88 protein-coding genes are annotated in these 115,343 nt (G+C 38.7%); 28 read left to right on the top strand and 60 right to left on the bottom strand.

Annotated features, from left to right (window positions below; all coding sequences use genetic code 11):
* Window positions 1–551: 551 nt before the first annotated feature.
* The 5 genes from ACSZOX_RS16210 to ACSZOX_RS16230 all read right to left on the bottom strand — a co-directional run bounded on the left by ACSZOX_RS16210 (window position 552) and on the right by ACSZOX_RS16230 (window position 8,755).
* Window positions 552–803 carry a CPCC family cysteine-rich protein gene (locus ACSZOX_RS16210; protein WP_437921152.1) on the bottom strand — a complete coding sequence of 84 codons (252 nt, stop codon included), beginning with the start codon at window positions 801–803 and terminating at the stop codon, window positions 552–554.
* Window positions 803–925, bottom strand: a complete 123-nt coding sequence (locus ACSZOX_RS16215) for a hypothetical protein (protein ID WP_437921154.1) — start codon at window positions 923–925, stop codon at window positions 803–805. Before ACSZOX_RS16215 ends, ACSZOX_RS16210 begins: the two co-directional genes overlap by 1 nt.
* A 215-nt stretch (window positions 926–1,140) precedes the next feature.
* A complete protein-coding gene (locus ACSZOX_RS16220; protein ID WP_437921156.1) occupies window positions 1,141–1,623 on the bottom strand; it encodes an SMI1/KNR4 family protein in 483 nt (160 codons plus the stop codon).
* 2 nt (window positions 1,624–1,625) lie between these two features.
* On the bottom strand, window positions 1,626–5,402 hold the full coding sequence (locus tag ACSZOX_RS16225) for an RHS repeat domain-containing protein (protein ID WP_437921158.1): 3,777 nt from the start codon (window positions 5,400–5,402) through the stop codon (window positions 1,626–1,628).
* 14 nt (window positions 5,403–5,416) lie between these two features.
* On the bottom strand, window positions 5,417–8,755 hold the full coding sequence (locus tag ACSZOX_RS16230) for a hypothetical protein (RefSeq protein ID WP_437921160.1): 3,339 nt from the start codon (window positions 8,753–8,755) through the stop codon (window positions 5,417–5,419).
* A gap of 322 nt (window positions 8,756–9,077) precedes the next feature.
* Here ACSZOX_RS16230 and ACSZOX_RS16235 point away from each other — a divergent pair, with 322 nt between their 5' ends.
* The gene (locus ACSZOX_RS16235) at window positions 9,078–9,995 is read left to right on the top strand and encodes a hypothetical protein (RefSeq protein ID WP_437921162.1); all 918 of its coding nucleotides are present in this window, start codon (window positions 9,078–9,080) and stop codon (window positions 9,993–9,995) included.
* Window positions 9,996–10,083: 88 nt separating this feature from the next.
* Here the strand turns inward: ACSZOX_RS16235 and ACSZOX_RS16240 are convergent, their stop codons facing one another.
* The 11 genes from ACSZOX_RS16240 to ACSZOX_RS16290 form a co-directional block, all read right to left on the bottom strand.
* Window positions 10,084–10,236, bottom strand: coding sequence for a hypothetical protein (locus ACSZOX_RS16240; RefSeq protein ID WP_437921164.1), 153 nt, complete (start codon window positions 10,234–10,236; stop codon window positions 10,084–10,086).
* A 251-nt stretch (window positions 10,237–10,487) separates the two neighbouring features.
* On the bottom strand, window positions 10,488–11,441 hold the full coding sequence (locus ACSZOX_RS16245; RefSeq protein WP_437921166.1) for a hypothetical protein: 954 nt from the start codon (window positions 11,439–11,441) through the stop codon (window positions 10,488–10,490).
* Window positions 11,428–12,246: a hypothetical protein gene (locus ACSZOX_RS16250; protein ID WP_437921168.1), complete on the bottom strand. Its 819-nt coding sequence runs from the start codon at window positions 12,244–12,246 to the stop codon at window positions 11,428–11,430. Before ACSZOX_RS16250 ends, ACSZOX_RS16245 begins: the two co-directional genes overlap by 14 nt.
* Window positions 12,247–12,259: 13 nt before the next feature.
* Window positions 12,260–13,288, bottom strand: coding sequence for a hypothetical protein (locus ACSZOX_RS16255; RefSeq protein WP_437921170.1), 1,029 nt, complete (start codon window positions 13,286–13,288; stop codon window positions 12,260–12,262).
* A gap of 193 nt (window positions 13,289–13,481) precedes the next feature.
* Window positions 13,482–14,381, bottom strand: coding sequence for a hypothetical protein (locus tag ACSZOX_RS16260; RefSeq protein ID WP_437921172.1), 900 nt, complete (start codon window positions 14,379–14,381; stop codon window positions 13,482–13,484).
* A gap of 491 nt (window positions 14,382–14,872) precedes the next feature.
* Complete coding sequence (locus ACSZOX_RS16265; protein ID WP_437921174.1) at window positions 14,873–15,373, bottom strand: hypothetical protein; 501 nt, start codon at window positions 15,371–15,373, stop codon at window positions 14,873–14,875.
* A complete protein-coding gene (locus ACSZOX_RS16270; RefSeq protein WP_437921176.1) occupies window positions 15,363–16,610 on the bottom strand; it encodes a hypothetical protein in 1,248 nt (415 codons plus the stop codon). Before ACSZOX_RS16270 ends, ACSZOX_RS16265 begins: the two co-directional genes overlap by 11 nt.
* 2 nt (window positions 16,611–16,612) lie before the next feature.
* A complete protein-coding gene (locus ACSZOX_RS16275) occupies window positions 16,613–18,580 on the bottom strand; it encodes a type II secretion system protein GspD (protein WP_437921178.1) in 1,968 nt (655 codons plus the stop codon).
* A gap of 2 nt (window positions 18,581–18,582) precedes the next feature.
* Window positions 18,583–20,013 carry a GspE/PulE family protein gene (locus tag ACSZOX_RS16280; protein ID WP_437921180.1) on the bottom strand — a complete coding sequence of 477 codons (1,431 nt, stop codon included), beginning with the start codon at window positions 20,011–20,013 and terminating at the stop codon, window positions 18,583–18,585.
* Window positions 20,014–20,134: 121 nt separating this feature from the next.
* Window positions 20,135–20,629 (bottom strand): hypothetical protein, encoded by a 495-nt coding sequence (locus ACSZOX_RS16285; protein ID WP_437921182.1) that lies wholly within the window; start codon window positions 20,627–20,629, stop codon window positions 20,135–20,137.
* Between the two features lie 2 nt (window positions 20,630–20,631).
* Complete coding sequence (locus ACSZOX_RS16290; RefSeq protein WP_437921184.1) at window positions 20,632–21,051, bottom strand: type IV pilin protein; 420 nt, start codon at window positions 21,049–21,051, stop codon at window positions 20,632–20,634.
* A 366-nt stretch (window positions 21,052–21,417) separates the two neighbouring features.
* On the opposite strand from ACSZOX_RS16290, the gene ACSZOX_RS16295 reads away from it, so the two are divergent.
* The 7 genes from ACSZOX_RS16295 to ACSZOX_RS16325 all read left to right on the top strand — a co-directional run bounded on the left by ACSZOX_RS16295 (window position 21,418) and on the right by ACSZOX_RS16325 (window position 26,271).
* Entirely contained in the window at window positions 21,418–21,777 is a 360-nt protein-coding gene (locus tag ACSZOX_RS16295; protein ID WP_437921186.1) for a hypothetical protein, read from the top strand.
* A gap of 63 nt (window positions 21,778–21,840) precedes the next feature.
* Window positions 21,841–22,347: a hypothetical protein gene (locus tag ACSZOX_RS16300; protein ID WP_437921188.1), complete on the top strand. Its 507-nt coding sequence runs from the start codon at window positions 21,841–21,843 to the stop codon at window positions 22,345–22,347.
* Window positions 22,344–23,000 carry a toxin-antitoxin system YwqK family antitoxin gene (locus ACSZOX_RS16305; protein ID WP_437921191.1) on the top strand — a complete coding sequence of 219 codons (657 nt, stop codon included), beginning with the start codon at window positions 22,344–22,346 and terminating at the stop codon, window positions 22,998–23,000. Before ACSZOX_RS16300 ends, ACSZOX_RS16305 begins: the two co-directional genes overlap by 4 nt.
* A 2-nt stretch (window positions 23,001–23,002) precedes the next feature.
* Window positions 23,003–24,253 carry a hypothetical protein gene (locus tag ACSZOX_RS16310; protein WP_437921193.1) on the top strand — a complete coding sequence of 417 codons (1,251 nt, stop codon included), beginning with the start codon at window positions 23,003–23,005 and terminating at the stop codon, window positions 24,251–24,253.
* Window positions 24,241–24,612, top strand: a complete 372-nt coding sequence (locus ACSZOX_RS16315; protein WP_437921195.1) for a type IV pilus modification PilV family protein — start codon at window positions 24,241–24,243, stop codon at window positions 24,610–24,612. The genes ACSZOX_RS16310 and ACSZOX_RS16315 overlap by 13 nt, the downstream gene beginning before the upstream one ends.
* Window positions 24,602–25,093, top strand: a complete 492-nt coding sequence (locus ACSZOX_RS16320) for a type II secretion system protein (protein WP_437921197.1) — start codon at window positions 24,602–24,604, stop codon at window positions 25,091–25,093. The genes ACSZOX_RS16315 and ACSZOX_RS16320 overlap by 11 nt, the downstream gene beginning before the upstream one ends.
* Window positions 25,094–25,101: 8 nt before the next feature.
* Window positions 25,102–26,271: a type II secretion system F family protein gene (locus ACSZOX_RS16325; protein ID WP_437921199.1), complete on the top strand. Its 1,170-nt coding sequence runs from the start codon at window positions 25,102–25,104 to the stop codon at window positions 26,269–26,271.
* A gap of 206 nt (window positions 26,272–26,477) precedes the next feature.
* Here ACSZOX_RS16325 and ACSZOX_RS16330 read toward each other — a convergent pair whose 3' ends face one another.
* The 9 genes from ACSZOX_RS16330 to ACSZOX_RS16370 all read right to left on the bottom strand — a co-directional run bounded on the left by ACSZOX_RS16330 (window position 26,478) and on the right by ACSZOX_RS16370 (window position 34,475).
* Entirely contained in the window at window positions 26,478–27,080 is a 603-nt protein-coding gene (locus ACSZOX_RS16330) for a hypothetical protein (protein ID WP_437921201.1), read from the bottom strand.
* Window positions 27,081–27,250: 170 nt separating this feature from the next.
* Window positions 27,251–27,844 carry a hypothetical protein gene (locus ACSZOX_RS16335; RefSeq protein ID WP_437921202.1) on the bottom strand — a complete coding sequence of 198 codons (594 nt, stop codon included), beginning with the start codon at window positions 27,842–27,844 and terminating at the stop codon, window positions 27,251–27,253.
* Between the two features lie 101 nt (window positions 27,845–27,945).
* Window positions 27,946–28,287 carry a hypothetical protein gene (locus ACSZOX_RS16340; protein ID WP_437921203.1) on the bottom strand — a complete coding sequence of 114 codons (342 nt, stop codon included), beginning with the start codon at window positions 28,285–28,287 and terminating at the stop codon, window positions 27,946–27,948.
* Between the two features lie 452 nt (window positions 28,288–28,739).
* On the bottom strand, window positions 28,740–29,135 hold the full coding sequence (locus ACSZOX_RS16345) for a hypothetical protein (protein WP_437921204.1): 396 nt from the start codon (window positions 29,133–29,135) through the stop codon (window positions 28,740–28,742).
* Between the two features lie 958 nt (window positions 29,136–30,093).
* A complete protein-coding gene (locus tag ACSZOX_RS16350; RefSeq protein ID WP_437921205.1) occupies window positions 30,094–30,552 on the bottom strand; it encodes a hypothetical protein in 459 nt (152 codons plus the stop codon).
* Between the two features lie 139 nt (window positions 30,553–30,691).
* Window positions 30,692–31,357, bottom strand: coding sequence for a hypothetical protein (locus tag ACSZOX_RS16355; protein WP_437921206.1), 666 nt, complete (start codon window positions 31,355–31,357; stop codon window positions 30,692–30,694).
* A 148-nt stretch (window positions 31,358–31,505) separates the two neighbouring features.
* Window positions 31,506–32,072 (bottom strand): hypothetical protein, encoded by a 567-nt coding sequence (locus ACSZOX_RS16360; protein ID WP_437921207.1) that lies wholly within the window; start codon window positions 32,070–32,072, stop codon window positions 31,506–31,508.
* A 199-nt stretch (window positions 32,073–32,271) separates the two neighbouring features.
* Complete coding sequence (locus ACSZOX_RS16365; protein ID WP_437921208.1) at window positions 32,272–33,369, bottom strand: hypothetical protein; 1,098 nt, start codon at window positions 33,367–33,369, stop codon at window positions 32,272–32,274.
* 218 nt (window positions 33,370–33,587) lie between these two features.
* The gene (locus ACSZOX_RS16370) at window positions 33,588–34,475 is read right to left on the bottom strand and encodes an AraC family transcriptional regulator (RefSeq protein WP_437921209.1); all 888 of its coding nucleotides are present in this window, start codon (window positions 34,473–34,475) and stop codon (window positions 33,588–33,590) included.
* A 42-nt stretch (window positions 34,476–34,517) separates the two neighbouring features.
* Here ACSZOX_RS16370 and ACSZOX_RS16375 point away from each other — a divergent pair, with 42 nt between their 5' ends.
* From ACSZOX_RS16375 to ACSZOX_RS16385, 3 genes are read left to right on the top strand one after another with little or no spacing between them, the layout of a single operon-like run.
* Entirely contained in the window at window positions 34,518–35,465 is a 948-nt protein-coding gene (locus tag ACSZOX_RS16375) for an NADP-dependent oxidoreductase (protein ID WP_437921210.1), read from the top strand.
* Window positions 35,466–35,515: 50 nt separating this feature from the next.
* Window positions 35,516–36,493, top strand: coding sequence for an alpha/beta hydrolase (locus ACSZOX_RS16380; protein ID WP_437921211.1), 978 nt, complete (start codon window positions 35,516–35,518; stop codon window positions 36,491–36,493).
* A 2-nt stretch (window positions 36,494–36,495) separates the two neighbouring features.
* A complete protein-coding gene (locus ACSZOX_RS16385) occupies window positions 36,496–37,092 on the top strand; it encodes an NAD(P)H-dependent oxidoreductase (protein ID WP_437921212.1) in 597 nt (198 codons plus the stop codon).
* A gap of 189 nt (window positions 37,093–37,281) precedes the next feature.
* Here the strand turns inward: ACSZOX_RS16385 and ACSZOX_RS16390 are convergent, their stop codons facing one another.
* Entirely contained in the window at window positions 37,282–38,298 is a 1,017-nt protein-coding gene (locus ACSZOX_RS16390) for a zinc-binding alcohol dehydrogenase family protein (protein ID WP_437921213.1), read from the bottom strand.
* Window positions 38,299–38,541: 243 nt separating this feature from the next.
* Here ACSZOX_RS16390 and ACSZOX_RS16395 point away from each other — a divergent pair, with 243 nt between their 5' ends.
* Window positions 38,542–39,411, top strand: coding sequence for a helix-turn-helix domain-containing protein (locus ACSZOX_RS16395; RefSeq protein ID WP_437921214.1), 870 nt, complete (start codon window positions 38,542–38,544; stop codon window positions 39,409–39,411).
* 13 nt (window positions 39,412–39,424) lie between these two features.
* Here ACSZOX_RS16395 and ACSZOX_RS16400 read toward each other — a convergent pair whose 3' ends face one another.
* The gene (locus ACSZOX_RS16400; RefSeq protein ID WP_437921215.1) at window positions 39,425–40,429 is read right to left on the bottom strand and encodes an aldo/keto reductase; all 1,005 of its coding nucleotides are present in this window, start codon (window positions 40,427–40,429) and stop codon (window positions 39,425–39,427) included.
* 189 nt (window positions 40,430–40,618) lie between these two features.
* Window positions 40,619–40,960 carry a winged helix-turn-helix transcriptional regulator gene (locus tag ACSZOX_RS16405; RefSeq protein ID WP_437921216.1) on the bottom strand — a complete coding sequence of 114 codons (342 nt, stop codon included), beginning with the start codon at window positions 40,958–40,960 and terminating at the stop codon, window positions 40,619–40,621.
* Between the two features lie 139 nt (window positions 40,961–41,099).
* Here ACSZOX_RS16405 and ACSZOX_RS16410 point away from each other — a divergent pair, with 139 nt between their 5' ends.
* A complete protein-coding gene (locus tag ACSZOX_RS16410; RefSeq protein WP_437921217.1) occupies window positions 41,100–41,702 on the top strand; it encodes a nitroreductase family protein in 603 nt (200 codons plus the stop codon).
* A 155-nt stretch (window positions 41,703–41,857) separates the two neighbouring features.
* On the opposite strand, the gene ACSZOX_RS16415 is transcribed toward ACSZOX_RS16410, so the two are convergent.
* The 12 genes from ACSZOX_RS16415 to ACSZOX_RS16470 form a co-directional block, all read right to left on the bottom strand.
* On the bottom strand, window positions 41,858–43,861 hold the full coding sequence (locus ACSZOX_RS16415; protein ID WP_437921218.1) for a RagB/SusD family nutrient uptake outer membrane protein: 2,004 nt from the start codon (window positions 43,859–43,861) through the stop codon (window positions 41,858–41,860).
* A gap of 10 nt (window positions 43,862–43,871) precedes the next feature.
* Window positions 43,872–47,105 (bottom strand): SusC/RagA family TonB-linked outer membrane protein, encoded by a 3,234-nt coding sequence (locus ACSZOX_RS16420; protein ID WP_437921219.1) that lies wholly within the window; start codon window positions 47,103–47,105, stop codon window positions 43,872–43,874.
* 120 nt (window positions 47,106–47,225) lie between these two features.
* Complete coding sequence (locus ACSZOX_RS16425; RefSeq protein WP_437921221.1) at window positions 47,226–49,142, bottom strand: glycoside hydrolase family 97 catalytic domain-containing protein; 1,917 nt, start codon at window positions 49,140–49,142, stop codon at window positions 47,226–47,228.
* A gap of 37 nt (window positions 49,143–49,179) precedes the next feature.
* Window positions 49,180–51,645 (bottom strand): glycoside hydrolase family 95 protein, encoded by a 2,466-nt coding sequence (locus ACSZOX_RS16430; protein WP_437921222.1) that lies wholly within the window; start codon window positions 51,643–51,645, stop codon window positions 49,180–49,182.
* A 44-nt stretch (window positions 51,646–51,689) separates the two neighbouring features.
* The gene (locus ACSZOX_RS16435; protein ID WP_437921223.1) at window positions 51,690–55,733 is read right to left on the bottom strand and encodes a hybrid sensor histidine kinase/response regulator transcription factor; all 4,044 of its coding nucleotides are present in this window, start codon (window positions 55,731–55,733) and stop codon (window positions 51,690–51,692) included.
* Between the two features lie 367 nt (window positions 55,734–56,100).
* Complete coding sequence (locus tag ACSZOX_RS16440) at window positions 56,101–58,887, bottom strand: M16 family metallopeptidase (protein ID WP_437921224.1); 2,787 nt, start codon at window positions 58,885–58,887, stop codon at window positions 56,101–56,103.
* Window positions 58,888–59,062: 175 nt separating this feature from the next.
* On the bottom strand, window positions 59,063–61,348 hold the full coding sequence (locus ACSZOX_RS16445) for a Gldg family protein (protein WP_437921225.1): 2,286 nt from the start codon (window positions 61,346–61,348) through the stop codon (window positions 59,063–59,065).
* Window positions 61,345–62,283, bottom strand: coding sequence for an ABC transporter ATP-binding protein (locus ACSZOX_RS16450; protein ID WP_437921226.1), 939 nt, complete (start codon window positions 62,281–62,283; stop codon window positions 61,345–61,347). The genes ACSZOX_RS16445 and ACSZOX_RS16450 overlap by 4 nt, the downstream gene beginning before the upstream one ends.
* Window positions 62,284–62,355: 72 nt before the next feature.
* On the bottom strand, window positions 62,356–63,750 hold the full coding sequence (locus ACSZOX_RS16455) for a RagB/SusD family nutrient uptake outer membrane protein (protein WP_437921227.1): 1,395 nt from the start codon (window positions 63,748–63,750) through the stop codon (window positions 62,356–62,358).
* An 11-nt stretch (window positions 63,751–63,761) separates the two neighbouring features.
* A complete protein-coding gene (locus ACSZOX_RS16460; protein WP_437921228.1) occupies window positions 63,762–67,064 on the bottom strand; it encodes a SusC/RagA family TonB-linked outer membrane protein in 3,303 nt (1,100 codons plus the stop codon).
* Between the two features lie 243 nt (window positions 67,065–67,307).
* Window positions 67,308–68,306: a FecR family protein gene (locus ACSZOX_RS16465; RefSeq protein WP_437921229.1), complete on the bottom strand. Its 999-nt coding sequence runs from the start codon at window positions 68,304–68,306 to the stop codon at window positions 67,308–67,310.
* A 119-nt stretch (window positions 68,307–68,425) separates the two neighbouring features.
* Complete coding sequence (locus tag ACSZOX_RS16470; RefSeq protein WP_437921230.1) at window positions 68,426–69,058, bottom strand: RNA polymerase sigma factor; 633 nt, start codon at window positions 69,056–69,058, stop codon at window positions 68,426–68,428.
* A gap of 154 nt (window positions 69,059–69,212) precedes the next feature.
* Here ACSZOX_RS16470 and ACSZOX_RS16475 point away from each other — a divergent pair, with 154 nt between their 5' ends.
* The 6 genes from ACSZOX_RS16475 (at window position 69,213) to ACSZOX_RS16500 (ending at window position 77,502) form a co-directional block, all read left to right on the top strand.
* Window positions 69,213–70,481, top strand: coding sequence for an NAD(P)-binding domain-containing protein (locus tag ACSZOX_RS16475; protein WP_437921231.1), 1,269 nt, complete (start codon window positions 69,213–69,215; stop codon window positions 70,479–70,481).
* Window positions 70,482–70,598: 117 nt separating this feature from the next.
* Window positions 70,599–71,117 carry an RNA polymerase sigma factor gene (locus tag ACSZOX_RS16480; protein WP_437921232.1) on the top strand — a complete coding sequence of 173 codons (519 nt, stop codon included), beginning with the start codon at window positions 70,599–70,601 and terminating at the stop codon, window positions 71,115–71,117.
* Window positions 71,118–71,232: 115 nt separating this feature from the next.
* On the top strand, window positions 71,233–72,081 hold the full coding sequence (locus ACSZOX_RS16485; RefSeq protein WP_437921233.1) for a FecR family protein: 849 nt from the start codon (window positions 71,233–71,235) through the stop codon (window positions 72,079–72,081).
* Between the two features lie 74 nt (window positions 72,082–72,155).
* The gene (locus ACSZOX_RS16490) at window positions 72,156–75,212 is read left to right on the top strand and encodes a TonB-dependent receptor (RefSeq protein WP_437921235.1); all 3,057 of its coding nucleotides are present in this window, start codon (window positions 72,156–72,158) and stop codon (window positions 75,210–75,212) included.
* A gap of 17 nt (window positions 75,213–75,229) precedes the next feature.
* Complete coding sequence (locus ACSZOX_RS16495) at window positions 75,230–76,432, top strand: metallophosphoesterase (protein ID WP_437921236.1); 1,203 nt, start codon at window positions 75,230–75,232, stop codon at window positions 76,430–76,432.
* A gap of 218 nt (window positions 76,433–76,650) precedes the next feature.
* Window positions 76,651–77,502 (top strand): metallophosphoesterase, encoded by an 852-nt coding sequence (locus tag ACSZOX_RS16500; protein ID WP_437921237.1) that lies wholly within the window; start codon window positions 76,651–76,653, stop codon window positions 77,500–77,502.
* Window positions 77,503–77,849: 347 nt separating this feature from the next.
* Here the strand turns inward: ACSZOX_RS16500 and ACSZOX_RS16505 are convergent, their stop codons facing one another.
* From ACSZOX_RS16505 to ACSZOX_RS16530, 6 genes are all read right to left on the bottom strand, one after another.
* Entirely contained in the window at window positions 77,850–79,889 is a 2,040-nt protein-coding gene (locus ACSZOX_RS16505) for a glycoside hydrolase domain-containing protein (RefSeq protein WP_437921238.1), read from the bottom strand.
* 214 nt (window positions 79,890–80,103) lie between these two features.
* A complete protein-coding gene (locus ACSZOX_RS16510) occupies window positions 80,104–82,023 on the bottom strand; it encodes an alkaline phosphatase (RefSeq protein ID WP_437921239.1) in 1,920 nt (639 codons plus the stop codon).
* 87 nt (window positions 82,024–82,110) lie between these two features.
* Window positions 82,111–83,679: a RagB/SusD family nutrient uptake outer membrane protein gene (locus ACSZOX_RS16515; protein ID WP_437921240.1), complete on the bottom strand. Its 1,569-nt coding sequence runs from the start codon at window positions 83,677–83,679 to the stop codon at window positions 82,111–82,113.
* A gap of 13 nt (window positions 83,680–83,692) precedes the next feature.
* Window positions 83,693–86,791: a SusC/RagA family TonB-linked outer membrane protein gene (locus ACSZOX_RS16520; protein ID WP_437921242.1), complete on the bottom strand. Its 3,099-nt coding sequence runs from the start codon at window positions 86,789–86,791 to the stop codon at window positions 83,693–83,695.
* 84 nt (window positions 86,792–86,875) lie between these two features.
* Window positions 86,876–87,991 (bottom strand): FecR family protein, encoded by a 1,116-nt coding sequence (locus tag ACSZOX_RS16525; protein WP_437921243.1) that lies wholly within the window; start codon window positions 87,989–87,991, stop codon window positions 86,876–86,878.
* Between the two features lie 79 nt (window positions 87,992–88,070).
* A complete protein-coding gene (locus ACSZOX_RS16530) occupies window positions 88,071–88,676 on the bottom strand; it encodes an RNA polymerase sigma factor (protein ID WP_437921244.1) in 606 nt (201 codons plus the stop codon).
* A gap of 233 nt (window positions 88,677–88,909) precedes the next feature.
* Between ACSZOX_RS16530 and ACSZOX_RS16535 the strand changes: the two genes are divergently transcribed.
* Entirely contained in the window at window positions 88,910–91,606 is a 2,697-nt protein-coding gene (locus ACSZOX_RS16535; RefSeq protein ID WP_437921245.1) for a carboxypeptidase regulatory-like domain-containing protein, read from the top strand.
* A 61-nt stretch (window positions 91,607–91,667) separates the two neighbouring features.
* Here the strand turns inward: ACSZOX_RS16535 and ACSZOX_RS16540 are convergent, their stop codons facing one another.
* The 12 genes from ACSZOX_RS16540 to ACSZOX_RS16595 all read right to left on the bottom strand — a co-directional run bounded on the left by ACSZOX_RS16540 (window position 91,668) and on the right by ACSZOX_RS16595 (window position 105,485).
* Complete coding sequence (locus ACSZOX_RS16540; RefSeq protein ID WP_437921246.1) at window positions 91,668–92,828, bottom strand: PepSY-associated TM helix domain-containing protein; 1,161 nt, start codon at window positions 92,826–92,828, stop codon at window positions 91,668–91,670.
* 10 nt (window positions 92,829–92,838) lie between these two features.
* Window positions 92,839–94,047 carry a DUF4374 domain-containing protein gene (locus ACSZOX_RS16545; protein WP_437921247.1) on the bottom strand — a complete coding sequence of 403 codons (1,209 nt, stop codon included), beginning with the start codon at window positions 94,045–94,047 and terminating at the stop codon, window positions 92,839–92,841.
* 12 nt (window positions 94,048–94,059) lie between these two features.
* Complete coding sequence (locus ACSZOX_RS16550) at window positions 94,060–96,432, bottom strand: TonB-dependent receptor plug domain-containing protein (RefSeq protein ID WP_437921248.1); 2,373 nt, start codon at window positions 96,430–96,432, stop codon at window positions 94,060–94,062.
* Window positions 96,433–96,529: 97 nt separating this feature from the next.
* Complete coding sequence (locus ACSZOX_RS16555; RefSeq protein WP_437921249.1) at window positions 96,530–97,750, bottom strand: hypothetical protein; 1,221 nt, start codon at window positions 97,748–97,750, stop codon at window positions 96,530–96,532.
* A 7-nt stretch (window positions 97,751–97,757) separates the two neighbouring features.
* Entirely contained in the window at window positions 97,758–98,429 is a 672-nt protein-coding gene (locus tag ACSZOX_RS16560; RefSeq protein WP_437921250.1) for a hypothetical protein, read from the bottom strand.
* Window positions 98,430–98,478: 49 nt separating this feature from the next.
* Window positions 98,479–99,024 (bottom strand): RNA polymerase sigma-70 factor, encoded by a 546-nt coding sequence (locus ACSZOX_RS16565; protein ID WP_437921251.1) that lies wholly within the window; start codon window positions 99,022–99,024, stop codon window positions 98,479–98,481.
* Window positions 99,025–100,136: 1,112 nt separating this feature from the next.
* A complete protein-coding gene (locus ACSZOX_RS16570) occupies window positions 100,137–100,946 on the bottom strand; it encodes a hypothetical protein (protein WP_437921252.1) in 810 nt (269 codons plus the stop codon).
* Between the two features lie 118 nt (window positions 100,947–101,064).
* Window positions 101,065–101,556, bottom strand: coding sequence for a hypothetical protein (locus tag ACSZOX_RS16575; RefSeq protein ID WP_437921253.1), 492 nt, complete (start codon window positions 101,554–101,556; stop codon window positions 101,065–101,067).
* Window positions 101,557–101,581: 25 nt separating this feature from the next.
* On the bottom strand, window positions 101,582–101,995 hold the full coding sequence (locus ACSZOX_RS16580; protein ID WP_437921255.1) for a Dabb family protein: 414 nt from the start codon (window positions 101,993–101,995) through the stop codon (window positions 101,582–101,584).
* Window positions 101,996–102,006: 11 nt separating this feature from the next.
* A complete protein-coding gene (locus tag ACSZOX_RS16585) occupies window positions 102,007–103,332 on the bottom strand; it encodes a hypothetical protein (RefSeq protein ID WP_437921256.1) in 1,326 nt (441 codons plus the stop codon).
* A gap of 102 nt (window positions 103,333–103,434) precedes the next feature.
* On the bottom strand, window positions 103,435–104,802 hold the full coding sequence (locus ACSZOX_RS16590; RefSeq protein ID WP_437921257.1) for a sensor histidine kinase: 1,368 nt from the start codon (window positions 104,800–104,802) through the stop codon (window positions 103,435–103,437).
* Window positions 104,799–105,485: a response regulator transcription factor gene (locus tag ACSZOX_RS16595; protein WP_437921258.1), complete on the bottom strand. Its 687-nt coding sequence runs from the start codon at window positions 105,483–105,485 to the stop codon at window positions 104,799–104,801. The genes ACSZOX_RS16590 and ACSZOX_RS16595 overlap by 4 nt, the downstream gene beginning before the upstream one ends.
* Before the next feature lie 407 nt (window positions 105,486–105,892).
* Between ACSZOX_RS16595 and ACSZOX_RS16600 the strand changes: the two genes are divergently transcribed.
* The 4 genes from ACSZOX_RS16600 to ACSZOX_RS16615 all read left to right on the top strand — a co-directional run bounded on the left by ACSZOX_RS16600 (window position 105,893) and on the right by ACSZOX_RS16615 (window position 109,044).
* Entirely contained in the window at window positions 105,893–107,038 is a 1,146-nt protein-coding gene (locus ACSZOX_RS16600) for an MFS transporter (RefSeq protein WP_437921259.1), read from the top strand.
* An 81-nt stretch (window positions 107,039–107,119) separates the two neighbouring features.
* A complete protein-coding gene (locus ACSZOX_RS16605) occupies window positions 107,120–107,371 on the top strand; it encodes a redox-active disulfide protein 2 (RefSeq protein WP_437921260.1) in 252 nt (83 codons plus the stop codon).
* A 22-nt stretch (window positions 107,372–107,393) separates the two neighbouring features.
* Entirely contained in the window at window positions 107,394–108,248 is an 855-nt protein-coding gene (locus ACSZOX_RS16610; RefSeq protein WP_437921261.1) for an AraC family transcriptional regulator, read from the top strand.
* A gap of 79 nt (window positions 108,249–108,327) precedes the next feature.
* The gene (locus ACSZOX_RS16615; protein WP_437921262.1) at window positions 108,328–109,044 is read left to right on the top strand and encodes an FAD-binding oxidoreductase; all 717 of its coding nucleotides are present in this window, start codon (window positions 108,328–108,330) and stop codon (window positions 109,042–109,044) included.
* Between the two features lie 4 nt (window positions 109,045–109,048).
* On the opposite strand, the gene ACSZOX_RS16620 is transcribed toward ACSZOX_RS16615, so the two are convergent.
* Window positions 109,049–109,345: a hypothetical protein gene (locus ACSZOX_RS16620; protein WP_437921263.1), complete on the bottom strand. Its 297-nt coding sequence runs from the start codon at window positions 109,343–109,345 to the stop codon at window positions 109,049–109,051.
* Between the two features lie 240 nt (window positions 109,346–109,585).
* Between ACSZOX_RS16620 and ACSZOX_RS16625 the strand changes: the two genes are divergently transcribed.
* From ACSZOX_RS16625 to ACSZOX_RS16635, 3 genes are all read left to right on the top strand, one after another.
* A complete protein-coding gene (locus ACSZOX_RS16625; protein WP_437921264.1) occupies window positions 109,586–111,655 on the top strand; it encodes a M48 family metalloprotease in 2,070 nt (689 codons plus the stop codon).
* Window positions 111,656–112,139: 484 nt separating this feature from the next.
* Entirely contained in the window at window positions 112,140–112,604 is a 465-nt protein-coding gene (locus tag ACSZOX_RS16630) for an RDD family protein (protein WP_437921265.1), read from the top strand.
* A gap of 77 nt (window positions 112,605–112,681) precedes the next feature.
* Complete coding sequence (locus ACSZOX_RS16635; RefSeq protein WP_437921266.1) at window positions 112,682–113,494, top strand: GNAT family N-acetyltransferase; 813 nt, start codon at window positions 112,682–112,684, stop codon at window positions 113,492–113,494.
* 8 nt (window positions 113,495–113,502) lie between these two features.
* Here the strand turns inward: ACSZOX_RS16635 and surE are convergent, their stop codons facing one another.
* Window positions 113,503–114,243 carry a 5'/3'-nucleotidase SurE gene (surE, locus tag ACSZOX_RS16640; protein ID WP_437921267.1) on the bottom strand — a complete coding sequence of 247 codons (741 nt, stop codon included), beginning with the start codon at window positions 114,241–114,243 and terminating at the stop codon, window positions 113,503–113,505.
* A 76-nt stretch (window positions 114,244–114,319) separates the two neighbouring features.
* Here surE and ACSZOX_RS16645 point away from each other — a divergent pair, with 76 nt between their 5' ends.
* Window positions 114,320–115,228, top strand: coding sequence for a diacylglycerol/lipid kinase family protein (locus tag ACSZOX_RS16645; RefSeq protein ID WP_437921268.1), 909 nt, complete (start codon window positions 114,320–114,322; stop codon window positions 115,226–115,228).
* Window positions 115,229–115,343 lie beyond the last annotated feature (115 nt).

Here is a 115,343-nt window from a genome sequence, read left to right on the forward strand (position 1 = left end):
ACCGGGTCTTTATGTATATAGTGCAAATATGCTTTTCCTTTAGGAGTATCTATTTCAAAAATATCTCCGACTTTGATTCTCGCCATACTTTAATAACAAATTGATTTCAAAAGTTCATACCCTCTTTGCAATTGTGCTCCACAAATTGGATTCTTAGATGAGATGCTACTTATTACGTTCAATGTCCTTTTGATATTATCCGGTATAGCCATTTAATACAGCCCCCCATATTATCCCCTTATGTACGCTACCATTGAACTCAGAGACATGGGACACATAAACAACACCGCCAAATCCGATGAAGATTGTGCTAATATATCTCGTATCATTTGGCACCTTCTCTATCGCAAAAATATCGTTTCTTGTGGTGGAATTGCAATACGATATCATTCAATTTCCAATCGCTTAGAAGAATCGGTATCAAGGGAATGAAAAGCCTCATAATAAGTTAATTTTCTTTCCTGAATTGACTCTATAAATATCTTTTCAAACTTAAAATCTACCGGTAGGCTTACCTCCTTCTGCAGTCCCCCCTTAGTGGAAACTCTATTTTATTCCTTAATTTCTTCTTTTTCAGGCAGTCTCACAAGGTCTATAAATTTCATATCGGCTGCCCAAAAGGATTTAAAATTCTCTCTTGCCTTTCGTAACGAAACTAAATTTGGCCCACCGCTGTCATCAATATGTTGTTCTTGATAAAAATCTTTTTGCCAATAACAAACAGGACAAATATCAGAAATAGCATTATCTTCTATGGTGAAAAAATCACAACAAGAACATTTTATTTTATTGATTATATTCATTATTTATTCCACTTTGCAACCTGCTCTGCCCAGTATTTAGCAGGATCACTTAATCGTCTATAAAAAGTTTCTACGACACCGTTTGGCCTCAATACACCAAATTCTCCTGTTTGCATATTCATTCTAAAAGTGTATCCAGCAGAATTTGTAAATCCCTGAACATTATCTCCTAAAGGACCATCTAACAATGATAAGGCACGTTTATAGTAAGCATCCTTTGTAACTGCCCCAAATTCCCCGGCATGTTTATTAAAGTGATGTTCAAATCTAGAAAATCTGCTATAAGCGTCTGGTAAGAGTTCCGTTCCAGTCTTAGCAGCAGCATTACCTTATTTCATCAACTCTCTTCTTTGTTAAATTGTAATTCTACCGAATTACTTAAATACAAATCAAGAAATTCCGAGAAAGTGTTTGCTATTTTTTTATACTCTTCACCACATAGAATATATACTTCATTACTCTCTGTTTCCTCTTGACTTAATTTAATTGCATATACAAATTGATTAAAACTAAAATTTGCAAAAACAAATAAATCTTTAATCATATCAATATTTACAAGAGATTGATGATTTGGAACACCTTCCCATTCTTGAAACTCCTCTGATACCTTTTTTATTTTCTCAATAGAATAAAATTCATAAAGTTCATCTGTATATTCTTCACCTGTTCCATTTAACGTCTTGAAATACTCTTTTAAACCGTCTGGAATAACAACATTGTTTTTCTGCTCAAATGATTGAACAGACTCTAAATCAACAGAGTGGAATTTATTCAGACTTTCGTCTTCCCATTTTAGTTTAAGTTTTTCTAACTGACTCATATTTAATTCATTATTTCAAGTGCTTTATTTATCATTTCCAATCTTTGGGATTGAACTTTTAATGCTGTTTCTGTAAGTTTGGTTGCAGGTGCCCCCCCCGTTCCATTCAAAATTCTAGTAGCTAATTCTTTGTAAGAAAGTAACGCGTCTTTAGATGCTATTTTAGTTCCCCCTGATTTAAAGAAAGTATTCAATTCAGTGGAATAGGTCTTTGTAAGTGCTTGAACTTCCTTAAAACCCAACTGTCCTACCCCATTAGCAGCATTCGAATTTAAATAATTAGGTCCTGGATCAGCTTCTTGAAAAGCGGAGCTTGGTTGTTCTATCTTTCCATTGTCACCTTTTAAGCCAGTCTGAATAGGTTGTTCAGCAAAAACAGTTGGGCGTCCAGTCCAAAAATTAGTTCCTTTTATGACATTCCCCAACCCTTGTGTTAATCCAGCAGTTGCGCCGGAAATTACAGCTGTTTTTACAAGTCTTTCAGCGGACATATCATAAGGGTCGCCAAAAGCTAACATATTACCAACTCCAAGAGCCATGTCACCATAAACACCTCCCACTGCGCCCGCCACAACTGCAACGGAAACCGCAGAACTAGAAAACACAAGTCCGCCAGTCGCTGCTCCTCCAGTGGCAACAGATAATCCCCCAGCAAATGCACCGACACCAAATGCTTTGAGTCCTGCAATCCAACCCTGTGCCTGAATCTCTTCCCAATGTGCAATAGTATTAACAGCACCACCTATAACCGCCCCTACTATAACGGGTACGAGAGGAGCAAATTGACCATCGGGATCTACGTACACAACGGGATTATTACCCATCGCCAAATACGGATTTATAAATTGTGTTGCGGGATCCATAACCGACCAACGACCTATAGCCGGGTCATACATGCGAGCTCCGTGGTCATACCAATTTAAATCTCCCTGATCATATAACTCTTTACCCGAATATAAATATTTATTCTTTTCACCATCTACATAAGCTAAATGAAATCCATTCTGGCCATCGCCATACATTGTCATACCATAAGGGTAATAACTATTTTGTTGGACAACTTTAGCTGTAGACTGAGTTAAATCTGTTGGATTTGGAATAAAAGTGATTCTCTTATTTCCTAAATGATCATTGATATCATACTCGAATACATAAGAATTTCCATTTTTCCGCGCTCTACCCTCGTCGGTCTGTATAAAAACGATCTGTCCTTGCTGATACTGTATACCGTTTATATAATCGATGGTAAAACTCGAAGTCCCATTAGAATACTTTGCCTGTAATTTTTCACCTGTTTTATCGTAAAGAAGATCTAGGTTATGATTAGGTCCGAAATTAACTTGAGTTGCAAGATTAAGATCATTATAAACGATTCGAATATCTTTATTTTTATCTTCTATAACATTCCCATTATTATCATAAAAGTATTCAACGCTTAGTTTAACTTTGTCATTATAACCTAACATTTTAGATGAAGATGCACTAACATCATCTATCTTTTTTGTCCGATAACCGTCATAGATGTATACCAAAGAATCGATTTGTTGTTTGCTGTTAGACGTAAATGCATATCGGCCTAAATTGGTAATATTCCCTCCAAAATCGTATTTAACAAATTCACTGTGCGAATTATCAATTACATCATCACGCTCAGCAATCGCTGCTATAATTTGATTTAATCCATCATACCGAAATTGATAACCCATTTTGGGAGGCGCTACAGACTGACTTCCAACACGACTAGTTTTCCAACGCATAGAGGCTATATTCCCTCCATATTGCGGTGCTTGAGAATCCGTATTGTATAGAAATTGCATTCCGAACAAATCCGAATCACTACTTTCGTCACCATCATTCATACCAGAGATCTTGACAAGATTTGGATCGTTGATAGAGGTTAACCATCCCTTCTCGTTATATCTATAATCAACGCTTTGTAGAAATTTATTAGAAGAGGCCTTTTTGTGTAGTTTCTTATCAATCAACTCTCCCAATTCATTATAGCTATATTCGGCCAATGTTATTTCTTCCTGACCATCTATACGTTGGCGAACCGATCGCTTTCTCCCACTTTGGTCATACTCATAAGAGGTTGTTGCTGTTAACTGTTGACTATTAGGTCCAGAGTGGCTTCGAACATATGAGACAAGTTCGCCAGCAAAGTTGTAATTATTATCTATCTGATCCACTCCCCCAAGATGATTAGTTGATTTCACCTGTATCACTTGTCCGTATTTATCATAATATGACACAGTCCACAACACAGAATTATCATTATCAGCTAACCAGGTTTTTCGTACTGTTGCACGTCCCGTAGGATACGTAACCATTGCTCCTTGACCATTAGCTGTATATCCCATCACTGAGGGCAACCCAACAACATCGTAATCATCATAGTAATTAATAAAACTATATGAAGATATACCCGTTGTGGGCCATGCTACGTTGGAATAACCCTGTCCGAGAACCGTCACAGACTCATAGGTATTGGTCGCTGCTTGTGCATTATCACGGAGTTTATAGTAAGAAAGTGTAGAAATGAATACACCGTTCAATATTGTCCTTCCTTGCGAATCGTACTTTGTAAAAGACCATTGACTCTTAGCTTTCTGATTTGCATTTTGCGAAGCAACTAGCTGATCTTTTGAATTATAGATATAATAAGTTGCGGCTACACCTGGTTCTTTTTTCTGTACGAGTCTTCTCTTTTTATCGTATGTATTCCGAACAGCATACATATCGAGTGCAGCTGCATTTAGCGTAGCTACATCTGGGTTCAGGATCGGAGGAAGGATAAAATACAGCTCTCCAAGATCGGAATAAACATAATAGGTCGATAGCATCAAAAGTGCTCCCGAATCATTCTTTACAAAAGAACGCTCTAATACAGTTTGCCCCCGCTTATCCACATACTTCTCAGCAGTATTTAATCGACCATCCGAAGCCGCCCAGTTATTATTTTTTGAGATGTAAACATTTAACTCTCCAACGGCATAGTAGCCCGCCGATGTGGGCATGCTGACCACACTTGTATCTTGGCTATTCACTGTAAATTTCCGAACCTTACGGGTGCTCGCGACATTTGCAAAGTCGACATCATTGTTGAAAAGCTCTTCAAATCGCAGTGTTCTTCCATCAGGCTGCCAGGCTGTTCCAACGGATCCCTGCTGGGTCACTTTACTTTCTGGTGTTGTATCATATATTGCTTTGCTGAAAGGAGCTGTCGTTTTTGCTACCAAAGGATCCCAACCGGTGCTACTATAAAATGCCAGTTGCCGCTCAAGATCATCAGTCTTAAACGAACCGTCTGACGAAGCCTGATCAGCATAGGGCATGTAAACGGTTGAATTTAGTCCCTGATTATCGTACCGAATTGCGGTAATAACATCTCTATAGCTATTTGATGCCATGACGTTGTTGGTTTGTATAGCCCTCCCTAAATTGTCGAAATAAGTAACCCGTTGACTTTCCTCAGCCAGGTTCCTACTATCGGACAATGTGTTCAGCCTGACGCCCGCAACTTTAAAACTACGTTCCAGAATAAAACTTCTATTTGAACTGGGGGCACTACTTAATATACGGTTGGAGGGCGTACTTGGCGCTATGAAGATTCGAACGTTTTTTCCAGAGGACACGTGAAAGCCCGGTTGTAAGACCACACTTTCAAAAGCAGTAATCTCCAACTGATTATTATATGCTGAAAGGGTTTGTTTATTTTCCTGAGCTAAGCAGCTAAAATAAATGAACAGCAGGTTGATTATGGATAATATAATGCGCATAATAGTGCTATTTATTAAAATACTATATTTTGGAATGTTCCTAGGTAACCTGGTTGTGGCATAGGCGATGATCTATTAACCAGCTTTATTCGAATATCTCCGCTTGGTTGAACTGAAATTTCATAAAGAGTCGAATTCAGAGAAACTTGCTTTGAAATAACAGTTGACGGCCTACAGTCTCCTTGTAAATTCGCTACTGTTATTCCATTGGTATACCAGTCATAATCATAGTAAGAGTTATTGCTTTGCAGTCCAAGTGCCAAATAATTTATTGTAAGGCCTAGGTTAGATCGTACGATATCTGAGGAATAAAGATCCCAATGTTGTACAGCTTGAGCAACACATCCTTGTCCTTGTTCTGAAGACAAATTCTTAAAACAGTCTACATTTTCACCCGCTAAATTATAACAATAGGTTTTTAGTACATTTCCATCTTCATCTCTTATCGCTTGTAATCTTTTCTCATAATCATAGTCATAAAAACGTACCTGCCCAGAGCCGTTCGATTCACTGTCCTTCAACCCCAAAACATTATAGGTATAACTTTTAATCTGGGAATCTCTTGGATATACCCTTACCTCATCAATCCTTGTACCATAGTTTAAATTCATATTGTTAGTATACGGCAATTTCATGTATTTCCAAGTTCCGGCAGCATCCATGTACCAAAAGTCGACAAAGTACCTTCTACCATTTTCACCAACAAAAGTAACTTGATAAGGAGAAGCTCCTGATCCCAAACCAGCAAACCGTGACAGAGAGGCCTGACTTTCAAACCCTTCATAGAAAAATATTGCGGAGCCAATGACGGAACCTGTAATATTCGAAGATGCAACTGTATTACCAACTTCTACAACCATCTGATCGTACTCATTATAGCGTACAAAGTTATATCTGCCACTTTCTCCTTTAATCGCTCCCAACCTTTTGTTTATGTTTCCAGATTCATAATAGTACTCTTTACTCGATAACTTCTCATTTGTCTGATTGAACGAAATCCGACGAAACATATTCTCCGATAACAGTTTATAGGGAACATCAAATGTATTGTGTGTTTGGAGTAATTCGTTCGACGAGGGTTCTTCCGATTTATGTACGACAACATTTCTTACATTTGCGGCTTTCAAAGAATTTAAAATAGGTAGCTGATTTGCATCCAACATCGGAATGATGGCACCATCTTCGGGGTAGTACATCGTACTTTTGATTATCGTTCCTTTTGAATTTTTCGTTTCAGAGGACCTTAATAAAAAATTATTACCATGATAGGTGTATTTTTTTTCTTGAACCATCGAATCGCCATTCAAGTCATACATCTTCGCAATTTCTTTATCTAGAGACCAACTTTCATTAAGAGTATAATAAACAAACTTTGCGTAGTCGACTGCACTAAAAGCTCCTAGAGTATAGGTAAAACTTTTTAAGCCATACCCGCCTTTTTTCCCAGAAAGAGACTTATAAAAAAACTCTTGCGTTCTAATGACTCGGCCGTTTGCATCTGCATGGGTAATCTTTTTGAGAGTGTTTCTTTTGGGACCCTGATTTATTGTAGAACCTGTAACATAAGAATATGTATTATTACTTCCCGAAACATCTAACGAACTTTTAATTGCGAAATGATTTCTATTAACAATATAATTATCCAGTATAACAACACGTATGATACTATCGGGAAATATCTCATATTCATAGGACACTGATGAGTTATTCGTTCCTATTTGCTTCGTTTTTTGATAACTTAACAAGGGAGCCATGATACCGAAAATAGAATTTGATGTGACAGCCCAAGTAGGATCTAGTATCCACCCATCATTAATCAACAACCTATCATATAATGTATTATGTACAATGCCTGAAGATTTTCCATTAAACGAATATAGATATTCCTGCTTCAACGGAACAGCCCCCTCCCGTTCATAAGTCAGGATTTTCTGCACCCTCAACCCTCCAAAAACATAATTAGAATCTACCCCCTGCTTATTAAAAGTATTATGTTCATATACGAACTCCTTGAAAGATCCAGACCGCTCCGTAACTCTAGTAAGTTGACAATACTTAGTAAGCGACAAAGAGTAAGGTTGCCTTAATTCAGGATCAACCATTTGATTTCCAGAAGTAAAAACTGTAAAATAGCCCGAAAAATCCTGTCGATCTGCGGTCCTATCATATATATGGTTATTTACATCATCTTCGGAAAAATAAGTAAAGACATTAAGCGGTTTGCCAAAACTATCTTCGTTGATATTGATAATTCTTAGGTTATCCAGTCTTAACCTACATCTATCTGATTTTTTATAGGATGTCGAATTAGCTGTATTTCCGAAATACGAATAGTTAAACAGTATCTTCTGCAAAAAAATACTTTTAGAGTTGTCCCGATATGCCGTTATACTAGTCAATCGAGGAGCTTGCCCCTCTACATCATGTCTATCATTAGAATACGAAAGTGTAAGATAGCCATTTTTCGAACTTATTCTCGTTAAATATTTTTTATTAAACTTCTGCGTATAAGTTGACTTCTCGGCGGGATTGGAACCTTGTAGCCTTATCCATGAATAATAGTTGTACGTCTCATTTTCTGTACCATATTTTGAATAATAAAAATTTAATGTTTCCGTTTTAGATGCATTAACAATTTTATCTAAATGCCAAACAGAAGTATACGTAACTTCGTCTCCTCGGATTTTTTCGGTTGTCAAATCCCGATTCCCCACCACCTGTGCAAAAGAATACTCATTTCCAGATGCGTCAATAACTAAGAAATAAGAATTATTATTTGAATTGGTATTATTTTTAAAATTATAAGGTGTAATCATAATACCATCTTCTGAAGACTTCACAACATTTCCGTCGGCGTCAAATGTAAATTCTACAGAAAACAAAGGAGTCGTTAATATGTAAAGATCGGGCTCACTATCATACTTCTGCTCAAAACCTAGATAATTGTTATGTATATATTCATTTCTTGAAAAAGCAGCTTCAATTTTTTTTCCATGTGATCCAGGACCTAAATACCCATTTACAGCGTCATCAGGAAAACTTCGTACAACTCTTGTAATACTGCCGCCACCGTTTAGACGCCATCCCAAACCTACGCTACTAGCATATTCTTGATATTTTATACCGCCACTTTGGTAACTAAGATAAAGTGACGTATTCAAATTTGCATTTGCAGTACCAAATAAAGGCACTTTCAGACTGAGTTGCCCAGTTGATGGAACAACTTCCGCTGAACTATTGAGCTTTCCAAGTGTATTTTTATCCGGATGTGGAAATGAAAAATCCGACTGTGCCATCGCTATGCCTATAATTGCAATCACATTAGCTATACCTAATAAAACGTGTTTTATCATACTTTCAAAAATCAATCATATATCCTAATCCATTTCTTTAAAATGGTGTTTTTGGTTACTTATCAAACATGGTATAATTATTTCGCCTAGCATTAATATAACCTTCAATCTAAAGAGTATCGGAATATATCAACAGAAAAGCCTTAGGCATTTTATACTCAAAAAATATTAAATCATTGTAATTAAAACATTAGTAGTTAATAACCCATTGGTTTGAATAATTTTGTTATTTTCCAAATCTACTATTAAAATTTTAGATTTCAATCAACATTTATTTAATTTGTTAAAATTTCAATTGTTAACTTTTTATTTTTCCAACCGTATGAAAAGAAATCTCATTTCAATGCTCTTTTTCCTCGTAGGCAATATCGCGATCAGCTTTGCTCAGAGCACAGACATCTTCACCACTACCGTAACCTTTCCAGGAAACTTTGTCGTTGGAGATTATATCGAGTTTGCAAAAGCTATCCCTACTGCTGCGGACGCCTCTGGTTATTATGAAATCTCTATTGCCTATACACGTCCTAATATAGCGGCAGCAGCAACCCACATCGCTTCTGCATCGCGTGGCAACCCTAGCATATGGCGGGAAGCGGGGCGCGTCAACAACAACATCTACACCACAGGAAATAATAAATTCAACTTTACAATAGATGTCAACCCAAGTACACATAGCTTTAGAATTCGGGCGATAAATACATTGGGAACAAATACCTCGACACTACCTGTCAGCATCAAAATAAGACCTATAAACATGGTCTCCGGATTTACCGCGCTGAATAACTCAGGAAATACTACGGGAAATATACAATACCTTTCGATGACTTCTGACTGGGACTTAATAGTAGGTGATCAATTAGCATCTACATCTGGTATACATGCCATCAAGGTAATTTCAAACGGAAACGTAGGGATAGGCACTACCACACCATCCGAAAAATTATCGGTCAACGGTACCATTCGCGCTAAAGAAATTAAAGTGGAAGCCGCCAACTGGCCGGACTATGTTTTTGATAAACAACACCTCCTTATGCCGCTTGACAGCTTGCAACATTTTATCTCCGCAAATGGACACCTCCCTAATCTTCCATCTGCAAACGAGGTAGAACAAAATGGTGTGAGTTTAGGTGAAATGAATAAATTGTTACTGGAAAAAATCGAAGAACTTACCTTGTATATCCTCGACCATAAAAAGGAAATAGATCTCCTTAAACAAAAAGAGCAGGCTCGGGGCAACTAAATAGCAGCTTCTATCAGATCAACCTCTTTTCCAACAAATCTTCCTGTTGAAAAAGAGGTTGATATCTTTCGGATCTAGTTCTTTATTTTTATTCTTTTTTCGACTCTAGTTTTCGAATTTGCTTCTGCAAATCAATAACATATAAAGTAAGTTCTTCGATCTTCTTTAAAAGATCAATCTGGAAAGAACCAAGGTTCACATTACTCTCCATCATTTCTTTCGCCGATGGTATTTCAGGCAAATGTTTATTCTCTTTGATAAAAGAAGATAAAGAGTCTAGCGTGCGCAGCTGATAGTCCTCCTCAAAAACATGGTCAGCCGTTTTCTATGTATTTACTAAAATTTCATGGGCTCTTATCGTTCCTACTACGTCTAGGCGATGTTCGGGCGTCCTAGTCCCCAAACCTATTCGTTGTTCAGAGAGAGAAACGTACGATCTCGTGGGCATTACGCCTGTGTAAGTTTGTGGCGAGGTTAACAATAGATTATTTTTTAATTCAGCTGTTTTTCCAATCGCTCAATAGACTTTTTTAACTGGTCAATTTGGGAGGCTTGACGTTGCAATTCCTTAATTTCTTTATCTTTTTCAATGAGATGCAAGGTCAATTCTTCTATTTTTTGCAGCAGTAAGGCGTTTGTTTCTCCTAAAGCTACCCCATTTTCGGAGACCTCCTTCGCGGAAGGAATATTCGGAAGATGTTTATTTTCTTTAATAAAAACTTCGGTATCTTTCAGGGAAGGGAGTTTGTAATTCTCTTCGAAAACATAGTCGGGCCAACTCGCCGTTTCGACCTTGATTTCCTTTGCCCGGATATTACCGTTGACAGAGAGCTCTTCTTTAGGTGTAGTCGTTCCAATACCTACTTTTCCTAAAATATTGAAATTACTAACCATTTGTGTGTTGCTCATATTAGCAACATAATCCGTAATATCCGTCAACACCGAGGTGTTTTGTGCAACTCCGTTTACGTCGTAAACAACAAATTTCAGTGATTCACCTGACGAGGTCGCCCATCCTGTAAATTGGAAACCTAAAGAGTGTTGAGCTGCGGAGTAAGGAATATCAAGCGCCATGTATTTTACACCATTATAAAGACAGGTTTTCAACTTCCAAGGCGTATCCACCCTTGTATCATCAAAGGATGACACTGTTGCCGCGATATTCCTATAAGCTGAAGAGGAATTGACAAATACAGTATTCAGCCTGTTTAAACCTGTTGCTCCTCCTCTCCGCGCAACCAGATGTCCTACCACATAGTTATTCGCTAAATCAACTCCATTATAGATGGGGTGAAGCAAGATTAGTGCTTTTGCATAAGCATTGTTGCCCGTTGCGTCTATATTCTTATGTTTATAATTCAGTGCTAATGTGGTCTCCTGTGCAGACACATCTACAATAAAGAATAGAGGCAATAAAACAAGAAATAAATATTTAATTTTCTTCATGATTGAAATGTTTGGTTTCCATAATTTTCATTCGCTGTTCGAGATCGATAATATACAGCGTAAGCTCTTCTATCTTTTTCATCAACAACTTATTCATTTCGCCCACTGAAAGGCCATTTTCTTCCACTTCACTGGCTTTAGGCACCTCAGGAAGATGTCCATTTTCTACAATAAAATCCCTCACTTCACCTATCGGTTTTAACGCATAATCGGGACTAAAAACATAATCAGGCCAGTTCGTAGCTTCCACTTTGATTTCTTTAGCGCGGATATTACCGTTGACAGCTAGCTTTTCCGCTGGCGTCGTAGTACCGATCCCCACATTGCCATCCGTGTAGTAAAGCTTAGTATCTAGGCGCTGCCATTGATAAGAGGCCCCGAAAAGGAAAGGTTTCGTATTAGCATTCGTAGCATCAAAAAATTCTCCAAATACCATCACGCCATAATTTGTTGGATGGTTGGTTGCAACTTTCACAATATTACCCTCCACCACTAAGAAAGGGTGATTAGAAATCAACGCTGCAGCCGAAACCATTCTGGTATTCCAGGTACTATCCGTACCGTTAAACCATACGAGATACTCGGCCCCCATTTGTGTACCGGTTACCTTTATCGAAAGTTTGATTCTATAGAGCCCTCCTTTGGTCAAGGATAGATTATTACCATCTTTCAATTCGACCCTATTGCTCGTGCTCACTGTCACTTGCTTTGAAAAAGTCGAGGTTTGCGCTGCTACGTTTAAGTAGGAAAACAAAGCGATAAAAACGACAACCAGTTGATGTAAAAAAACGGGAATTGACTTCATAATATATAAATGATTAATGTAATTTATTATTTTCTTCTAATTTTTGAATTCTCTTCTCTTGTTCGATGATGTAAAGCGTCAACTCCTCGACTTTTTGGAGTAAAGCTTTGTTCATTTCCCCTAAAGAAACACCTTCTGCTTCGGCTTCCTTAGCACGAGGAATACCAGGCAAATGCTTATTGGTTTTAATAAAGGCTTCTGTATCCTTTAACAAGGGTAGATCGTAGTTCTCCTCGAACACATAATCCGGCCAATTGGTAGCTTCCACTTTGATTTCTTTGGCACGGATATTTCCATTGACCGCTAACTTTTCTGCAGGATTGGTCGTGCCAATACCTACATTTCCATTCGCTATAGAATGATTACCACTCCCCGTTAACTGCAGCACACCAGAAGATATTACATCACTGTGTGAATCCAATACCGTGCGCCAGTTGTTAAAGTTGCCTTGTCCATTGTCACTGGAACCACTCGTCGACGCACTACCTCTAAAATACATTTTCTTATCGTTTGCCCCGAAATATATATCCGTTTCCCAATGCGATGTGCGACCGAAAATTGCCAATAAAGTTCCATAACTATTACTTCCCGGTGCCGTCCCACCAGGCCGCGCTGTAACATAATCATCAAATAATTTGATACTCATCGGATCCACCTGTGTGCGTGGTGCTAATGCAAAATTGTAATTTACTAATGGAAAGTTTAGCTGGTTAACTTTAACACTACCAATCACATCCAGCTTTTGTATTGGATTGCTGGTACCAATACCTACATTTCCTCCCGTATCGTTTATTATAATATTTCCGATATCATTAGCGATCGTATTCGTCACACTTCGGATGTAAAGATCTCCGGTAGGATTAACGTGCTCTAGGATCGTTGCACCAATGGCTACATTGTTCCTAAACTGCGTGTAACCAAAATTGGTTACTCCAGTTCTCGATATTGTTTCTGTGGTCGTTTTGTTACCAGAAAAAAATTCTTGACTATACACTGATAATGAACAGAGTAACCCGCAAGATAGGAAGAGAATGTATTTCATATGTTAATAACTATTTATGACTGTTTGATTTCATTGGAATAAATAAGCTTGTTTCACTTGGTTTGCGTCCTAAAGTCCTTATGGAATATCCAGATTTCTTTTGGAGAGTTCACTTCGTTCGGCTATCTTCAATGGATTATTTTAATTCATATATGTGTTGTAATCGTAGACATTTCATAAAAAGTTAAATAAATTAAGGCTTAGCAATATTTAACGTTGTATTGATACGTTCAACAGCCTCTTTTAAGAAAATAATATCTGCGTTCTGTTTTTCGATCTCTTTATCCTTCTCAATTAGATGCAGTGTTAGCTCCTCTATTTTCTGAAGAAGAAGGGCGTTAGTTTCCCCTAAGGAAATACCTTGTTCTGCGACCCTAGCTGCCGAAGGGACCCCAGGTAAGTGTTTGTTCTCTTTGATAAATGCATATACTGATTGAAGCGATGGAAGATCATAGTTCTCCTCGAACACATAGTCAGGCCAATTGGCAGCCTCTACTTTAATTTCTTTGGCACGGATATTTCCATTTACAGCTAATTTCTCCGTGGGATTTGTCGTACCAATACCTAAATTTCCATTCGCTATAGAATGATTACCGCTACCCGTTAACTGCAGTACACCAGAAGATATTACGTCACTGTGTGAATCCAATACCGTGCGCCAGTTGTTAAACTGACCTTGTCCATTCTCGCTTGCGCCACTGTTCCAACCACTCACTCTAAAATACATTTTCCGATCAGCGCCAAAATACAAATTAGTCTCCCAATGTGACGATCGACCATAAATTGCCAACAAAGTTCCGTATCGATTTCCGCCGGGACCTTCACCTCCACCAGGTCTGTAAGTGACGTAATCATCAAACAGCCTTATACTCATAGGACTAAGCTGTGTCCGTGGTGCTAGAGAAAAATTATAATATGTCGATGGAAAATTCAATTGGTTAGCTTTCACGGTACCAACTACTTCCAACTGCTGTGTGGGACTGGTGGTTCCTATCCCTACATTTCCACTCGTAGGAAAAACATTCGTCTGCGCGTGGCTCCCTAAAACTCCAATACAACACAGTACAAACAGTATTTCTTTTAAATTTTTCATAATTTATATCAATCGTTAAGTCATTTACCAATATTCAAATACGACAGTCAACTTTGATAACCATACAGTTTCTGCTTTCCAATAGCTCAACCCTTGTAAATATTACCCGAACTTTGTACTCTCAGATCCGCGATAAAACAGATAACAAGGATAAGTAAATACAAGGTTTTGTTCATAACAAATGGAATACACATATTAAAATTCACCGTAAATTAAAAATTGTTTCAAAAAGAAATACCACAGGTAATCTTACTTTCCATACATGAATAAAGTGAAATTAAATTATAGCGTTAATTTTAACAATTAATAAATGGCACATATTGTGAACTAATCTACGAAAAATCAGAAAATAACAAAAAATTATTTCACTTTATTTGTAATTAGAAAATACTTGATAAAAGGAATAGCTTTCTATTAGAATACGTTTTAAGAACTTCCTGCCGGTAAATGCAATCTTAAAACGAAGAGCACGCTTTGAGGAACAAAATTAATCAGACCTCTGTCTTTAGGCTAACAAGGCGTATACTATATTTCAATTGCTCTTTCTCCACATAGGCACGGATAGATTTAACAAAGTAATCTTTTTCCAAAATTCGCAAGGCTTTCTGAAGTTGAGCGAAAGAGCCGTTCAAAACCAGATCACGCTCGGCGGTGAGGGAATTTGTACCCACTGCTTTATTTTCATAGCTAACGCCCACGGGCTGTGTGGAGAGCAAACCACCGACCTGACTTAGCAGGCTGCCGACCCAAAGCGTAGAATCTGCAGCATATCGCTGCAACAAGCTATCCTGGCGCGCTAATTTCTCGCGAAGCTGCACTTTGGCCAACGCTCTGGTTTGACCATTTGCTACACCTGCACGCAGTCTATTGTAGTCACCGATTAAGGCAAAGGTTTTCCCAAAGGCCAAATACCATGATAACACGAGCAACACAATAGCGAAGACCAGCAAGCCCTTATTCTTCTGCCGATATGTCCAGTCTTTAAAAATCATATTTATACACTATAGTTACCACAAAATCTTTGAGCGTGCTGTTGGGCTTATTTTGATCCAAGAACTTACTAATTTCGACCGAACTGAGCCATACCTGATGACTCAGGTTGCGCGTCCAGCCCTCCAATTGGTTTAACGTTTCACAGGTGCCGGTGAGCTGTATCTTATAGCGGTTGTCCGTTTCTCCCATCGTTGTTCCAGTACGCCTGCTAGCGATAGGGTTAATACTGAGCGATTGCCAGGCAACGCCCTGATGCCCCTGCAAGGACCCCGCCAACTGATTCAAAATCCAAGACTTATGTAAACCTCCATTCCAACCCAAGGCAACAAGCAAAGAATCATTGGTTTCCGCCTTTTCACTAAGCTTTTCCAATTCATTGGCGTTAGAGAAATTTTCTTTATGCTGCGAATCCATCGCCTCATAGGCACTCGAATAATGTGTATACACCACCGTATTGATCAGTAAGAGCACGAAAAAGAACAGTAATAGCCCCAAACCGTTGACTTTAAATTTCCTTTGCTGCCTAAATTCTTCCAAGCGATCGTTGACAAGTGGATAGTCCACATCCAATCTCGTCAAAAAGCGATGCATCAATAATGAAAAAGCGGCAGCATAGGCTTGCACATAATCCTCGGCGATTGCTGTATCCTGCACTTTAAGCGTAAACGCGGCCCGTTCCTCTGCCGAATAGCGGTAGCTTTCCCATATTTTTTCCTCGACGGAGCGGACAATATGATGTCCGTCAAAAGAAAAATGTTCATTGTAGCTGTTGAGCTGATCCAGTATGTTATCAGCGACGAAAGGACCAATATAAAGTTGAACCAAAGCTAGATCTTCTTCCCAAAAGAAGGACAGCAATTCGGACAACATCGTGCCGCGTACCAGCGCTAACCATCCTTTTTGCCGACCAGCAAAATAACTGAACACATACTCGCCTTCACGATAATTGGGGAAAACAGGCAGAATATCCTCCTGGCGGATCTGTTCTAAGACAGGCATTTCTTTCAACAAAATACCGCGGCCCTGCAAGTGCAGTGCTACTGGAAGTTGTTTATTCGTCTTTAAATAACGGATCAATCCTTCCTTGGCATCGAAGGTTTTACGCTCAAGGATATCGATATCGTCTTTCTCGCGTTTTAGACGGCAGGCCGCATAACTTGCTCCATGCACGCCAATAACGCAGCTTAGACCGATAGCTTCTCGAATGCCATATAGTTCCTCGACTTTATTCCACATCGTTAATAGATAATCGTTGGTTTGATAAAGACCACAGAAACTACTTTACGAACGGTTTTCTCTTTACTACTGAAGAGCCAGCGTAAGACGGGAATACGGGATAGTACGGGTACACCACTTCCAGAATCGCTATTTTCCATACGTTCTATTCCTCCTAATACAATCATATCTTCATTGCGTGCGCGCACAATGGATTGAAATTTACTCGTAGAAGTAGGTGGCGGCTGATTCGCTGGTGTTGTACCGATAAAATCAGTGATATCTACCTTAATATCGAGTGTAATCTGATCATCACCTGATACAACAGGGCGGATTTTGATATCCATATTTGCTTCTACAGGTGTATATTGTTCTGTTAACAGTGTTTGCGACTGAAACGATGGAATTACATTCTGTGTTTCTGTACGGTAATAGCGCTTGCTTCCGATACTTAGCGAAGCACTATGCCCATTTAAGGTGGAAAGCTTGGGCACGGAGCGCATATCGACGTTTTGATTTTCTTCCAGCGCTTTGAGCGTCAAATAGAAATTGGGCGATACCCTCCCCAGATTAAAGCTACCATTTGTTCCGATCTGCGACAGAAAACGATTGATGCCTCCTGAACCAAAGGTGAAGTTGACGCCATCTCCCAAAAGTTTGCCCCCCATAACGGTGGTACTATCGGCAATGCCTGCCGAGATACCCGTAGAAATTGTATGTCCTTTTTGAATATCCAAAATGGTGACCTCGATGAGTACCATAGGCACTAGCTTATCCAATTTTTTCAGGTATGCTTCGATCTCGTTGATCTGTGGCGAGGAACCTGAAAGCAACAACATATTCTGTTCCTTAAATTCCTTAATCTCAACATCCCTACGCCAATCCATCGGCACCATGGCTAGAAGTGTGTCGATAGAGCGGTGCTGCAGCTGTACAATACGGCTATCACGCAGTCCTTCCATCTTCCGGTCGCCGATCATATAGGTTCCATTTTCTTTGCGGAAGGTATACTGTGTGGTCTGAAAAATGGATGTCAGAAAATCGTCGAATGATATATCACGGACGTTTGCACTCACCTGCCCCTGCAATGGAGAATAGATAAAATAATTAACTTCCGCATCCTGGGCCGCGCGCTTAATAAGGTCAACGATCGGCGTGTTCTCTGCCTGGATTGTAAATAGCTTGCCACGATCCTGCATTTGACCATATACAGTAAAGCCTCCGGGAGCCCCCATAGATTGCTGCATCCCTCCCATATCGTTGCGCCCTTGTTGCGCCATATTGCTTCTGTAGCGCACTGCGGTCTCCTTCTGTTGGTTGATAAATAGTTCTTCTCCCGGAATGAGATCTTCGAAAACATACACACCGTCCTGTGTACGGTTGTAACGTAAATTATTGGCAAAGGCCAATTTTTCCAAAGCCACTTCAAAAGGTGCAGCGGCCATAAATCCACTGATGGTTTTCCCTTGTAGAGCCACAGGTACTACGATATTTTTTCCTGACAAGGAGGAAATCACCTGAGCAACATCACGCAGCACATCATTATTTAACTCGTAGCTTAGGCTGTTGTCAGCTATATTGTAGGTTACCTTGATTTGTTTGGGCGGAATAACGGGCTCCAGACCTTGCATTTTACTGATCGACATGATCGAACCGATAACCTGAATATCCAATTGATAGGTCTTACTTAGAAAAAGTAACACATTCAGAGCGGTTTCATCCCTAAAGTTATTAACGATAGGCATTTGCAGATCGGGCGATACATTGATATTTAAGGTATTGGCTTCGGCCAGTGCGCGGACAAATTCCTGTAAAGACACTCCCGAAACAGCGAGTTGCACTTTTTCATTCAATCCGGGTACCATCACCGACAACACTTTTAAACGTTGCTCCACCTGTTGATATTGCTGCTCAGCAGATTGCTGTGCCATCAACATCGACAGACTGCAACACATCACTCCAAGAAGCACAACAATTCTTTTCCAGTTCATTCTTAATAGTTAAAAAGCAAGGGGTATATTTCTTCAATCGTAGTCAATTGTTGCGCAAACAGTTCAAAGGCATTTTCGCCCAATGTTCTGATCTGCCTTTCTTTCAGTAATTGTTCGACCTGCATATTTTCTTTCTTAATTTCGTCGGCTAAATCCCGATCCAATGGTATAATTTCGTATACCGCTTTACGGCCTTTGAAACCGGTAAAGTAACATTGACTGCATCCTGTAGCTACAGCATGCTCGTTTACTTCATAGTAGGGCTTGAATTGTTTCGGATAGAGGCCTGCATCCATAGGTTTGGTCGTTTTGCAATGCGGGCAAAGCAATCGGACAAGCCGTTGGGCTACAGTAGTATTCAATGTATTTGCAATAAGGAAGCCGGGAATACCCATATCGATCAAACGGGAGATTGTTCCCCAGGCTGAATTCGTGTGGATCGTGGACAGCACCAGGTGACCTGTTAAAGCGGCACGGATAGCCATATTGGCGGTATCGGGATCCCGGATCTCGCCCACCATAATAATATCCGGATCCTGACGTAGAAATGTACGCAAGGCTGCCCCAAACGTTAGTCCAATATTTTCACGCAACTGCACCTGATTAATTCCTTCTAGTGTATATTCGATAGGGTCTTCAATCGTCAGGATATTGGTTGTATCTTTATTGAGGTATTTTAAGGTCGCGTAAAGTGTTGTTGTCTTTCCGGAACCGGTAGGTCCGCTGATCAGCAAAATACCGTTCGGCTTTTTCACACCGTGCAGGTAATTTGCGAGATCGCTCTCCGACATGCCCAACGATTCGATATGAATATTGGTCGCGTTGTTATTTAACAGACGCAAGACGACTTTTTCACCGTGTAATGTAGGCAATACCGAAACGCGGATATCAAAATTTTCGCCGTTTTTGGCGTAATGTATACGACCATCCTGGGGAAGACGCTTTTCGGCAATATCCATCGTGGACATGATCTTGATCTTATTGATCAGCGCCGGATAATCGGTCTTGGATAGTGAATAGCGTTCGACCATCAGACCATCTATACGGATCCGTACCCGTCCTCTATTTTCAAAACTCTCGATATGGATATCACTGCTTTTGAGTTGCTTGGCTTCCCATATGAGGTTATCCAGAAAATTGTTATCGAAAGTTAATTGTTGCAGAGGCCTATCGTTTGCGGCATTATGGTCTTCAAAATAGTAGCGTTGCAAGAGGTGATCAACTTCTTCCGTTTCGACAGAAATCAAGTTAAACGAAAATCCTAAAACCATTGCCAGCTCATCTTCCAAGGAAGAGGTATCCTGATCAGTCAACAGGGTGACAATTTCGTTCTGCCGATCAACAGCTATAATACGGTAATGCCTTGCCAACTGCCGGGGCAATTGCTTGATGACCTGTTCGTCTACAGTGTATGACAAGGATTTTATCGTCATGGAACAAAAGTTAATAATCGCGCGTTAAAAATTATACGGTTATGTTACGTATCGCTAAAAATAGACATTGCATTTGAAATATTCAAAAAAACAATACATTTGCTTTTCATATTTTCCCTAATTAGCGTTGGAACAGATTAGAAAGAGCGAACCAGCCCCAAAAAGTGGCCGGTAAATACAATAACAGACAGGCTGATTGCATACCGGCGAGGGGAATATGTTGATCTTTTCCTTGAATATGAAAAAATAGTGGCGTGAAGATCAAACTAACAATCAGGGTGAGAATGGTGAAAAGAATATATTCTTGCAGATCGAAGTAAGGCGTGATCGCTAAAAAGAACAGCACATCGCCCCAGCCTAGATAGCGATCAAAAATAAAAACCAGTTTTCCTTCCTTCACGGAAAAATAAAGTGTCAGGAGTAACAAGAGCAATCCGACGAATACCAGGTTGAAGCCCATCTGCAAGAGCAGCTCGTAAATCCCGATGAAACGCATGGACAAACCGCATAGTCCGATCAATAACATCGGATACCACCAAAGGTGCACCATGCGCCAGCGAAAATCTTCCCAGGCGATGCCTAATGCAGCGACTATTGCAATCCCCAGCCAGAGCACGATTAGTCCGCTGTAACCTCTTTTAGATTTTTATCCTGATCGATTTCCCAGACATTGAAAACACCATCGCCATCAAAGTCTACAACTGAAGTTGCACGAGCGAGAAAGCCCTTACTATCGGCTTGAATAATTTCAATGCGGTAATTTGCTTTTCCGTCCTCGCCTTCTGTCGTCAGTTTTTCCTGTATAAATCCGATTTCTTCCAGACTCGTCGAGTACTTGGATTTTTCATAAAAGAAATTCTTTTCCAGCGTCTGCACGTGCTGCAACTGCATTTTCGCTTCGGTACTTTTTGCTTTTGTAATCAAGGGCAATAGATTGGGCAGAACCAATAACACCAGAATGCCGATGATAACCAACACCACGAGAATCTCCGTCAAGGTATAAGCCTTTAATCGCTTGGTATAAATTTTATGCTTCATAACTTAAATTAATCACCTGACGAAGATAATTAAATTGATTTGGTAAAAAAAATCAATAATGGATGAAAATAGGATAATTTGGAAGTATCATACGAGCTTTAAAATTCATGATCTATCTTCTTAGCCTAGGATAGAATGTTTCGAAACTTTTCCAATCGACTCCATATTGAATAAAACATCAACTTAAAAAATCAACCGATAAACAAAAAACAGATGAATATTTTATTCAGAATGAATTTATTAACTTTTTTTTTCGATTATAAAATGGGGTAAAACAACGAACTAGAAGCTGTCATTATTTAACAATCAGAGAAAAGTTGCATGTAACAAGTAAATTCTCTTTATATTTACTTCGTACTGATTATTATGAAGAAATTAGCGGTTTGTTTGTTCGTTGGACTGGGGTTATGTGCCTGTGCTGACTTTATCGAATATCCTTTAGAGAAGGAATCTGTCGTTCTTTTGGCCCCAGCGGATAATTTGGAAACACAGGATACGGTACTTACATTTTGGTGGGAAACGCATCAGGATGCTCGCTATTACCGCCTGCAGATTGTACGTCCAAATTTTCAAGAGATCGAGACCTTAGTTATGGATTCGTTGGTAACGAAGAACCAACTTACAGTGGAATTACAGCGAGGAAACTTTGCCTGGCGTGTTCGACCGGAAAACGATGGCAGTGTGGGATTATTCAAGGAAGAACGAAGCTTACATATTACAGAGTAAAGTCCCCGCCAGTAAAACACAAGATATTTGGATCGATCGGGTATTCCAACATGATTAAAATAAATGAAGAACAATAAAGCCATGACCTATGTTTTGCTAGCCCTCGTTGTCGGGATATGGGGCTATGTGATCTACAGCGTTCTGGCAAAAGTGAACGATGGTGACGATTTCGCTGTACAACAAGCTACAAAAACAGTCGCGCAAGAAAACCTTAATTATTACCATTGGCGCGATTCTCTGCGTTATGATAGTGTTTATACATCTCCTTTTTCTTCCGATGCGGCGATGGCGACATTGAAGGAGAACAGCGATGAAGGCCTTGATCTACAGACAAACCCCGTTATGGAATCTTATGATCCGATGGCGTATGCTCCGGCAATGGATATTCAATACTTAGGCTTTATCGAAAATGAACAACAGCAGCAACGAGTAGCTTTGGTACAGATCAATGGCAGGCAATACTACATGCGCCAACAGCAAACAATGGATGGTGTAAAATTGCTTCAGATTGCTACTGGCAGTATTAAGGTAAAAACCGATTATCAAACTCTTACGATCAACAAACAATGAAATTAACTAGCATACTATTCGTTTTTTGTGGGCTTTCACTAACTGTTTCTTCTGTAAAGGCGCAGGCCGAACTGGAATTCTTTGAAAACTTGCAAAACCGCATCACCATCAATCAGGACAACGGTGCAAAGGAAGTATTTACCGTGACACCGAAAGTTATAAAAGCAAAATCAAACGCCTTATATTACTGGTATCAATCGCAAAAAATACAGCAGACACAGGGAGGCTACACGGGCAAACTTTTGGATGGCCAATACACCTTTTTCTACCCCAGTAAGCAATTGGCCAAACAGGGTTCTTATAAGCGTGGATTGGCTCATGGACAATGGAAAGCATGGAATAACAACAATCGTCTATCTAAGGAAGAAACCTGGAAAAAGGGACATCAGAATGGCGAGGCTTCGTATTATGATGAACAAGGCCACCTACTTAGCAGGGGGCAAATGAAAGAAGGAACCTGGAACGGAAAAGTATGGACCTTCAGCCCTGCAGATACGACCTACCAATGGGCATATTACAAAGCAGGAAAGCCGATCAGCAAAGAATCGTATATAAACGCGAGCGTATTCCGTCGCTCGGGGCGTTTTTTTGGAAATCTTTGGAATAGAACATTCCATCGGAAAAAGGAAACGGATGTTGTCATCCCGGAATAACGATGGTTAAAGCCTCTGCCCTACACCTGTCGCTGGTCATTGCGCTTATTGTCAGCATTTTGCTTGGCAGCCTGATTTATTTGCATTCCTTTTACCGCACTGAGCAGCAAAAGATAAAACGTTGGGATATTCTTCAACAGGAAATACAATCAGGAACGATACTTTCTCTATCGAATTATTTTCCCTACACGGATAAAGACAGTTTAATACTGTCTCCTGTTACCTTAACAGATAGCATGTTAATCGGAAAGAGGCATTGGGGCTTCTTCGACCTGGTAACGCTACACAGTTGGCGTAACAGCGATTCGTTGCATCGCAGTTTTTTTGCAGGAGTAACACTCAAAGATAGTACAGTGCTTTATATCGTTGATGAAGACAGACCGATTTCCATAAGTGGTAAAACATTGTTGGAGGGAACAGCTTTTCTTCCGAAATCGGGCATTCGCCCTGCTTTCGTTGATGGCAGTTATTACGAAGGTATAGAGGAAATGGTGGATGGCACTATCAAAGAAAGTGCGATGAACCTTCCTGCACATGAACAGGATCGCATTGGCGAGATAAAACGGTTTTATAAAAATGCTTCCGGTTCAGGCTACGAACCGATTTCTTACGATGCTGTATTGAAACAAAGTTTTTTTCAGCCTACAAAGTATTATCACTTAAAAGCTCCAGAGACACTTTTACAGGATTCCATCAAGGGAAACATTGTCATTATCGCAGACTCCGCTATAACCATCTCCAGTAGAACGTCTTGGGAGGATGCCATCGTGATTGCTCCTTACATCAAATTGGAAGATGATTTCAGCGGAAAGGGGCAGTTCTTTGCGCTGGACTCCATACGTACGGGTAAAGGTGTGAAACTTCATTATCCATCTGTACTTGCACTTCTAACTCCGGATAGTTCGGGTGGTATCCTACAACTCTCATTGGGAGACAATAATACCGTGGAGGGACTTATCTTATTGCACAGAGCAAAGGTCGGAGATCAAAAAGACGTGTTATCGGTAGGAAAAGAAAGTAAAGTGCACGGCGATATCGTTAGCTTCGGACTTCTGAAGTATACTGATCCTATCCAGGTATCCGGTGCTGTGTACTGTTACCGATTCATCACCCAACGACCGAGCTCGCTCTACGAAAACTATTTAATAAACTTAACCTTAGAGCGGCAAAAACTCCACCCTTATTATGTACGACCACATTTCTGGCTACCTGATAAATCGACAAAACAAGCTATTGTACAATGGTTAAAGTAACATCGAGCTATCGGCAGCGCTTGAAAGCTTCTACATTGGTGGAGGTGTTGATCGCATTGGTTATCCTTTTGACGGTGTTTGCACTGGGAATGTTAATATTCGCACGCCTGAACCGATCGGCATTGAGCAACACCCAACAGGTTATCCAATTTAAATTGCAACAGATCAGCTTGAACTACGATCAAAATAAAGGGGATGAGGAACTGTTTTTCTCGGATGGACATATTCAATATATCATCGAAGAGGAAGAACTGTTAGATTATAAGGACCGTAAGAAAGTTAAGTTTTATGCATTTGATACAGAACAGGAGAAGGTGATTGATAGCCTTGTTAAGATAATAGCGATTGATGAAGAGTAGCAGAAAATATCAGGCCTTTACATTATTGGAACTGACAATTGCCATGCTTATTGCTGCGATATGTCTAGGTATTGCGTTTTATGTATTAAACACGTTCAGCCATATCAGTATCAATCAACAAAAAGAAAAGCAGCAAAGTTATTTGCTATTGCTATTTCAATACAGACTCCAAAAGGAAGCTTTTGAAGCTGAACGTATTTGGTTTGCAGAAAACAGTTTACTGTTGGAACGTAGCGGATTATCGACCCAGTATGCATTTTTGGATTCGGCAATCGTGCGCATACAAGGCGATGTTGCTACCGATACACTGCGTGGGCATATTCTTAATTTGGATGTTCGTTATTTAAAAGACTTGGAGCAGGAACTTGTACAATCCTGTTCATTCGACCTACAGATCGAGGATGCGGCCTACCCTTTTGTCTTACAAAAGATATATAGTGCAGAAGAATTAGTAAGTTTATCTCAAAATACGCAAGAATAAAAGTCCTTATGCCAAAAGTTGATATCTCGTCTTATAAAAAGAAAAACGTAACTGCTGTCAGGAATGCGGGCACTGTCGGCGATACACAGAAGGGCGGCGATATTATGGCCTTTCTCAATAAGGATATTTCATTCGGCAGTGGACAGCTATCTGACAAGAAAAAAGAAGAATTCTATCTGGAATTTAGTACCCTTCTTCTATCTGGTATTGATATACGAACGGCTTTCGATCTGGTATTGGTTGATCAGAAGAATAGTAAAGATTCCAAGATCTTTACGGATATCAAAGAGAACGTGGTGAAAGGCTCAACGCTTTCAAACGCTATCCAACAGAGTGGAAAATTTAGCACCTATGAGTTTCAGAGTATTCGTATTGGCGAGGAAACCGGGAAGCTTGGCGAAGTGCTCAAAGAGCTGGCCCTCTATTACAAAAGTAAGATATCCCAACGTCGTAAGATCGTATCCGCACTGACATATCCGATCATCGTACTTTGTACATCGCTTGGGGCCGTCTTCTTTATGCTGAAATTCGTGGTACCGATGTTTGCAGACGTTTTCACCCGTTTTGGTGGCGACCTTCCTTGGATTACGGCATTTATTCTTCGTGTTTCCAATTTTATCGACGGCACATTTTTGTGGGGTATACTGTTACTCGGTGGGGGCATTGTATTTTTATACAGCAACCGCAAAAAATTATGGTACCGCAAATGGTCATCCCGTATCATTCTTAAAATACCGTTGGCTGGAGAGCTTGTGCGAAAGATTCACCTGGCACGCTTTGCCAACACGATGCGCTTATTAGTCGGAACGAATACACCTTTGCTATATGCTATTCAGCTGGTAGAGCAGATGACTGATTTCTATCCTATTCAGGAGTCTCTAAGAGAGACGGAAAAGTCTATTATGCACGGCGAATCTTTACACCAGAGTTTGGCTGCATTTTCCTTTTACCCCGCGAAGGTAATACAGTTGATCCGGGTAGGCGAAGAAGTAAACCGATTGGAGTTCTTTTTTGAGAAAATAGCGAACCAGCTGACCGAGGAAGTGGAATATAAAACCGCAACGATATCAACCGTATTGGAACCACTGATTATTATTTTTCTTGGACTAGTAGTAGGACTGATTTTGATCGCTATGTATTTACCTATGTTCCAAATGAGCAACAGCTTTGGCGCTTAGACCCGTCAAAGTATTGGGATGAATATCGTGTGTATTTCTATACTTTACTATTAAAAAAGTCTTCGGTTATATGTTGGAATTCCACATTTAATATGGTTATAATAGTGGATGATGCACTAACATTATCACCGACCACAGTTATTTGATTTCCAAGTTCTCTACTTCATGAAAGCGTAACGATGTAAAGGGCAAATATCTTGTATTATTTATCTATACATTTTTTCAAATTCTTTCTTTAATAGTTCACCTTGCTGTCTATTGATAGTATTAATTTTTCCGTAAACGACTTCAAACTTTTCTTTGTTCTGCAAATCGTATTTACCTGAGCCATCAAAAACAAAATGCCAAAAACTTGTTATTTCTTCTTCGGGTTTCGTAATCAGAATTACTAAAAATTCTTCAGGATATTTAATTATTAAATCTGAAAGTTCTTCTTGAAAATAACTTACAGCATCTGCTTCCCATTTCCCATTGATGGAAATTTTTATTGTTTTTTTTATAAGGGGTATCAAGTATTCTTTAGGTTCATTAAACAAAAAAGGTATATGATGCTTCGCTTCAAAATATAATGGACTTTCCCCTGTGTCATCATTGAATCCGTAAAAATCTACAAGTTCATGGTATGTATCAGGAAACAATTTAAAAAAGGTTGTATAATCTTTCTGCTCAACAGCTGTTTTAAGTTTCTCTATTCTCGTGCTAGCAATACTATCGTTTTGCGTAACACCATTATTACCATTCTTTTTTTCATTTGCACCGCAAGAGAAAATAAAAAACGACACTATTATTGTAAGAAAAGGTATCTTCATTTTTTTAGGGATTTTATTATTAATGATTGTCACCTGATCTTAAAAACATTTTTGTTAATGAGTTAGGAGAAATACGAAACTTCACATCGTATGAACCTTTTTCGGTTAAGCTATAAAACGTACTTATCATTTTACAAGCATCAATCTATCTGATATTACATTGAAAGATTTTAATATAGCGAGTTACTTAAATAGATTTCCTTTTCAAAAGGTTCTCCTTTCCAGCAATATGGTGTACCGTCAAGAGGCCAGTAACTAATTTTTCCTTTTTTTCGTTTAAGGTTTTCAAAATAGTTTTTATATATTTTATATATAGATTTCAAATCCTCATCTTTTGTTACTGGAATATTGGTCTCCCGAAAGAACAGCTTAGGTTCAATTTTTGGATAACCTCGTGTTAACAACCATGAGAAAGTGAATAATGCTTCTACTTCTAGTGTTACTCCTTGAAATTTTCTTGTTCGACTGGTTGCATTTATTATGAAGAATTTATCACTAACAGTTGTATCCCCATTAAAGAGCAAATACTCTTGTAAAATTTTAAGTCTATTTTTTGCTGAATACATAACAAAAACCGTCCTATCATCTGTAATATTAACTATTCCCTCTCTTTTAATTGGAGGCATTTTAATCGAAATGTATTTATCTTTAGATTTTTTAGACAAATTTATTTCTAAAAACTTGAAATGAGCATCCTCAATACACTGTGTGAAACTAACATTTGTATTGATTAAGATAAAAAATAGTATATATATAATTTTCATCCGTTTTTTCAAAGAATTGTACGTCTTCCAACTAAATTAGACACATTAGGTTAAATCCTTAAGGAGTACTTCGACGTATAAAATAGATATTAATTTGGTCGCTATTCTCTAAAATCTGCATCAATGATGTCAAAATAATGAGATTTTATACAACAAGTGATCTGCTTATCTTCTCCGTTTTTATCAACAGCATATAGATCTATGTACATACTCGTGGATGAACTTCCCATTGGAGTCATAGGTTTTAAAATTTCATACCAAGGTTTACGAAATTTGCCTGAAGAAAACCATAAAACCCTATGATACTCTAAGGTAAGTTCGTTCTGTTCCAAATAAAAATCAATATACTCTCGGAATGCCGCTTTGACCGTGCGCCTGGTCAATAACCAAACTGCTAAAATAAAAATAAAAGGAGGACTAAAAAATAATAGATCTAAAGTCATAAGTTAAAATCAAAGAATCCAACAAAAATAACCTATATTACTTGTAAGCAGCAAAATAAGTTACAAATAAAATGTATTCAAATCAACACGGTAAATCTAACATCTAACCTGACTTTTGAAGTGATAAGGTTCTGATTGTCTCCAGCCCTCCATATTAACTTTTTTTCTTGAACGCCGACAATTTTTCAACACCTGATTTACCTTTACCTACAACCGGATCACCTTTTTCTTCAATACCACATTTGCTTTAACCCTGCTGACCATTGCCAAAGAATCGGATTTTCTTTTCCAATCTTCGTGTTCCTTACATACTGCCGAAAAACAAAGTATTAAAATTATGGAGTACGCTGTTTTCATTTTGCAATATTTTATTGGGTACGTGCTAATTTATGCAGGTCTGTTATAGAACCATATTTTTAACCTCCATGATCGGAGCCACCACTCTGTGAATATCAAGTTCTGTAAACTAACGCCAATGGGCCATCTTTTTCAACAAGCGTAGACCAGCCAGGAAGAGCATCCTTTTCGAGTTTTGCCAACAAGATATTAGAAGCATAAACTTTCACACAAACCTTCCCATCATAACTTCCCCACTGAATATTGATAGATGTAGATGTATCAAAAGGTGAAATATTTTTTTTAACAAACATAGTAGGATTTGCAAATGGAAGATCTTCTTTGTTTTTCCAATCCACCGATTCAGGCGTGTCTATATGATTATAAAGCCAAACATCACTTATGATCTGATTTTCTTCCAATAGATATGCGTAACACACCTTGTCATCATCTTCTATGATAACTGAAAAGGAAGGCAATTCCTCATTAAAGTATTGACCGAAATACCCCATTATTTATTATTTTTTTTGTTACTTCTTGTATATATTTATACTAATAGATATATACCTTTTTCCCCTTTATTCTTTTTGTAATCATCCTTATCTCTACGAGTATTTTATCGGATTGGGCGTTGTTGTTTTATAACACTTATACATCTTTTTTATTAATTTGCTTTAAAGACATAAGAATGATAGTACTTAATAATAAACAGATTATAATATCAACAATAAGATAAAATAAATTAAACCATTTTAAACTCTCACAATCCTCACATTTTCCATCTGTATCTTGCAAAAAAACAAAAGGAAATCCAATCCGAGTAAAACCATCACTTACTGCATTAAACTCTCCTAAAAAGATATTGAAGCATATAAACAAAACAAAAAACAGAATAACTATCCGTTTTATATGGTTGCTATATAAAAATTTACACATAATGAAGCCTTCCCTTTTTGGTAGGCTTACCTATTTCCTGCGCCAACGCAAGAATGATAGATTGAATTTTGGCCACATTTTAAGTAAATCTGCGCCAATCCACTAATTGCCAATTATATGCCATGAGCCAATTACATTCATTAATCGGCTCAAATATACCAAATCCATGAGCCGATTAAGAGCTTTATTCGGCTTATAATACCCTTTTTAGTCTAAGAAACAAAAAAATTATCGTTATGCAGACACCGGATATAGATGAAAAAGTGTAACATCTATTAATAAACCCTTCAAATCCGGATGTAAAAATATTTAAGATAGGGATGTTCTAAGAGAAAACAGCAAATGATAATTCATAGGTAGACTTACCTGTTTTTCTATACTGTAAATTGCTTCTTCCCTTTCTTTACAAATTGATCTGGTTAAAAAAATCGATAATAGATAAATATAGGACAATTTGAGCACATCATCTTTACCAGATTTAACATCTTAAAGATGCAAAAATATTGACTTACTGTTAAATCCTATCAGATAAAATTAACGGGTATCCATCATATCTTCGTAATGACAAATAAATTGATAATATGGTGTTCTACCATCCGGCCCCAACTTCAAAAATTCAATGATCACATCGTTATATTTATCTAATTTACAACCACCTATCACTTTATTTGCAAAAGGCATACCTTCATCTTTTAATAGTGATTCTATTTTTTCAGAATCAGAAAAGCGTATATTGGAACCAATCAATTTTTTAAAATCTAACACCCTAGTAGTAGGATTGTAAATCTTAATAACGACAGCATTTAGTTCAGGAAAATATATTTCCTCCTGCAGTTTTACGGTAAAAAAAATAACTGAATCAGCATCAAAAGTATCTTTGATATTAGTCTTAAATGTATTAATATCGAAAGAACAATCCACATTTTTATCTATTTTATTTGAAAAAAGACAACTTTGTAATAAAAGAACCGCAATTAAAAATAAAAATCTCATTTTCTGTAATTTAAATATTTATTAGAATTTCTTTCGGTGCGGATCATACAACTTATCATCTCGGCCAAAATAGTCTCTTATTTCCCTCCTCCTTCCAATACTTGTACGGATCCCTATGTTTTATAGATTACCAAATAACTCACTTTAGTTTCAGACCTTTGAAAAACCTTTGAATTAGTAATGTATCTATTCCCAATAAAATCCCCAATCCTATAATCAGAAAAACGAAATTCACACGATATCCGATATTAAATTTGACCCAGTTCATTAATTCGTTGTTACTGTCAAAGCTTTTAATTGAAGTGCATTGTACGTCCGTAATCTCCCGTAAGTCAATTTCCCTGACGCGAATATTTTCATCAATACTTACAAATTGTTGTCTAGCTTTATCTGTTGAAATCTTAAACACCAAAAAATTATCACTATAGAAGTATTCGTAAATTTTCTGTATACGACCTCCTCCTAGAATAGATTTCCCTGAATATAATACTAAAGCATCAGTACTATCCACAACGACAAGACCATAATTATCGGAAGATATGTCGTATCCCCAGTAATCAAATTTCAGCCCATACGGTAGATTATATTCATTTTGTAATTTATCATTTTTGAAAAAATAATATATATCATCTAACGCAAGAATTAATAGCAATACAGAGAACGCCAAAAAGAATAAAAGAAAGAACATTTGAAGAACTTTATTCATGACATTATCGTATATTTTTATTTTTTCACAACCTATGCAAGCCTCGTTATTATTGAAAGATTGATGTGCAATTTCAGCAATCCATGGTAAATCAAACACTAGTTCAACACTTAATTCTTTATCTTCTTCACTAAAGCTAACTTTTGCTTCTTATTGCATTCCGGATTCAGACAAACCAAATCAATCAGAATTTCTTTTTATGGATGTGCCGTAATTTTGCTCTCCTACACCAGCACTCGTTTACCTGCTAATTACCAAACTTTAATTCTCCAAAAAACAAACTTTTTTTCCCGACCATATCGTAGTCATCATTATAGATCGGATCAAACATATAAATATATAAACTTACTTCAATATCTTTCAATTCGACAACTTGATCGGCAGTAATATCATAAAGCCTTGTGATGGTACGCGTGCCTTGCCATTGCTTCGCTGTACCTTTCGGATTTCTGTCAAATCGATGATCATTCTCATCCGTGTAATACCAATAAGAAGGAGCCATATCCATCAAGTAAAGCTCTTTATTTTGATTAAAGAACACTTCTGCCATACCCGTATTTTGAAACCAGGGTTCGTCTGGCTCGAAAAAATCAACGGCTTCTCCAAAATGATTTTCATCTGTAGTTACGCCTAGTAAAAAACCTTCTACATCTGTCGCCGATATTTCAAATTGAAACGGTGTTTTTTGCAGTTTGTAAACATTGTCTACAGCCTCAATGACTTTTCCATCTTGTTTAACGAGGACCCGCAAAGATTGTCCAGACGCTATTAAAGCAGATAAGAAAAAAAGAATCGACAAACTTATTCGGTTCATATGTAATTTTTTATTCGTAAGGATTAGATTTCATTGAAATAAAAGAGCTCGTTTCACGCTTTTTCTTTTCTAATAGCGATATGGAATATCCGACTTATTTTGATCGGTGATTGTGTTTATTGACCTTGTTTAATTCTAATGGAATCAATGAACTCATTACATTCGGTTTCCAATCACGGACATTTCATCTAAATAATTATTAAAACAGATCGGCTTTCAATTGAATTTTCAGGTAAGCGACTTTTTGTTTTTCCCCCTTTATGGCTGCTGAATTTACGGGATAAACTTCTGCATAAAACGTGTCGTGGTTTATCCAAAAACCTTTTTTCTCATCGCCGATCTTAAACCCCGTAAAGTTTACATACAACTGATTGATCTGCTGCTTAGATTCCGGCAAATATTGAGCAACCAGAAAATCTGAACCCGTATCATCATTACTGCTGATAGAAGAGACTCTGTTGATAGAAGGAATAATATGAGGGTAGCCCGAGGTAAATAAATCCATGGAGAATCCTTCTTCAGGATTGTAAAAGGTATAGTAAGAATTGTTAGAATCTTGATTCTCTTCTTTAAAAATTTCTAAGCCCAAAAAATTGGAATAGCCAATATAATAGTAAGATAACAGCCCATCTTCGGTTTCCAAATTTTCGTACTGTTGAATCTTCTGTTCTTGACCGTTTTTGTCGGATATCCAATCGTTACCTTTTAACTTTACATGTGGACTTTTCGTAAAAATCTCCTCTGCCTTTGTTTTCAAAGCAGCATGGTACTCCTCAGCTGTCACTTCTTCCACCTCCCCATATTTAGCAAAGGATTTATCCTTAAGATCAGACTTATCCATATACACGCTACTTCTAATCTCATACAAATTCACTCCTTTCAACATCAAATCAAATGCCCCTGTAAATTCAGACTTCAAAACAAAGGCTTCAACACTATTGGCTATATTATTCGCTATGCTATAATGAATGGAATAAAAATCGTCAAACTCCTCAAAACCATAATAGTTATCGAGTTTACGATAAGGGATTTTTAGGAACGTAGCATCTTTGTCTGGACTTGTAAAAAAGTGAACAGAATCTAATTTGGTAAATAATTGAAACGGTACATCTTGTACATTATCTACCCCTTTTATCTTTTTAAAATCAGCAAATGTGATGCCTTTTTGCACAGCTTTAGTTTCTACTTTGGTGGTCTCTGTCGTTTTATTTTGAGAATTGCATCCAACAGCAATAACCAAAAAACACAATATAAAAAATAGAGATACGTTATTCATTTGCTCACGTCTAGAATTCATTGCATATTATTTGATGCGAATATATAAGTATTCAAATTACCGACAAATAAAACAGCTTCATATAAGGGACAAATGGCTGAAAACAGGGATATAAATGTACCTGTAAAATTTAGCGCATTTCGCTTTTATTTTAACCGAAATTTAAAATGACTTCCAGCGTCCTTTATGCAGAAATATGCTTTCCATCTACAGCTGAAGAACGAGTATATACAACCTGTTTACATCGGTCCAGAGGATTGTATTTTTCTATAGCTCTTCAAACTCATTCCTTTATGTCTTTTGAAAAACTTATTAATATGGCTCTCATCTGCAAAACCAAATTCATCCGCAATCTCATGAATCCTCCTATCACTAAAACGTAATCGATGTTCAATCTGCCGTATCCGATAAGAAGAGATATACTGTTGTATCGGCTCATTGCATTGCTTCCGAAAGTAGCTGCCAAGATATGTAGGCGATAATCCGAATTCTTTGGCTATTGTTGCAATTTTTAATCGATCAGGTTCACGGATATTTTCTTGTATATAATCCAGAATGCTTAACGTGCGCAGGTCTGCATGAGGTGAAATATTTTCTGGTTTTATGACTGAAATATTCCGAGCAGCGATCACAATAACAGCGTTTACAAAATGACATATCAAATCTTCATTATAGATATTATCGTGTTCCACTGCATGTCGTATTCCATCCATGATAGATGCAACCATTCGTTTGTCTTCAACATTTTTCAAAATTGACCCCGAAAGATGCGACGCATAGTATAATAAGCATTCGATATGATCGATACTTTGCCAGCTATAGGCTTTGACATAACCCGGAGCAAAACGGATGACCATAAATTCACACATGTTTTCAAGATCAAACGTATGACTATCAGTTGGTGTAATCAAGAAAAGATCACCGGATTTGAAAGGTAAACGATTACCATTGATGGAATGGCTTCCCTTACCAGACAATACATAGACAAATTCAAAAAAATTGAATTGTCGGTCGCGTAAAGGACAACTATCGACCTGTTCGTAATAAACCTCCAATGATTTGTGTAGATTCTCGCGCGCCATAATAGCAAAGATACCCAAATAGGCTTGAAATATACCTGTTTTCACATTTATTATCGGTCTATTTTTGCATATATCAATTAAGAATAAATGAAAGCAATTGTATTGGAAAAATTCGGAGGTATCGAAAACCTGATCTACAAAGATATTGAACAACCTAGAATAAGAGCAAACGAAGTATTGGTCAAAATAAAAGCAATCGGTATAAACCCTGTCGATGTCAAAGTCAGAAACCGACAAGCTCCGTTGGCGGAGGATCTATCAAAATACGATCCTTTGATTTTGGGTTGGGATATTTCTGGCGAAATAGTAGAAATAGGAAATCAAGTAACAGAATTCAACATAGGCGATGAAGTATTCGGTATGGCCAATTTCGTAGGACATGGTAGCGCATATGCTGAGTATGTAGCAGCTCCTGCCGGACATCTTGCTCTGAAACCCAAAAACATCAGCCATGTGGAGGCTGCGGCAAGTTGTTTGGCCGCATTGACAGCATGGCAAGCATTTGTCAGCTATGGTAAGTTGCGACCAACAGATCGGGTACTTATACATGCTGCTTCAGGGGGTGTTGGACATTTTGCCGTACAGATTGCCAAACATATCGGGGCCTTTGTGATCGCTACTGCATCTGCCGCAAATAAGGATTTTGTATTGGAATTGGGCGCGGACGAATTTATCGACTATAAAAGTGTTCATTTTGAAGAGCTGTTATACAACATTGATTTTGTATTGGAAGCCATTGGAGGACCTAATTTCCGGAAATCAGTACAAGTGCTGAAACCGTTTGGAACCATTGTTACGTTGCCTTCAGGACATACAGAGGAAGATGTGTTAAAAGCACAAGAGAAACAGCTGCATGCTTGCTATTTTATGTCCGTTTATTCCTGCGGGCAGGATATGCAACATATCGCGTCTTTACTAGAAAAAGGCATACTAAAACCGCATGTCTCTCATGTATTCGGATTTGAGGAAATGGCTAGAGCACATATACAGATCGAAACGGAACGTACTGTCGGTAAAGTAGTTGTCAAATTCTAGAAAAAGAATGGATGATAAAGAATTTTCCAAGAATAAAATTAACTAAGGAGATGAAGATTAAAGAAGGATCATTGGGAATGAAAGAAAAAATAGATCCCGAATTATTAGCTATATTATCAACAAGTGAGTGGAATGCTATAGATTATGCTAATCTAATAGTAGATAATCCAGCGCAGATTAGAAAAGAAGAAAAGGATCTGTCTTTAAAAGAAATACCTCTCATTGCGCCAACACAGCTTGAAGTAAACGATATCTGGATTCCTTCTTCTGATAAGTTAAGAAATATAAGATTGAGAACATATCGACCAAAAGAGAAAGCCGATCTACCTGTTTTATTGTATTTCCACGGAGGGGCATTTATATTTGGCACACCGGAACAATATGATTTTATTTTTTTTCGGCTGGCCTTAGATGTCGGTATGCTAATTGTCTCCGTTGATTATCGACTCGCCCCTGAAAATCCTTTCCCAGCAGGCATGGATGATGGCTATGATACACTGTTGTGGCTCTCAGAAAAGGCTGATCAAATAGGAGGAAACTGCGGCAACATTCTAATCGGTGGTAGCAGTGCTGGAGCCACTATTGCATCATCCATCACACACATGGCTAGAGACAGAAAGGAAGTAGATATCAAGCACCAATACTTACTTTATCCTCCGACATGCCATCGTTTAAGGACGTTATCAATGCATGAATTGGCCAATGCCCCCATGCAGACACGACAATCTGCAGCATGGATGTGGAAACACTATTTACAGGATAAGATCGACTCTCCTCCAAGATATGCGGTTCCGATGTGGGAAAACAATTTTGAAAATTTACCAAAAGCAACCATTATAGTTTGCGAGCTTGATCCCCTAAAAGACGAAGGGAAGAAATATGCTCAAAAACTAAAGCAGGCTAATGTATCAGTCAATCTATTGGAAATCCCGGGAGCAGTGCACGCTTTTGACTTTTTCCCTTGTTCATTGTCCGACAGTTTTTATGAGAAACAGATAGAATTATTCAAACATATAGTACATCAATAGAAATGAAAAACATCGTAGTCATCAACGGTCATCCCGATAAAGAAAGTTTCAACAGTGCCATCGCACAAACTTATGTAACCTCCGCTTTATATCTAGGATTGCATGTACGGTATATTGCTATCGGAGAATTGGATTTCAATCCCAATCTCGCATTTGGTTATCGACAACGGATGGAGCTTGAACCCGATCTAATAAAGGCATTGGAAGATCTAAAATGGAGCCATCACCAAGTATGGATACATCCCCTATGGTGGCTCGGAATGCCTGCGATAATGAAAGGTTTTTTTGATCGGCTTTTTCTTCCAGGAATTACGTTTAAAAGCAATAAAGGAGGAAGTAGCGAGGGTTTATTAACCGATAAAACAGCCCGAATAATAACAACGGCAGGTGATTTATCCATCGACATGTACGAAGAAACCTATAAATCTAGCGGACTGGTACAGCTAAAAAAAGGTATTTTGGAATATTGTGGCGTATCTTCCATTGAAAACAATTTTATTGGGCCTCTTTATGAGCTGACTGAAAAAGACAGAAAAGAATGGATAGAACGATTAAAGAGCCTACCCAAAATAGATGCAATGCAGGAAAGTCTATTGTAATGGGGCCGCATTATATTGAATTACCCAACATTTTAGTTGCAAAACGCATACCGTTTATTTCAGTCATGGTTCAAGCTTTGCATACTATTCAAAAACAGCCAAGGTTATTCACCTTGGCTGTAAACCAAAAATCAAAAAAGATAGAATAGTATCGATATATTTTACGCCTTCACAATAAGGACAAGCGAGTTAAAACTTCACTAAAATACGAAAGACATCTCCTGGATTTTTCCCCCAGTAATCCAATGCTTCATGTGCCTTCTCGGGCGTATAAACAGAGGTAATAAGTTGATCTATTGGGCATGTCTTTTTCCGAAGATAACGCATAACAGCTTGAAAATCTTTCGGAAGTGCATTTCGGGATCCTTTAATATCCAACTCCTTTTTAACAAAAAACTGTGTATCAAAAGGAATAGGTTCTTTCGCGTATCCAATAAATACAACTCTAGCCGTAAATGATGCGATTTCGATAGAAGCGATATAGGTTTCTTTTCTTCCCACAGCTTCGATAACAACGTCAGCTCCTTTTTCTTGCGTGAGTTCCAATATACGTTTCTCTAGATTCTCCCGACTGCTGTTAACAGTTTCGAACGCACCTAATGATTTCGCTAGCTCCAACTTCGCATCGCTAACATCTACAGCAATAACCTTAGCCCCGCGGTTCGCAGCTCTAACAATTGCACCTACACCAATCATTCCGCATCCGATAACCACCACAATATCTGTATCAGAGACCACCGCTCTATCAACCGCATGAAACCCAACACTCATTGGTTCTACTAGAGCCAATTCCTGTTCCGAAAAATCATCCCCAGGAATAACCTTATCGTACGGGAGCAACAAAAACTCGGACATCCCGCCGTTCCGCTGAACCCCTAAAGTCTCATTAAATTGACAAGCATTTGGTCTAAAATTGACACAAGCCGAACAGCGTCCACAATTCGAGTACGGGTTTACCGTTACTTTCATACCTTCTTTCAAATCAGCAGGAACGTCTTCCCCGATTTTGAAAATTGTTGCCGCGATCTCGTGTCCCGGTATTACAGGCAATTTAACCAGTGGATTTTTTCCATTAAAAGTATTGAGATCCGACCCACAGAATCCAACGCTATTCACTTTGAGAAGTACATATCCAGGCTTAACTTCAGGCATAGGAACATCTAACAGCTCTGCCTGACCAATGGAGGTTATTTTTACCGCTTTCATTTTTGTTGATGATTAAAACTATGTCGAACGCCGTTGGATAAAAGACTTCCAAACGACCGATTCGGCTTATAATGCTCTATTAATCTAGCAAAACTAAATGAAACAACCTAAAAAAAAGCATCACATTATCGACTAAATATGGTACAAAATCGATATCACCGATACGAAGAAGTGCTTGCAACCGCCCCTTAGAATGCTTACATTGCGTTTGCAAATCATTCGTTGTTTTTTTCAGCTAAAGAGATGACTAGAAACAAAAATCAATTGGACTTCCTACTCTTAAATATAGGGTATGCAACACATAATGGAGATTGGAATTTCAAGAATATAAAAAGTCCATTTGCAAGGATCCATGTTGTTGTCGAAGGCAACGCGGCAATAGTATATGATGGATATCGAACAAGCCTGCAGAAAAACCACATGTACCTCACTCCTGCCTACGTACATCACGGCTATGAATGTGAAGGGAAATTCTCTTTGTTTTATATCCACCTTTATGAAAATCCAGAACGAACATCGAGCATATTCGACAGCTATTCTTTTCCTTCGGAAATTGTTATGGACGATTTACTTTGGAATCTTGTCAAACGTTTACACGAAACCAATCCGAATCGTCAACTTTCTTTTTACGATCCGCAGACCTATGATACATCTTCCGAATTGATAAGAAATATCGCTCTGCAAATCAGTTCACCACTTGCTGTAGAAACAGAAAACGAAGGCATCATTAAGATCATTCTATCGCGGTTTCTTGCACAGGCAAACGATAAGACACCCGATGTCGATTTGCGATTATTGAAAGTACTGGACTTTATCCACGAAAATATCCAACATGCAATAGCGATTGACACACTGGCTCAAATTGCTTTTCTTACAAAAGATCATCTCATTCGTTTATTCAAAAAGCAGATGAACAGCACTCCGGGTAGATACATCAATCAAAAGAAAATCGAAAAAGCACAACTCATGATGCTAGTTGAAGATACCAGCATACAGGAAATAGCTTTTAAATTAGGCTTTGAAAATGTATCTTACTTCAATCGTCTCTTTAAAAAACTAACAGGTGAAAATCCATCGGCACACAAAGCGCGCCTAAAGGCATTTCAGAAGTAGAATAGACGAATTCTTAAAGTAAGCCTGCCTTTTGCATGGATTCCCAAAATGCCTGTGGAATGGATTTTGTCGCCATATCCACATTAATCTTCACCTTTTCAGCTTTGGTGGTATTGAGCGCGACAGCTTCAACCCCATTAATTTTAAACCCAAAATTAAAACAAGCTTCTGCAGGTTTGATTTGAAATTGCTCACAAAGTGCCCAGAACTTCTCGCGCCAACGATACAAGCTTTGCCCAGATTCGGTTTCTGGATCCACGAATTTATAGTTATAATGTGTACCTCCAACTAGAAAACCACCATTAAAGACAGCTGAATTGATAACAATAATATTTTTCGCAGCAAGCTGCTCAATAAACTGAATTAAAGCTAACGGATGATCGTGTATCGTTAAACTGTTTGCGATCATTACCCAATCTAAAGCAACATCTTCTGTGATACGTTGGATTGTACGCCAATCTTTTGATCCCACACCTATTCCCAATACCTTTCCTTCAGCCTTTAAATCGGAAAGAGCCCGATAAGCCTCCAAAATATCCTGATACCTTCTTTCCCGATCTGCCGCTGAAGTTGCACAGTCCAAATATTCATCGGGGTCATGAACAGATACGAGCTGTGCACTATAGTCGCCTAACAACGTATTACCTTGTTGAAAACAAGCTAATATACCTTCGTAACTAATCCTTTGCTCCGCATCATTTTTCAATCCCTTCCAAACTCCAGGTTCAAATGTTGGCTCGTCGGTCCGTAAAGGTACACGATACCAGCCCAATTTATTACTGATCAAAACCGTCGAAGGATCTACATGGAGTTCAGCAAGACATTTACCCAAGACTTCTAAGGATAAACCCGCACCATATTTCCCTGCAGTATCAAAGACGACCTGTCCCCTGGATGATTGCACACACTGCTTGACAATTTCCAGTTTCTCGTCGAACGGAACATCTACATACAGATTTCCGAGCCCACTTGTTCCAAAAATAACAGGGGGTAATATATCAGCCAAAGAGTTTTTCATATCGATTTCGCGTCCTGTAATTCAATTAAGATTAGCAAGGATAAATCTAGGCAGTTCGGCAAACAGAAACCACATATATTATCGACATTAATTAGCATTTTATCGACTTTATCCGATATTCAAAAAACATTGAAGGAGTTCTTCCAATATCGTCTGTTTGCCAGATTTTATATTTCTTGTTTTTACTCACTATTGCTCATCCTCAGCTAATACTGCGCAATCCATATCTTTGTTAGGCGTATAAATTATCTTTTCATTTTTCTTTGCCGTATTATCTCCCCATCGCGCGATTTCAAGAAGTAACGGAATAAGTGTTCTACCGAATGCTGTCATCTCATAGTCTACTTTTAAAGGTGCTTTGTCGGTATACACGGTTCGTGTGATCACTCCGTCCTCCTCCAATTCCTTTAATTGTAGACTCAAGGTACGCTCGGTTACCATTGGAATTGCCTTTTTCAACGCACTATATCTTTTTTTTTCGATGAGGTGAATCAATATGACTGCTTTCCATTTACCCCCTATATATCTCATTGTCAAACTGGTGGAACATGGATATTTTTTATCGTCTATAGAATACATCTGTTACTATCATTTTTGACCGTTATTGCAAAGATAATTAGCTATCATTAAGTTTGCAACTATAAAAAGTATAGTTAACAAATTAATAGATATGATTTTTTTAGACCTTGCAAAACGTCGATACGCCACCAAAAAGTACGATATCGCCCGTAAAATTTCAGTGGAACAGATTGAAGAATTGAAAGAGATCATCCGATTAAGCCCTTCCTCAATCAATAGTCAACCATGGAAATTCACATTCGTCACTGATGACGAGGTAAAAAGCGAACTGGCGGCACAATCTTACATGAACGAACAGTCCATCAATAATGTCGGACTTTTAGTTGTATTCAGTGTGATAGACGACATCACACATTTTGAAAAACGTAACCTTTCCATCTTACCCGAGGCGTGGATAAGCGGATTCTATGAGCCGATGATAAAATCTAATGGTGATGCCGCTGTCAAATCGTGGATGGAGCATCAAGTGTATCTTTCATTAGGCTATTTTTTAAGTGCTTGCGCAAGTATGGGCCTTGATGCAACACCTATGGAAGGAATTGACCGCAATGCTTATAAGCAAATATTAAAACAAGAAGGATATGCGCCTTTATTTGCCGTAACGGTAGGATATGCAGACTTAAGCGATTTCAATCATCCCTCAATTTCGCCTAAATCTCGTTTTGAAATGGAGGATATTATACAGTCTATTTAAAACGGAGGAGTTATTAAATAAAAACCTCGCTAACAGCTTGTTAGCGAGGTTTCTTTTTTTAACGGCCATCGTACAATATGTACGGCATCTCTAAAAATCACTAATTGATTCCGAAACCGGAGCAATTTCCAGATCTGTTCGTAAGCACCTTATTATTAGTAGCCAATAGCGCCACTTCCTGCTGTCGTAGGCCAACCGGGGTTTTGATAAATAACAGAATTGTTAATGCTTCCATCTGTTGAAGTCAACTGAAAATGCTCTACAGCTATAGGTGCCAGATAGTGAGCCAATGCAAATCTTAGCCCGTTGTATGATAATGTGTTACTACGAATTTCCAAAGGTCTGAGATAAAGTCCTAAAGAAGGGTCTGAAACTACAGCCTTGTCATTACTCGCACCGTAAACTAATTGACCTGACGTATACCAATCTTTCATAGGACCCCATAATTTAAAACCCTCGACATGATACGCCGTGTTTATCATCTGATCCATCGCTCTCCAACGTTTAAGGTCCATTAAACGTAATCCTTCAGCCATCAACTCGCTTCTTCTTTCTCTTCGTATATTATACAATGTAGGTGAAATTAAATTGCCCGCGGAATACGCTCCCCAATCTAATACTTCCTTTGACATCACTGTTGCAGCAATGGTTGCATTGAAATCCGTATTTACTTTTGCTCTAGCTCTTAATTGTGTCCAATAACTTTGGGCTTTAGCATCTAAACTACCATTTTTTTCGTAGCATGCTTCCATATAATTGAGATAAGCTTCAGATGCTCTAAATGTAATACTACCTGTGTAGCCTTTTCCATTATTTGCTTGCAACCCGTCATAAGATATTCCCTTTCTTATGGTGTATCCGGAACTATATCCTTGTGATCCACCAGCGATATATACACGTGGAATCGGTTCCGTAACTGTGGCATGCGTTCCTTGTCCTACATTAACTAAAACATTGGTTTGTCCTGGTTGCTTTAAAAACAGCTGTAAGCGATCGTCGCGATCTTCTCGCACATCTTCGATGTAATCATCGCCATGATAACCACTTCCTGCCGCATAAATAGGTAAACCATTGGCCATCAAATAACTTTCCACCAAACTACGTGTCAATCCAACAGCATAATTATCACCCTGCATGTAAACCGGCACATTATGATTTTCTAAACTTTCACTGTATTGACGCCATAACAACACTTCACTATAGCTAGACATGTTTAACGCGCCAAACATACTGAAGTAAGGGTTTTCATTGTTTGCAGATTCGATAATACCGGTGTTCTCTACCAGAACGACATTGTCGGCAACGTTAGCTGCAGCTTCCATGGCTTCCGATAGGAAGAAATCAATTTCACCATCTATGCTTCCCGAAGAAAACTGAAAGTCAGCATTATAATCCTTAGCAGCGCCTGGCCAACCTTCTCCGTTTGGTACGAAAGCAGTCCCCTTAAAATACTTTAACCAAGTACCTTCGAAAAGTCCGACTCTCGATTTGAGTAGGTAGGCAACATTCTTACTAATACGTTGTTTCATTCCGCCAGGAGCAGCGTCTTTGAGCAACGTTATCGCCGAATCAAGATCAGAAAGGATAAAACGCGCAACTTCCGTCCTTGGCGACCTTTTACTCGCGTCTACCAAGATCTGGTTATCACTATCATCCAAAGCCTTGCGAAGAATAGGCAGATCGCCTAATGCTTGCAACTTCGTAAAATACTCATGTGCCCGCAAGAAATAGGCTTCTCCAATATAGTGGTCGATGTTCTCTTGCGAACCTAAAATCTGGCCTTCTTTCCATTTAGGAAGAACCTGATTTAAGAAATAATTTACCTCATATATATTTGTAAAGTCCCAATCTCCTTTCTCCGATTCAACACGCCATTGACCTGGAACAAACTTCGTATCTACAGTTCTTACAACCTGATTGTCCGTGCCCGCATCCGTTCCGAAAGTACCTAAGGACCAATTGCTGTGCGATGGAAGAATATCAACATAACGAGCGATTGTGTAGGCTGCTAATTGCGATTCATCGTCGAAATAATCCTCTGGCACAATTTCAGAGGGAGGTGTCACATCCAGGAATTTTTGACAAGATCCGAAAGCCATTGTAACAACAAATCCGGCAAGAATCCATAGTTTATTTTTGCGTAAATTCACGTTTTTCATTGTTTTAAATTTAAAAAGTAACACTCAAACCTGCGGACCACACTTTTGTAAGTGGGTAAACCGTACCACTGCTTCCACCGTCTATTGTTTCTGGATCGAACATACCTGCCACCTTCGAGGCTGTCCAGACATTTTCGCCCGAAACATATACTCTTAATCTAGATACCCCAAAGTGTGCTGTTTTTTCTGTGGGTATCGTATAACCCAACTGTATATTCTTTAAGCGGATATAAGACGCATTCTGTAAATAACGTGTTTGAACCTGTTGATTTTTATCCGTTCCGAAGATTGGTCTCGCGTAATAACTATCAAGATTCTCGCCAAGCGAATTCCCGGCTTCACGGAAATAATCTAGGTGATCAACAAGACCTGTAGACCACCACTTGTCTGACGTAGCACCCCAGAAATAATAACCTCCTTGCCACACATCACGCTTCATCACACCTTGGAAAAACAAACTGCAATCAAAATTCTTATATTCAGCATTCAAGTTCAATCCAAAATTATAACGCGGAGTGGTATTACCAATAATAGACTGGTCACCAGGATCGCTTACAGTATTACTTCCTTCACTGATTTTTCCATCACCATTTAAATCTTTGTACATGATATCACCTGCGGACCACTGGGCTCCAACAGCATCTTGTCCACCGTTAGGAAGGCTAGCTAAATGCGCATCCATCTCAGCTTGCGACTTTGCGATACCTACCGTAGTATATCCCCAGATATCACCCAGTTTATGATTTGGGATATATGTACGATCGTCATCAGCAGCATCGGCGGGAGAAATAATCCCTAACTCATTGGGATACCGAGTAATTGTCGTTGTGTAATCGGAAATTAAGAACTTTGCTCCATAGCTGAATCCACCTTGCGTGCGATCATTCCAACCTATCGATGCTTCAAACCCTCTAGTTTTTAAATCTGTATTATTTGCTGCTGGTTCGTCCGTTCCCAACACTGCTGGTAATTGCGGTGCTGGACCAACCATATTTAATGTCTTACGTTGAAACACTTCAAAGGATCCAGAAAGTCTATTATTCAAAAGAGCAAAATCAACACCTGCATTCAATGTATTAATGGATTCCCAAGTCAACAAAGTACTGATTAACGCAGGAGAACTAGCGGTATTTGGGCGTAGACCATTCAACAACCAACTGCCATTTGCCATTCCTGTCTGCATAAGAAGATAGGTTGGATACAAATTATCTGTATTCTGGTTTCCCAATTCACCGTATGATCCCCGTAATTTCAGCATGTTCACAAAGGGGAGCGCATCTTCAAAAAAGTCTTCTTTCGAAAGATTCCAACCCGCTGACACGGAAGGGAATAATCCCCAACGGTCGCTCGATCTAAATCGAGACGATCCATCGTAGCGCATGTTAACTTCTAAAAGATACTTATCTTTATAATCGTAATTTAAACGTCCAAAAAATCCCGCTGTAGCCCAATTCTGATATTCACCAGAAACTGCAGGTGATACGACATTGCCATTGGGATCAGTGCCAGATGTAAGGTCAAGGACAGGTTGGGAAGAGACGATGATTCCATCACGTTGCACAGCCAGATTTCTATAAGCTGTACTTTCAGCCTGAAAACCTAGCATGCCTTTTAAATGATGACTGCCCCAGTATTTATCATATTCAGAATATAAGTTGATGTTGTAGTAATTCTCTTTGTAACCAAACTCGTATACATTCGACGTGTTTTTATAAAGGTATGCATTGCCATTTACATCGTAGTTATACAGACGTTGTGAATCCCAATGCCGAAATTGCGTCATGGTACGGTAATTCAAATTAGCAAAGGTTCTCCAACCCTTTATTGGTTCCAAAATAAGCTGCAATTGTTGGTACACATAGTCTTTCACGGAGTTATCATTTCCTCCATCACGCATACTCAAAGCGGGAGACGGTGAACTGTACAGATAACCGTTTGGATCATACAAAGGCAATGTTGGCCAGCCCTGACGGCCAAGATCATTGTAGAAAGATTCGGTAAGACTCGATGGTCTTTCGTAATCTTCGCGTACCAAACGAGCGTTGTACCCCACAGTAAATATATCGGATACTTTCGTGTTTATCTTGGCTGAAACAGCATATCGTCCATAATGATCTGTATTAAAAGCCATCATTCCCTGCTGCTTCATAAAATTACCAGAAAGGTAATACGTCGTCTTTTCCGTGCCGCCATTAATACTTAAATTATGTTCGTGCGCAAAAGCCTGGTCTCGATACATCGTAGCAAACCAATCAATGTTATCGTTTCCATGCGCATAGCCATCCGCCCAACGTTCTGCATTATCCGGATTAACGATAATAGAGCTGTTGATAACACCATTCTGATAATCTAAAATACGTTGAAGATGTTCTTCGGAGAATTGAGGAGAACTATTTCCATTAATATCTGCTTGATTAAAATACTGTGCAAAAGTATACGAATCCATCATTTTAGGAAGTAGAGTTGGTGAATTTAAACGAAAACTATTGTTGTAGTTTACCGACGTACGTCCTGCTTTCCCTGACTTTGTGGTGACAAGAATAACACCGAAGGCCGCTCTTGATCCATAAATCGATGATGAACCAGCATCTTTCAATACAGACACACTTTCAATATCTTGGGGATTTAAAGCAGCCAAAGATCCTTCGGAACCATCAATCAATACTAAAGGAGCCGAAGAAGAAAAAGAACTAATTGTGCCCGTACCCCGCACATTTATACTAGGATCGCTATCCATCGTTCCACTATTTTGCGAAATATTCAACCCCGGAGCTAAGCCTTGTAAGGCTTGCGTAGCATTTCTTACAGGTCTATTTTCCAATTGTTTGGCATCCACAATCGCCACAGACCCCGTCAAATTGGATTTCTTTTGAGTTCCGAATCCCACTACGACTACCTCATCTAGCAAGTCTCCTTCCGACTCCATCAGCGTGACATCAATCGTATTGGTGCCGCTTTGTGATACTGACCGCTCAGCCAGATTGATACGTTGTTCGGTATATCCTATAAAGGAAAATACTAAAAATTTTGCTCCAGTAGCGGATAAGCTATAATGTCCTTGCTCATCCGTCAAAGCTTGTACAGAGGTTCCTTCGGCTGATACGGTTACACCTGCTAGTGGCCCTTGCGCATTTCTTACAACACCCTCAAATTTCACCGTTTGCCCATAAACCTGGCTTACGGTCATTAAAATCAGGAGACAAAGCGTCCCCAGACTTTGTTTTACAAAGTTACTTGACTTCATTTTACATCTAGTTTAATTGAATAAAAGGTTAACATACAGACGAACTACTCTTTCGGAATATCGTCTTCGTTTTTGATTTTAGAATTTGTTCATATTTATTAGTTATAGTTTTTCGTTACTTTATAGCGATTCTGTTTCTAACACCGCAAGGAATCCTCCTCGAGCCAAACAGCTAAGTTTGCTTTTCACATCCAATTGGTCTTCAATAGTAAAACTATCAGGTTTATTGCCGTCTTTTACAATATAGCCGTTGACCAATTTTCCGGGAAGTGACGATAGATCTAATGCAAGATTCAGCTCCTCGTCCGTCCCGTTCAATCCAGCTACATACCATTTTGTGCCTTTTCTTCTCGCAATAACAATATGTTTACCAGGATAGCCAGAAAGTAGCTTCGTATCATCCCAAACTGTAGGAAGTTCGGAAAGCACTTGTCTAACCTTTTCAGGTAGTGACCGGTACACAGAAGGACGATCAGGCCTATGCTGCCATGCAGATTCAAAAGCCACCATCAGTGCGAGTTCGTGACCATGAGAGGTGATATGCTTGTGTTGCGAATCGGAAAAAGTACCTGGCGTATAATCCATTGGGCCTATTACATTACGGGTAAAAGGCAATGTGACGTTATGTATAGCGGCTCTGCTCGTTAATGTATCGTTATTATTGTACCATTCCGCACCATATACGGCTTCCATGGTCATGAGATTCGGATACGTACGTGACCATCCTCTCGGTGTAGTCGAACCATGAAGATTTACCATGAGTTTATGCTTAGCTGCATCTTCCAACAGGTCAATATAATAATCCATCATCGGCGCCGCATCACCATCGAAAAAGTCGATCTTCACGCCAGCAACGCCAATTTTACTTAACCATTCATATTCTTTATTTCTATTTTCAGCAGTATTGAGTCTATCCAAAGGACCTGGTGCTCCTTCGCCAATCCAACCCGTTCCTGAATTATACCATAGCAATGGTTTTACCCCTTTACTTTGGGCATATTTTATGGCATCTTCTACATTTCCGCCATTAGACATTTGGTCCCATTTCCAGTCGATCAGATTATATTTCCAGCCCATCTCTGCAGCTAGGTCGGTATAGGATTTCACTTTTTCGTAATCACTTGAACTGTGGTTATAAGCCCAGTAAATCCAAGCCACATTTCCAGGTTCTATCCATGCGGTATTTTCGATTTTCGCTGGTTCGGAAACATCCGTTATCAAGGTTGATTCAACAACATCTGCCAATGAACCAATAATGAGCGTTCTCCACGCTGACTTCCAAAAAGTAGGTAATGGTAATTTGTCCTGACCCAACTTTACGGTATAAACATCCGCTATCTTCCTATTATCTAAACGAGATCCGGCATTACCTCTAGTGATATTAGCCTCAGAGATCAATACATATAGCGATTTGTTTTTTTCAACTAAAGCTGGATAGCTCCATTCTCCAGATACATTTTCGGTTGTATTTGGAAAGAAACCTTCGTAATCATTTTTGTATCGTTGCATCCATTTCGTTCTACCATTTTCAATGGCATAACTTGTATTTTCCCGCAAAAGAGTATCGATAGTCTTGTTTTCAAGATCATAGCGAAATGCCACTCCATCGTTAAAGACACGAACAACGACATTTAACGTTTCTTTCTTCTTATTTTGAAAAGTAAATGTTCGTTCGGTTCCTTCATTTTTACAGTGGCTACGTTTACCAGATAGCATTTCGTACTCTTCCGCTATGAAAATTTCCTTTCCTACCGACACAAGTTTAAGTGCATTGCTTAAATTGGACGTTGATGTTTGTAGACCTAGGCCAATGGCTGATAAGGCAATTTCTTGCGAATTTCCATTTTTTGACCATATTTGTAATTCTGGTTTACCGTACCCACTCTTCTTTCCCTTTATTTTTAGCTCTGCCCGAATTTTAGCACTCGGTGAAACAATCTCTTGCGCCTGCAGCTGCGAAGTACACACGGCAGAAAGTCCTAAAAATAAAACCGTCCAAGCAACCTGTTTCACATTTAATATATGTTCTCTCATCATTTTCAATAATTAATCTTACTGTCTCTTACCGGCTTGTTTACTTTCTCCTAATCGAATATGTAGCACCTTTATCCGTGGAAAAACTATAGACGAAATAGTTTCCCTCTTGTGTTTCCGTACTTTTCACGCCGCTAATAACCACGGGAACAGAGGTTCTTAATTTACAATCACTCCCCATTCGCGATGTTAAAGAGGCTTCCTTAAGTACGCCTTGCGCCCATGCTATATCGAGTAGAAAATTTCCTCGAGCAACAAGCCCCGTAACTTTACCGCTATTCCAAGCTGTAGGTAAAGCTGGAAGTAAATGGATTTCGTCGAGGTGACTCTGCATCAACATCTCCATAAATCCTGCCGTTGCTCCAAAATTTCCATCAATTTGAAACGGTGGGTGTGCGTCGAAAAAATTCGGATAGGTTCCGCCTGCCCCTTGTTGATTAGGCTCGCAATAACGTAAAATCTCACGAATCATCTTATAAGCGTGATCACCATCGAGCAACCGAGCTGCAAAATTTATTTTCCAACCTTTACTCCACCCCGTACCTTCATCTCCCCTAAGTTCAAATGTCTTTTCGGCTGCTTTTGCTAACGCTGGTGTACGTAACGGAGAGATGTCGTTACCAGGATGAAGCCCAAAAAGGTGAGACAGGTGTCTATGCTGTGGATCAACTTCTTCATAATCCTCCATCCATTCTAAGAGTTGTCCCTTGGCTCCAATACCATAAGGCCATAGCTTCGCCTGTTTTACTTCTAATAACTTCCGGAATCGATCGTCGATCTGAAGTATTTTAGATGCCTCAATAACATGCTTAAAGAGATCTCGGATAATGGCGATATCCATAGTAGTTCCTTCGGAAACAGTAACCTGTTTTCCTTTATACCAAAAAAGGTTTTCTGGTGTGGTGGATGGCGAAGTAATCAGTTTCCCATCTCTTTCGATCAACCAATCTACGCAGAACAAGGCAGCCTCCTTCATAATGGGATAGGCTTCATTTTTTAAATAATCTAAATCCCTGGTGTAAGCATAGTGTTCCCACAGATGCTGTGATAACCAAGCGCCTCCCATGTACCAATTTGCCCAAGAGGGATCTCCATCACCTAAATTACCTACAGCATTACTCAGTCCCCAGATATCCGTATTATGGTGGGCAACCCATCCACGAGTTTTATAATATTCTTGGGCAGTTTTACGACCTGTGCTGGAAAGATTTTTTACAAAATTTAATAGTGGCTGATGTAATTCCGAAAGATTTCCGGGCTCAGCTGGCCAATAATTCATTTGCGTATTGATATTAATCGTATAATTTGAGCTCCAGGGTGCTCGAAATTCTTTATTCCATATTCCCTGTAAATTTGCCGGAGCCTCTGAACTTCGTGATGAGGAGATCAGTAAATAACGACCATACTGGAAGAAAAATTCTTCTAATTCGGCATCTTGGTTTCCGTAAGAATAAAGTTTTAATCGAAAGTCTGAGGGAAGATTCTTTAAAACAGGGTTCTGCCCCCCTTCATCTAATGCTAACGTAACCCTATTGAAAAATGATTGAAAATCTGCAACATGATCTGCAAAAAGCATCGGATAAGTTTTACCTGCTATAGCATCAATGTAACTGTGGGCAATTTTCTTCTCGTCTTTGCCATTCTTATCGGGGCATTTGTCAAAACCATTAAAGCTAGTTGCTGCTGTGAGATAAAGCATGACTTCCGTAGCTCCTTCCACATGAATTCCCTCTTCATCGACAATAATGTTGCCATCCTTAGATTCGGCTTTAACTAAACTCTGCACGCGCATTCCGTTGCAACCGGTAACATCTTCCCATTCGACGGGATTACGTCCCTCTTTATTATAATAGGAAGGGTCTACACGTGCTGGAGCTTTGGAATCCATAACAAAAATAGCATTTCCTTCAACCGAAAACTTAGGCCGGAGCATGCTACTGAGTTTTATATCAAGTTTTAACTGTTCTTTCTTCTCGGAACTTAAACGAATTACCAATGCCTTATCTTTTCCGGAAACAAACATTTCGCGCGTAAACACATTCCCGTCTTGCTCAAAACGAACCTTGGCAACAGCATGTGCTATATCAAGATCCCGATAGTAGGATGTTACCTTTCCTTTCGACGGGAATAATTGCTTGATATGTAGATCACCTAATGGAAGAAAACTTTCCGTATAATGTCCCTGCATCTTTTTCGTAAGTTCCTTGGCTAACTCATAATCTTTGTTTTGCAAAGCTGTGCGAACCTGCTTCAAATAAGAATACGCTTGAGGGTTAACATTATCTTTTCTAGGACCTCCAGACCAAAGTGTGGATTCATTTAGCTGAATAAGCTCATCTTCCACTCCCCCAAAGATCATGGCTCCTAACTCGCCGTTACCCAACGGGAGTGCCTCAACCCACTCTTTGGCAGGTTTATCGTACCAAAGAGTATTGTTCGTTTGCCCATATCCCTTGGATAATGAAACACATAACAAAAAGTAAATTACAAAAAATCTCAATTTCATCGGTTTTATTTGCTTAGTCGTTAATTTTTCCACATTTAATCAATCTATGTTGAGGTTTTCTTTATGTAAGCTGTCGGTGATACACCAAATTGCTCTTTGAAACATTGTCGAAAATAAGTGATGCTACTGATACCAATTCGCGAAGAAACTTCTGCCACGGTGTAGTCCCCCGTACGTAAAAGTTCAGCTGCATAGTTAAACCGCACCAATCGAATAAATTCATTTGGTGTTTTATCCGATAAACCTTTTATTTTTCGGTATAAAGTAGAGTGGCTCATACTCATCTTCTCTGCAATAAATACCACGTCAATCTTATCCATTGCAATACTTTTTTCGATAATGGACTGGACTTTCTTTAAGAACTCGTGATCAATTTGCTGGAGGGGAGCCGCTGCATCTAGTTCCTTACTGGGCACATTTTCTTTCCCAAAAAGCTCTGCTAGCCTATTGCGAGAACGCAACAAATTTTCGATTCGACTTCTTAGTAAGCCAATACTGAACGGCTTTGTCAGATAAGAGTCTACACCGATATTGTATCCCTCTTGTCGATACTGTACTCCGTCTTTAGCTGTCAAAAGAATCAACGGTATATGACTACTGCGAATATCTGCCTTAAGTGCTTTGGCCATTTCAAAGCCGTCTAGTTCGGGCATCATAACATCACTCACGATGATATCTGGAATATAAGTGAATGCCTTCTCCAATCCCTCTCTACCATTATTTGCCGTAAAAACAATATTAGTGTCAGATAACGCTGCCACAATATAATCGACAATGTCATAGTCATCTTCAACAACGAGCACAATAGGTCGAGCATCATTATGCAAATCTTCCTGTATTATGCTTTCTCCGCTCGGTAATTCTGCCGCTGCGTGAATTGCTTCAGGGTAAGTATTTGCCATATCCAGTTGAACACGAAAAGAAGAACCCTTTTTTTCGACACTTTCGACACTGATCTGTGCTTTATGTAAAGAAACAAGTCCCTTTACTAACGCTAGTCCTATTCCTGTTCCCGACACATATCTTGTGCTTTCTACTTGATAATATCTATCAAAAATCCGTTCTAAATCTGCCTTCGCAATCCCTTTTCCTGTATCACGTACTTCGATTTCTATATATTCTTTCTCTTGATCCTTGATCTGTCGAATGCATAAAACAACTTTACCTTTCGCTGTGTACTTAAATGCATTGGAAAGTAAATTTTCGAGGATAGTTGTAAGCACCTGCTCATCAAAATATAAAACAGCCTCGTTCGTTTCCTGAATAACCTCAAATGACAATGCCGTATTCGTACTGTAAGTTTTATATTTAGCGGCTATATCTTGAATGACCTGTAGGAGATTTCCTCTTTTAACAAATAACTGTTTGCTGTCGCTTTCTGTTTTTTGGAATTCTAAAATCTGACTAACGAGCGTCATCAGTCTCGTCGCACTTTTATGCACGACCGCAATTTTTGCTCGTACATTTGTAGAAATATCGTTGGTCTGCTGAATATCCTCCAATGGGCCTAAAATCAGTGTAAGAGGAGTTCTGAGTTCGTGCGTAATATTTGTAAAAAAACGAATACGCTCATCATGCAGTTCCATTTCTTGTTTACTATTCACGTTCGCCAACAAGAGTGAATTTTCGAGATCTAACTTCCTTTTATAGAATTTTACAATGGCGAATATAAGCAGTCCAATCATAAGTATATAGAACGCTTTCGCCCACCAACTCAACCAAAAAGGCGGCCTAATTTCAATGTCTAACGAGGCTATATCTTTTCCCCAATCTTGGTTTACTACCCTTGTTCGTACCAAAAACTTATATTTACCATGTGGTATATTTCGAAACGTAACTTCACTGTCTTCCGAGGGGTGCCAAGCATTGTCCAAGCCCTGAAGCATATACGTATACTCTACAAGTGGGCTGAGCGAATAATCCTGAATATGGAAAGAGACACTAAAGGTGTTCTGATCATGTTTTAATGTTGTATTGCCATCAATACCGACATCAATAAATGAGTCAGCGACCGAACTGGAAGATTGAAGTGCACGAACACCTGTTATAAGTGTTTTTGAAAGCTCCGTATTCAAGGGTATAGATAGCGGATCAAAACTATATACGCCATTTTGTGATCCAAAATATATAAGGCCATCCGTTGTCGTTGTTACGGAACCACTCATAAAATCCCCGGGCAAAATTCCATACCGTTGATCATAATGGTAAAAAATTTCTTTTTTTCTATCGAATCGGCTTATACCATTTATTGTACTTATCCAAATATTGCCCTGCTGGTCTTCGGCAATGGCTCTAACATCTTGTGAGATTAATCCGTTCTTCTCACCAAAGACCGTATAGGTCTCGCGATTACGAAAACAGGCCAATCCTTCTGCCGTAGCTACCCAAATCATTCCAGTTCTATCTCGATAAATATGGTTTACACGATTAGAAGGGAAACCGTTGTCTTCATTATACCGCGATAGTACATTCATTTTCTCGTCAAGAACGCCTATCCCCTGACCAAAAAAACCTAACCACAATTGATTTTCTTTATCTTGAGAAATTGCACGAATCAGATCCAATTCATAAGAACTATTGCCATATCTTCCCTTTGTAAACAATTCGCCCTTACGTTCGACCTTATCATATCGATAGAGACCTAATGTACTACCAATCCATACCTTACCGTCAGCTGCTTGAAAGATTGCCCTGATATCGTTTTTCTTATCGCCAATCACAAAATTCAACAGCGATGAACTTTGGGAATTAAAAACATGAAGGCCGCCTTGAAAAGTACCAAACCATAAATTGTTATCCCGGTCACACATCGCAGCTAAGATGGCATTATCATTCAATTTTCCAGATGCCTGATTTAAAACAGCTCTTCTTTTTCCATTGGAAAAAATATCTATTCCGCCACCGTCTGTACCTATCCATATTGAATTCGCATGATCACTGGTTATCCCCCAGGCCACTTTATTACTCAACACATCCGTCTTACTTTGTATGGACGAGTAGCGCCAGTTATCAAAAAGAACCTTCCGATGGGAAAGAAAATTAATCCCCCCTCCATACGTACCCAACCAAATATTACCAAACGAATCTTCAAAAATACTGCGCACGGAAGAATTGGATAAACCGCGATTTTCATCACTATAAGTTATATTTTCAATTGCGATGTCTGTGATATCCGATATGAAAGGGCGGTTAATGTCCAATATGCTCAACCCTCCATTTTCTGTTGCTACAGCAACCCTCCCATCGTTCAATTGAGCAATATCGTGAACGGTATTAGACAGTAGAGATCTTTCGCGGCCAACAACATGTCTAAATACCAGAAAATTATTGTTTTGCGGATCATAAAGTGCCAAACCATTGTCTGTACCAAGCCATACATTGTTATTTTTATCAACATAGACTCGCTTTACTGAATTACCTGGTAAACTTTTGCTATCAGATGGATTATTTTTAAATTTTTTAACTTGTCCCGTTCTTAAGGAAAGAACGGTCAATCCAGAATCCACATGCCCTATAAACAGTTGACCTTTATTATCCTCTCGTGCCGACCATACACGATCACTACTGATTTTGGGATATGTCCTTTTGTTATATTGCTTAAACTTTTTTGTAGATTTATCAAAACACTTCACTCCCGTTGAAAAAGTAGCGATCCAGAGCCCTCCATTTTTTGCTCCACTGATGTCAGTTACATCATTAGATCCTAAATTGGATTCGCTATTAGTTTCTTTGCCATAACGTACGATATTACCAGTTCTGTACGATAAAGCATTTAGTCCCTGCCGCTGTGTGCCTATCCAAAGAATATCATCATTTGGATCTGCATATATACTATTGAGTTCGTTCGCACTTATGCTTTTTTGTCCTTCGCCTTTTTTATAGACAACAAATCTATTGCCATCAAACCGATTCAATCCTGATTCGGTTGCAAACCAAAGAAAACCCTGACGATCGCGCTCAATACCTACGACATAATTACTGGAAAGACCGTCTTCAACCCCCAAACGAGATACCTTATGTTCTTGAGCTTGTACAAAAACAGGAAACATCGTTAAAAACAAAATACCTATGAAAATAGATCTTAACATGGGATAGCTTGGGTTTATACTCTTAGCAAAGCCAAAATTAGTAATTAAAAGAACCTACAAAAATCGAAACATCCGATCTCCTAAAGATTGACCGATTAATGGTCGACATTTGACAAATATGTATTCGTTAACGTGATGTCACAATCGTTTACGATATACAAAAAAACATAAATTCGAACTATTTATAAGAATAATATTAAATATCACACAGAAAACAAGCATAAATAATTGCGTAAAAATTCAAACTAGATTAAAAAAACAACAAGCACCACAAGCTATACTAACTAAAAAAGGCTGCTCCGAGCGGAGCAGCCTTCACTACTAACTAAACAAAATACCATGGGTTGGTATATAGATTTTTATCTCATTATTTTTGTGGACGAAGTGTCACTATAATTTCATTGTCTAGATTCAAGAATTTTGAAAGTTTCTTGTTAACATCAGTCAATTTTAAATTCCTCAACGTTTCCTGGTAGAAAGCAAACGAATCTAAAGGCTCGTTTTTATCCAATTGCCCTTTAAGATAGCTTAGTAGAAACTGATTAGATTTTGCTTGCAATTCGTAATCCCGTTGCTCTTCAGCAACAAATTTACTTAGCTCGTCTGTTGTCAATCCCTCCTTACGCAGTTTCGAAAGCTCTTCTCTAACCGCCGCAATAAGATCCTCTTCTCTAGCTGGATCACAATCGAACGAAATAACCAAGGCGTAAAATCCTAACGGCTGCTTGGCCTTCGTAATTTGTACAGAAGGAGAATAAACACCCCCTTCTTGCTTCCGTAATCTTTCTGTCAGACGGAAGGTTACCGCGGTTTTAAGTGCATCTAAAGAAATATTGTTCTTGTCGTTATATGTATATTCAGCACTGTAAACCAATTGTACAGTCCCTTTGTCGCCTTCCCCCTGGATTAGATCCTTACGAATTTTTCCTTTAGGCACACGAATTTTCAAGTCCTTTGCCTGCTCTCTTGTCGAACTTGCAGGAAGCGAGCCTAAATAGCGTTCCGTCAACAGTTGCAAAGAGTCCAAATCAAAACTTCCGACAAAAATAAATGTAAAATCTGCTGCATTGGAAAATCGCTCTTGAAAAACTGTTTTGATTCGATCTCTATTAATCAGATCCAAGGTCTGCATAGAACTAGGTTGTCTACGGAAATGGTAGCCTCCAAGTACGTTCCCAACGGTATCCGCAAATGCGCGTTTGGGATCATCAACACGGTTTCGCATTGCTGTTTTCGAGCGATCCATAATCACTTCAAAACGCGCTGTATCCATCCTCGAATTGGTCATATAAAGATGCAATAGCCCCAATCCACTTTCTAAATCCTTACTTATACTTGCACCACTAATTCCTTCTTCGCGCTCGCCAATGTAAGGCATAACTTGTACGCCTTTTGCGTTGAGAAACTGGCTAAGCTGATTTGCGTTCAGCATTCCTATTCCACTGTTGACAATAAATGCAGGAGCATTCATTACTGAGTAATAGTCCGAATCCGCATAAAGAGAGCTTCCTCCGGGACTAAATGCCGTAAAAAGAATTTCATCATTTTTGTTGGTAGTTGGCTTAGCATATACTTGTACACCATTACTTAGTGTCCATTTGGTAATACCAAACTTCGCAATCGTGCTTTCGCTTAACACCTTACCTCCTACGGGTAAAGTTTCAAAAAGAGAAACATCTTTTCTATCTTGTACATAAGGTGCAATATTTTCTTTTGTGACAGCATCTACCCAGCTAAAAACTTCGGTACGACTAGGTAATTTTTGTCCCTCTTTGTCTGCTCCAGTGACAAGAAAAATCTGATCTTTTTCTTTCAGAAAGTCATTGAGGTATTTTTGAATCTCACCAAGTGTGATGGAGTCAAGGAACTTGCGAGTCAAAGCGATCTTATCATTTACAGTCAAAAAGTGATCTCCATGCAGAAAATATTGAAGATAATCTTCAACAAGATTTAGGGAAGTTATTTTGTCTTTTTCTTTCAACTGCATATCTAACCGGGAATTAAACCGTGCAATAACATCCGTCAATTCTTCTGTAGTGAATCCGAAACGCTGTATGCGCTGTAGTTCAGTCCAAGCAGCCTTAAAACCAGTTTCCCATCTTTCAGGTGACAGAGCAATACGTACATTAAGCATCTCCAAATCGGCTAAGAAGCCACCAGAAGAAACTTGCATACCGATATAAGGAGTACTGCTTTTCCGAGAAATTTCCTGTAAACGCCCTGCAATTAAGTTGTTGAACAATTGCTGAACCAGTTCGTCTCTAAACTGTTCTTCGTTGATAAGAGGATTCTTTCGCCGCTTTATCAAATACTCTATCTGATATTGCGACAACTCTTTGTCCTTTGCTTGAATAAACCGAACAGAATCAAGCAAAGGAATTTCGTACGAAAGACGAGCTGGTGCATCATTGGCTTTTTTCAAGTCACCAAAAATAGTCTCTACCTGACGTTCTACTTCTTCTACTTGAATATCGCCAACAATAATTAAAGCCTGCAGATCGGGGCGATACCATTTCTTATAGAAATCGCGAAGCACTTGTATGTCTGCATGTGCAATAACCTGCTCTAGTCCGATCGGTAAACGATCTGCATAGCGGGATCCGTTATATAAACCGGACATATATTGTTCACGCAAACGTCCAGCTGCATTTTGCTGTAGTCTTTTTTCTTCTAAAATAACCCCACGTTCTTTTTCGAATTCCGCTTTATCCAATAAGGCTTCAGCAGCCCAATCGCGCATGATTTGCAGCCCGTTTTTCCAAAGAACCGGATCATCGGTGGGGATAGGAAGTTGGTAGACTGTCTCATCAAAAGAAGTGTAGGCATTAAGGTCAGCTCCAAATTTTACACCTGCCTTTTCCAAATAATCTATTAATTCATTTTTCGGAAAATGCGTGGTGCCTTTGAAATTCATATGCTCAATAAAATGCGCCAAACCACGTTCACTCTCCTCTTCCAATATAGACCCCACTTTGTTCGCTAAATAAAGTACAGCACGATTTTCTGGGGACTTGTTTTCTTTGATAAAATAGCGAAAACCATTGGGCAACTCGCCCATCCGGACAGATGCATCTAGTTCAAGCTGCTGTGCAGTGCCGGTACCCATCTGGGCTAATCCCAGAAGGATTCCTGCGACTAAAAATTTGAATTTCATGTGTTAATTATTATTTATAAGTACTAGATTCCTATGGAATAAATGAGCTCGTTTCACTCGGTTTGTTCTTTAATGACCATATGGAATATTATTCGTGTTACTTTTGTTTTCACTGGCACTCATGCTACTTCGTAATCATGTGTGTTTGTGTTTTGTCTAACATGAATATTTCATATTATCTTCTTTTTCTTCTTACTAATAAAGTGATAACCGCCCCCGCAATGGTTAGTGGTAATACCAATAACCAACCCCATTTGATGTAATTCAACTCCGTAGCAGTCACGTTTCCAGTATCAATGGACTCTGGTCGATTGGTGTCTATAGGAAACTCGTTGTGACTAAACCAGCGAAATAAATCTGTCATAACCGAAAAATTTGCCGTACGAGGTGATTGGCGCACTAACTCGGCGTTATTCATAAAATCGGCATCAGCGGCCACGATGATCCGTTGTTCTTTTTCATTTACCTTCCGCGTTAAGGCCAAAGCTAAAGGAAAGGATTTCTTGTCTTCGTTTTCTCTTACGTCGACAAGTTCTTTCGTTCGATCGATCGTCAAATCACTTTGTTTCCATGTATTAGCAGCCTGAGTAACAAGCAACGGTTTAGCCTTAAAAGGCGAATCCTGCAAAATCGATAGTGCACCTGCAGATGGCATCGATACGAAAACACTATCTCCTTTTAGGAAGTTGCTTTCTCCAACAGTAGCTAACCAGTTGCTCTTTGATACGTTCGCCAATACAAAATTTTGCTCGTAATTTGTACTTTGCTGCACAAGCAATCCATCTTCAAATTGCACTTTCAACAATTGTAAAATAGGGCCGACATTCGCTTTATTTTCTGGTTCGGCCAGAACCATTAGATTTTTACCGCTGGCGATATAATCTTTTAAACTACGTAATTCATTTTCTTCGAAGGCTGACATCGGATCGGCAATGATCAAAATATCAATATTTTCATCTACAGCTTGTTTATGAAGATCTACACTTTCAACATCAAAACCTTGATTGACTAATGCATATCGAAAGGCTATTTCCGTCGTTGCGACTTGGTAATCCCGATCTCCTGTGCGCTGAATACTACGCTCATTATGTCCAGTCACAAATCCTACTCGTGGTGATTCAACCAGCAATCGCTTAAATGCGGCAGACATTTCTTTTTCGTTGGGGTGTCTAAAAAGATCATCGTAGACTCGAAGATTCACAGTTTTATCTTTGTATGTTAGTGTCCTTACAAAACGATTTCTTTCAGGCTTTAGATCGATACGTTTTTGAATTTCGGTCGGCGTTAGAAACATCGAGAAAGGCAGCTTATTAATTTTAGCCATTTTCTGCGCTATCTGCTCATCATTTAATCCCGGATTTTCTTTATATAATCGCTCGTTTACACTATGATCCCAATAGTATACATAATCCATTTTCAAATACGGCATATAACGGAAATACATGTCAAAATGTTTCTTATCACTGTTGTGACTTGATGGTAAGCCTGAAAAATAATTTTCATCCAACAAATTGACATAGGTCGTGATATGTACTGGCTCTTCAAATTGTTTAATTATCTTTTGACTGCTTTCTGTGAGGGTACGGCTGTTATTAGCAGTCATATCTTTATAGCCTATAAATTGTGGTAACGAACTAAAATAGCCTACAAGCAACATAATAGCGATGAAAGTCACATAACGGGCTGCCTTATTGAAGGCTGTTAATGTTTGTCGCTCAAATTGCAATTTCAAAAAAGTGAGACCCAAGAAAAGAACGATCACAATAAAGAAATACAATATATCACTACTGGTCAGCAGTCCATTGATAGATTCTTCTACGCGCCCTGAAATGGACAGAAAATAAGTGATATCCCTTACAAATTCGATATCCTGCCACAGTCCACCTATAAAATTTAAAGCGGCCAAAACCACCAATGTGCTTATTGCCGCGACCACTTGATAGGTAGTCAAACTTGACATGAATAAGCCAATAGCTGCATAGGCACAGATTAAAAGGTACAATCCTATTATACCAGATAGAATTAAGGTAAACTCTGCATCTTTAACCGTAAAGAGTGTTAATAGCCCCAATCCCAAAAGCACAGATATAAGAATGAAACAATAGGCCATCATGGCGAAATATTTTCCTAAAATAATTTCGCTGACTTTTATTGGAGAAGAATATAAAAGTTTAATAGATCCACTATTGGTTTCGCGACTGATTAAGCCCATTGTTAATAGCGGAATATATAAATACAGGTACTCCTGCATTTGTGGAAATAAGGACCTAAATCCCGAGAATATACGGCTGGTAGCTCCTGCCATCCCTTGTCCCATTTCCTGTGCTTGGTAAATTCGCTCTAAAGTGGCATGATATTGCCATCCCGATTGAACAATAAGGACGATAAGAACAATCCAAGCGACTGGTGAATAAAATAGTTGACTTAACTCTATCTTGGCTATACGTAAGGTAGTTTTCATGAATTTTTGTTAGGCGTTTTATTAGATAATTGCGCAAAAATCTGATCCAGCGAACTTTTCTCTAAGGTGAGCTCTCTCAATCTCCAACCAGCATCTACACTGGCTTCAATTAATTTTTCACTGATGTTGGTTGCATCTGTGAAACGAATGCGAAACTGTTTAGCTGAAAGAACTTCGACCTCGTTTACACCGGGAATCAATTTTAGGACTTCAGGTAGTGGCGGGTTGACCATAGTCATCAATAGACTATCAGGCTCAATGTAGTTATTGAAAGCATCCATGCTATCTTCAAATACCATAAGACCGTTTTCAATCATTTTGACATGTTCGCAGGTTGCCTGTACTTCGGAGAGAATATGCGATGAAAAAATAACAGACTTTTCTTCGCCAATTTCCTTGATCAATTTCCTTACTTCTAAAATCTGATTGGGATCCAATCCATTTGTGGGTTCATCCAATACAACCAATTTAGGTTCGTGGATAATTGCCTGTGCAATCCCCACACGTTGTTTATAGCCTCCTGATAAGTTTGAAATTAATCGATTGCGAAAATGAGAAACGCCACATTTTGCCATCGCTTTATCAACAGATTGCTCAATTTCTTTTTTTGGAATCAAGCGTAAATGTGCACATTGGGTCAAATACTCATGTACCGTAAGATCCAGATAAAGTGGTGCATTTTGGGGAAGGAAACCGATTAGTTTTTTCGCTTCTATAGGATTTTTACGCATATCATAGCCTCCGATATTTACGTCCCCTTTCACCTGATTCAAGACACCACACATAATGTTCATTGTCGTCGATTTACCGGCTCCGTTGGATCCTAAGAGCCCTAGTACGCCGTATTCTTTAATTTCAAAATCGATATCCTGTATTGCCCATGACGATCCATAGCGATGCCATAGATGGGATATCTTTACAATTGTATTTTCCATTTAATAAGTTATTAATCCATGGGGAAATGGCTTAGCACTTCCCCATATCTTTTTATGAATAATATCTAATGCTTATCTGTAACCCTCGTTCTGCGTTAGATTTGGATTCGTATCACGAGCGCTTTGTGGTATAGGATAAAGCTTTGCAAATGCTTGCCAGGTAGACGGTCGTAACACTGACATAACTGCATCAGCAACCCCAGTTCTTTTAATAGTATACCACCGGTTCCCCTGCTCGCAGAATAATTCTGTTTGACGTTCTTTTAGAATTGCAGCCGCAATATCTGTTCCCGTTGGTACATCATCCAATCCAGCCCGACGTCGAATAATATTCACATCTTCGCGTGCCCCTTCTACATTGTTTGTGCGGAAACGAGCCTCAGCTCTTATTAGATATTGCTCAGCTAAGCGTAATATCATAGGAACTTCCACTCGGCCGGAGGCTGTAGCTGTTGCTTGATCTTTATTTTGAAACTTAAAGGGTATTTGATATAAAACACTATTTACGGTCCGTTCAGCGACCCAGACTTCCCTACGGGTATCTCCCGTCTCAAATGAAGCTAATTGAGAAGCAGTCAGAACATAATTTGGAATACTTGTTTCATAATAAGGAATAAAGCTAGATCCCTCTGTCGTATAGCCATTGTTCGCATTTAATGCTGGCCCCAATTGTAAAATTGCCTCGGTGGAATTTCGTAAGAAAACGTTCTTGAGCTGCTCCTTTGGGACTAAAGAATACCTATTTGTTTGCGCAATTACAGCATCTGCATTGGCAGCAGCTTGCGTATAATTACCTATATGCAAGTATATTCTAGCTAGTAATGCTTGTACCGATGCACGATTAACCTGCATACGATTTGTGCCACTATATTCCTCGGCAACTAACGTTTTAGCCTCTTCTAGATCTGACACAAGCTGTGCATAAATATCTGAAACAGGTGTTCTAGATTGAAGTCCTGTAATATTGGCGTCGGTAATCAATACCAATGGAACCTCACCGAACATATTGATAAGATGAAAATAGCAGTAAGCCCGCATGGTTAGTGCTTCCCCTCGCATCTGCTGTGCTAGCGTTATCGATAATGCCGAATTATCCTGTACACCAGACAAAACACTGTTAAAGCGATAAATACTCGCATAGATATCTGTCCAGATAGTGGGTAGTGCAGTCGTAGTAACCGGGTCATATGTATTGCTCATTACATCCCCGAATTGTGCAGCAGAATTATACCGTACTTCATCTGCGGCCATACCGTTAAAACTGGTCAACGTGAACGCAAATGTGCTGTTGGAACTTAGTTGACTATAGGCTCCTGACAATGCCATTTTTGCTGCTTCGGGCGAACTAAAAACCACAGCAGAAGGACGTTCATTCAGAGGGTTATCGATTTTCAAAAGGCTTTCACAGCTAGACAAACTCCCTGCTAGCAATAAAATGGGTACTATTTGTTGTATGTTGAATTTCATGCTTAATGTCTTTAAAATGTTAATTGTACAGAACCTACGATAGTACGAAGTGGAGGTAAAGACAAGCCCTGTGATTCTGGATCAAATCCAAGATAATCGGTTATGGTAAATAGGTTGTGTCCTTGGATTTGTAAACGCAGATTCTTAAGTTTTAGGCGTTCTATAAATTGACCACGTACATCATAAGACAGACTTACATTCTTTAATCGAATAAAAGAAGCATCCACCAAAGTAGCATCAGATGCGACATAATTGGAAAAAGCAGTATAAGCATCGCCAAACACGGCCAACGCTTGTGGTTGGCTCTCTAAGCCTTGATTTAAATACTCCATTATAGGCTCTGCCGCATAATTCGTCATGTCATAACCGGGATTATAATAGGAACTTGCTAAAATCGATCTACCTTTTTGCTTAACAAATTGAAAAAGAAAATCAAGCGTCAAGTTTTTATACGATAACGTGTTTGATAATCCACCGTAGAACTTAGGTAAGTTTGTTCCTTTATAGGATCTATCACCTCTATCAATTTCAAATAATCCAGAACTGATTCTGCCGTCTCCGTTTAAATCTGCAAAGGAAGGAAGTCCAGTATCGGGATCGAAACCGAGATAATCATAAGTATAGTAACCCGACAATGGATTACCAACAATATACTGTGTGTAGTACGACGTTTTATCGATATTAGGAAATTCAGCCAGACGATTTCTATTGAAGGAAATATTAAAATCTGTTGTCCAACGGAAATCAGATTTTGTAATATTTTGGGAACTTGCTGTAAATTCCCAACCCTTATTCTCTACTATGGCAGGGAAGTTTGACTGAAAACTTGAAAATCCAGCTTGAGGACTTAAACTATAATTTATAAGTTGATTCCCCGAAAGATTTTTATAAAATGCAGCAGACAAAGACAAACGATCTTTCAAAATTGATAAATCGAATGCTACTTCAAATTTCCGCGTAGTCTCCCATTGGAAATTACTGTTCGCAAGTCTCGTTGGAACCATCCCTGCTATACCATTATATAAGTAAGAAACAGATTGGTAAGAATCAAAATACTGATAATCACCTATTTTATCATTACCAACCCATCCATAACTTGAGCGAAGTTTAGCGAAGCTAACTACTGGAATATATTTAAAAAACGATTCTTCAGATATAATCCATGCACCACCGAATGAACCAAAATTTCCGTATCGTTTATTTTTTGCAAAACGCGAGGAGCCATCTCTTCTAAAATTTACATTTGCAATATATTTGCCTGAAAAATTATAATTAGCACGAGCAAACAAAGAGGCATATTTATACTCGCTTGAATTTCTCGAATTAGAAACGGTTGCGGCCGATGCAATGTTTTCTAAGAAATCATCAGATGGAAAATCCCTAGCACTAGTATAAAAAGGTTGCTTTGAAAGCGTATGTTGCCATGTACCTCCAACCATAGTGCTTAACTTGCCTTTGCCCAAATCGGTGTTGTAGTTAATTTGAGGTTCAATCGTATAATTATTGTTCGAGATAAAAGCAAACTGGGAATTTGAAACACTTGAACTTAAACTTGGATCCATTGAAGAACGAGGAACCAAACGCTTTTGATCAGCATCGGCTCTTCCGTAACCTAGATTAGTTTTAAAAGATAGTCCTTTCCAAATTCTATAATCAAGATTCAAATTACCAATCAGATTCGACCCCTTGTTCTCTACAGTTTGATTTAACTGTCCTAAAGGATTATTAGGAACACCGAAAGTCAATCCACTCCAATATAAGCTGCCATCACTGTTGTATAAAGGATAATTCGGAGGGAGATTGTATGCTATTGCTGTTTGATCTAAAACGGATACATTATTTTTATCAGCTGTATATATCGCTGAAAACCCTATTGTAAAACGTTCGTTTAAGGTCTTGTGTTGCAAATTGAAATTTAAAGCGGTACGGTCGTATCCCTGATCGCCAACGAAGACGTTCCCTTCTTTATGATAAGTTCCACTCAACCTAAAATTGGTTCTTTGGTCACCTCCGCCAAGAGCAAGATTGGCATCCGTCGTCTTAGCCGTGTTTCCGATCAATAGTTTTTGAAAGTCTGTGTAAGCAGTCTGATCCCATTTAGTTAAATCAAAAGCATTTAGATTCTCTGGAGTATTCGTAGCTCTAAGTGCTATAGCGTTATCAAATGCTCTTCTACGCATAGCCAAATACTGTTCAGTATTTAATGTCTTTACGAAATTTGCCACCTTGGCTGCTCCTGTACGGAATAGAGCGTCAAACTGCGTCTTTCCGACTTTTCCTTTCTTTGTTGTAATCAACACGACTCCATTTGCCGCCCGAGAACCATATATTGCTGTTGCGTCTGCATCTTTTAGCACATCTATACTTTCAATATCCATCGGGTTGATAAGATTTAAAGGGCTCGCAGCGCCATTGGCTCCCACTAATCCTGTACCTACTGAAGAAGCTATTGCATCAGATGAAAAAGGAACGCCGTCTACAATGAACAAAGGAGCGTTTCTATTGATCGTTGTTCCTAAAGGAACCATAGAATTATTCCCTCGAATGCTGATAGACATTGGACTTCCGGGCAGACCATTCGCCTGATTAACATATACCCCAGCTACTCTCCCTTGAAGTGCATTCGCGACATTCGTAGTAGGTGTATTTTGAATATCTTTTGCAGAGACACCAGCAGAAGACCCCGTAGTGAATCTTTTCGTTGTGGTACCGTAACCTATAATCATTACCTCGTCCAAATTGGAGGGATCTTCTTCCAATAGAATGCGTAAATTTCCGTTACGCTGACTTTTCTGTGTTACGGTTTTATAACCTAAGTAGTGAAATTCCAACACATAACGATCGTCTATGATACCAATGTTAAAAAAACCTTGCTCATCCGTTTGTACTATGTTACTCGCATTACGCACAGTAACAGTTACACCAGCAAGCCCATTACCTTTTTCGTCTGTAACGATTCCCGATTGTACAAATCCATTCTGGTTAACAGGTATCGCAACTGTCGTAATCGAGCGGGTATTACTTGTCGTCCCTTTATGCTTTAACACAAAATATTGATTATCAATAAAACTATATTCTAGTTGGAAAGGTGCCAAAATTTGGGAAACCACAGACTCTAATGATCCGCTAAATGTACCATTTAAACGAGATGTTGACTTCGTATGGCTATCATTAAACACAAATCTTACAGCGGATTTGGTTTCAAGAATTTTTAATGCTTTTTCAAGTGACGTATTGTTAAGTTTTACGTTTACCTGTTCTTTCAGTGCCTGTCCGTAAGCAAACGGAATAAGTAAAAAGTAAAAGAAAATCATAAGGAGGCGATTGCTCCGGGTGAACGAAATGGAAGACTTGCTACGTCTACTTTTTATGTCTTCTTTTGAAGAAACATAGCTCCTCCATGTCAAATTTTTTTTATACATTTGAGTGGTTAATTTGATTGAGTAAATTAATTAGACCAAGATCTTTGCGGAGGTGTTGCGAGCATCTCCGCTTTCTTATGTCTATCTTTATTTGTTCATTTTTTATTGGTGTTAGTTAGTTATATCCTTAATACATCAAAAACAGCCTCCTCCTGTTAATTTAATAGTTGTATCGTCGATCTGAAAGTTTGCATTAATACTCAAACTTAGCAACTTTAACGAGGTCTCAAGCGACTGATCGGTTAAGTCTGCGGTTACTTTGCAAGATTTATATTCCCCTGTATAGCCTGAGAACTCCACGTTAAATTTTTTCTCAAAACGCTTCATAATCTCCTCTACAGGTGTCGAAACGAAATTCATATCATATTCTGTACCATCTGTCAGATTGATTACCGCTGTGACTGGAAGTTTGAGTTCCTCCTTTACAGGACTTTCCTTAGATGTGCGTAAACTTTCATTCGCTTCCACTAATACTTTCGCACTTCTCGTTCCTAAACCCATTTCTTTTTTGGAAACCTCAACGATCCCTGTTAATACAGCGAGATCCAATTGCCCATCCGCTTTACTTACTTTCAAATTGAAGCTAGTACCGAGTACCTTCATTTTATAATCGCCTGCATGTACAATAAATGGTCGTGTTTTATCCTTAGCAACTTCAAATAATGCCTCTCCATCCAGTTGAACTTCCCGTGTATGACCGGTAAAAGATTCGGGATAGCTGATCTTACTATCTCCTTTTAACCAAACAATAGTCTGATCAGATAATATAACCTTCGTCACATTCTTACCTGAACTCTTAGCAGTAAACATTTCCGTCGTCGATTGAAAATCATCCGAGAAATAATGCGTTGATAGGAAATACAACAAAAATAGCGCTGCAGCAGCAGAAATCGCTACCATCATTCTCCGGTATGGCAAATACATCGGCACAACGGCTTCAACCGGTTCTAATTGCATCTCTATACGAGAAAATAGACGATCTTTTAGCTCATCCTCGCTTTCTCCATACCATGACAATTGATCGGGAAGTTCTTCATCATACCAGTTATCGAGCACTTGTTGCTCGTCAACCGTGATCGTGTTTTCCTTCCGCTTGAGGATCAAAAATTTTATATTCTCAGGTATATTATTCATTTAATATGATCGTCTATATAATAAGAGTAAAAAAACAAGGATACTACGTACGCCAAAAAAAAATATTTTTATTTTTTTCACAGCATCTCTAAAAAATATGCAATCAAAGAGAATTTTAGTTATAAAAACAACAATATATTAAGTCTTTGGATGGCGTCCTTTAATTTTCGAACAGCTTTACTGAGTTGGGTCTCCACTGTTCTTGGCGAGATCTGGAGTTCATTGGCAATTTGCTTTGCCGTTAAACCATCTTCCCGACTCATCTGAAAAATTAATCGACATTTTTCAGGCAATCCCTGAATATGGAAATCAATTTGATCTTGCAGTTCCTTAAATTCCAATTGTTTCATCTGGCTTATATCGCTTGGAGCATCTAATCCGGATATTTCATCTAACTGAATATGATTTTTTTCTTTTAATCGATCAGCAATAAATCTAAAAACTTCATTTTTTAAAATTCTATAAAGATACGGCTTAAAATATCCTTTAAGATGAATAGATTGACGCCATTTCCAAATATTGACAAATACATTTTGGACCACTTCCTCTGCATCATCCTGATTTCCGAGTTTAAAAACTGCCTTTTTTACAAGATCAAGCCAATATCTATCATAAAGCACGGAAAAGGCTTTGCGATCGCCTATTTGTAACAGGCGAATAAGATCTTCATCTGATTTTTCCTCAAAAACGTGCAACACCTTATCGTTAAAAACGTAAATATATGGAATGTTTACACCTAAAAAAAGTATCACTAGAAAAGTAGTAGATCATATCCAGCAATTTAGTCGGATGAACTCGCAAAAACAACCGGATACTTTAAACGCTTTTCCGTAATTCTTAACTCATTTTTCGTTATCTGTATACTGTTTCTCACCATCATCTTTGTATTGAACAAAAAAATAAAAAATGAATCCTCACAAAATATACGATCTAATTATCATTGGTGCTGGACAAGCGGGATTGGCTTCAAGTTACTATGCTAAACATGCGGCATTATCTCATATCATTTTAGAAAAACACGAAATCGGTTCATCTTGGTCTCGCCAACGTTGGGATTCCTTCAAGATGAATACGCCCAATTGGATGACTACATTGCCAGGCCTACCTTTACTCGATGGCGAAAATATGTTTTTCATGAGTACGAATGAATTTCTGGACTACCTGGAAAACTATGTAAAAAAGTTCGATCTACCTGTTCGAACAGGTGTCAAGGTATTATCGGTTGAAAAAGAGAACAACTATTTCGTAGTCGAAACACGTAATGGTAGTACAGAAACAAAACTGTACAGCAGAACTGTTGTACTTGCTTCAGGATGTATGAATAAAATACAATATCCAAAAATAGCGGAGATTTTTCCAAACACATTGTATCAAGTTCATGCTGGAGAATATAAAAATCCGAATCAATTGCCAAAAGGCGCTGTCCTTGTAGTGGGTGCTGGTCAATCGGGATGTCAAATTGCTGAAGAGCTAGCTCTTTCAGGGAGAAAAGTCTACCTATGCTCCAGTAAGGTTCCTCGTGCGCCCAGAAGGTACAAGGGTCGCGATATTATGGATTGGATGAATCGTATGGGAGCAATGGACTGCAGTGTCGATCAACAAAAAGAAAGTTCCACAAGACAAATGACCCAACCTCAGACTTCTGGCCAGGGAGAACTAGGGCACACGGTGAGTTACCAATCGCTACATATAATTGGTGTCGAGATACTAGGAAGTTTGAAAGACATTAAAGAGAATATAGTTTTCTTTGAGGACAACAACAAAGAAAATATTGCCTTCGCCGATCAATCGTCTAAAGCATTAAAAAAAGGAATAGACACCTATCTTTTGCGACAGGGACACACTGAGTCGGATGAAGAATTTATCGATAAGGCCGATCTATCCGACGACTCTTTCTCTGCTGCAAGTAATAGAAAGGCTATCGATATGGTCTCATCATCAATTAAAAGTGTAGTCTGGGCGACTGGTTTTGGTGCGGATTTCAGCTATTTACCTACTGCATTGCTGAATGAAAAGGGAGTTCCTTTACAGGAAAAAGGAAAACTAGCCTTAGAAGGCATTTACTGCTTAGGTTTACCTTGGTTAACCAAGAAAAAATCTGGTCTTGTTTTTGGTGTACAAGAGGATGCTCAACGAATTATAGAATTCGTTGTTTCTTTTATTCGAAACAAATAAATATCGATCGAACGTGAAACCAAGTAGATTAGAATATTCTTATTGGCTTCACAATGAGTTAACATTCCTTATTTAGTTTTGTGATGCGCAATTAATACCGCATACTAAACTAGGAAAATGAACCATTCCGACCCAAAAATTGACCGTTTCAATACGATCTATAAAAGACATTGGAAAGACCTCTATCATTTCGCTTCAAAACGAGTGAACGATCACGCTGTTGCGGAAGATCTGCTACATGATGTTTTTTTAAATTTTCTCAAAACAGAAAAATATCTCGAGGACGATGAAAGAATAAAAAGCTTTTTATTTGCATCCCTTCGAAACCGCATAATTGATTACTATAGAAAAAACAAACTTAAATTAGAACTCGAAGAGGAAATTCCTACCTGGTATAGCCAGCATGAGCATAAAAGCATAGAGCTTACCTTAAAACGAGAATTTGAAGAATTTGTTGATCAACAAGTGATGCGTTTTCCAGAACAGATGCGCCGCGTAGTTTTACTAAATGCAAAAGAGGGACTAAACCACACAGAAATTGCGGAAAGATTAGTTATCTCAACAAAAACTGTAAAAAATCAACTTTCATTAGCCAATCAAAAACTAAAAATAGCACTCCAAAAGTTCCTAAAATAGTTTTTCAAGCTTCAATTCCCCCAACTTTGTTAAAAAAAAGTAAACGCTATATTTTTTAATTATTAAATCTAAAAAACCGTCGGGATAAGCCCTCCCCTTCTTCGTATTACCCTATATGAAGAAGACAAAAGAGGAAATGAATGAAGAGGATTTTTCCAGCAAACTTTATCAGCGCGTTTTACAGTCTTACGACGAGTATAACACACGAAAAAATCAACGAAGTAAAATCTGGCGTCTAGCAGCTGTATGGATCAGCGTCTTCCTCACTTCTGGTGCTGCTATATGGCAATGGGGTAAAATAAATCAATTCCCTTCAACCAGCGGAGACAATGCTCAAGTTTTTTACAGTGAAAATACGATAAAAAAAATCATCCTTCCCGATAGCTCCGTGGTTGTGCTCCAACAAAACAGTGCACTACATCTCGCAGGAAACTATAACAACGACAAGCGAGAGGTTTATTTGACCGGGAATGCCTTTTTTGAAGTTGCAAAAAGCAAAACAAAACCATTCATTGTTCATAGCAAACATCTAGAAACCGAAGTACTAGGGACACGATTTTTTATCAGTGCGATAGAGCCCGCCGATCGACATAGTGTTTTGTTAGAAGAGGGAAAAGTGGTTGTAAGACTGCAAGATGTAAACACAGAACATACACTTAAACCAAATGAAAAATTAACATATTCAGCATCCAAGAAAGAGGCGCAGGTCAAGCCAGCATACCATGTACACCTCAATATGGAAAATGGTTCGCTAGAACTTGATGGAGCTGATATCAGCATATTGCAACAGGTGCTTTTCGATTACTATGGAATAGAATTAATAGATACAAATACCCAATATAGCCAGGTACAATATAAGATGAAATTAAAAGCACAAATGAAAGCAACGGAGATAGCCAAGCTAATTGGCGCAATAGCAAACCGTCCAACAACAGTTCAACAAAACAAAATAAACATTAAATAAATAGAAATGTCGGTCTCTCGCCAAAGAATACCGACACCTCAAATTCATTAAACATTTTTAATCACATCAAAAGTATGAAAAAAAACACAAAGGCTGCCAGCAGACTCATGTTCATGATGACTGTCTTCCAACTCAGCGTGTTATCGGCCTCGTCAGCAGATGGACAAACAGCCAAATTGCTTCACGACAAACAAATTACCTGGACTTCAAGCGAAGGTTCATTAGGCAGTGCATTAAGTAAACTAGAAAAACAGTTAGGCGTAACAATTTCGTATGACAAGAATCTTATTCAAAACAAGTCAGTAAAAACAACAAAACAAAATAATATAACCCCACATCGGGTACTCGAAAATCTTTTAGCCGACAATGGATTAAGCTACCGTATTGTGGAAGAAAACATTGTCATTGTTGCCGCCGCCAAAAAGACGACAACAATAACCAAAATGCCCGAACAACGCCATGTGCTCACAGGTTATGTTAAAGATGCTGCCTCAGGAAAGGTTCTTCCCCACTCTACACTCGTAAACTTATCGACGCAATTGCAGACCATGTCGGATGCAAATGGCTACTTTATCATGCAGGGATTGAAGCCAGGAAAAGTTCAAATACGCGTATCCTATATAGGTTACCAAGACCAAGTTTTAGAATTCACAGTACCTCCAGCAGGAAATACACCAGTAAACATTTTGCTCGAAGCAAAAGATAACAACCTCCAAGGGATAACAATCAACGGAATCCGTCGTGGCGAAGCTTTAGCGCTAAGTAACATGAAAACTGCAGACAACTTACGTTACGTATTATCCCAAGAACAAATCGAACGTTTTCCGGATGCAACAGTAGCCGAGGCTTTACAACGTGTTCCCGGTTTAGCTATGGAATACAGCTACGGATTGCCTAGAAATGTCATCATGCGTGGATTGAGTCAGAATATGGGCTCGGTGACTTTAAACGGCACTAGACTTCCTTCTACTCAAACGAACAGCCGTGAGATCGATTTAAATGGTATATTATCGTCCACCGTAGAAGCAATAGAAGTCAATAAAACATTTACACCAGATATGGATGCCGACGCCACAGCTGGATCAGTAAACATCGTTTCTAAATCGCCTAAAGCCGGCGAAGAACAATTCCGGGTTAATCTAGGAAGTGGTTACAATCAGTTACTATCGAAAGTAAACTATAACATCGGGACCGTGTTTGGCAAACGTTATAACCGTTGGGGCTATCTTGCCGATGTCAACTACAGTCAAACCTACCGTGGAGAAGATCGAGTTCAGGTCGATTACGATACTTACGAAATTGACGGGCAAGAACATGTCCTCATGTCCAATCTAGAACTAGAAGGCAGTGACCTAAAACGTAAAAATACAGGGCTACAATTGGAATTAAATTATTATCCAAATAATGCCACCAAATTGTACTTGCGCTCGTCTTACAACAAATATTTTGAGTTGCAAACACGTGGGACTAAATCCTACAATATTGGGGAATATAGTAGTTTGACACAGGCGGAAGATATTAGCATTGGTTCATCCGGTACCCCGAGAGATTATAACCGGGATATCATCACCTTTTCACTTGGAGGAAAAACAGCTTTCAACAATTATGAAGCAGATTTGGATGCAACATTTGCACGGGGACGCTACGATCAACCACTCTATTACGATGGATATTTCACATATTCTGGTTTGAGCGCAACGGTAGACAATAGCGAACCTGCAACTCCTCAATTTCTGTTCAACAATGTCGATCCGAACGATCCTTCAAAATACACCAGCACAAGTTATAACAACCGGCACCAGTTTGCACACGATCAAGATTATCAACTATCAGGAAACATTAAAAGAACCTTTGCTCTGGGCAATGGAAGAGCTTTAGATCTTAAGGCTGGTGGACGTTTACGTTACAAAGAAGATGCGCATACAAGAAATTATTACCAATATACATTGAAGTCTGGCTCGTTAACAATGGATCAGTTTACCTCAGACTACAGCAGGCCTGATTATTTTGGCGGGAAATATGACCTCTCTGGCGCGATTGCCAATGGTTACCTGATGGAAGAATACTACCAACAAAATAAAGATCTGTTCCAGCCAAATGACACTTACATCCGCCAAAACACCGATCCAGATTCGTACAAAGGTAGTGAAAACCTAGCAGCAGCTTATATCATGGGTAAGCTTACCTTAGGTAAAATTGAAAGTGTTTTGGGAGTTCGTTACGAAAGAACAGGTTTTAATTATACAGGAAATATCGTTTCTTTCGATGACCAGGGAGCCTATGTTGCCACAAATCCGGTAGATACAAAAGCCTCATTCGCAGGCTTCTTCCCCTCTTTGAATGTAAAATACAAAATTACCGAACAAACCAACTTACGTGGAGCAATAACACGTACTTTATCTCGTCCATCTTATTACGATCTCGTTCCTTGGGAAGAAATCGAAGTTCGCAGAAACCGCATGAAAAAAGGAAATCCAGATCTAGACCAAAGTACTTCCGTGAATGCTGATCTTCTTTTTGAACATTACCTGAACCCTATTGGATTACTATCTGGAGGTGTATTTTATAAGCGAATAGATGATTACATTTATGAGTCGGTTTATACGCAAGCTGGAGGAACTTACGATGGCTACAGTATTACGCAAACAGTAAATGGCGCAGCAGCCGATGTCTATGGTTTCGAAATTGCTTGGCAACAACAGTTGACCTTCTTGCCAGGTTTCTTGAACGGATTCGGAGTTTACGCCAACTATACGTATATCAAATCTTCATTCGAAGTACCTGGAGAGGAGTCTGTACGAAAAGTAAGCTTACCGGATATGCGTCCCCGTGTTGGAAACTTTGCTCTTTCTTATGAAAAATACGGATTCTCCGGTCGTTTAGCCTTAAACTTCTACGAAACATTTATTAGTGAGTTAGCTAGTGAAGAAGCAAATGATCTATTAGAAAAGGGGCGAGCACAACTGGACTTCTCTGCTTCACAGAAAATCAATAAAAACTTTACTGTTTTTATGGGATTAAGCAACATCAATAATGCACAAGTTCGTTTAAATTTTGGTGACGGCCGTCCAAATGACCATAAATACTACAAACGCTGGGGCAATATAGGTGTAAAATATACCATCAACTAACGATACCCTACATGACTATGAAGTACATTGCTATTTTTATCTTTCTGTTTGCATATGGAATTGCGCAGGGTCAAACATATCCTGCGGGTCAAGAGCCTGATCGCGTCATCTTAAATTTGACTACCGATGCCCAACATACACAAGCGGTAAACTGGCGTACAACGGTAGCGCAGGCTGAGGGACAAATCGCTCAACTTCGCATAGAGAATAATTCTCCAGATTTTCAGGACAGCAGTCTACGCGTTTTCAAAGCAAAGACAACGTTCTTCACCGATAATGAGAAGCGACAGTCGGCCTATCACGCCGTCGAGTTAACGGAATTAGAAAGTGGAACAGTTTACAACTATCGCGTCGGAAAAGAAGGTGCTTGGAGTGAATGGTTTCAATTTAAAACGGCTGATGGCACAGATCAGGTTTCTTTCATATACTTAGGTGATGCCCAGAATGACTTGCGTTCCCGTTGGACACGTGTCTATCGTAAAGCGTTGCAAACTTTCCCAGAAGCAGATTTTGTGATCCATGCAGGAGACTTGATCAACCGCAACAATACCGATGCGGAATGGGGAGAATGGTTTTATGCAGGAACAGGTATCAACAGTTCTTATCCCCAAGTGATGGTGCCAGGAAATCACGAATACTTTCGCGATGAAGAAAAGAAGCTGACACTGGATCCTCATTGGCAACAGCAATTTAATCTACCTACAAATGGTGTTGCCGGGCTTGAAGAGTCCAATTATTATATGGATTATGGCCCTTTACGCATTATCGCCCTCAATACTCAGGTGATTATGCTGGATAGTGCTTACAGAAAAGCTCAAGCCATTTGGTTGGAGAATATTCTGAAGGATAACAAGCAGAAATGGACTATCATTGTCTGTCATCATCCTGTTTATTCGACCTCCAAATCGCGAGACAACTTCCAGTTTTCAGGACTCTTCCAGCCTCTTTTTGAAAAATATGGTGTCGATTTACTTCTTCAAGGGCATGATCACACTTACGCAAGAAGTCCACTTCCGCAAAAAAATGAAAAAAAGCCCGTGTATCTCGTTTCCGTTTCTGGTCCCAAGATGTATGAGATAGATCCGCAAAAGGATTGGATGGAAAAATCTGCAGAAAACACACAACTTTATCAAACGATTACCATAGATAACAATCAACTGCAATTCAAAACATATACAGCAGATGGGAAATGTTATGATCAGTTCGAATTAAACAAATAATAACGCCTTCAATTTAAAGCAGAGCGGGAACCTCATTGTTCCTGCTCTTTTTATTTTAGGTTGTCTGCAAACCTATAAACCTTTTCCTCCGAAATACAAGCTCCAATTCTTTCAATTAGGATAATAAATTCATATCAATAGCATATCGAATTTTTCACACAATTTAACAGCTATATTCCGAATCAGCGGTTAGCTTTGTAGAAATTATTACATCTTCCATGAACCGCAGACAATTCTTAAAGAAAGGAGCAATAGGCTTAGTAAGTTCAGGTATAGCTGCAGGTCTCTATGCCTGGCAAATTGAACCCACTTGGGTAGAATGGACAAAAATCCCTATGCCAATACGATTTCTCCCCGACCATCTTGAAAATAACAGCTTAATCCAAATTAGTGATATTCATATCGGTGAATATGTAGACCTTAATTTCATTATTCGTACCTTAAGCATAACAACTGCACAGCACCCTGATTTTGTTGTTTACACAGGAGACTTTATTCGTCTGGTGGAGAATAAGGTACCCTACGAAGCATTAAAACAACTCCTTCCCCATCTTACCAAAGGTAAAAAAGGTACATTTGCCATTTTGGGTAATCATGACTATGGTTACCATTGGAGGGAATCGAATACAGCCGATGAGATCAGCCGTATGCTTGAACGTCAAGGAGTGAAGGTTCTTCGGAATAACTGCATCGCCGCTGATGGTTTACATTTTATCGGTATAGATGATTACTGGGGAACAAATTTTCATCCTGAAAAAGCGATGTCGTATTATGATGCTTCGGCAGCAAATATTGTACTCTGCCATAATCCTGATGTATGCGATCTCGATGTCTGGAATCAGTATGCAGGATGGATATTAGCGGGACATACTCATGGTGGGCAATGCAAACCTCCTTTTCTTCCAGCTCCGATACTTCCCGTGAAAAACAGAAACTACGATCAAGGTTTGAAAGAGCTCCCTGATGGACGATTGCTATACATTAATCGCGGTCTGGGCCATTCAATAAAAGTACGATTTAATGTACGTCCTGAGGTCACGCAATTTACGCTAAAAAAACAAAGCAATTAATGCGCATCGATAGGTATTTTCCTCAAACATGTGTTGAAAAAAACATAAAAAATGATCGAAAACACCTAAAAAAAACATAAAAATATCGTTTTGGTCTTTCCTGTAGATTTTGGCATAAGCTTTGAATTTGTTCGTTTAAACAGAAGGAAAAAAACTTAAACAACAAGATTATGGAAAATATCGAAATAAAAGCGTCAAAGTTAGGTTTAGAAAAAGGCTACTATTTATTGTTAATGGCTATTTTGGAGGAGCCAAACGAAGCTGACGAATTAGCGATCGCAAGCTAAAAGCACATATATATCCATTAAAAAGCGCAAAGTTTAAAGACACTTTGCTCTTTTTATGATTTATTTCGGTACGACCCCGCCTCCACTAATCCATATGTTGTTCAGGCCGTAACTTGTTGGTGTTTCTGAACTGACGATGCGAAGTACGCCTCCCTGACGAAGTTCGTCATGCCGAATCCATAATCTACCAAGATCTTTACCATTCCATTCGACGGATTTTATATATTTTTTATTTTTATCCCAAGATGCAACTTCGATACGTAAAGGTTTTCCATTATTTGTTAGTTCAACCGATTCGAAGAAAGGCACACTGAGATAAAAAACAGGCTCACCAACTAAAGGTTGATGCAGGCCTATTGCCGACAAAACCCACCAAGCTGACATAGCTCCAGCGTCGTCGTCCATCGTTCGAACAAAAGCTTGAGTTTGATTTTTGTAGATACGATCAATATGAGCCCCAATCCCACGACTGTTATCATTGAAATAGTATTGTATGGTGGTGTCTAAAGCTATGCGATGAACCCATTCCTGGTAACGCCATGGCTTTTCGCTAGCATAGAAAAGTGTCAATGCCTGCATATCGGGTTCATTCGCTCTGTTAAAATAATAACCATCAAAAAAATCATCCAATTGTGCTGTAAACGCACTTTTACCGCCGGCTAACTCACGTAATCCCATAACATCAAAAGGTACATTCCAGCGGTATTGTCGGATTGTTCCTTGATACATATTCCGGGCAGACATCCGATCTACATCATTTTTAGAAAGATCCTTAAACTCCCTTTTCCAAGTTCCCTGATAATCGGCCGATCGCCGGGCAAAAATAGCGGACTGCTGAGGAATCAACCTACTCATTGCCCACATGTCATAGCAAGCTTCAAGGTATTTATCTGGTTTCGTAAAATCAAAACGTAGGGTATCCTTACATAAGGAATCTTGAATCTGTTCGATGTTTATTTCATAGCCTTTTGCTTTTGCATCCAACAACACCACAGCAGCATGTTCCGTTCGCACGGAATTTGCAGGCTCATGCGGACCTGCAAAATCAAATTTACCGTAGCGATATAGATTGGCTATTGAAGAAGTTATGTCTTGGTAAATTTTTGGTTGCAATAACTCCAAAAGTGGTAATTGAGTTTTATAATTATCCCAAATAGCCCAACCGTGATATCTTTTCGTATCCGCCTTATAGCTTCTACCATCGGTACCACGAAAACTTCCGTCGGCTTCCGAAATCATATAGGGGGATTGGAATACACGGTAAAGTAAGGAGTAAAATAAATCTACATTATCCGATGCCCCTTTTACCCGTACGCTTCCCAACAAACTATTCCAAGTATCTTCCGAAGATTTTTTTATATCCATAAAATCCCGAGAGGAATTTTCGTCAACTTTCTGCTCCGCAAAGGCGGTGTTCACTGCTGAAAAAGCGATATCAAGAGAGACCTTCTGCGAAGAAGAAGCAAGTGTTACCCAAATTTTGTTCCCTTCGATACGCCAGTTCTTTGCTTCTGGGATTTCAAAGGCATAGTACACCGTATAAGTTCCCACATGGCAGGTCGTCTTCGCACGTAATTTACCTACGATTCTATTTTGTACTCTTTTATATTCATTATGTACAAAAGCGTTATTGAAAGTATGTCCCAGATCAATGAAAAACCCTTTTTCACCTGTTGGAAACGTATACTCCTCTTTTGCAAAATCTTTCTGCGTAACAAATCTCGCCGAAACAGATTCGGATGTAGTCACAGCATAAAAACCGGGAGAAGCACTTTCTGTCGCTTTATGCAAAATCTGCCCATTGTCATCGCCTCCTAAAAAAGGTCGAACTAAAATAAGACCACCACTGCCCATACACCCCACTCCTTCAAAACGGTTGTGTGTAAACCCTTTTATATCTTTTGCAAGATATTCATATCCAGTATGCGTACCGGGGCTTGTCAATGCAACGATGCTGAGTTGTTGGAACGCTCCTGATGCTGCAGGAGAAAGCTGACCATGATCGCCTGAAGATCCCAAAAAAACATTCACTCGATCCGTCTGCGCAACGCTAAATGTTGCTTTTATCAGAAAAAACAAGCCCAATACTATTTTTTTCATATGTATATTATTTGTTTTTTAATGGGAATATGGAATATGCTTGTTTGTCTTTTGCAATCATGGACATTTCATATTTTAATTTCGTTGTACATTATAAACTTTCCCTCCTGTACAATGGAAGAGAAAGTTTACAATGTACAAATGTATCGCAAATACCTGTAATAAATGGCCTTTCAAATGTTAAGCATGAATTAACATTTCATACGAAACACGACTAACGCTTTGAACGTTCAAGAAGATTTATAATCCTATCAAAAATCACTGTGTTTTGGTAGAATCCCGAAAAATGCCGAGCCCCAGGACCATAAGCCATCACGGGAACCAACATACTGCTGTGATCGTTGGAAGCAAAATTGCCTTGAATAGTTTGCTGATTAGAATCGACGTCTAATAATGTCAACGCTCCCGTTTCGTGATCGGCAACAACAATTACTAAGGTGTGTCCATCTTGATCGGCAAATCGTAACGCATCTCCTACAGCTTGATCGAAATCCAGCGTTTCACTCGTTACATAGGTCAAGTCTCGCGCATGTCCACCATAATCAATCTGTGCACTTTCTGCCATAACAAAAAAACCCTTCCCTCGATTTTTTAATTTGTTTACAGTACTCAAAAGCAGCTCACTCAAGATTGGACCACGGCCATCTTTGATGGGTTTCAAAGTAGAATCTGGGAGGTAAACAACTATTTTTTTTTCAGTTGATTTTAGAAAATCATTCTTTTCACGAAGCAGAGTGAAACCATTCTTTCTTAATCCCACCTCCAATGCCTTCCATTTTTGAGCATTTTGATACACGCTAGGCTTACCTCCAACTAATATATCAATCGTTTTGTTATGTTGAAGCGAAGCACTTATTTCCTCGGAAGCATTCCTATCCAAATGAGAGGTATAAAATGCCGCAGGGGTAGCATCCGATGCATCTCCCGTAGAAATAATTCCCGAATGCATGCCTAGAGACACAATTTTTGATGGAATAGCTGCCAATGGATTACCTACTGTGTCTACGCTCAGCATTCCATTAAATGTTTTCACACCTGTAGCTATTGCTGTTCCTCCGGCACCAGAATCAGTATTTCCTGGGCTGTAAGAAGAAGTAAAAGAAAACCCTATGTGACGCATCATTCCCATATTTGACTTTCCTTTATTTACCGCCAGAGCCGCTTGAATATGCCCTAATCCCATACCGTCGCCAATTAACAAAATCACGTTACGCACTTCATCGTTCTCACCATCGGATAAATAAGTTGGGTGGTATACGGGATATTCTTTTGATAATTGGAAACGTGCTGAAACCAAATCATCCAAATACAGCTTTAATTCGACAGGCTTATCTGTATTCAACCACGATACCCCCATCTTTTCCAAAACGATCCATGTATTTACACTCTCAGGAGTTCCCCAAAGTCTGAATGAAATACCGAGGTCCTTCGCCCGCTTACTATCTTGCATAATCTTTTGCATATCTCGTCGAGGCGGAACACCTTTCCCATTCCAATCGGTGTAGGTATGCAGATCCTCGCTAATCATCCCTACATGTTTAATCTGCTCGTGCGTGTAGTCTATGGTAGGGCGACCATCAAAATAAACCCAAGAAGGAAATTTACTAAACTCGCTGGGTTCTGGCATATTTCCACTGATAACAATACGCACGGGATGAGGCGTTTGGAGCGGATCTAACATAAATCTATACCGTTCTAAAAGCGATAAAAGAGGTGGCATAAGCCTGCGATAGTCTTCTTTTAGATCGAGTAATAATTGTAAAGTCTTTAGAGAATCTGCAAATGGCCGCCCCTCGTTCGATCGGAATTTCATTGCCAATGGTTTCAGATACAATTCTTCTAAGGTACGACCCGAACGAATATTACTTTTCTCATGTGCGGCATATAGGCTATCATTGTGCAAAAATAAATCAATCTCGATAGATTCCATACCAGCAGAATAGGCTGTAAAAAAAGGAACTTCCTGTTCATAATCATTATGACTATGCCCACGCATACTATGCTGCTGTATTTTCTTTCCCGAAAACATGAGTTGCTCAAAGTGATGGCGCATATCCACAATCTCCTGAGCCTGCAAAGCTAAGCTTCCACAACAAGTGGCGAAAAAGGTAAGTGTGTATAAAATTTCTTTCATCGTTTTTCTACATAAAAAAGAGCCGTTCCTGAAAAGATAATTTTACAGGAACAGCTCAAAAATTAGTTATAATTTAATTTTTCTTGTTTACCAACCTTCATTTTGTGCAATTCCAGCATTACTTACGTCTGCTGGTGGAATAGGCCAAACATGATGAATTGTCGGATCAAAATTACGAGCAGCCCAAACCTGTACTACGGTGTATGAAGAGGTAGGGTCTGTTTTTATCGTATGCTGTCTTCCCGTAGCTGGTTTCGCGTAGGCTGCTTGTGCATCTCCCCAACGTACCAGATCGGAATGTCTATCGGTATATTCAGCGGCAAACTCAGAACGACGCTCACGCTTCAAGTCCGTCATCGTTGCTCCTTGAATACTTGCTAAACCAGCCCTATTCCGTACCAGATTGATTTCTACATCTCCACTTTGCCCCTGCATAATTTGGGCCTCTGCTTTCATCAACAAAATATCCGCATAACGTACCAATGGAACATTTAAGTCTGATGTCGGATAATCGCCATTCGGATTCAAGTGATCTGTTGCTGGCGTACGGAAGGGTTGCATATATTTCTTAAATTGAAAACCCGTTTGCGAATTCGAAGAATAATACTGACGATCGGATCCAAAAAGTGTAAATGTATCGTCGAATTCTAAAATAGTCGCTTTCTTACGGTAATCTCCATCTTCAAAAGAATTATACAGTTCTAATGTCGGATGGAAATAGCCCCAGCCATTGTAAAGCCCGTAACCCGTATTTTCAAAAAGCACCGCAGGAAGAATACAACCTTGTACCTTATTGGATACTACAGAGAAAATATATTCTGACGAGTAGTTGTTTTCGATATAGAAAACACTAGCAAAATCTTCCTCAGGATCATCCGTATCAATCAATTTACGACCAGACCCTGAATTGGACACCATATCACAGTAAGTAGCCACGTCGGCCCATTTACTCACGTCATAACGTGCCCATTGTAAATTGGTTTTTGCGAGATAAGCATAAGCCGCATCCTTATTTGCACGACCTAAATCAGCAGAACCATAGCTAGTCAATAAAGGCAACATTTCAGCTGCTTTCAATAAATCAGAAACAATCTGTTCAAAATTTTCGCTGACATGTGCCGGTCTTTCGAAAGTAGTTTCCAACATATTTTCTTCGGTAACAATAGGAACACCAGCTCTTTGGTCTCCGTAATATTGTGACAAATAGAAGTAAGCATAGCCACGCATAAAATAAGCCTCACCCAAAACCTGCTGTTTTACCGATTCCGAGATCTCCATACTCGGCACTTTACTTATAATCGTATTCGCACGTTGGATAATCTGATAAAATTTTTTATACATGCTATTTACACGACTTTCCGAACCTGTGGCTGTAAAATTCCGTACCGCGGCCGATCCCGCATCGGTACGCCCTGTAACCATATCATCCGAAGCATTGATATACCAAAACAAGCCACGCCCAAACATGCTATCATCATTAAAATGTTCATACAGTCCGTTTGCGGCATAAGTAGCATCCGACTCGGTTTGCCAGTAATTTGCATCCGTAACAGTTCCTTCTGGAGTTAAATCGGTAAAGCTTTTACTACAGGATTGCAGACCAAGTCCTAATCCAAGAAGTGCTATATATATATATTTATGAGATCTAAAGTTCATTACTATTTTGATATTAAAAGTTAACATTTAATCCAACTGTGTAGGTTTTAGCCAATGGATAATTGGCCACGTCAAGTCCTATTGTACCAACTTCGGGATCTATCCCTGAATAAGAAGTAAACGTAAATGGATTTTCAGCGGAGAAATATAAGCGAGATTGTAATTTTCCAAAGAAACTAGGCATATTATACCCTACCGTAATATTCTTGATGCGGAAATAATCACCACTTTCAAGGTACCAATCCGATGCAGTTCCAAAATTACTATTTGGATCCTGACGCGACAGGATTGGAATATCAGTATTGGTGTTCTGTGGCGTCCAAGCATTTAACACTCTACTATCCAAATTATACCCCTGCAATCCAGCGTTGTAACCCGTATATTTATAGCCATTAAAGATTTTAGAACCAGATACACCATAGGTCAACACACTCAAGTCAAACTTTTTATAATCAAGATTGAATGAAAAACCATAGGTAAATTTAGGCACAGCACTTCCCATATAGGTTTTGTCGTTATCGTCTATGGTCCCGTCACCATTCGTATCTACAAAACGAAGATCACCTGGACGTGCATTCGGTTGAATTAACTGACCATCTTTACTATGTGCTTGTATTTCCTCCTCCGAATTAAAGATGCCATCATTTTGAATCAGGTAATAGGAATAAAGTCGTTGCCCTGGAGCAGTATGATAAGGCAATAATACCCCCCGAACATGATCACTATGTGCGATAAAATCGTTGTAATAACCATCCAGATTGAGTACTTTATTTTTATTAACGCCAATATTTGCTTGTACGGCAAATTTCCAATTACCAAAGCTATCTTGATATTTTGCAGTCGCCTCAAAACCACTATTTAAAACATCACCCACGTTAGAGGTAGGTCCGCTTTCTAAGCCCACATGTGGATTTGCATCATTTTCCATGAGCATACCAAAAGTAGTTTTTTCGTAATAATCAGCCGTGATATTAAGTTTATTCCAAACCCTTAAATCAACACCTATATCAACAGACTGTGATCGTTCCCAAATAATATCCGGATTAAATTGTTTCGTGACTGCAAAATGTCTAACCAATCCACCATCAGATCCTAATGGAGTCGTTATCCCGGTCGTTAATGGTATATTATACGCATACTTATCAACCGACTGAATGTTACCGATCTGCCCCCAAGAGGCTCTTAATTTCAGGTCATTTACGATATCACTGTTAAAAAATGGTTCCGATGAAATTTTCCAAGCTCCAGACACGGAAGGAAATACATCTGAACGGTTATTCTCTGGCAGACGAGAAGAGCGATCTGTACGGATACTTGCCCCCAAGAAATAACGACCGGCATAATTATAGTTTACCCTCGCAATAGCAGAAGTCAAAGCATCTTCCCAGACGTCGCTTGTTGGGGAACCATTGATGGATTCTGCATTTGCTATGTATTGGTACCATGAATCTTCGCGTTCAAAGCCCATAGCCTGAATATACGATTGTTCGTATCTTGTTTTTTGTGCCGAATACACCAAAACCGCGTCAAAGTTGTGTTCACCGAAACTTTTGGCATAGTTCAACTGCTGATCCCAAATCCACCGATCTTCACGAGATTCTTCTTGTGTAAGGTAATTTTGTAAGGTCGCTCGGCCAATCTCTGGAATTTTTGGATCGAACTGTTTGTAGGAATACCGTTTAAGATTCAACGCAAAATTAGACTTGAACGTTAATCCATCGAAGATCGTAACTTTTGCAAAAGCATTTCCATTGAGATTCAGCGTTGGGTTCGTTACTGTAGGGCGAAGCAAAAGAGCAACGGGATTATAGGTATCACCATAAATACCTGAAAAACCAGATAATTCGGTTGGCACTGTACCGTGAAAATTGCCGCTTTCGTCATACACCGGTGCCGCGGGATTCATATAAATTGCATTGATGATCGCCCCACTGTAGCTACTGGATGTATTTGTCCCCTGCATACTGGTATGGTTTACATAGAAATTCTGTCCAACCGTCACGCGATCAAAAAAATCAAATTCTGATTTCAGACGGTATGAAAAACGTTTGTAACCAGTATTCAAGAGTAACCCTTCTTTATCGTGGTAACCGAAAGAAGAGCTGTATCTTGATTTTTCACTACCTCCCGACAATTGTACATTTGCGTTTAAGATATCTCCCGTCTGGAAAATTTCATCCATCCAATTCGTTCGTGTTACCTGACCCCAAGGATTTTGTTCTGCATCATGCCCTGCCTCCAAAGCGATGCCATCGTTAGTATTTGCCGTGTTATAGGCCTGCGAGTACTGCTCTGCATTTAATGCTGAAGGGAGGTTCGTTGCATTTTGCCAACCTCGGTACAGATCCACATTTAATTTAGGCGCACCAGATTTTCCACTTTTTGTGGTGATAACGATAACGCCAGAAGATGCCTGCGCACCATAAATAGCCGCTGCTGCTGCATCTTTCAAAATATCTACTGTTTCAATGTCATTTGGATTGATAACCCCACCATAATAGGGCATGCCATCCACGACATATAGAGGCTCCTCGTTATTCACGGAGCCCATACCACGGATCATGACTTTCGGATTAGAGGTTGGATCTCCACCTGCAGACATCACGGTCATACCTGCAACATTTCCTTGCATCATATCCGCAATATTCGTCAAAGGACGATCGACTTGTTCGGATACATTGGCAAGTGAACTTACGGCCGTTGTTAGGTCACCGCGACGTTGCTGTCCATAACCGACTACGACCACTTCATCAAGTTCAGATGATTGTTCCTTCAAACGAATTAACATCGAATTACTTTCGCCTTCTTTTACTTCCTTTGTGGCTGTTTCGTAAGCTTCATATCCGACCATGCTCACTTTAATACGGTATTGACCAGCTCCATTTATCCCTTGTAATACGAACATACCTTTCGCATCTGTAGAGACTTGTGCTACGGATTTGCCATTGGCATCCAATAGCTGAACCGTTGCCCCAGGAATAAAGGTGCCTGTATTGTCCATAATGGTACCACGAAGCTGTCCGTTAGACTGTGCCCAGGCATTGGCCGCGACAAACAGTGCAAGACCGCTCATGGCTAACCTAACATTTCTAACAATGTTTCTCTTTTTCATTGAATTATAAATTGTTTTTTTAGTGATGAAGCGATGTTGCAAGTTTTTTACTGACGCTCAACTTGCATATCTTCGTCTCATCTATTAATCTGTTGTTTGTGTTTCTTTTTCCTCTGGAGCTATAATAAGTTCTGCTTGCGGTTTCTTTTGAATGAGAATACGATTATTTTCCGCTACATATTGCAAGTTGTTCATTTGACAAACGATGTGAACAATAGATAGAAGGCTTTCACTATCTTTGAATTCTCCTGTAAAAGACAAACCATCCAAATCAACTGAATCGGTAACAATCGTAACATTTTTTCGACTGGCGATATAACTGAAGACCTCCTCTAAAGGGCTATCTTCAAAAAGTAGTGGGATATTCTCTTGCATCTTCATGTACTTCTTGTTCTTTATCCGAGTGGGGGCGTGATTCATTTCTTGCGACTTAGACAACGCAAAGGATTGGCTTTCTGCGTTAATAGTCAACTGATCTCCCGGTAATAGGTATTGATCAACGATAGGCATAGCAGAAAATGTGGTGGCTTTTACTACAATTTTGCCCGACAGGAGCATAATATCTAGCGTTTTAGATTTTCTTGTATCAATGATAAATTCTGTTCCTAGGGCTGTTGTTGTGTAATTATTCGCCCACACAACAAAAGGTCGGGTGGTATCATGAGCGACTTGGAAGCGCGCCTGTCCAGTTAATCGCAATACACGATCTTTTTTACCATAGTCGGCCGTAAACAAGACTTCACTTCCGGGCGAAAGAAAAACAATTGAACCATCCGCAAGAATCCGTTGTTGTTCTTCTTCTTTTTCATTAAACAAACGGGTCGTATCTTGTCCTACTTGAGCAAAATGTTGTTTACTATCGATACTTGAGAATCGTTGTTCTAATACAATGAAGGCTGTTCCGATACCGAGAAATAGGGCGACTGCCGCTGCTACCATCCATACAGAAGGAAGTCGAAGAGGGACTTTCCTGATCTCGTTAACCCCCATTTTTTTATGCAATTCCTTTAATATTGATTGGTATTCACTATCCGACAACAAGTTGTTATCTGTACGATCAACCTGAGGGAACTCTTGCTCAAGTTTTTTTTTGAGTGATCCCTCTTCTTCCTTTAGCTCTTGCAATAAGTCATGCTGTTGGTCTTTTGTTAAAAGACCTTTCCAAAAATCTGCAATACGCTTTCCAATTTGTTCCATCATCAACTGTAAATACACAGGGGATGGGCGAAGGGGATGCTTTTTTGTATTAACTAATTATTAATAAAACACAAAGAAAACTTTAACTATTGAGGATAAAGAAAAACAACAGCATATAACCAGGGTAATGTTGCAATACATATTCTTTGATTGTCTTGTTGGATTGCTTAAGGTAATCGGTAACAGATTGGGGACTGATACCAAGCATCTCTGCAACATCTTCTTTGGAATGTCCTTCGTACCGACAAAGCTTGAATACTTCTCTTTTACGGGCTGGTAATATATCCACGGCCTCATCTAACAAAGCCATCTGCTTCGCATATCGCTCCTCCTCTTCCCTATCTGAAGTATCTGCTATAACTTCAGCAGGATAATCTGCAACATATTCCACAGCTTCACGAATCTTCGATCGCAGTATATTTAACGATTTATTGTAGCTGACAACAAACAACCATCCTCCTACAGATTCTTTGTTTTCGAATTTGAACCTATTTTGCCATAACGCTAAAAAGACATCTTGTAAAAGTTCCGTAGCCAATTCTGGAGATTTTACCAGCTTCAAAATATTCACATGAACCGATTTATGATAGCGTTCATACAGTCTATTAAAAGCAGCCACATCACCTTCCGTCATCTGCTGTATGTCTAGTTTTTCATTTTGATCGTCTTTTTTCTGAACTTCTAACATCTGTTTGATTTGGAGAACTTCGACAAAATTATCTAAAAACGATTAGCCTATATGTTTACACATTATTATGAAATTATTAAGTTAAGTATTGCAGCATGAGTTGAAGCATCCAATACAATCATTACCTATGTTCATTTTGTACCAAAACTTTCTTCTAAAAGTGAATTAACAATCTTTAACAACCAAAAGTATAACAACAAACCTATATTTGTTTTATTCAATTAAACCTGAATATGAACAGAAAAAAACTACTAACGCTGGGTTTGTTCCTATGCTGTATCTTTACCACTGTTTTTGCACAAAGTCATGGCACAATTAAAGGGGTTGTCAGGAATGAAAATGGATCTTTTTTGGAAAAGGCAACGGTGTCGGTTTTACAAAAACAGGATTCCAGTGTAATTTCCTATACGCTGACGGACAAAGTAGGCAAATTCAACTTTATTAAGCTACCTGCAAACACAGACTTATTACTTTACATAACACATATAGACGGTGCCCCCTTTGCTACCTCGTTCAACTTAAAAGAAAAAGAAATAAAAGATTTCGGAAATCTTTCGTTGGGTGCGCAGCTTTTGGAAGAAGTAACAGTGACTGCTGTCGCTCCCATACGAATGAATAATGATACATTAGAATATAATGCCGACTATTTTAAAACGCTGCCGAATGCCAACATAGAGGAACTGTTAAAGAAACTTCCAGGACTACAGGTCAATATGGATGGCACTATTTATTATCAAGGGAAAGAAGTCTCTTCCGTCAAAGTAAATGGAAAGGATTTCTTTGCTTCTGATCTCAAAATTGCTACACGTAATTTAGATGCTTCGCTGGTGAAAACCGTGCAGGTATATCGGGATAAGGGAGAATCAAAGCAAATTGTCGAAGATGAAGAAGAACTACCTGTCACCATAAATCTTAAATTTAAAAAGGATTTTCTGAGTACAGATTTCGGAAAATTGTATGCTAGTGCTGGAACACGCAACCGCTATGAGGCGGGAGGTCTTTTTAATACGTTTCGAGATACCTTACAAATTAGTTTTATAGGATTTGGCAATAACATCAATCGACAAAGCTTTGATTACAGTGAATTATATGAACACGGAGGCTTAAACCGCGCGGAAAACTATGGCTTTGATAATTTTGGTGGTCGAAATTACTGGGGTATTGGAAATGATATTGCTGGGGGCTTTAACCTAAGCAATGATTGGGGAAAGAAAACAAAATTGAGTATCATGTATATGCTTGCCTCAAAAAAAACCAATAGTGAAAGCCAAAATGATGGCACTGCAATTTTTGATGGTCTGACACAATTTTCCAACGGGAACTATGACAGTGAAGGAAAGTCAGTCCAACATAACATACGATCACTCTTTCGCCATCGATTTGATACAACAGCCTATTTCGAGTTTACACCTAGCCTAAGCCTTTCGACAGGAAGTGGTCAAGATAGTAGCATTTCAAATACCTTTACCCAACAACAAAAATTAACTTACAGTAGAAACGAAAACGAGAATTCCCGACGGAATTTTTCCTATTCTCATAACTTCTTTATAGAAAAACAGCTTTCATCAAACCACGTATTTTCCGTTCGCAATGAAATCCGAACGAATCAAAATAAACAGAATACAGAAGCGATACAACACAGTATACTTTTTCAAAACAACAATCCAGAAACCTATATACTATCCCATACAACCCGCAGTCAACGAGAAAATAATTTTTATGCATCCGCCAGCTACGCAAATAAAGTAATCAAAAAACTCAATTTTGACTATTTTATTTCTTTCCGTGATGTATCACAGACGCCAAAAGAAAGTCTTTATGCCGATAGTACGCAAACAGGTCTGATCCATTTACCTGAACTGGAGAATAACTACCGGTATAGCTACCAAGATTATATCAGCGGCATACGTTTTTACTGGAAACCTATTGAAAAACTAAATATTAATATAGGTACCGCCTACCAGATAAAAAACAACTATTTTGATTTCTTCGAACAACTATCCGCTATACGTAATCGTCGAGGATACTGGCTACCGAACATCAATATACGTTTTAAATCGCTCAATTTTACTTGGGCCAGAGATATGGAATCGCCCCGAACCAGTTCAATTCAAGTGAACGATAACACACTAAATCCCCTACAGACCTCGCTACGCTCTGTTAATTTTGATAATATCTTGCGTCAAGATTATCGACTATCTTTTAATATTTACAAACAGAAATATCAATTCGGTCTTTATTCGGGAATTACGCTTTACGACAGAGGTGTTGGTTCGCGAATCTGGCGTAACGCGCAAACCGGGCAATACACCTTTCAGGCTTATCAATCGGCAGGTCTTTCGAATGCAAATTCGAGTTTACATATCCGTTATCAAGTTTTCCAGCATAAAAAATGGAATGTCTATCTTTCTAACCAATCCAACTTATACATCTACGAGAATTACAGTACAATTAATGATATCGAGAACAAAACCAGTACCATCACAAGCTATATTAAACAAGATCTTTCATTGATGTGGAACAACCTCATTGGAATAACCCCCTCTTATACGTTCAATTTTACCAAAACATTGAACTCCGTGAAAAATAATCTTGATTTCATGGAAACGTCTTATAAAACTCATAAGTTGACGATGGGGATTAATATTCAACCGGTCAGGGGATTCTCTTTGGAATCAAGTTACGCTCTTGAAAATCGAGCGAGTGGGCTCAATCAACGCCAAAATTTTAATATTCTCAACGCATCTCTTTACTATCAACTCAAAAATAGAGGTCAACTTAAGGTCTCTGGTTTTGACATCCTCAACCAAAACACTGCAAATTATTGGGGGGCTAACGGAAATAACACATATTTTTCGAATCAACTTACATTAAGACAATACTTTCTACTTGGCTATGTACACAAATTCAATTACGCTAAAACGAAATAAGAGCAAAAAAGCAGCACCGAAAAATGTTGCTTTTTTGCTCTTATAATACGTATGTTTCTTTTTATCCTTTTTTGGATTTCTTACGTTTCCCCCACCAGACATAAAAACCTGTAATCGGCAACGATGCACAAATTAAGCTCGCAAAGAAATATAGCCATTTTGTCGTTAGTCCGCCAATAAATCCTGTATGTAATCCAAAATTGGAGCGCATCATCCATTCTGCAGGGTCTTCATCAGCAATGCGCTTGTTGGAGGAAGAAACTAGGGAAAGATTATCGCGATCAAAGAATAAGCTTCGCCATGTTCCATTGGTCATATCCGTACAAGCATAAATAGTTTTATCTTTTTCTTGAGGATAATGAATACTTATTTGCAAAGGGTCATTTTCCCCGATTTCACGCGTCACGACATGCCAGATGGCATCAATCTTACCATCCATATCTGACGGCATATCCTTACTCCATGTTTGCGCAGCACGCAGTTCTTTGTCCATTTTATGTTTTCCTCCCAGTAAAGTGAACACACCATCTCGGACAATAAGAAATCCCATAATAAGGCCTGTAAAAGCCATCAATAATCCCAAAAGAAGTGCATAGAAACCCAAAACGTTATGCAAGTCGTAATTAATGCGTTTCCATTTTCCTTTCCAATTAACCGTAAAGGCTTGTTTCACCTGTCTTTTATTCCACTTCTTCGGCCACCAAAGCACTAAACCTGTCAGCAATAATAAAGCGAAAATCAACGTGCTCCAGGTAACGATCTGCCTTCCTAATTCACCCTCGATCCATAAATTCCGGTGCCCCTCATCCACAAAATGAAAAAAATCCTCATGGTCTACCAAGGCCAGTATCTCGCCAGTGTAGGGATTTGCATAAATCAAAGAATCGGAGTTATCAGGACTTATCTTAACGGGAGCCTCATCACCATAATACCAAAATTTCCGAATTTGCATCGCTGGCAACTGATGCTCCACGCGTTTTCGGATAACAGAAGGGGGAAGAAGGCGCTCTTCCCCTAAATTCTCAACGCTCCACCATGGCCTGGAAAGCTCTGATATCTCCTGCTCGAACACTAATAGACAGCCCGTAAGACTAATAAGTACTACAGGTATTCCGGTAACAATACCAATCCATAGATGAAACCAATCGTTTATACGTCTCCATAATGCTTTTCGATTTCTTCTCGTTTTTGTATCTGTGTGCTTTTTCTTCTTCTCAATCATTAACTACTATTTATCTAATTTTATCAATACGCGAAAAGGAATTATATCCTCCTTGGATTTTTAACCCTTGACTTACCTTGTCTGTAATAGAATCATACACCCAAACATAATCAGTCCCTGTACCTGATAATGCAACAATATAGGCTTTTCCATTTTCCACATATACTGTGCGCTCTCCCGATCCACTGATCGGAACTTCTGTCAATTTACGCACTTCTTTTCCTGCAGCTAAATCAATCACCGTGTAACTGTATTTAGTATTGGCATACCCTTCAATTTCCTGCACTTTTAAAATGGCCTTTCCATTACCGAGATTCATGAACAACCCTGCAGCAGCTTCCTTACCAGTCTCTGTCAATACATTAATATAATAGTCCTCGTCCAAGGTATCTTCACCTTTTTTTATACGATAAATCCCTTTTGGAGCGCGAGTTCCATCTGTATTCCATACGAGATTCCAACTGGTTAAAAAGTACATATCACCATTCGCATCTACAAACGATGTCGCATAATATCCCGAAGTACTGCCTACGCCCACAGAACGTTCATCAGTCGAAACTGCTGTAACCGCAAACCCAGGATAACTAACCGCCAAAGTATAAAGACGAGGGTAAATCTGATAGATACTGGTATTTTGCATATTAACGGAGAAAAACAATTTGCCATCTTTGTACTGAAGATCCCCCCCCACGAGATACTTGTTATAGTTATCCGGCCGCTCAGGAAGATTACTTATCGTTCCTGTCGTTACGGAAAGATCCGCTGTATTCACCACAACCGTATTAATGCCATTACCCGAAGCATTATTCCCTATCATAACCAAAGTGTAATCGTCTATCCAGGTATGTCCAGCCAAAGACGCTAAATGCGAAAAAGGAATTTCTTTAATTGCTTTAACAGCTCCATTTTCCATTTTATACTTTCCTAAACGCCCTTCTGAAGAATTGTAATAATAATAGAACTCTCCTTTGGAAATAACAGCATTATTCAATTTCTGGGTGACATCGATTCCGTTCTTCTGCAGTTTTGTTTCACCCTGCGACAGATCATCGACCTTCAGTACATAATAGTTCGAATTTGGCCAACTCCCTACTTGGATCCATAAACCAAATGGAGCATCTTCCGACACCGGCCAAGCATCTTTTCCATCTTTTCTACAAGCGGTAAGACTTAAGCCTATCGCTATCATAAGGCTTAAAAATTTCGCATATTTTTTCATTTTAACGGCAAGTTATTTTTTAAATATTGAGTAACGTAGTTTAACATAAAACGCCCGACCTGCTTTTTGCAAGCGGAAATTGTCAAAGAGTAGTTCATCCGTCAAATTCCGACATTCGAACGAAACATTGTATTTTCCATCCTGCATAGCGTATGATACTATTGCACTGTGGCTAAGCTGCGATGGTATTTTTTCTATAGAGTTCGGCGTCGCATATTTTTCCCAAGAAAGGTAATACCATTCTGTAAACTGTGTCATCCAACTAAACTGTAGCCGATTTCCTGCCTTTAAAAAATTGTTTTTACTCAAGCCTAAATCAAAATTACCAAAAAGCCAAGGCCGATTCGGAACTTCACCTCCGTAAGTATTTGATTCCCCTAAAGAAGGATCATTATCCACAAACTTCGAATCGTCTAGTGCCTGTTGATAAGTCATATTTACCATGACTGAAAGCCAATCCGAATAGCCATAACGCATTTCGCCCTCTAATCCACGAATAAATACATTGGCTAAATTTTCGTACTTTATTTGCTCTTGAAATTGCTGAGGAGCAATAAAGTCTTCCACATACCTATACGTTCCCAATCCTTCCACAAACCAATCATGTTTCCCCGATCGTATACCATAATAAAGACCTAAATTTACATTTCGACTAGACTCCGGTTTAAGTTCCAGATTGTTAGCAATCTGTATTCCATCGCCAAACATTTCGTTGACATCCTGCAAGCGGTAGGTATTTTCGTAAGAGCCTTTGATACCAAAATCATGCGTAACTTTATAAACAGAAGCTATCCCATAACCAAAATAAGGCTTGGAACCACGCACAATTTCTAAGCCCGCGATATCATAATTATACTGTGTTTTGGTTGTTTGCAAACCGTAGTATTTGGCCATAAAAGTATTGGTCCAACGACCGAAAGACTCTTGCTGGTAACTAATACCCACAATATGTTTTCCAATCTTACCGGGCATATCATCAAAATCTGTATCATATGCATTATACGATTGATTTTCAATCTGATCAAACGTATAATTAGCCCCAATTTTATGTTTATCATTGATTTTAAAGCTGGCATTTGCACGCGCAAAGTAGCGTGGTCGATTGATTGTCATCAATCCAAAACGGCCTGTTTCCGCCGACGCTGAAGCGTTGTAAGTGCCAAACCAATTATATTTACGAAACAAAGTATCCGTCACTACGGTATGGTCTTTCGAATAATTTGCAAATAAACTTACATCCAGTCTGTTGTCCAGTAATCCCGTTTTATTGTACCGCAAGCTAACTGTCTTCGCACTCCCATCCCGAGTGACATCGCCGTAAACAATACTCTGTTTTACGCCCGTCTGTATCTGTTTATCAAATTCCGTATAGGCAAAACCAATAAACAGCGCATCGGCCCAAGACTTGTTTGTAAGACCAACTTCCAATCTTCCCATTCCCGAACGATAGCGATCATGAAAACGACGCAAATCACGCGAAACATACACCATATTTTCAACTGCCTCCACATCATGCATCATGTAATTATTCTTCGAGTAATTGAAAAAGCCACTCGCTTTGACAACAAGTCCAGTTGGTTGATGTACATACTGTGCATTTAATGAGGATTGATTCGTTTGGAACGACCCATAACTATGACTAACGTCGAGGTAATTCGATAGCGAATTTTTAGAAACAATGTTCACCGCACCTCCCAATGCATCAGATCCCAATTCTATTGGTGCAACGCCTTTATACACTTCAATACGATCAGCTAGGTTCACAGGAATATTATTTAAAGCCATCGTACTCCCCATCACATCCATGGGAACACCATCTAGAAAAAACTTCACAGCACTCCCCGAAAGACCGTTCACAGAAAACTCAAAGTCCGATCCCATCCCTCCTTGCTCACGTACCTTGACTCCCGTGGAGCGATTTAGAATTTGGTTGAGATCAGCAGTAGAATTGGCTAATTTTCGCGTGTCAATGGCATTTACAGCAAAACCTTGTTCTTTTAATTGGCGGACCTCCGAACGCCCATCAACGGATACAGTTTCCATTTCTCGCGCGTCTGCTTTTAATGTAATATCCTGTATTACGGATTTGCCTGTACTTTGCGCAACAAGGGTTCTATGTTGTGTAACAAATCCTATATTACTTAATTCGACCTTATAACTAGTCGCTTTCGCTACGGAAAAACGAAAATTACCGGTTTTATCCGTAATAGTATGTTGTGCTGTTGCCGCAATTTTTACTGTTACACCATCTAGCGGCATGCCTGACTCATCGAGAACCCTTCCCATAACAACAAAGGATTGTTGCGCTTGAACAGAGCCTAATGCAAATAGTAAAATAAGGGTAAGACTAATTCGATAGCAATTGTTAATTAAAAATATAACCATGGTTTTTTAGTTGATACAAAACCATAGTAGCACAAGTAAGCTATTTCCGCAATGCAACTTTATTTTTTTTTGAATTTATTCCAAATAAATAAAATCGCTAACGTTGAAGAAGGTCTAGGCGGAAGATATAATCGACATCACCCGACACATGTAATCCTTTTTTTAATGATTTTTCTGCAGTATTGTAGATCCATACATCATTGTTTCCCTTCCCGTCATTAATCGTAATATAAGCTTTTTTTCCCTCTACCAACACACATGAGCGAGATGTGCCCCTATCAAGTGGCAGATCAAGCTTTGTGATTGCTGTAGAATCTTCTAAATCAACAACGTAATATTCAATATGAGGTACAAGATAGTGTTCTTTATAATTGTTAAAAAGATCTTTACGCTCACTTCGTACGATCGCTTTATTGTTTCCGAGATACCAGAACCCATAAGCATGATTCCGAATAACGGATGAAGAAATATTAAAGAAGTAATTCGTATCGATATGATCTTCATCAGCCTTAATCCTGTAAATAGCAGTCGGCTGATAAGGATTTGCTCCGCGCGCTATTCCGGGGGTACTCATAAAATAAAAATTGCCTTTTTCATCTTCAAAAGTATTCTCCTGCGCGGTATTCACATTCCCAGGATAGGTTGATCTCCCATCTTTATCTACATGGATCAACTTCATTTCCGGATAAGAAAGTTGCGCTACATATACGGTATCTGACGAACCGAATCCCATCTTTTTATTGGTAAAGTGATAGGTATATCCCAACCACAACTTATTAGCCCGTTTATATACAAAGCCAATAGACATATTATCAAAAGGACTTTCAGGCGTATCTAAAGGCAACTCATGTATATCCGCAGTCATATCTTCGACATTCACCAGCGCATATTTTTTTCTCTTGTGTCCCACACTATGGTTCACAATAAAAAGAGAATTTTCATCCAAAAAAACCGCATTATCCGAATAACTAAAACCTTTCAAATAAATGGAATCTAAGCGGACAAAAGATTGCCGTTCTAACCTGCCTTTTACTAAATATTCAGTCTTCGTATCTACATAGTAATAGTGATTGTCATGTACAAGCATATAATACCAAATACGTGCTGGTCTTTCCAAAACTGTCCCGACACTTTCAGGACTTACACCCCCCGATTCTAGCTGACTGGTCTGCCATAGCAGTTGCTTATTTTCTTTGGTCATAAAGAAAAAACTGTATTTCGGTTTTTCTTTAGGAGGTACCGATTCACAAGACGTAGCGAAACCTAAAATCGAGACAAGTATAATACTGAAATATAAGTTGGGTAGTTTGTTGCTCATAACATTCCTAAATACCAAATTGAGCTCTTATTGAGTTAAGGATCAAGGGTGGCAACTCATTTAGATGATCTTCACGCATAACAAAAAAATCTGCGTCGTTTTTATTACTTAAATCCAAGGCAAAATAAGTCTCTCCCGCGTCAACAAGCAACGTTCTCGTATTTTTTGAACCATCTTCACAACCTGTTGCTAAAAAAAGTTTCATTCGCTTGTTCGCTTTCAATTTAACAATACCGCAAAAGTCTAGGAGCTCTTGTTTATCATCGAATGTTGCACGACTTCCCTCTCCCAGTACCAAGCTAATATCTTGCTGTGTCTCTACAGGTGTTAAAGTCTGATCGAATTGTCCTTCAAACTGTATCCGGGGAGTATATTGTCGATAGCCTAGCCATGCACCTGCAATGACCAATAAGCAAGCAACCGCGACTTTACTTATAAATATTATACGTTGAGCTCGCTCCTTTTTAGGAATTCGAGGTATCACTTCCTGAAGAATCGTTTCTTCTTTGATAGCGGTCCATATTTCTGTTTTCAGATTTTCCTTCTGATCAGCATCCAAAGGGAGTATAGTGTCGGTGTTGCCCTCATCTGAAAACAGCCATTCCTCCACCAACGCCTTTTCTTGCGCCGTACATTCACCAAGATGGTACTTCAAAATCAACTCTTTCGAAACATTCATTAATATAGAATTACGTGCAGGTGCAAAAATATAAAATATATGAGGAACTTTATGAGGTTGTAGATGCGTATCTACCTAACTTATGCTTAAGTTGCTTCAACGCATTTGCCAAATGGTATTCCACAGTACGTTCCGAAACAAAAAGTTGGTTTGCAATTTCTTTATTTGTCATGCCCTTTTCATGGCTCATGCGAAAGATACGCTGACAATGTGTAGGAAGTTTTCCGACAATGTGCTCGACAGTTTCGCTCAATGCGCGGTGCATAATAGTGTCTTCTGTAATATTGCTCTCCTTGATACTACCTTTTGCAACAACTTTCAAATGTTCTGCTCGTAATTGTTTGTTCCGAATATGTTCAAATACCTTGAGCTTAGCCGCACGAAGCACATACCGTTCCAGACAGCTATTGATTTGCAAGGTTTCCCTCCTCTCCCACAAAGATTTAAAAATATCTTGCACCAATTCTTTTGCTACTTCCACGTCATCGGTATGACTATAGCAGATAGTAAAAACTTTCTCCCAACTCGTATTGTAGACTTCTGTAAAGGTTGACTCGTTAATTGACAATGTCAACGGTACTTCGACTTCGGACATTTTAGCTTTTTCAACGTATGCGACAAAGTTAATTATTTGAATTCAATCTAAATAACATTATATTAAAAAGTTTATGAATCTTTTCTTTGTTATTTGGCTAAAAACCATCGTGATGGGTTAACAGAAAAACAAGACCCTTTTTAAAACATAGTTACACTAAGTATTTTCCACGCCGTCTCAAAATTTACACGCTATTAAGAGTTTATTTTACGCAATCGACAAAAAATTTTAACGGTTGTAATAATTCCGATAAAAAATGGCACATACTTTGAAATTGTTCTAACATAACATGATGGTTAAACTAAAATAGAATATAAACATGGAAACTATAGAAACAAAAGCAGCAAAATTAGGTTTAGACAGAGGCTACTATCTATTGTTAATGGCCATTTTAGATAAAAAACCAAAAAACACAAAGCATACGAAGCTACAAAAATAGACTATTACATATAAACACATATATTCAATCCCACTGAGCAGAAATGAATAAATTTCTGCTCAGTTTATTTATTATATTTGAAAGCCTCCTCCAAATCCCAGAAGCTTTCTATTCACACTTAAGCAAATTCTACATAAACAAAAAACTATTAGGGCAACTTACTTCATGAGAATGCCATAAAACAAACTATTTCTTAAAAAATACCAAAAGAAAAACGGATAGCAGCAAAGATCGAAATTTTAGCGGCTCAGCTACCCCGCTTGGGATGCGGGGTGCTTGAGCAACGCATGATTACTAAACAACAAAAATGAAACAAAAACTAATCTGCGCATAGACGCACAGACAGTATCTTTATATATTTTAGGACCACATGACTGTAATCCTTTTACTTATATTTCTCCTTAGTTTGGCAACATAGATTGAATTCAGGAAGAACTCCTTTGGTGAAGTTGAGGAAAATAAACGATAATTCCAAAAAAATAGTAAATTTTAGTTAAATTAAAGTGTTTTTACTCTTATATTGTTACAAGACTGCTTCATTCTAGAAAGAAACCTTGAAATATGTTTAAACAGCAATATAAACCAACTAAAAATTTTCATATCGTATCTTTTCTTTATACCCATCCATACGATAGATTCCTCCTAACCTTACCAAAAAAAATCTTTTTCCATTTTATTTAGTAGAAAACGGATTCTTGATAATAATGTCAAAAGCCAGGTAGTGCACGGACTTTGAATACTTATCGGTATACATGAGATTATTCATATACCCTACATCGAAGATTAAAGGCAGAGAACCCGGTGCATAAGAATAATACAGCATGAGTCTGCTTTCTTTATAAAGAAAATTCGACCAGGTATTGCTACTGCCCATCTTTTCAGTAGCGAACAATTGTTCTGAACTACCTGTTATTTTATGTTTGTTCTGTGGATCTAAATATTTAAAAAACTGAATCCGAAAACGTGATCTAAGCTGCCAAGGAGTTTCCGTATTTTGAAAATTGGCTAAATAAAACCTTCTCAACTCTTGTCTAAAAGTTGAAACGATACGTATATCGCCTATTTTAAATGTATAGGAAATTCGACCATATAACCGAAATTCCTGTTGCAACCGAAGTGAGTCACGCCAATAAGGTTCTTCCTCTTCATATTCATTTTGACGTCTGTAACTTAAGGCAAGGGACGTTTTCCAGTTTTTTCGAAAAGAATAATAAAACTCTTGGTTAAAAACGGTAATTGCGGGCTTGTAGGCTGGATTATAATTATCGGGATTACTTTTTCGCCCGATGCCAAAATAACTCATAGATTGCCAACCCTTTTCTTTATTAAGATCTTGTTGTAAACCTACCGCATACCAAGAAGCAGTCTTTCCATTCCCCAGACCAGGAGGGCTTATTTGGGAAAAAACAAACATAGGTAGCGTGATAAATAAGCTTAATACCGTAATGCAAACGGTATTTTGCAACATTTGGATTGATCTCATGAATTAAATTATTGTTTTCTTTTACAAATCAATGATTTGATTTAGTAAGAATTTAGGAATAGCTAAAGCAAAAAAAATGGCACCTTTATGAGGTGCCATGCTATGCATTAAATAAAACTTAATGTGTACCATTGACGACAAATAAATCGTCTGCTCCTTCAGCGATAGGAATATATAAGCGTTCCCAACTTTTTGTATGAACCATTTCCCAACTATGGCCCTTCCCTTTTAAATCTTCAGCAAGAAGTATCACTCCAGGCTTAACGACAAAGGTAGATCCATCGCTCACTTTAAATTTTATTTTACCTTTGAGTGTTACAACATATTGACGACGAGGCGCTGGATGAGCATTCTTCTCCCATTCTTCCGTTTTATTACTCGTCCAGAACGTAGTTGTGTTAGCATGTTTTAAAGTCGGAATATACCCCTCTTCAAAAGAACAGGTACCGTCGGGGTTATTGATCAAACGTATCGCCGGCATTTTTCCTTCACTTTCTTCAACATGAATCGATGTGATTTTTCCGTGGTTTTCTTGGGCCTGTAAAAGATTATTTTGCAACAGGATTATTCCCAAAACCATACACAGTGTAGTTACTAATCTAATTTTCATTTTCTCTAATTTTATGATATGTTATTTATTTGTTTTCGTATACCGAGTCGTGTACAAGCATACGGTTGAAAAAAGGCTTATATTTTTCTACTAACGCTATATGTTGAGGTAACTTACCGTAGGCTTCTAGATCGTGCAACGATGCAAATTCCATCGATGCGTTGTACGTAAAACTGTTATCTAAAACGGCGCGTGGAGACGAATCTGCGGCTTTACCATAGCGGAGATTTTTCACATAGGGTAATTTCTTTAGTCCTTCAAAAAAGAGACTAAATTCTTCGATTTGATTTTTGTCTAAATCAGGCTTAAGCCAGAATAACAGATAGTGAAAATAAACTTTTTTAGGAGATGCCTCCTTAGAGGCGGCGTAAAGTTGACTAGAAGCTGCAACAACCGCTGTAGACAATCCTAGCCTTTTAATGAAATCTTTCCTTTTCATAGTATTGTATTTTAGTTGAAATCTATTCTATATTTTAGGATAAAAGCCCATTTGTGATCGGTAGCAACCGCTTCATTGGCAGCGTTCAGATTGTAAATCGGTCTATTTTGAGCGTCCAATGTCAATCGACTGCTATTGCCGTGAAATAACACGGAAATGCCCGCATCATAAATCACACTTCGATCCTTGAGCGCTTGGTAATCTCCCAATTGGGCGGATACCGCTGGCTGCAACTGTAGGTTGTGGTTAGTTTGTGAAAAATAGGGGAGCGTTCCGCCCAATTGCACATAGTACGTATTTCCTGTGCCAACTGTAGGCAAGGAATTTCCTGCACCATTTAAACCCGCCTCCGAGGAAACAGAGCCTGTCGCTGGATTATTTGTCCCAGAATAACGTAAGTAATTCGGTCCGTAATCGTTATGCATAGCCATACCGTAAACACTAAGAGAAGTACCTTGCAATTTGTTCAATGGTGTGTCGTAGAATACATCTAAGGCAACACTGCGCATATCATCGTTTTTCACCTTATCTTCTGTATCAAGATGCCACAGTGCATTATGCATATACTCAAATCCAGCCCCCACGCTCAGCACTTTTTTCTTTCCCAGATAGGTTCCCGGATTAAAAGGTGTTTCATTACTTTCTTTGTCAAAAAATGCATAACGAAAATAACCCGAAACATCTTTTTGGCCCTGATCCTTACTAAAAGTAGCTTTGTTTAGCTGTGGATCACTGGAAGAGGATGTATAGGGATCCGCAAGCACTAGTCTGTAATCAAATTTCCCAAGTTGCCCCTTAATATAGGCACTCATTTCTCGGACCGTATTATCGGTAATACCGGTATTAGAGGTTGCATATAAAGGAAGATCATACAACAATGTTGCCTGAGGCCCCGTAGTAAATCTGGACAAACCTCGCCAAGTAGATCTTCCCGCACCAAAGGCTAAATTCGGGCTAAACGAATATTCAGCATAAGCATCCAAGAGATCCATGTAAGTATTCGTCTTACTATTTACATTTACATTCGTAGGCCCCATTTGCAGTACAAAGTAGAGATGCTCCGTTGGTTTATACGTCATCTTTGCTCTGATCCTACGCAAAGACAGATCTGATACATGCGATACCTCTTCACTATTAACCAAACTACCGGGATTCAGCTCGGTATAACGGGCCCATATTTCAGCATATCCACTAAAACTTATATAGCGAGAATGCTCTTTATTGAAAAAGTGAGTCAGTTTTGGATTTCCAAAATCATTGGTTTGCGCCTGGATGTTATCCACATTACTGATCGCTATTCCAAGCAACATTAAAGTGGCGACTTGTTTTTTGTTCATGAGTTTGTCCTTCTTTATTTTTGTTGATGGGACAAAACTAGCTAGAATGGGAAGGTGAAATTATTAGAAAAGTATTAGAGTTTTGAGAAGAAAAAAAATAGGCTAACAAAAGAAGCGTTCAAAATTCATCTTAAAGATCGTGCCTTTGCCAACAACGGAATCGACAGCGATATGACCATTATGCATTTCAACTATACGCTGAACAATAGACAAGCCAATTCCGTGGCCGGCGACTTGCGGAGCATGACCAACGCGATAGAACAAATCGAAAATACGAGGCAAGTCGCCTTCGGATATTCCTATACCTCGATCGGAAACACAAACTACAGCGTGATCCCCAACTACGGCTATCTCTACTTGAGCATGTTTATCCAAACTATATTTACATGCATTCTCAATCAAATTAGCAAAAGCGACTTTAAGTAAATAAGCATTACCTCTCATATATATTTCTTCCGGATCATCATCCGAAGAGTTAGAAAAGGAAACACTTATTTTATAGTCACTCTGCTTCTCCAATACCATCAATTTAGCATCTAAAACAACCTCATCGATGCGTAATTCAGCAAAACTAACCTGAGAAGTGTCGTAATTCGCTCTTGCGAAATCCAATAGTGCGCCAGAAAGCGCCGTCGCGTCACGCGCATCAGTTAGCGCATCATTAATGGATTTTCTATAATCGTCTACACTCGAATTCAATTGCTTCGCAAGTTCTAATTCGGCAATAATAGAGGCCAAAGGCGTCCTAAATTCATGAGATATAATAGAAACAAAATGGCGCTGATTATTAAAGGATTTTTCCAAGCGATCAAATGTACCATTAAACGTCTGTATCAATTCAGAAAGTTCGTCCTTAGCCTTCCGGAAATACACACGCTTACCCAAATTGTGTTCAGAAATATCTCGTATTTCTGCTATAATATGTTTCAAAGGTTTGAGCGTATACTGAGAAAACAGGAAAGATGCGAAAAAGATAAGCACAATAGCCACAAAATACAAACTGACTAAAATACGCTTCAGACGATCCATATGAGCATGCCCTGTGACATCAAAGGCATGACCAATAAGATAATACTGTTCTCCTGCATAGGGATAGTGCAATCCCATAAACAATTCTCCTCCGTACTCCCAAGTTAAAAAGTTATGAGCTTTTATCGCATTCAATTTATCTTTAGGATAAGATTGTTCCCCTAAATCAGCAAATAAAGGGTGAAGCTTTTCGTCATAAACGGTAATTTGTGCTTCATTAATTCGTTTTTTGTTTTGTTCATGAATCACTCGAATACGTTCTTCGTGAATTTGAGCATCAAAAATAAATTCTGCCCTCCAAGTAATCTTGTAGCGTAACCTATCCACAAATTCCTCTTGCCTATTCATTTCTGAAAAGAAAAATATACCAAAGGCAAAAAGCAGCAAAGTTATCCCAGCAAAAAATGTGAACACGAGGGCTGTCCTGGTAGCGATTTTCATTCTTTATTCGATAAGATAAAACCGTGGCCCGATTTCGTATGAATCAATTTTGGAGAGAAGTCCTTATCAATTTTCTTACGCAAGTAATTAATATACACATCAATATAATTAGTTCCGGTATCAAAATTTTTACTCCATACATTGCGTGCGATCTCTTCCCGCTGTAGTAAAGTCTCCTTATGTCGGATAAAAAATGAAAGCAGATCATATTCTTTAGGAGTGAGCCTCAAAACCACGCCTTCACTCGTCACTTCTTTACGGCGCACATCAATCCTTATCCTATCATACGTAAGAAAATCTGCAGCCTCCATTGACTCAAATTCTCTTGGCCGCTTTAAAAGTAATCCAACACGTACATACAGTTCGCGTAAATCAAAGGGTTTCACCATATAATCATCCGCGCCTGCATCAAATCCAGACAACTTCTCATCAATTTGCCCCAAAGCAGTCAACATAAGTATGGGTAAACCAACGAACAAGGATTTAACTCGCTTACTCAATTCTATACCGCTCATTCGCGGAAGCATAATATCTACGATAAGTAAATCGTAATCAACCTTCACCACTTCTTTGAGAGCAGATTCTGCATCAGCACAGATCGTTATTCGATACCCCTGACTTTCAAGCCCCTTCTTTAAGATAGAAGATACACGTTCGTTGTCTTCTGTTACTAAGATTTTCATTTCTGTCTAATCAAGAATCAATCTCGGATTCATCACGCGGCAAAACTAGATATTTGAAAATCGTTTTCTTTATAGAGAAGGCACTTCGCTTGATTTTTTACACAAGAGCAACATTTCAAGCACATAAAAACTCTTAAAATCAACACTTTACTTTCGCTCAACTCCTATCATCTACCAGCAAGTCGTTCCGTCGAATGGAAATGACACGACACTTCAACCTATTATAACCAATATATATTGTAATTATATTGTAATCATAGTAACAAAACACCTCTTCTTAGTTACACCACCATAACACTTTAAACGGTCCTCACTTACAAATTTGTTCGTACCACACATTCAGTCGCACTTCATCCAAAGTAAGTCCTTTGCCTCTAATTTTGCACCATCACTTTTAACTATTATTCATGAAAAAGTATGCATATATAGGATGCCTTGGTTTCATAGGTGTCATTACAACTGAATTCGGTGTTATCGGAATACTACCACAGATTGCCGAGCATTATAATATTACGATCGATAAAGCGGGCTATCTGCTCAGTGCTTTTGCACTTATCATAGCATTAACAGGCCCTTTTATGACGCTCCTAACCTCTCGTTACGATCGTAAACACATCATGCTCACTGCTATTGCCATTTTTATCATCACAGGATTAGTTTCTTCTTTCACACCTCCTTTTTGGGTACTGATACTGGTAAGAATACTACCGGCATTTCTGCAACCCGTATATATAGCAACAGCACTCTCCGTTTCTATTTACAACGCAAACAAAAAGGAGGAGAATGAGCTTATGGGTATAGTATTTAGCGGTGTTGCAATTGCCATGGTAACCACTGTTCCCTTTGCAACCTATCTTGCTAGTATCTTTACATGGAAATATTCATTTATTGTACAAACATTGGTCAGTATCATTGCCTTTCTAGCCATCTATTTTGTTCTACCTCCGATGCCTGTTGTTCTTACAAAATCTTATCGTAGCCAACTACAGATCTTAAAAAAACCAACTTTTTTAATTAGCACCGCAATGAATTTCTTTCTGATCACCGCCTGGTTTTCGACGTACAGTTACTTTGCTGATTATTTAAACAAAACATTTTCTATGAGTAATACCATGGTTAGTTACATGATGTTCGTATTCGGTATTGTCGGTGTTTTCTCTATGTGGGTTTCAGGAAAGATGCTCAATAAAAGCGTAACAAAAACAACAGCATTTTTTGCGTTTGGAACAATTCTGGTTCCTATACTATTGTACCTATCTTCCGACAACATCGTACTCACAATCATCACAATTGCCATTTGGGGATTTCTATATTCTCCTAGCTTCTTAAATACATCGACCTACATGATCTCCTCAGCTCCTGAAGCATTAGCGTTTGCAAACAGCCTAGCGACATCGTTTGGAAATTTGGGTGTTACTCTGGGGACGACTTTAGGAGGCTGGGTAATTGCTTCTAAAGGAGTCGAATATACACCATCGGTCACTTTGTTATTTGGTTTGCTTGCATTTTCTATGCTTTTGCTAAGAAGATATTTTGAGAAGAAAACCAAATAATCAGATAGAACCTAAGTAATAGATCTTTTTTTAATGCGAGGAGGTAAATAAATAAAGAAAAGATGTATTTTAACCGCTATTATGGAAAAAAATAAAACACTAAACGAAATGAGCATCGAAGAACTGCTCAAAAATAAAAAATCAATCTCCTTGCTTACCGGTCTATTAACTGCGGTTTTGGTCGTGTTGTTAGGTCTCACCATACTCACTTGGATCACAAAAGGCAGTAGTCCGTTGATCGCTATACCCTTTGCGTTATCGCCAATCGTTATCATGAATTATAAAAAAGTAAGCGCAATCAATAGAGAGTTAAAGTCTAGAAACATGTTATGATGATCTAAACATTAGAAGTAAAATGTCTACAAAACAGCTATCTATCCCCCTCAATCCCATACTATCCGAGCTCGATGCCGATATTTTGATAGCGAGGGCCGAGGTGGACAGTCTAGCTTTACATGAAAAGATCCAGCAGGCCCATCGAGACAATTATCACCTATTCTGTGTACAGGAAAAAGGAACGAGTTTCTTCGAAATAGATTTCCAAAAATATAAAATCACAGGACCTGCGATAATCTATATTCAACCAAACCAAGTGCATCGTGCCATATCGTTGGATAACGTTGTACTCAGCACTTTGATTATCAATAATGATAATGTACATCCTGAGTACCTCAAAGCGCTCCAAGAGATCGCTCCTACAAAACCTCTTCTGATACAACAGGAGCTTTTAGACGTATTAGTCCAGACCATAACACTGTGCTTAACATTTTCAGAAAGGAGACAAGATCGATTATCTCATTCCATTCTAAAAGATTGCTGTAACAGCTTTATCGGATTAATCGCTTCACCTTATCTAAATCAAAATGCATCCGGGGATAAACTTTCCCGTTTTGAGACGATCTACAAATCCTTCCAATTCATATTGGAGAAAAATTTCACAACTTTTAAAAATGCAAGTGCTTACGCCCAGCAACTAAATATATCCTCCCCTTATTTGAACGAATGTATCCGGAAAGCTACCGGATATCCAGTCTCCTATCATATACAGCAACGTGTTATGCTAGAAGCAAAACGCTTATTGTACCACACCGACAAATCTGTTAAGACAATTTCCGCCGAATTAGGCTACGATGATTATCCCTATTTCACCCGATTATTTAAAAAAGTTGTAGGAACCACAGCAATCGGCTTTCGGAACAAAAAACCTTGATTAGTCCAATACTTACCTTGTATTTATCTTCTTTTAAAGCGATTTATACCGTTCCTTTGGGCTATAAAATTGACAAACTATGCCGAGTGCTCCAAAATGGGTATTTGATGTTTTCGATAAACTGTTTGCATCACAATTACCAACAAGTACAGTAACAGCTGTTGAATATTTATCAAAGGCTGTAAAAAAGATCCGTATAGAAGGTGCATATGATACACTGGATTTTAAGACGGGGTATTTTATAGACTTTAGAATTAGCGATACACAAATCAGAAGATATACGGTTTCGCAGGCCTCCCCACAAACAGGAATATTAGAAATCATTGCGCACCTTCATGGCGATGCTCCCGGGAGTCAATATATGGATAAACTTAACGTAGGCGATCAACTCAGAATCAACGCCCCGAGGGGGCACGACTATTACGACGAATCGGCTAAACACTATGTATTGTTTGGCGATGAGACCTCGTTAGGACTGGCTAACACCTTCGTGCCACTTTTTACAGGAAATAAACAGAAGTACCAATTGTATTTCGAACTAGATGAAGAGAATATGCATGTACCTTCTCGGTTAGGTTTAGAAAATTGTCAAATTTTCCCGAAAGGCAGCCTATTCAGCAGTAGTGAACTTGTACTCGATCTTCCCCTTCTTCAATCTACAGAATGGCAAGAAGCCACTTTCGTATTGACAGGAAACGTGAAGTCAATACAAATTTTTCGAAAGGCTATAAAGGCCCGAACATCAGGTAAAATACATGCTCAAGGCTATTGGATAGCAGGTAAAAAGGGACTATAAGATCTTATTCACCTAAAAGTTTATCTAGATCAAGCTTTAAAACACGCTCTTTTAATTCCTCCTCCAATGACGAAAACTCCACACGGGGGGTATTCTGCTTGAATACACCCTCTTCCAACAGATATATTTCATCACAAGTATCCCGCAACGTGGAAAAAATATGAGAGGATATAATAATCGTTTTTTCCATAGCTCTTAATTTCTGGACAATTTCCGTCAAGATAATACTACTTTGTAAATCTAAGCCATTATAGGGCTCATCTAAAATAAAATAGCGGTTGTCTTGTAGCAGAATTCCCATGATGGTCAGATAATACCAACAGTAATCCCAATAAAGCAATGGCTGCAAAAAAAGGCAATCCTGTTTCTTCAATACCACGTCTCAATATGCGATATTGAAGAAAAAAGTAATATTGCATTGTTTTCTGTTTACTGCATTAAGGTAAGAAAAAAACAATCAATTTTAGCGAAGCAAAGAAATATTTACAACCGCTATATTATTCGGAAATTATTTCTAACTTTCAACGATTATTAACAACTTATGAAAATACAAACCTCGAAAAATTTCAAAAAGCACGCAAAAAAAAACGTTTTATCCATTGTAATTTTTGCTTTTACCTATCTTTTTTTACTCATCTTAGCAATCGCACTTACCGTTGGATTTACCTTGGCTGGACTTTGGATCTTCTTAGCTAAACCTATGCTGTATACAGGTATACTCTGCATAGGTCTTTTTGCATCAGGTCTATCTGTTTTGTTCTTTTTGGTTAAATTTATATTTGCTTCTACAAAAGTTGATACAGGAAATCTAATCGAAATTTCAGCGGAAAACGAACCCCAACTCTTCAGCCTTATTCATGAGGTAGTGAACAAGGTAGAAACTAATTTTCCTAAAAAAGTGTTTCTTTCGCACGATGTAAATGCTTCCGTATTCTACAATTCCAGCTTTTGGAGCATGTTCCTTCCTATTCGAAAAAATCTCCAAATTGGTATGGGCCTTATAAATGCAGTTACACAACAAGAGCTAAAGGCTATACTTGCACACGAATTCGGACATTTTTCGCAGCGCAGTATGAAAGTGGGCAGTTATGTTTATCACGTTAATCAGATCATCTATAATATGCTGTACAGAAACGAATCTCTTGATCGCATGTTCGAAAAATGGAGTAATGCAACAGGATATGCTACCCTATTTATCTCCATTTCTGTTTTTATTATGCGACAAATTCAAAATATCTTAAAAAAGCTCTACGAATATATTAATTTAAATTACATGGCTTTGTCGCGCGAGATGGAATTTCATGCAGATGAGATTGCGGCACATGTAGCAGGGTCGGAAGCATTGGCTGACTCTCTTCTCAGACTAAGCTTTGCAAATCATGCTTTAGAAACTGTATTAGATTTTTACCAACAAAAGATCAACGTAAATATATGCAGTGAAAATATATATCCAGAACATCTTCTGGTTATGCGTCTAATCTCCGAAACAAATCGCTATACAATACAAAACGGATTTCCACAAATTCAATTGGACACGATAAAGAAATATAATAAATCAAAATTAAATCTCGAAAACCAGTGGGCGTCACATCCATCTAACGAAGATCGTGTCAGTGCACTTATGAAGCTAAACATCATCATTACAGATATCGTGTCCAGCCCCGCGATACTCCTTCTTTCAAACAATGCTGCTATAAGCAAAGTCATTTCAGATCATCTATTTTCTTCTGTCCAATACAAAGAGGTTCCAGTTTCTTTAACTATTGATTCCTTTCAAACGGCTTTTCACCAAAAATTAGATAAATATAGATTCGATCAAGCATTTAACGACTTTTACAACTATACCTCACCTATTCTAGAAGGGAGCCATCCGCAAATCGAAACGCATAGTCTGCCTATCTTTGAAGATCTATTCTCTAATGATAAAATGGAAGAGGTCTACGAACTGAATGCTTTACAGCACGACAAGGCGATAGTTGAAGCAATTAACAAAGGTGAGATAACGGTAAAAACTTTTGATTATGGAGGTATTAAATACACAAACACTGAAACAAATACATTGTTACAACATATAGATCAAAAGTTAAAAGAACTGGAAGATCAGCTAAAACATAATCATCAACAAATCTTTCATTATTTTCTCAATAGAGCAAAGGCACAACATAGAGAAGCAGAGTTCTCACAAAGGTATACCGATTTCGAATACGTTCATAAAAATATGGAGATACATGAAAAGTTTTACGATGAGCTTATTGAGAATACACGGTTTATATTCGAAACAACACCCTTTGCTGAAATTGAGAGTAGAATCAACGACCTTGTGCCTCGTGAAAACAGATTAAAAAAAGAACTAAATCAATTATTGAAAAACCAAATACTCATCGATGAAATGGATGAAGCTACACTAAGCAGTCTTCAAAAATATATAAGTATTGACCTCTCCTATTTCCAAGAAAGTCAATACAATGACGATGATTTAGCATTATTATTTCTCGCAATTTCATCTTACAAGCAGCTGCAGGATGACGCGTATTTCTTCAAGAAAAAAGATTTTCTAACATTGATGCTCAACCTCGAACATGCAGAACAAGGTGAAGCCACGAAATTCTAACATAGGACAGAAATTCTATACAAAAAAACAAACGGCTCTGCGAAAGCAGAAGCCGTTTTTGGTATCTCCCCAGAGAAACCTAATCAACCAAAATTTTCATAAGCTGGTTTTAATTCTTATTATTTCTACAATCTAAATAGTTTTTTTTCGCAATATTTATGGTAACCCGTGGTTTATATAATTATTTATCCAAAGATAAAGAAAGAATATATTAGTTGTTTACGGGAAACCGTAAAATTATCTTTTTTTTATTTTTTTTATATTCCTTATTATATGAATCATTATATCATCATCTTATTTTAATTCACGTGTAGTTAACGACTAGAAGAAACATGGCCCTTTTCGTATAACAGTTAGTTGTTTATCCTACAAGCCTAAATCATATCAAGAGTCAACCTCCTCAAAATCAAATTATGATTTGATGAAAATTTTGTTTTTTATTTTTATTTAATAGATATTAGACAACAGCTATTTGGCTTTTATTATGAAAAAAAGACGATCAATTTCTTTGATATCCATAGTTCATAAAAACAAAAATGAAGAAATATTACTTGAAATAGAATATCCTGAAGTATACCTTCGTGTGAAAGCTATGGTCATCGACAACGTTATTCTATTTCTAAGTGTATTTATCCTTTCTTCAATATTCTCTTTCTATGAAAACATCCCTGATTGGACTAGACTAACAAGTTTGTGTTTCATCATCCTGCTGTATCAGCCTATTTTCACGAGTATATGGGGAGCTACGATAGGCCATCAAATAGTTGGTATTTGTGTCAAAAGTGCGAAGAATTATGATCAAAACATCGGGTTTATGGCAGCTGTTACTCGTTATTTCGTCAAAGCTAGCTTAGGGTGGCTCTCGCTAGTCACGATCTCAAACCAAGGAAAAAGACAAGCGATACACGATCAACTTGTGAACGCTATCGTCTTATACATCAAAAAATAAAAATCACTATATTTCGAGCAGATTATTTAGAGACAACAATTTTAACGAAAGACTATCCCTTGCAGAGTAACACTCAGATGATACCACAACCCAAAATAAGAAATTTTATAACCGCTGATTTGGCGGCAATTAACCACTTGCAACCGAAAGACTGGAACGCGATCCAAACGGAATTTTTACAGTATAGCCTGCTGCCTTATTGCTTTCCCTTTAAGGTAGTTAAAGGTCAACATATTATTGGGCTAGGAAATGCCATTCTACACGAGGAGTCAGCATGGCTATCACATATTATCGTAGACGAAACCGAACGTGGCAAAGGGATCGGTCAAATGATAGTACAGCATCTTCTAGAATTCATTCAGAAAAAAAACATCGCATCCATATGCCTAATTGCGACGGATCTTGGATCACCTGTCTATGAAAAATTTGGTTTTAAAACCGTTAGTAATTATGCATTTTTCCAACGAAATCAAAGCATGATCCAAACAAGTATTTCGCCACTCATTTACTCAGGTATAAAGAGAAAAAAAAGTATTTTGGCATTGGACCAAGAGATTACCGGAGAACGTAGAGAAAAACTCATCCTCGGACATTTAGACCGTTGTCTTGTCTACGAAAAAGAAGGTAAGTTGGAAGGTTACTACTTGCCGTATTTAGGACAAGGAGCAATCTATGCCAAAACAAACGAGGCAGGCATAGCACTCATGGACCTCAAATACAACATTGATGACAAAGCTGCGCTACCTATCGAAAACAATAGCGCTATCGATTACTTAGTCAAACGAGGCTTTACCTCCGTTGCATACACAGCAAAAAGAATGATTTTAGGAAAAGACATATCTTGGAAACCAAATCATATTTTCAATAGAATAGGCGGAAACTATGGATAAGTCTTCGCTTATGAAATGGTTTTCCCTACACTTAACCTTTCTTTTAGCTTAGACTCATCAGTGAGGTCTAGACGCAAAGGAGTTATGGAAACCAGCTTATTTTCCACTGCCCAGCGGTCCGTACCCTCGTCTGCAGGTTCAAGCGGAGTCACCGTAAACCAATAATGTTTCCGACCTAAGGGATCTGTTCCTGGAACAATAGTCCCATCGTACAAGCGGACAGACTGTCTTGTCCAGACGATACCCGTTGGATCTTCAGGAAAATTAACATTATATAAAGCTAATTCCCGCTCTTGTAAAAGCAACGCTAAAGTTCGTTCAACAAAGGGCTCTAATAACTCAAAATTGGGTTCACTATTTCCTACCGGAGTACTTAAAGCAATTCCCTTTATTCCAAATAAAACAGCCTGTTTCGCTGCAGCAAGTGTACCAGAATGCCACATCGCGTTTCCCAAATTCGGCCCCATATTGATGCCAGACAGTACCACGTCTACTCCTTTCCAAAGATGTGTCCCCATAGCAACACAGTCTGCCGGAGTACCATTAACGCGATGTGCTTCAATTTCTTTAAACTCAATTGGCGATTTCTTATAACTTAATGGACGAGAATGCGTGACAGCATGCCCCATAGATGATTGCTCGACATCAGGTGCAACTACTCTCACCTCACCAAACTTCTTCGCTACTTTTGCTAATGCTGCTATCCCTGGACTATAAATGCCGTCATCATTCGTAATTAAAATTCTCATAGCTTCTTCTTATAAATAAATATCACATTTTAACAACAATTAAGCCCATGAAAATGTTCATCTATAAAATGTATTCATGGAACAAGTCATACTATTACACAATCCAAAAGCCGGAGATGAAGATCATCTTCCCTCGGATTTGGTCGAAGCGATTGAAAATGAAGGATTCAGTTGTGTATACTTCGCTGTAAAAAATACAGACCGCTGGAAAGAACAATTAGACCAAGCTGACTTCGCTGCTGTCGCTGGCGGTGACGGGACCGTAAGACGGGTTGTAAAAGAACTGACAAAAAGGACTGCGCTTGATAAAAAGATTCCAATTACGATATTACCTATGGGAACCGCCAATAATTTATCGAGAACGTTAAAAATCGACGCTGATCTCAACTTTGTAAAGCATATACAGAACTGGAAAAAAAGTAAGCAACAGCGATTTGATGTAGGCCTTGTTAAAAGTGTCGATACCTCCGACTTCTTTATAGAGAGTGTTGGCTACGGCATATTCCCAATTTTAATTCAAAAAATGGAAAATGTACCAACGGATCATCTAGAAACGACAAAAGAAGAATTAAAAGTGGCGCTCGAAGAGCTTTATCAGCTTATTTTAACCACTCCAGCAGACAAATACCGCCTAGAGGCCGATGGCATAGTACACGAAGGAAATTGCTTGTTACTGGAAGTTATGAATATTCAATCCATCGGTCCAAACCTAATGCTAGCTCCCGAAGCAAATACAGATGATGGGCTTTTTGATATCATACTTGTAAAGGAGGAGCAGCGTAAAGAATTTGCTGACTACATCAAAAAAAGGATAAGAGATGACGAAGCAAAATTTCCTTTTGAAACTTTTAGGACTAAAGAACTCGTTATCGAGTGTAATAGCAAACACATGCATCTGGATGACGAGCTGGTTCTTCCCTTTACACCCCCTTTAACAGTAGAAGTCCGCGAGCATGTACTCGATTTCCTTGTTCAAGGATCTTAAAAGCAATAAGAACACAAAGCATATGAAAAGCCGTCGACAGTAAATCTTCTTGTATTGTAGGGGAATAAGTACATTTCGACGGCTTTATATTTTTAACGGAAACCCGATTAGGAAT

It is taken from the genome of Sphingobacterium sp. LRF_L2, assembly GCF_965644235.1.
In the GTDB taxonomy this organism is placed as follows: Bacteria; Bacteroidota; Bacteroidia; order Sphingobacteriales; family Sphingobacteriaceae; genus Sphingobacterium.

What these genes read in the sequence shown, in the direction of transcription:
- ACSZOX_RS16210 (WP_437921152.1), bottom strand. Translation starts at nt 803, where the DNA reads ATGAATATAATCAATAAAATAAAATGTTCTTGTTGTGATTTTTTCACC.
- ACSZOX_RS16215 (WP_437921154.1), bottom strand. Translation starts at nt 925, where the DNA reads ATGAATATGCAAACAGGAGAATTTGGTGTATTGAGGCCAAACGGTGTC.
- ACSZOX_RS16220 (WP_437921156.1), bottom strand. Translation starts at nt 1,623, where the DNA reads ATGAGTCAGTTAGAAAAACTTAAACTAAAATGGGAAGACGAAAGTCTG.
- ACSZOX_RS16225 (WP_437921158.1), bottom strand. Translation starts at nt 5,402, where the DNA reads ATGCGCATTATATTATCCATAATCAACCTGCTGTTCATTTATTTTAGC.
- ACSZOX_RS16230 (WP_437921160.1), bottom strand. Translation starts at nt 8,755, where the DNA reads ATGATAAAACACGTTTTATTAGGTATAGCTAATGTGATTGCAATTATA.
- ACSZOX_RS16235 (WP_437921162.1), top strand. Translation starts at nt 9,078, where the DNA reads ATGAAAAGAAATCTCATTTCAATGCTCTTTTTCCTCGTAGGCAATATC.
- ACSZOX_RS16245 (WP_437921166.1), bottom strand. Translation starts at nt 11,441, where the DNA reads ATGAAGAAAATTAAATATTTATTTCTTGTTTTATTGCCTCTATTCTTT.
- ACSZOX_RS16250 (WP_437921168.1), bottom strand. Translation starts at nt 12,246, where the DNA reads ATGAAGTCAATTCCCGTTTTTTTACATCAACTGGTTGTCGTTTTTATC.
- ACSZOX_RS16255 (WP_437921170.1), bottom strand. Translation starts at nt 13,288, where the DNA reads ATGAAATACATTCTCTTCCTATCTTGCGGGTTACTCTGTTCATTATCA.
- ACSZOX_RS16260 (WP_437921172.1), bottom strand. Translation starts at nt 14,381, where the DNA reads ATGAAAAATTTAAAAGAAATACTGTTTGTACTGTGTTGTATTGGAGTT.
- ACSZOX_RS16265 (WP_437921174.1), bottom strand. Translation starts at nt 15,373, where the DNA reads ATGATTTTTAAAGACTGGACATATCGGCAGAAGAATAAGGGCTTGCTG.
- ACSZOX_RS16270 (WP_437921176.1), bottom strand. Translation starts at nt 16,610, where the DNA reads ATGTGGAATAAAGTCGAGGAACTATATGGCATTCGAGAAGCTATCGGT.
- ACSZOX_RS16275 (WP_437921178.1), bottom strand. Translation starts at nt 18,580, where the DNA reads ATGAACTGGAAAAGAATTGTTGTGCTTCTTGGAGTGATGTGTTGCAGT.
- ACSZOX_RS16280 (WP_437921180.1), bottom strand. Translation starts at nt 20,013, where the DNA reads ATGACGATAAAATCCTTGTCATACACTGTAGACGAACAGGTCATCAAG.
- ACSZOX_RS16290 (WP_437921184.1), bottom strand. Translation starts at nt 21,051, where the DNA reads ATGAAGCATAAAATTTATACCAAGCGATTAAAGGCTTATACCTTGACG.
- ACSZOX_RS16295 (WP_437921186.1), top strand. Translation starts at nt 21,418, where the DNA reads ATGAAGAAATTAGCGGTTTGTTTGTTCGTTGGACTGGGGTTATGTGCC.
- ACSZOX_RS16300 (WP_437921188.1), top strand. Translation starts at nt 21,841, where the DNA reads ATGAAGAACAATAAAGCCATGACCTATGTTTTGCTAGCCCTCGTTGTC.
- ACSZOX_RS16305 (WP_437921191.1), top strand. Translation starts at nt 22,344, where the DNA reads ATGAAATTAACTAGCATACTATTCGTTTTTTGTGGGCTTTCACTAACT.
- ACSZOX_RS16310 (WP_437921193.1), top strand. Translation starts at nt 23,003, where the DNA reads ATGGTTAAAGCCTCTGCCCTACACCTGTCGCTGGTCATTGCGCTTATT.
- ACSZOX_RS16315 (WP_437921195.1), top strand. Translation starts at nt 24,241, where the DNA reads ATGGTTAAAGTAACATCGAGCTATCGGCAGCGCTTGAAAGCTTCTACA.
- ACSZOX_RS16320 (WP_437921197.1), top strand. Translation starts at nt 24,602, where the DNA reads ATGAAGAGTAGCAGAAAATATCAGGCCTTTACATTATTGGAACTGACA.
- ACSZOX_RS16325 (WP_437921199.1), top strand. Translation starts at nt 25,102, where the DNA reads ATGCCAAAAGTTGATATCTCGTCTTATAAAAAGAAAAACGTAACTGCT.
- ACSZOX_RS16330 (WP_437921201.1), bottom strand. Translation starts at nt 27,080, where the DNA reads ATGAAGATACCTTTTCTTACAATAATAGTGTCGTTTTTTATTTTCTCT.
- ACSZOX_RS16335 (WP_437921202.1), bottom strand. Translation starts at nt 27,844, where the DNA reads ATGAAAATTATATATATACTATTTTTTATCTTAATCAATACAAATGTT.
- ACSZOX_RS16340 (WP_437921203.1), bottom strand. Translation starts at nt 28,287, where the DNA reads ATGACTTTAGATCTATTATTTTTTAGTCCTCCTTTTATTTTTATTTTA.
- ACSZOX_RS16345 (WP_437921204.1), bottom strand. Translation starts at nt 29,135, where the DNA reads ATGGGGTATTTCGGTCAATACTTTAATGAGGAATTGCCTTCCTTTTCA.
- ACSZOX_RS16350 (WP_437921205.1), bottom strand. Translation starts at nt 30,552, where the DNA reads ATGAGATTTTTATTTTTAATTGCGGTTCTTTTATTACAAAGTTGTCTT.
- ACSZOX_RS16360 (WP_437921207.1), bottom strand. Translation starts at nt 32,072, where the DNA reads ATGAACCGAATAAGTTTGTCGATTCTTTTTTTCTTATCTGCTTTAATA.
- ACSZOX_RS16365 (WP_437921208.1), bottom strand. Translation starts at nt 33,369, where the DNA reads ATGAATTCTAGACGTGAGCAAATGAATAACGTATCTCTATTTTTTATA.
- ACSZOX_RS16375 (WP_437921210.1), top strand. Translation starts at nt 34,518, where the DNA reads ATGAAAGCAATTGTATTGGAAAAATTCGGAGGTATCGAAAACCTGATC.
- ACSZOX_RS16380 (WP_437921211.1), top strand. Translation starts at nt 35,516, where the DNA reads ATGAAGATTAAAGAAGGATCATTGGGAATGAAAGAAAAAATAGATCCC.
- ACSZOX_RS16385 (WP_437921212.1), top strand. Translation starts at nt 36,496, where the DNA reads ATGAAAAACATCGTAGTCATCAACGGTCATCCCGATAAAGAAAGTTTC.
- ACSZOX_RS16390 (WP_437921213.1), bottom strand. Translation starts at nt 38,298, where the DNA reads ATGAAAGCGGTAAAAATAACCTCCATTGGTCAGGCAGAGCTGTTAGAT.
- ACSZOX_RS16395 (WP_437921214.1), top strand. Translation starts at nt 38,542, where the DNA reads ATGACTAGAAACAAAAATCAATTGGACTTCCTACTCTTAAATATAGGG.
- ACSZOX_RS16400 (WP_437921215.1), bottom strand. Translation starts at nt 40,429, where the DNA reads ATGAAAAACTCTTTGGCTGATATATTACCCCCTGTTATTTTTGGAACA.
- ACSZOX_RS16405 (WP_437921216.1), bottom strand. Translation starts at nt 40,960, where the DNA reads ATGAGATATATAGGGGGTAAATGGAAAGCAGTCATATTGATTCACCTC.
- ACSZOX_RS16410 (WP_437921217.1), top strand. Translation starts at nt 41,100, where the DNA reads ATGATTTTTTTAGACCTTGCAAAACGTCGATACGCCACCAAAAAGTAC.
- ACSZOX_RS16415 (WP_437921218.1), bottom strand. Translation starts at nt 43,861, where the DNA reads ATGAAAAACGTGAATTTACGCAAAAATAAACTATGGATTCTTGCCGGA.
- ACSZOX_RS16420 (WP_437921219.1), bottom strand. Translation starts at nt 47,105, where the DNA reads ATGAAGTCAAGTAACTTTGTAAAACAAAGTCTGGGGACGCTTTGTCTC.
- ACSZOX_RS16425 (WP_437921221.1), bottom strand. Translation starts at nt 49,142, where the DNA reads ATGATGAGAGAACATATATTAAATGTGAAACAGGTTGCTTGGACGGTT.
- ACSZOX_RS16430 (WP_437921222.1), bottom strand. Translation starts at nt 51,645, where the DNA reads ATGAAATTGAGATTTTTTGTAATTTACTTTTTGTTATGTGTTTCATTA.
- ACSZOX_RS16435 (WP_437921223.1), bottom strand. Translation starts at nt 55,733, where the DNA reads ATGTTAAGATCTATTTTCATAGGTATTTTGTTTTTAACGATGTTTCCT.
- ACSZOX_RS16440 (WP_437921224.1), bottom strand. Translation starts at nt 58,887, where the DNA reads ATGAAATTCAAATTTTTAGTCGCAGGAATCCTTCTGGGATTAGCCCAG.
- ACSZOX_RS16445 (WP_437921225.1), bottom strand. Translation starts at nt 61,348, where the DNA reads ATGAAAACTACCTTACGTATAGCCAAGATAGAGTTAAGTCAACTATTT.
- ACSZOX_RS16450 (WP_437921226.1), bottom strand. Translation starts at nt 62,283, where the DNA reads ATGGAAAATACAATTGTAAAGATATCCCATCTATGGCATCGCTATGGA.
- ACSZOX_RS16455 (WP_437921227.1), bottom strand. Translation starts at nt 63,750, where the DNA reads ATGAAATTCAACATACAACAAATAGTACCCATTTTATTGCTAGCAGGG.
- ACSZOX_RS16460 (WP_437921228.1), bottom strand. Translation starts at nt 67,064, where the DNA reads ATGATTTTCTTTTACTTTTTACTTATTCCGTTTGCTTACGGACAGGCA.
- ACSZOX_RS16465 (WP_437921229.1), bottom strand. Translation starts at nt 68,306, where the DNA reads ATGAATAATATACCTGAGAATATAAAATTTTTGATCCTCAAGCGGAAG.
- ACSZOX_RS16475 (WP_437921231.1), top strand. Translation starts at nt 69,213, where the DNA reads ATGAATCCTCACAAAATATACGATCTAATTATCATTGGTGCTGGACAA.
- ACSZOX_RS16480 (WP_437921232.1), top strand. Translation starts at nt 70,599, where the DNA reads ATGAACCATTCCGACCCAAAAATTGACCGTTTCAATACGATCTATAAA.
- ACSZOX_RS16485 (WP_437921233.1), top strand. Translation starts at nt 71,233, where the DNA reads ATGAAGAAGACAAAAGAGGAAATGAATGAAGAGGATTTTTCCAGCAAA.
- ACSZOX_RS16490 (WP_437921235.1), top strand. Translation starts at nt 72,156, where the DNA reads ATGAAAAAAAACACAAAGGCTGCCAGCAGACTCATGTTCATGATGACT.
- ACSZOX_RS16495 (WP_437921236.1), top strand. Translation starts at nt 75,230, where the DNA reads ATGAAGTACATTGCTATTTTTATCTTTCTGTTTGCATATGGAATTGCG.
- ACSZOX_RS16500 (WP_437921237.1), top strand. Translation starts at nt 76,651, where the DNA reads ATGAACCGCAGACAATTCTTAAAGAAAGGAGCAATAGGCTTAGTAAGT.
- ACSZOX_RS16505 (WP_437921238.1), bottom strand. Translation starts at nt 79,889, where the DNA reads ATGAAAAAAATAGTATTGGGCTTGTTTTTTCTGATAAAAGCAACATTT.
- ACSZOX_RS16510 (WP_437921239.1), bottom strand. Translation starts at nt 82,023, where the DNA reads ATGAAAGAAATTTTATACACACTTACCTTTTTCGCCACTTGTTGTGGA.
- ACSZOX_RS16515 (WP_437921240.1), bottom strand. Translation starts at nt 83,679, where the DNA reads ATGAACTTTAGATCTCATAAATATATATATATAGCACTTCTTGGATTA.
- ACSZOX_RS16520 (WP_437921242.1), bottom strand. Translation starts at nt 86,791, where the DNA reads ATGAAAAAGAGAAACATTGTTAGAAATGTTAGGTTAGCCATGAGCGGT.
- ACSZOX_RS16525 (WP_437921243.1), bottom strand. Translation starts at nt 87,991, where the DNA reads ATGATGGAACAAATTGGAAAGCGTATTGCAGATTTTTGGAAAGGTCTT.
- ACSZOX_RS16530 (WP_437921244.1), bottom strand. Translation starts at nt 88,676, where the DNA reads ATGTTAGAAGTTCAGAAAAAAGACGATCAAAATGAAAAACTAGACATA.
- ACSZOX_RS16535 (WP_437921245.1), top strand. Translation starts at nt 88,910, where the DNA reads ATGAACAGAAAAAAACTACTAACGCTGGGTTTGTTCCTATGCTGTATC.
- ACSZOX_RS16540 (WP_437921246.1), bottom strand. Translation starts at nt 92,828, where the DNA reads ATGATTGAGAAGAAGAAAAAGCACACAGATACAAAAACGAGAAGAAAT.
- ACSZOX_RS16545 (WP_437921247.1), bottom strand. Translation starts at nt 94,047, where the DNA reads ATGAAAAAATATGCGAAATTTTTAAGCCTTATGATAGCGATAGGCTTA.
- ACSZOX_RS16550 (WP_437921248.1), bottom strand. Translation starts at nt 96,432, where the DNA reads ATGGTTATATTTTTAATTAACAATTGCTATCGAATTAGTCTTACCCTT.
- ACSZOX_RS16555 (WP_437921249.1), bottom strand. Translation starts at nt 97,750, where the DNA reads ATGAGCAACAAACTACCCAACTTATATTTCAGTATTATACTTGTCTCG.
- ACSZOX_RS16560 (WP_437921250.1), bottom strand. Translation starts at nt 98,429, where the DNA reads ATGAATGTTTCGAAAGAGTTGATTTTGAAGTACCATCTTGGTGAATGT.
- ACSZOX_RS16565 (WP_437921251.1), bottom strand. Translation starts at nt 99,024, where the DNA reads ATGTCCGAAGTCGAAGTACCGTTGACATTGTCAATTAACGAGTCAACC.
- ACSZOX_RS16570 (WP_437921252.1), bottom strand. Translation starts at nt 100,946, where the DNA reads ATGAGATCAATCCAAATGTTGCAAAATACCGTTTGCATTACGGTATTA.
- ACSZOX_RS16575 (WP_437921253.1), bottom strand. Translation starts at nt 101,556, where the DNA reads ATGAAAATTAGATTAGTAACTACACTGTGTATGGTTTTGGGAATAATC.
- ACSZOX_RS16580 (WP_437921255.1), bottom strand. Translation starts at nt 101,995, where the DNA reads ATGAAAAGGAAAGATTTCATTAAAAGGCTAGGATTGTCTACAGCGGTT.
- ACSZOX_RS16585 (WP_437921256.1), bottom strand. Translation starts at nt 103,332, where the DNA reads ATGAACAAAAAACAAGTCGCCACTTTAATGTTGCTTGGAATAGCGATC.
- ACSZOX_RS16590 (WP_437921257.1), bottom strand. Translation starts at nt 104,802, where the DNA reads ATGAAAATCGCTACCAGGACAGCCCTCGTGTTCACATTTTTTGCTGGG.
- ACSZOX_RS16595 (WP_437921258.1), bottom strand. Translation starts at nt 105,485, where the DNA reads ATGAAAATCTTAGTAACAGAAGACAACGAACGTGTATCTTCTATCTTA.
- ACSZOX_RS16600 (WP_437921259.1), top strand. Translation starts at nt 105,893, where the DNA reads ATGAAAAAGTATGCATATATAGGATGCCTTGGTTTCATAGGTGTCATT.
- ACSZOX_RS16605 (WP_437921260.1), top strand. Translation starts at nt 107,120, where the DNA reads ATGGAAAAAAATAAAACACTAAACGAAATGAGCATCGAAGAACTGCTC.
- ACSZOX_RS16610 (WP_437921261.1), top strand. Translation starts at nt 107,394, where the DNA reads ATGTCTACAAAACAGCTATCTATCCCCCTCAATCCCATACTATCCGAG.
- ACSZOX_RS16615 (WP_437921262.1), top strand. Translation starts at nt 108,328, where the DNA reads ATGCCGAGTGCTCCAAAATGGGTATTTGATGTTTTCGATAAACTGTTT.
- ACSZOX_RS16620 (WP_437921263.1), bottom strand. Translation starts at nt 109,345, where the DNA reads ATGGGAATTCTGCTACAAGACAACCGCTATTTTATTTTAGATGAGCCC.
- ACSZOX_RS16625 (WP_437921264.1), top strand. Translation starts at nt 109,586, where the DNA reads ATGAAAATACAAACCTCGAAAAATTTCAAAAAGCACGCAAAAAAAAAC.
- ACSZOX_RS16630 (WP_437921265.1), top strand. Translation starts at nt 112,140, where the DNA reads ATGAAAAAAAGACGATCAATTTCTTTGATATCCATAGTTCATAAAAAC.
- ACSZOX_RS16635 (WP_437921266.1), top strand. Translation starts at nt 112,682, where the DNA reads ATGATACCACAACCCAAAATAAGAAATTTTATAACCGCTGATTTGGCG.
- surE (WP_437921267.1), bottom strand. Translation starts at nt 114,243, where the DNA reads ATGAGAATTTTAATTACGAATGATGACGGCATTTATAGTCCAGGGATA.
- ACSZOX_RS16645 (WP_437921268.1), top strand. Translation starts at nt 114,320, where the DNA reads ATGGAACAAGTCATACTATTACACAATCCAAAAGCCGGAGATGAAGAT.